This is a genomic window from Chryseotalea sanaruensis, assembly GCF_003990915.1.
GTDB classification, from domain to species: Bacteria; Bacteroidota; Bacteroidia; order Cytophagales; family Cyclobacteriaceae; genus Chryseotalea; species Chryseotalea sanaruensis.
This window is the reverse complement of the sequence record NZ_BHXQ01000003.1, coordinates 1-115343: the sequence shown is the minus strand read 5'-3', so window position 1 is coordinate 115343 and position 115343 is coordinate 1. Positions and strand designations below refer to the sequence as shown.

The window sequence follows — 115343 nt, the reverse complement described above, 5'->3', positions numbered from 1 at the left end:
GTTTTTTGATATGTTACAACTGTTTTAATAGTGTCGTATGAGAATCGATTTGCTTCCGCGCGAACAAAAGCATAGTCTTTTGTATTAATGTATAGCACACCTGACCTGGCTTGTTTGAGTAGAAATCCGGAGGTAAGCACCACGCCTTCATTTTTTAAATGATATTCAATTTTATAGACATCTTCGTTATCATGTCTGGTTATGCTTACTAAATTGAAATCATAATCTTTAAGATTCACTTTAAGTGAGCTGACCCCTGAGAACATGGATTGCATGATATCGGACATGGTTCCGCCTGATTGATATGAAGCAATATCCGTTTCCATGGCGGAGTATATAGCGATTGGTGCATGGGTATTTGTAATTCGCGTACTGTCAAGACTTCTTCTTAATTGAGTAACTCTTATTTCGTCCTTCACTCCCGGTTTATTGGTAATTGCTTTATGGCCTTTCCGTTTATAGATATCAACAGCGGCTTCAATCAAACGACCATAAGCACTGTCGTCTTTGCAATAGTGACGATAAAAAGTTTTATAGACAAAGGGCTTAGCATAATAGTTCTTACGAACCTTACTAAAAGCTTTCTTAACAATTTTTTCAGGTCGCTGGTCTTTACCTAAAATCACAACTTCGCGTAATTCAGTTTGGGAAGGTGTTAATTCAATTTGTTGAAATTCTTCTTTGGTGGCCACAAAGTCGACTTCATACCCAACACAAGAAATACGGATCTTTTGATTAGACCGTACTAATGATATCTTGATATTAAAGGAGAACTCTCCATTTATGTTTGTACTGGTTCCAATGCTTGAATTTTCTAAGCCAATGGATGCGTAAGGAACGGGTTCTCTTGTCTCCTTATCGATTACAATGCCTTCAAGTTTTAGATAAGTCTGTTCTTGCCTTGCGTGGGCTTTTTCAAATATGATTAAAGCTAATGATAGTAATAATAAGTGTTTCATGATTAAGCTTTTTCAAATTGAAAAATAGTCATAGGAATGACCAAAAGATAGTTAATTTTTCTTCATACTATCTTCAGGTTGTAATCTTGGTTAGCATATAACCTTCTGGACTGATTTTGAAAAGCACCTGTGCAACGAAGCAAATCAATTTTGTTTAGACTTTTCTATGATGATTGATTTAATAAGTTGAATGGGTAAAGCTTCGCTGTGTAAAAAATGAATTGAGTCTTTAGTGTTTTTTGCTCTGTAACTTTTAATCTCTTTTTCCAATTCTCCTAGTCCATACACAGGATACATACCAATATGCTTTTTATAGGCAGCAAAATACAGATGATGTTTACCCACTTTATAGGCAGGCATTTTATATCGAATGCTCTCTTCAACATTCGGACTCAGCTGAAAAAATAATTGCCTTATTGTAATAAGCCTTTCCTGCACAGTAGCAGGAAAAGCTTTAATATATTCGTCTACCGGATTCATTTAATTTAACAAATAAGCATACTTCACACGATTATCATAAATCAGTTTTCCGATGAGTGCAACAATAATAAGTGCAATGGGTAATCCTGTTGGTTCTACAAAAATATGTGTAAGCAAAATGCCAACCACGACCGGGAACAGCACTAAGGTGCCCAAAGCCCTGGTTTTAGGAATAGTGATTAACAAACCACCTAGAATTTCTGCTGCGCCAATCAAAGGCATCAACCAGGATATTTCAAGGATTGCCATAAAATCTTTTACCATAGCTTCAGGCAAAGTATCGGGTGGTGGCATGTAGTTAAAAAATTTATTTAAACCCCCGTTGATAAAAAGAAGTCCCATGATGATATAAAGTACTGAGAATATTTTGTTTTTCATGTGTTGATATTTTTTATGTTAATTGATCTTAGCCTTTGTATTAAGGTCAGGTCGTTTCCCTGATCAAACAATTCACCATCCAGTTGATACCGTATTTGTCGGTGAAGCTACCAAAATAGGCACCCCAAAACATATCCTGTAAAGGCATGCTCACATTACCACCAGCAGAAAGTTCATCAAAGATTTTTTTAGCTTCAGCTCTGCTTTCTGGTTCCAGCGAGATATGCATGTTATTTCCAATCGTCACGGTAAAGCCCATTTCTTTAGGTGCATCGGTACCCATTAAAATATGATTACCAATAATAGGTAGCTCAACATGTAATACCATTTTTTTAACATTTTCAGCTACAGGAGGTTGATTGGCAACTGAGGGTAAATCGCCAAAACGCTGAATGCCACCATTGGTGAATTCAGTTTTAAAGACAGATTTGTAGAATAGAAAAGCTTCCTCTGTATTACCCGGGAAATTAAGGTAAGTACAAACCCTTGTTTTGTTATCTTTCTTATATTGATTTCTAAGTTTGAATTGTGCTTCAATGTATTGATCCAGATTTTGCAAGCCCATAGTAAAGCCCTCCTTGAAGCCCATTTCTATGATAGTTTCCAGATCGCGCAGGGTTTCAAAACCTATTTCTATTTCAACCAAAGTATTTACTTTTTGCTGATGAAAAACATTTTTCCATGTTGATCTTGGTTTAGTTGTGTTAATGTTTCCATGTTCATCACAAAAAGCATCTATACCAGAAAAGCTTTTTAGTTTTACAATCTTATCGTAATCTAACGTACAATACTGCTTGTCTCCATCAGGGCCTACCATCGCATATAACCAACGGCCACCTTCTTTGAAGTTCATAGATTTTGTTTCACATTTCCAGGGCTTAGGTGCCCACCATTGGTCGAGCAGTTGTGCTTCAGTCCAGGCTGACCAGACTAAATCTAGATCGGCTGCAAATTCTCTTTTCACTTCAATAGTGTTATTCTTTTTGTTAACGGTAAAGTCAAATTGTAAGTGTGCGTTCATTTCTTATTGGTTTTAAGATTGGCTAATACTTTATCAAGTTGTAAAAAGCGGCTTTCCCAGATTTTTCTAAACTGGTCAAGCCATTTGTCTATTTCTTTCATTTTGTCGGCATTGAGCTGATAATAAATTTCCCGACCTGATTGCTCTTGCTCCAAGAGCTGACATTCTGTTAAAATACGCAGGTGCTTAGATATAGCCTGACGACTACTATCAAAATGCTCAGCCAGGCTGTTGGGTGTCATAGCTTGTGCGGCAATCAATAACAGAATGGCGCGTCTTGTTGGGTCGGCAATGGCCTGAAAAACATCTCTCCTCATAATCCACTCATGATTAATGTGAAACTAAACAGTTGCAAATATATATGCAACCGATCGGTTTCTCAAAATGTTTTCATTTATTTTTTCTGGAGAATATTGGTAATCGAGGTTTTTACTGAAGTAAGCAGGAAAATTTAGCTGAGTTAATATTAAGAATGTATGTCTGACTTCATGTTGCGGGGATGAGTATGGAGGTTTAACTAAGGGACATTGCATGTAGAGGCAGATAGAAGATTTCTTTATTGACTATAGTCAATGAGAAAGCCTTTGTGAGCACCTAATTTTGATCGCATAAGAAACCATAAGCATATGAAAGACAATAAGGTTCTGTTATCTACACTTTGGGTGTTTGTCACCTTCAATTATTTGTATTGCGACTTGATTGGGTTGATGGATTCAAGCCTACTTACACAATACCTGACTGGAAATGTGGAGGGTTTAGTTATTGACGAAGCCTTTTTACTCTATGCGGGAATATTGATGGAGATTCCCATTGCTATGATTTTACTTTCAAGATTATTGAAAGAAAGGGTTAATGCCTGGTTTAATGTAGTAGCTGGTTTTATTAAGACTATAGTTATGATGTTCACATTGTTTATAGGAAACACAACCCAGTACTATCTTTTTTTTTCCCTTATTGAAATTAGTACAACCCTTTACATCATTTTTATAGGAGTAAAATGGCTCAGATCAATGCGCAGTTTTGAAGTTAATAGTTAACTTTTTTTGGTTGTCATTCTTTTTCTGATCCGACTTAATGATTCAGGTGTGATACCCAAATAACTGGCAATGTAGTACTGAGATATGCGTTGTAGTATATCAGGTTTATTCTTTACAAGATTTAGGTAGCGTTGTTCAGGAGAATCTGTTTGAAATGCATGCAGGAACTTTTGTTTTTCTGAAAAGGTTTTTTCCATAACGATTCTGGAAATGGTTTCGAACCGAGGGAAGACTTTAAAAAGTACCTGAGCTGATTCTTCATTTCCCGTAATAAGTTCGGTATCCTCAAGGCATATTAAAAAGTGGTCGGTAGTCTTATTTTCGTTAAAAGAATTTAAAGAAATGATCCACTCATTTTCTGCAAAGAAGTTAATAGTAAGATCGTTTCCTTCCAGTATTTTGTATTGTCTAACTAAACCCTTTACCACAAAGAAGGTGGTGTCATCTGCATCATTTTCTTTAATAACAATATCTCCTTTCTTGAAATGCTTAACAATTATGCTATCAAGAATAGTTTTCTCTTCTTCCGATGTGAAACCAGCAAAACTTGAAAAGTATTTAATAAGTGGATGCATCAAGTAAGATTACTTTCTTGTAAGGGCACTTGCCTTTCAAGTAACGATCGTGAAAGTAGAATTTTACTACGACATAGCAAAACTCGGAGATTGTCCTTGTTTATACTATGGCTTGTATGCTCCACCTTCCCTTAACCCACTTCAGCTGCTGTTTCCGATCTAAAAATGTCCATGCTACAAATCGACTTATCTTGTTCCCTTGTGCCATTGTGATTGTTTTAACTTCAACAGCTTGTACTTTTTCCAGCGCTGCATAAATGGTTTTAAGGTGATCGGATTTAGCAACCAATGAGGTAAACCAAAAACATGAAATAGCAAAGTTCTTACTTTCTAATATCATTTTTTGGATAAATCTTTCTTCTCCGCCTGCGCACCATAATTCATTACTTTTTCCACCAAAGTTTAAGGTTGGTTTGCTTACTTTTTTGTGATTAAGGTTACTCAATTTACGAAGTGTTCCCGCCTGGGCTTCTTCCAATGATGAGTGAAAAGGTGGATTGCAGATAGTAACATCGAAATAGTCATCTGGTTGAAGTATTCCTTTAAAAATATCACTCGCATTCTTTTGTAAACGTAGTTCTACTTTCCCTTGTAGAGAGACATTTTTTTCAACGATTGCAGTAGCAGCCTTTATGGCTTCGGGGTCCACATCTGATCCGGTAAAATGCCAGCCATATTCTGTATTGCCAATAATAGGGTAGATGCAATTCGCGCCAACACCAATATCCAGACATTTTATCTGATTCCCCATTGGAATGATTCCCTTATTGGATGCTGCCAACAGATCAGCCAAGTAATGTATGTAATCAGCTCTGCCTGGAATAGGCGGGCACAAATAGCCAGAAGGTATTTGCCAGTATTTAATATTGTAATAATGTTTTAGCAATGCTTTGTTCAACATCATGACTGCTTGCGGATCGGCAAAATCAATTGAATCATCCTTAAATTCGTTTAACCTAACGAAGACGGATAATTCAGGACAGGATTTGATTAGCATTGGAAAATCGTAACGCTGCCGATGTTTATTGCGTGGATGCAGAGATTTTTTTTCTTTAGGATGTTCTTTCTTTTTCGCTTGCATCGGTCTGCTAAGTTCTGTCAAATCAACTTTATGAGATCAGTAAGTTAAATGTAAATTTTTATATTTTATCCACTCTTATCCATTTCATACCTGCAGCTTCAGCAGCTTTTGTACCTGGCTCGCCATCTTCAAATACTATACACTTTAATGGATCAACACTGAGATCGTAAGCGGCTTTTAAAAAAGGATCAGGAGCTGGTTTTCCATGAGGCGTTTCACCTGCACACACCAATACATCAATAAGGTCAGTTAATCCCAATACTGAAAGTGTTTTTGAAACTGTTGAACGCGAACCACCGGATACTACACCTATCTTAATTCGGCCAACATGTTTTTTTAAATGTGCTACAACAAAGTCTACCGGCTCTGTATTTTCAATATACTTATTAACGAATATAGAGGATTTTTCTGCGGCAAAGGTATCTGGTAAATTAACCTGATAACGTTTACCGATTTCTTTCGCAACCAGTACGGTTGGCCAACCGGCTGTTTCGTCAATTATATTTATATCTAAATCAATACCATAATTAGAAGCTACTTCTTTGTAGGCAAGCTTGTGTGCCATCATATTTGCCGCTAACGTTCCATCGCAATCATATAAAAAGGCTTCATAATCACCTTTCGTCATTTCTTCAAGAATGTTCAATCTTTCAAAGCCAGTAGGATTCATTTATTTATTAATTAAGTATTACTGGTCTGATTATAATAAAATCAATAGACCTGTTTTGTGGGTTACGTAATTTATGACCAAAAGTAAATACTATTTTTTACATAGTATCCTTTTACATGTACTTTACTAATTTCTTTTGAAATTGAATTGAGTAAAACCTGATATGGATCATTATAAAACCCAAGAGATGAGAAAAGGATAAATTTTGACTAACCGTATCTCCAATTGTTACTATTTAGTTAGTATAAATGAATAGACATTTGAATTGCAACAAGAACAGGAAAGAAGTAATACGTTGAGTATGTATTTTTTAACGAGACCTTCCATGCATAAAAACAATAGCAAGATCGCTAAGTGTTTTACACCTACCAAGAAGCCTTATCTTTTCATATTAAGTATATGATTATTTTTTTTGCTTAATAGTAGATTTTTGAGTGTTCAATCATTTATTAGATGGAAGAGCCGTTACTAATTTACATGATTTTTAGTTCGGAATTTGACTTCTTAACAGATTATCGTAACCTTTTATTAAAGCTTTTAGGCCAGCAGCGCTAGCTTGTGGAGTAATGGTAATCTCAATTGAAGCGACTGTATGTTGATTTTCAATTTTGGACTCCGAAACAGTAGGAGAAAATGAAATAATAAGCTCATCATTTTCAACCTGAAGCTCCAGCGGAGTCTTGAATTTTACTTCTGAAACCTGAGCCATAGTAACAGGAACCAGGCTTATTAAGGGTACATGGGCATTGCGCATGGTTATTCCATTTGAACTTTGTTCAGGAAACTGGAGCGCAACTGTTTTTGCTCTTAGACTTTTAGCCAACTTGGTTGTACCTGGTTTGTCTTCATTTTCCAGAGCTTTTCTTGCTCCGGAAAAAGACTTTAAAGCCTGTTGTAGTACCTCTCTGGTTGGTTTAGTTTGTTGTAGAATTTTCTCTATCGAATCCAGCGCTTCATCAAGTGAAGCCTTCATTTCTTGGGATTCATCCGCATCCTCAAAATAGGTTTCTAATAATTTAAGATTCTCCTGCATCAGTGCCTCATTGGCTGACTGTACTGCTGAATGAATTACATTGATGAATTGATCAAACTTTACCATAGCGATATTTTTATTTATTTACTTTTTTACCATCTCTGAATTGAGTTTTTAGCTCATCGTATTTCTTCATTGTTTCTTTTGCCACTGAAATAGCCTCAGATGCAATGCCAATACTTGCCTTACAATTACCGCATGTAAATCGCATTCCCTGAATCAGCGCTTTATATTCTATTAGTATTGGTGTCTGACAAACCGGACACTGAATCGATTGTTCTCCAGTCATTTTATTATTTTTTAATTCTTAAAGGGTTTGATGATTTTTTTGTGAAGTATCTATAGGTTGAATGGCGTTGGTATAGATGTTAATTATCTCTAGCAAGCCTTTAGTCAGGGGCATAGTTCCAGCCTCTACCGCTATTCTAAACGATGAATTGTTTTCGTAAGACTGCTCTTGGTCCTCACCGCTAGCTCCCGGGCCTTTAGTTATTTTCCCGAGACATTCTAAGGAAGAGGGCTGGGCACTTATTTTATCACCTCCTTCATCAATCTCATCTTTATCAACCATATACTGAGAGGTGATCTCTACGTTAAAATCTATGTCCACATTTTCAATGCCTAACGCATTAATAGGAAAGATGGTAATCATAGGCAAGAAGAAGTCAGTACTAATCATTTTTAGTTCTGGGCCTTTTCCGGGTTTCGTTGCTGGTTCAAGAAATGATCGGGTAACAACCATTTTTAGCATGATGGGTTCATATGCACCATTATGATATTTAAAACATGCATCTAGCATTGTTCGAAGTTGTTCCTTGGACATCATGTTCTGAGCCCTAGCAATAGCTATAAGTGGTTTGCCAATAATGTCGTAGATGGGCAATCCTGCAAACTCGTATTTATAATTCTCCTTTTTAGCCATTCGTGATAATGTTAAGATTTAAAAAAAGGAATAGCCATTCCGTTGCCGGGTGGCTATTCGATATTCACCTTAAGGTGTTTGCTCAGGCATGGTATACGGCTCTATAGCCAGCGTAAATGCCTTGATGATCGTCTCCACTCCTTTAGGAAGTGGAAGTTGACCAGCATGAACATGTACAGTGTACTTTGCTGAGTTACTTTTCTCGTAATGCGTATTAAAGCTTGACGAATCTTTGGAGTCATAGCTTGCACTACCTTTTATAGTAGCTGACACAGGACCCCATCCTGCTTTAATCTCCCAAGAGGTATCCACAGAAACAGTTTTTTCCTGCTCCTGACTGGTTTCCTCACCATAGCTTGATTTAACTTCCATTTCAAAATTGATATCCACTTCATCAACGCCAAGAGAATTTAGCGGAATAATGGTAAGAATGGGTAAGTCAAATTTTGTTTCAATCGGTGTTACAGTGGGGGGTGCTCCGGGAGTAGCTCCCGGAGTTACAACCCCTCTAGTAAGCGACATTTTAATCATGATAGGCGCATAGTTTTTCGTCTGTGTATCATACGAAAAACAAGTGTCGAGCATGAATTTTGTTTGAGTCAATGCCATTGCTGAATTAGCTTTGGCAGCTGCATTTAGTGGACCACCGATTAAGTCTTCCATGGGCAACCCCGTGAAGGATTGGGCCATGGAGACAAGTTCCTGTTGTGCCATATTTTTGGTTGTTTTTTATCTTGCCTACTCTGATTGCTTTTCGGCTTCCGCATTTCAAAAGCTTTTGATGAGTCGAAGTACATTCAAAAAACTTTCAGCCTTAAGCATAGAAGTACTGGATTTTAAAAACAGGTATTTCTATCTGGTTTGAGCAGAGACCTTTATAAGATTCATAACGATGTCATAATACCAACCTGTAGTCCTACTTCCTTTGACGAAATATTTTGGGATGTCACCGAAGTTTACAATAGCACATCCACTATTGAGTTCATTATCAGAAGGACAATACTTATAGTCTTCACGCAATTGATCGTATGATCCCTTATACCCACCTTTTACTGCATTGGCGGCTTCAGCGCCTTTAAGCAAGTTGCCGGTAACAGCTTTTGTAATTTCATCCAGTCCGTTAGGAGCTAGAAAATAAACACCATAGAATTCATTACTACCTTCTCCGGCATGGTAATATTCAGGAGATGGCTTATAGATAGCCGGATTTACGGCTACATTCGTTTCCTCCAAAAACTCCTTAAGCGCACCATCGATAGGGTTTAGTACCTCTAATCCACCACCGGATAGACAATAATCTCCTCCGCCATTTAATGGCTGACCGTTCGGTATGATCGTGCCGCCTGGTTTGTTTTTGTTATGAAAGAAATAACCTTTAAGATTTTTTTTTGTGACGAGGATATTACCTTTCCCGTCATGAAAGCATGCATACACTTGTGCCATAGTTTTTAATTGTTTATTGATAAACGAAACTATGTATAGAAAAAAAATACTGTAAGGGTAAAAGTACCTGAAATGCAAACCAGTTACTTTTATCTGTTTTCAGGTAATTGCGGGCTAATTAATGAAACATTTAATCAACTGTATAAAGCCTGTGCCTAACTGCATACGTAACCAGACCAGCAGCATTTCTAGCTCCTGTTTTTTGTAAAAGATTGTTTCTATGACCGTTTACAGTTTTTATGCTAATGAAAAGCCGGTTGGCAATTTCTTCGGTCTTCATTTGTTCACAAATCAGTTGCAATATTTCAATTTCCCTCCTGGATAGTTTCTCATCATTATTTTTTAGTGTGTTCTTATTTTGGGTTTTTATGATTTTTACTTCTGACTGCTGAATTGCGCTTAGTGTGTAATTATTGATGAATGCACCTCTTGTATGTACAGCGAGAATAGCATCAATCACTTCCTGAGGATCCGCATCTTTAATTAGGTAACCATGTGCTCCATGACGAATCAAATCGGCTATAAAATTATGTTCATTATGAACGGAAAGAATTAAGATCTTTATATCCGGAAACTTAGAGCGCACTGTTTTAGTAACCTCCATGCCTCCATATGGATAATGATTTTTATCCTGTGGCAAGCATAGGTCTACTAATAGGACATCTGGGGTAGTTGAATGCTCGTTTAATTGCCTGTCTATGTCATATCCCACACCTGTTTCGAATACAACTGTTAGTTTTGGATTTGATTCGAGAATGGCTCGAATACCTTTTCTAAAGAGAAACTGATCTTCTACTAATCCAATTTTAATTTTTTCTGATTCTATCATGACTTCAATCATTTGGAATTGATACTTTTGAGTTAAATCCAGGTTGTTGTGATATAATATTGAATGTGCCACCAAGGGACGATGTTCTTGTCTCTATACTTTTTAATCCCAGACCTTTAGTTAACAATCCTTCAGCCAAACCTTTTCCATTATCCGAATAGTAACATGTTAGAAATTGACTTTCTAAACATAGAGACACACGAATGACATTTCCTTCTGCATGTTTAATGGTATTAGTAGTTTGTTCCGCAATTATTCTGAAAATGCCTAGCTCAATTTCTCTGGGTAATCGCGGAAAATTAGTTGGATAACTAAGCACAAAATCAATTGTATTTGTACTATTGATTTGATCACGGAATGACTCCAATGCTGCAATTAGACCATATCGTTCAAGGTGTGGCGGAAGTAATTCGTAACAAATTCTTCTGGTAGATGCGAGTGAAGAGGATAAAAGCTCTATCAGGTTGTTTATATGATGTGAATCATAAACTTGATTGACTGAAATTTTCTTACAGAGCATTAATGAAATAGAAAGTAAGGCTCCCAGTTCATCATGCATATCGTTTGAAATTCTTTTGCGTTCATCTTCTTGAATCTGAATGCTCCATCGAAGTAACTCATCTTTATGTTTCGATTTCATTTCTTCTTTTTCCAGAATCCGCTGATGAACATTTTTTCTGAAATTATAATTAAGGATGATTACACCACTAGAGATAATAATGATTACTCCAATTAGTGGGATCAGTGTTGATAGAAATGTTACTTGTGAGGCCTGATCCATAAACCTATTGTAAAGCAGGTATACATCACTAATGAAAAAAAGGCATGAAGAGTCCAGGTTAGTCGATTTAGGGTAACATCGAATTGGCTTGAAAACATGTCTCCAAAGTAAAAAATCAGAAGACTTGTAGAATTGTAGAAGAAAATACCTGAGTTAATCCAATTAAAACTTTTAGATAAGTTTGTGAATCGCTCTTTGCCTATAGTATCCAATAAAAAGTTAAATGTAAACAGCGAAATAATGATTAGTAGTATCGATTGTAATGTAAGGCTTGTAGAATTAAATGTAAAGATATCTTCTATCCAAATAGCGTTTACAATTGAAAACAAAACGAATAGTGCTATTGACCAGAAAATAATTCTGGAGTCGATGTATCCTTTAAGTAAGAGTGCATAAAAGCGCATCAAGAATATAAAACCAAGTGCTGTGTAAAGATGCAGCAAGGGCATATTGTTAATTCTCAAATACCATAATAGGGTGGAGATTGCTTGAATTGTAGCTGATAAAAATATATACTGTGCAAAAACTTTTAAAATGAGTGGCAATTGCAAATAAATCGTAACAGTATAAACTCCGATGAGTATAACCGGGACGAACGAAAATTTTATAAAACTCTCTGTAAGATCAGCCATCAATCATTAGTATTATGGAAGATACTGTTCCCGCACGTTGCCGGACAAGGCATAGTAAAGTCTAATACATAGCCTTCTCCCGATATGTCATCCGAGAATCGTTTCTTTTTGTAAAGGGGTACATCCACGCCAGGTTCATTCTTACAAAAACTGGCTCCACGAACAGCAGATATAAACAGTTTAAAAGTGCTATCTGCACTAACGCCTAGATATACTCTTACTGCCAGCGTGTCTCGAGTTATCGAATTTACTTTTGGTAGCGAATATCCCATTGCTTGAAGTAGATCAATGCCTGGTATTGTGTATGAAACAATGGGAACTTTTCCGAAGTGCTTTTTTGCAAGTTCACTATATCTATTAATAGAAACATAGGCACTATCGATGGAAACAGTGTCTAAAGCATTTTTGGGAAGAACGCATTGCGGTTTTTCTTTTTGTTCGCAGCAAAAGCAAACAAAAACAATTAAACAGCAACTTAAAATGTTAGCGGTAGTGAAAGATTTGGTCATAGCAAGGTTTGTATTATTGACAATCAATGTAGACAGATCAGATTTCGTTAAATCGAATACCTTAAAATTAAGGTGCGACAATAATATCAATGGATATTATTGAATTAGATGATAATCAAGTATATAGACTTGATGTAAGGTCAATTTTGTAAACTCAGAATAAGTACTTTTACCTATGAATCTTAGCACAATTAGCATGCAGATTGTTTTATGCAAGAAGTTCTTATATAGCTTAAGATGTGGCACACAACATGCTTGAATGTTCACCTACTTGAATATTGAAATAACTGGTTTTAACCATGTACTCCAGTAATATGGAAAAGCGTCATCTTTTATTATTTATATATACAAGCTATCATAATTTTAATGTTTCCGGCTTCCGTCCTATGATATCTTTAAATCTTCTAATAAGTTTATATACCACCAGATTTAAAGGGAAGTCAGTATTGGTTTGATCGATTATACTTAAAGACTTGAATTGTGTTAATAAAAAAAGGCGCCTCATCAGCGCCTTTAGGTTTATTATATACTTTTTATATACTTTCTATTAGGTAAGAGGCGTTTCAGTCTTTGGTTCTTCAGCAGGTACGTGTTCTACTGGTTTATCTGTTTCTGTTTCAGGTGTCACTTCTGTTTTTCTATCAAAGTCTCCGTTGGTGAATTGCTGGTAAGTTGTTAGCTTTTCAAAAGGACGTTTACCAATTAATCTTTCTAAATCTGATTGGAACAGAATCTCTTTTTCTAACAACTCTTTCGCTAGTATCTCTAATTCATTTCTGTGCTTTAATAAAAGTGACTTAGTACGTTCATAGGCATCGTCAATAATACGCTTCACCTCTATGTCAATCTTTTCTGCTGTTGCCTCTGAGTAAGGTTTGTTGAAATTATACTCAGATGCTTTAGAATCATAGAAAGACATATTGCCAATCGCACTGTTCATTCCGTAAACAGTAACAATGCTGTACGCCATTTTAGTTATGCGCTCCAAGTCACTGAGTGCTCCTGTTGAAATCTTACCGAAGATGATGTCTTCTGCGGCACGTCCACCAAAAGTCATACACATGCCATCAATCATCTGCTCTGTCTGATACAAGAACTGTTCCTTAGGCAAATACTGGGCATAGCCCAAAGCGGCAACACCGCGAGGTACAATACTTACTTTCACCAAAGGATCGGCATGCTCGAGGAACCAACCTGCTACTGCGTGACCAGCTTCGTGATAAGCAACGATCTTTTTCTCTTCGGGAGAAATAATTTTTGTTTTCTTTTCAAGTCCCCCAATTACGCGATCAATCGCATCCTGGAAGTCTTGCATGTCAACTGCTTTCTTGTCTCTTCGTGCTGCAATCAAGGCAGCTTCATTACATACGTTGGCAATTTCGGCACCAGCAAAGCCAGGGGTTTGAGCTGAGAGTTTTTTCGCATCTACACTTGCATCTAACTTAATAGGTTTCAAGTGTACTTTGAAAATAGCTTCACGGCCTACAACATCTGGTTTGTCAATACTAATCTGTCTGTCAAAACGACCCGGACGTAGTAAAGCGCTGTCTAATACATCCGGACGGTTAGTAGCCGCCAGAATAATAACACCAGAGTCAGTAGCGAAACCATCCATCTCTACAAGTAATGAGTTTAAGGTGTTTTCACGTTCGTCATTTGCGCCTGGCATTTGACCACGACCACGTGAGCGACCTATGGCATCAATCTCATCAATAAATACAATACAAGGCGCTTTCTCTTTTGCTTGCTTGAATAAGTCGCGTACACGTGCTGCACCTACACCAACAAACATTTCTACGAAGTCAGAACCTGAAAGGGAGAAGAAGGGCACGCCCGCTTCACCTGCAACCGCTTTCGCTAACAATGTTTTACCAGTACCCGGAGGGCCAACTAATAAAGCACCTTTGGGAATTTTACCCCCAAGCTTTGTAAACTTAGCTGGTGTTTTTAGGAAGTCAACAATCTCTTTAATTTCTTCTTTTGCTTCTTCAAGACCTGCTACATCCGCGAAAGTGATTTTCACTTTGTTGTCAGCATCGAATAAAGCAGCCTTAGATTTTCCAATGTTAAATATCTGACCACCTGGACCACCACCGCCAGTCATTCTGCGCATAAGCATCCAGAAACCGATCAATACTAGGAATAACAAACCCCAGTTGAAAAATATGCTGAAGTAATCATCACGCTTTTCAACGGTATAAGCAATTTTTTCTGCAGCCGGCAGTCTGTCATTTAGTTCCTGAAACTCTTTTTCGAAACCCTCGATTGAACCGATGTTGAGTTTATAGTGTGGACCATTGGCTGTAACACCCATGGAATTCTCGTCCAATTCTGATTTGTATTTAGTGTTTTGAAGGGCTTCAGCCTTAAGCGTAATTTCAACGTATTCGAGGTTTTTGATTAAAACAACTTTTTTAACATCGCGGGCACTAACCATGCTTTTAAACTCTAGCATGTCAGTTTCTTTAAGCGTGTTAGCATTGTTTACGTACATGAGTCCAATCACCAAGGCAATAGTGCCCAGGATTACCCATAACTGATAATTGCCTTTAGGGCCGCCTCCCTTAGGAATAAGGGGAGGTTTATTGTTTGGATTGTCGGACTCTTTCTTGTTATAAGCCATTTTTTAAAAATTAGATGTCAAGTGAATAACGATTAACTCTTTTATTAGTTCTAAGCCTTGTCTTCTATTTCGGTAATCTCTGCATCACCCCATAGTCGCTCCAAAGCAAAAAATTCGCGCTTGTCTTTTCTGAACACATGCACCACTACATCAATGTAGTCGAGAAGTACCCACTCTTTATTGCTTTTACCTTCAGAATGCCAGGGATTTTCTTTCAGAGCCTTATATACCTCAACATCAACGGAATCGGCAATAGCGTCCAATTGCTTGTCGCTGTTACCGGAGCAAATCACAAAGAAATCAGCCACCGCATTTTTTACCTTTCGCAAATCCATGACAACTATGTCGTTCGCTTTTTTCTCTTGCATGCCCTTCACGATAATTTCGCTTAATTTTTCAGAGGCAGCTCCGTTTCTTTTTTTAGCCATTCGGCAGATTTATATTTTGATTTGAACAATTTGCAAAGTTAACTTAAAATAACCGTGTATAAAACCGTAGAAAACACGCTTTTTATAGGAAAAAAGATAGTCTTTGTCCCTACTTGTACCTCTACTAACGATCTGGCCATTAAGCTTTTGCAGCAGCCAGCAGCAGTTGAGGGTACAATAGTCGTTACAGATAGCCAGACTGCCGGTCGCGGACAAAGGGGTAATCAGTGGCAGACGGAACCCGGACAAAACCTGACTTTATCTATAATTTTAAAACCAGTATTTCTTGCTATAAAGGATCAGTTCTACCTGACCATGGTTACTGCACTGGCGACATATGATTTTTTAAAGACACAGTCACCAATTCCAGCACAAATTAAGTGGCCCAACGATATCCTTATTGGTGGTAAGAAAATGGGTGGCATACTGATCGAAAACCAATTGCAGGGCGATAGCATATCATCTGCTGTTATTGGTATTGGACTCAACATTAACCAGAAAGATTTTGTCTTCCACACGGCCACATCCCTGAGTCTTGTAGCACAACATGATTTCACTTTACAGGAAATCTTTGCTCTATTACTCTCACACATAGAGTCGCGTTACCTCATGCTGCGTAATGGCCATCATGATACTTTGAAAAGAGATTATCTCCAAAACCTCTTTCAACTTAATGAATCGGCTAATTATCTGCATAATGATCAACAATTCACAGGCATCATTCGTGGTATTGATGCATGGGGCAAATTGATAATAGAAACTGAGCAGGGGATGGAGAGTTTCGATTTGAAGGAAGTTAGTTTTTTGTAGAAGCTTTTAATGGTGGTTTCAAGCTCCAGGCTACAAGCTTCATGCTGGTAGTTTTGGTTGTAATAATCTAATACAAATCCTTATTTTCTAACATCTAACATCCAGCCTCCAACATCTAGCTTCGAACATCTAGCATCCACTCACATCACAAGCCTCACCTGTCGCGGCTATTTTACTTCCGATCTCTTCAATGGCTTGCTTAAATGTATCTGAAGGCTGCGCACCACTTATGCCATACTTACTATCAATAATATAAAAAGGCACACCACTTACACCCAACTTCTGCATTTCTGCTTCGGCCAATTCTACTTCTGCCAATCCTTCATCCCCAGCTAAAAGTGTTTTTATTTTTTCAGCATCAAGTCCAACACTACTGCCTACTTTAATTAGATTTTCTTGTTTTGAAAGGTCAACACCATCAGTAAAATATGCTTTAAGAAAAGCTTCCTTAACTGCTAATTGCTTGCCTTCTTTTCGTGCGAGTTCAATAATGCGATGGGCATCTCGTGTGTTAGGCGAAACCAATTGCTTATCAAAGTTGAAGTTTAGCCCTTCAGTAGCCGCTACATCGGTGACTTGCTTTGTTATTTGTTGGTAGCGAGCTTGATCACCAAACTTTTTAGTTAAATACTCTTTTTGGTTGGCACCTTCCAAAGGCATTGAAGGGTTTAGCTCAAAGGGGTGGTAGGTTATTTCGAAATTGTATTTGTCTGACAAATCTTCTATGGCTTTCTCAAGTCTACGCTTGCCTATATAGCACCAAGGGCACACAACGTCAGAGACTACATCAATTTTAACAGTGGTTTTGTTGAGCATTTCAATCTTATTCATCCAATTACAACTTTTGCCATTAAACAGTTGAACACCTGGATTAGTTCAACAGTTTGGGCAATACTGGCTTTGTATTATCTTTGTAGATTATCTTGAAAATCATCAAATAAAACAACAAATGATAGTTGATTCAAAAGCAAAATTTAAGGTTAAAGACCTTTCACTGGCCGAATGGGGCCGTAAAGAAATAAAATTGGCTGAAGCAGAAATGCCTGGACTTATGGCATTACGCGATGAATTTGGTAAGCAAAAGCCTTTAAAGGATGCCAGAATCGCGGGATGTTTACACATGACCATTCAAACGGCTGTTTTGATTGAAACTTTAGTTGAACTGGGTGCAGAAGTTACCTGGTCTTCTTGTAATATCTTCTCTACACAAGATCACGCTGCTGCGGCTATTGCTGCTGCAGGTATTCCTGTTTATGCCTGGAAGGGTATGAACGAAGAGGAGTTCGACTGGTGTATTGAACAAACTTTGCATGCCTTTAAAGATGGTAAGGCTTTGAATATGATTTTGGATGATGGTGGTGATTTAACCAATATGGTTTTAGATCGCTATCCTGAGTTAGTAAAGGATATCCGTGGTATTTCTGAAGAAACTACTACTGGAGTTCACCGCCTGCAAGAGCGCGCTAACAAAGGAACGTTACCTCTTCCCGCTATTAACATTAATGACTCTGTTACTAAATCTAAATTTGACAACAAGTACGGCTGTAAGGAATCATTGGTAGATGCTATCCGCAGGGCTACCGATGTGATGATGGCTGGTAAAGTTGCTGTTGTTGCCGGTTATGGTGATGTGGGTAAAGGATCTGCTGCCTCTTTGCGTGGTGCAGGTTGCCGCGTGATTGTAACAGAGATTGATCCGATCTGTGCCTTACAAGCTGCAATGGATGGATTTGCTGTTAAGAAAATGGACGATGTTGTAGGTGAGGTTGATATTGTGGTAACCACTACTGGTAACCGCGACATCGTGGTAAGCCGTCATTTTTTAAAAATGAAAAACAATACAATCGTGTGTAACATTGGTCACTTCGATAATGAAATTGATGTTGCTTGGTTACGCAAGAATGGTACATGGGATACTGTTAAACCTCAGGTAGATTTAGTGCAACTTAGCAATGGCAACCAAATCATTTTATTGGCTGAAGGCCGTTTAGTGAATTTGGGTTGTGCTACAGGTCACCCTTCATTCGTAATGTCTAACTCATTTACTAATCAAACGTTGGCTCAACTTGAGTTATGGAACAACGTGGGTAAGTATGAGAATAAAGTATACATGTTGCCTAAGCACTTAGATGAGAAAGTTGCACGTTTACACTTGAAGAAAATCGGTGTGGATTTGGATATTCTTAGCAAAGATCAGGCAGATTACATTGGCGTGGAAGTAGCAGGACCATTCAAGCCTGATTACTACCGTTACTAGGCATTTATTCATTCAACTGAATAAAGAGCATTTCAAAGAAAGACCTTGCACAACATGTGCAAGGTTTTTTTATTCTGTTATTTTTGTATAAAACAAAGACCCATGAAAAAAATTATAACAATTGTACTGCTTGCCTGTGTAATGGTAGCAACTGGTTTTACAAGTCGTCAGTCAAATACCGAATTTGTTTGCCAAAAGGTATTGAAGGCAAAAAATGAATGTCACTATAATTTTTTGGTTGATGGTGGTAAGTTCCGCTACGTAGATATTGGTTGCAGACGCAAGAAGGATGATGTAATTAAAAAAGTAATGGATGGCGAAATTCCATTGGCCAAAGACTGGAAGATTGAATGTCCGATGCCGAAGAAAGAAGACCTTTGATAATGTGCTGATTCGTTGATTAGTTGATTAGTTGATGTGATGATTGATTTGAAGATTTGTGAATTTGGTGATTTGACAATGAAACCAAGATCATTTAAATAAACCATCTTGGTACGCATTGTATACAGAAGTAAATTTCTTCTTTATATTGACATGAAGACTTTAGATTATCATTCGCAAATTGACCACTATCAATTGTCCTTTGTTAACTGAATTTAAGAATGCCTCATTCTACGTTCGAAGAATGGGCGTAATACAGCACGATCTAAGATAATAAAGCCCAGTACCATATTAATGAGTACTATAATATTCACAATCCATTTACCGCTAATAGATACACTTGGCAAAGGTTGTTTAATGTATTTGCCAACTAATCCTGTCTCATTGTTCATATTCAATGCAGTAGATCCATCAAACACTCCTGATTGCACCAGCATTACTGCCAGAAAAGAAACCACTATTACACCAACTAATAAAAGAATACCATTGCGCATAGATAATGTGTAGCTCTGCGGTGATTCCTTAATCCTGCTCATTACATTGTTAGTAAAAGAGGGCGAAGGTTCTGTCAGGCGCAGTGTCTTTAAGCTGCCTTCAAGTAAGCGCTGCTCTTCCACCATTTTTTGGAGAAGAGGTGACTGACGCATACTTTCTTCAAACAATTTTTTTTCCTCAATAGTCATGAGACCATCCAGGTAGTCGAAAAGTTTTTGATCGCTATCGTTGAAATCCTTTTTCATTTCTTTTACAAAGATAGAGCTTCTTGGTGTAATATTCCTTTTAGTTCCTCAGCCAGTCTGTGTCTGGCTCTGTGTATTCTCACCTTTACCGTGTTGGCGGGGGTGTTAGTAATATCTGCTATTTCTTCCAAAGAAAATTCCTGTAGGTAGAATAACGTTATCGCTACTCGATCAGCTTCATTTAGTTTGGCAATGGCTTCTTCAATAAAACGCTTCTTGTCATTTTTCTCCAAAGCATCCTGGTGGTAGCCAATGTGCACGTTGTCAATGCTCTGCATCTTAACTTTTTGCTTACGCTTATAACTGATGGCGGTATTGAAAACAATGCGGTATAGCCATGTAGAAAATTTAGCATCACGGTTAAACCCAGCCAGGTATTTAAAGGCCTTTACAAAAGCATCCTGAGCAGCTTCTTCAGCATCAGACTTATTTTCCAGCACGCGTAACGCCAGCGAATAAACATAGCTCTTATGCTTATTCACTAGTTGCGCATATAGGTGTTGTTCTCCCGCTAGTATGCGAATAATAAGTCCTAAATCCGGATCGTTAATCATGTCAACTAAAACAATTTAACATTATTGCTTCAGACTTTGATTATTTACTTTCCTCTTTTTGCTTTTTCTCTTCTACAATGTAAGCCAAACCTAGGCCGGCACCGCCAAGTATAAAGAGCATAGCGAAATAGCCAACTTCCTCCATGTGATAGTGCATATCAAGAAAGTAGCCAAAGAACAAGCCCAAGCCCACACCAATTAAAAGAAGAGAAGCGCGAAGCGGAAAGGAGGTGTTGCGCATCTTTTTGATGTTAAAAAACTCTGGGCTTACGCCTTTTTCAATCATTGCCAATCGCTCAACATTTTCTTGCTTACGCAGATACATGATCATGATTACAATACAAATAACAGAGATGATGGGAATGAATACTGCAATTACTTCGGTTGCCATAAAACTTTATTTAAGTGAATTTGCCCCTATGACGCAGGGTTTTTAACTCAGGTTACAGGGCAATTACAATTGTTTTTTTACATATAGCTTCGAGCTTCTAGCCTCGAGCTATAAGTTTATCTTGTCCAGAAATGCCCAGCATAGTAAGAAAATGATAATAATTGAAGCCAGGTCTAAAATTAGCCCTGCCTTAATCATATCCTTCATTTTAATATGGCCACTGGCAAATACAATAGCATTAGGTGGTGTTGAAATTGGGAACATATAGCCTGAACTGGCCGCAAAAGTTACGGGCAGGCCAAGTAGTATTGGGTTCATATCGAAACCCTCTGCTACAGCAAACACCACCGGGATAAAAATAGTGACAAGTGCTACATTACTCATCAATTCGGTAAGCACTACTGTAAGTGTAATAATTCCCAGTAACAAAGCCCACTTACTGATATGGTTAGCAGAAGAGATTGTTTCGCCAATTGTTGTAATTATGCCTGTGCTTTCCATCCCTTTAGCCAGACAAATTCCCCCACCAAAAAGAAGCAATATAGACCAGGGTAAGCGTTTGGTGTCGTCCCAGTGTAATAGAAACTCATGTTTGGCAAAATTAGTCGGAACCAAAAACATGAGCAGGCCGCCACACATGGCCACATTGGTATCATTAAGTATTTCTTTTCCCAACAATTGATTAATGGGCAGTTGTAATATCCAGCCCGAGGCTGTAAGTACAAATACAATAAGCACGCGCTTTTCCGCCAGGCTTAGCTTACCCAAACCGCTTAATCTCTGCTGAATAAGAAAGTCAGAACCCTGCACCTGTTTCAAACGATTTGGATAGAGTAGGTGTACAATAAAGAGGTAGCAGGAAGTTCCTAACAGAATGGCTACTGGTAAACCGATCAGCATCCATTTGCCAAATTCCATATCATTATTGTAGAGCTGTTTGGTAAAACCTGCAAATACTGTATTGGGAGGAGTGCCAATAACAGTTGCCATACCACCGATACTCGCCATATAACCGATACAGAGCAGAAGCCCCAGGGCAAAATTGCGTTCTTGTTTATCAGAGGCGATTTCACCTTCTGCACTACGGGCCTTTCTAAGTAATTCAATTACAGAAACCGCAATGGGTAACATCATCATGGCAGTGGCTGTATTGCTAATCCACATGCTTAGTATACCGGTCGATAATGAAAAACCGAGAATAATACCATTACCTGAAGTACCGGTAAGTTTAATCAGGTTTAGTGCTATACGCTCATGCAGTTTGTGTTTTTCAAGACCGAGTGCAATCATAAAACCACCCATGAATAAAAAGATAGAACTGTTGGCATAGGGTATGGCTGACTCGGTCATGTTCATTACACCGAATGCTGGAAAGAGTACGAGTGGGAGTAATGCCGTGACTGCAATAGGAGCGGCCTCGCTTATCCACCAGCAAATCATCATAGCCATGAGTGCAATTACAAAGGGCGCTGTTGGGGAAATAAATTGACTAGGCAGCAGCCAAAAAATAAGTAGAAAGAGAAGGGGGCCAGCTATGAAGCCAATCTGTTTGTAACGTGTAGTCGCGTTCATCACGGTTACAAAATAGGTATTTATATACCACTGACGCACATGTAAAATAAAAAAGTCCTTCCGTGGGGCAGAAGGACTGATAATACCTTGGGGCTAAAATCTATTAGTAGTTATTAGCTGGCTTAGGGTTGGCTGGCTTTACTACGATAACGCGGCCGTCAAGCTCTTTTTCGTTTAGCGCAGCAATAGCCTGAAGCGCTTCATTATCGTTTGGCATTTCAACAAAACCAAAACCCTTAGAGCGTTTGGTGTCGCGATCCAATACAATTTTCGCAGATGAAACCTCTCCAAACTGTTCGAAAGCAGCTTGTAAATCTTCCTTGCGTGTCTTGAAGTTCAGCTTTGCAACAAAAATGTTCATGATAGAAAGATAATTAAGTGATGATTAAACACGGTTCAAAATCCGTTGCCGTAATCTTGTTCCTTCACCAAATATAATGAAATATTTGAATTACAAAGGATTAATTGAGGGACGATGAATACCCTTTTTTAGTTAAAAACAGCCTGATACACCACCAATGCCGGGCTTTTGCTAATTAAAAAAGCAGTTGTTCCTTGTCAGGAGAAATGGCCAGACTTACATTATTTTTTAGTATTACATGGTGCCCGCTATTTTTCGAGATTTCTAATAAATAGTCTTTGTTAATAATGCTTTGCTTAGAAATTCTAACAAAGCGCTTGTCAACTACAAGCATATCTTCATAGTGCTTCAGGTTTTTGCTAACCAATACCTTTTCTCCACCACTCAGGTTAAACTCTGAATAGGCGCCCTCACCTTTAATGAACATGATATTATTGAGTTCTACAAAGTAGGTTCTGTATTTAGTGATAAGGGTGATTCTTTTATTTTCAGTATGCTGTAGATTGTGCCTTAATTGAGTTAGTTCAGTTGTGTTTTTCTTTTCAAGTTTTTTATAACGCTCAATCGTGTCTCTTAGTTTCTCAGCCTTTATTGGTTTTAGCAGGTAACCTACGGCCGAAAGATCAAATGCTTGTACGGCATATTCGCTATAGGCAGTTGTAAAAATGATATGGAAGTCTACATCTTCGTCATTAAAGAAATCCAATAATTCCAAACCGCTGTGTCCTGGCATCTCTATATCAAGAAACACCAGATTTGGTTTCTCCTTTCTTATGGTTCTTATTGCTTCGGGCAGATCGCCACATTCAGCCAGAATTTCAACTTCAGGGCAGTGCTCTTTGAGTAACATACGAAGGAGGCTTCGCACATTTATTTCATCGTCTACAAGAATGGCAGTAATCACAAGGTAAAGGTAATAGCGTTCTGTTTTTTTGTTGAAGTAACTTAACGTAGATGGCTTTTAAGTTTACGAAAACTGTGTGGGAATGTTAATCAACACTTTTGTGCCGATTCCCCGACCCATCTCATTTGTTTTGTCAACTATTAGGAGACCAATTGTATTTTTCTTTTTAGCATTTAGTAGTTCAAGCCTTTTTTTGTTAGCAGAAATGGAAAAGGAAGCATGTTTTTTATTTTTGTTGCTTTTTAATTCGCCACTTGTTTTTCGACCTACACCATTGTCTTCAATTGTAATGAGTATATCATTCTTTTCGCGCGTAAAACTGATGTTGAGTTGTTTATGTCCCTTCCGATGGAGTAGGCCATGCTTTATGGCGTTTTCTACAAAAGGTTGAATAATCATTGATGGTAACCTTACAAAATGTACGTCTATGTTATCTGAACAAGTAATGCTGGATTGAAAGGTTTCACCAAAACGCATTTTTTCCAATGAAATATATGTTTCAAGTAATTCAATTTCTTCACTTAGTAATATGCTTTCATGTCCCGATAACTCTAGCACCTTTCTTGTTAATTCCGAAAACCTATCAAGGTATTTAATGGCATTTTCTTTGTCATCGCTGTACACAAATGCGTGAATGGAACTAAGTGAATTGTATATAAAATGCGGATTCATTTGCGCCTTAATAGAGGCCAGTAATGACTGCTGGAGTTCTTTCTCCAATTCCAATCTGTTAGTTTCCAGTTTGTTTTGGTAGCGTATCTTGGCTAAACGTTGCTTGTAGTGCAGGTATATAAAAATAAATAGTAACGTAAGTGAAAGAGAAATAAACCATACTTCAAGGTAGAGGGGTTTTGAAATAATGAAGTTTATCTGGACTTGTTTCGTACCGGTAGTGTGGTAATTCCCTGCCCTTAATCCGATCGAATAATTTCCGGGTGCCAATGAGGCCAATCTTAATTCGCGGTTGTTGTTTTCCAATAATCGCCATTCAGAATTATTGATGTTATACTCGACTCTAATATTATTGCCGGCTTTATAGCCAATAACTGAATAGTTGATCACAATATCATTCTCGTTACTACTTAAAGTTATTTTATCACTGAGGTCTTTCTTGTTTCGGTTGGCAATCAAGGAATTAATAATCAAGTTAGGTTTAACTTCGCTAACACTAGATATGGTGGCTGAAAAATAGACTAAACCCTTGTTGCCCACCATAAATACCGTATCATTCATGATACTGAAATCACGTAGATCGTCCATCGGTAAACCAGTAGTTTGGTCTATGAGTTTTATTGTATTCTCTTTTAGATCGTAAGCAATCAAATTGTTTTCAGTGAGCATCCAGGCGATGTCCTTCACTATCTTCAGCTTGAAGATGCCTGCAACGGTATTTTGATCAGGAGCGAATATTTTTTTTATCTCACCGTCTTCAACTTTTAGCAAGCCATCATTAAAAGACACGGCATAGACTGTGTTTTTGTAACTCTCCAGATCTGCGGCAATAACTGATTTACCTTTATACTTAATTTCTGTTTGCCCATTTAGTGAATAGGCCAGCAAACCATTGGTTGTGGCGACATACACTACATCCTCTGTAATAGCCAACGCGCGTGCTCTTACTTCTTTGTTATTTAACCTAAATTGTACAGAGTCTGTGCCTATAAATGAACCAAGATCTTTGTAGGCATTAATCCATTTGTTCTTTACATCATTCTTATCGTTACTATAGATACCTACAAATCCACTAGCTGCTACGATGTAATGACTATTATCAAGCTTATGTATATCTTTTATTGATCCTTCCTTTATAATGGCTTTTTTGTTTTTAGGATAGAAATAGACATTATTTGAGGCGTACCCTATATCTTCGGATGCTGAATCATAAAAGATTGTGATTACTTCCTGATTAAGTTCATTGGAAAAAAGTGTTTTCAGTTCGTTACTTTTATGAGAATATTCCAATACTTGATTATTTGCAGTGCCAATAAAAATTGAGTTGTTTCTTTTATTGGTTCTGATGGCTGTAAATGATTGATTCTCGAAATTTCTACGTGTTGTTAAGTTGGGAACAAATAATATCCCTTCATTTAAGGTGCCAATCCACCAGTTTCCTTCACTGTCTTGAGTAATGGTAGACGTATTCTTTCCCTTAAAAAAATGAAAATCTGAAGTGCTTGTGGGTTCAAAACTATCTGCGAATAAATAGAAGCCAGTTGATGTTACAATAGCCATTAGGCTATCATTGATAATGCGGGCATTCTGGATAAAGGTTTTATTCGGAAATTTAAAAACCGTTTTTTCTTTGCTCCAATTAATCAGGTTGTCTTCGTTATCGGGATATTTAGGCATATAATGCGTTCCCGATTTTAGAGGTAATACAAAAAAATAATCGGAACGAAGTGGAGCATTCTCTGCACGTAGATTACCAGTAACATCGCTAATAATAAGTTCGCCAGTGTTTTTATTAAAAAAGTAATAGTAATTTTCATTGGAGAAAGTAAAGTGACTTGTACTAAAACCATTAATTGATTTTTGAGTATATGTCATTGACTCCGTATTAAGGTAACGGAGGACATTTGCTCCTACAGAGACTAATGTGTTTCCACCCAACATACCAGCGGGACTGTACATACCAGTAGGCTCTATTTGCTTGCAATATTTTAGACTGTCATTTTCAATGTAAAAAAACTGACCTACAAAGTTTTGACACCATATTTTCCCTGTATTATCTTGTAATAGGTTACTAATGGGGCGTCCGCGTTGTTCTTCGTTTTGATAATGGATAAATCGAAAGCCATCGTATTTACTCAAGCCTTTATCATGGCCAATCCACATGAAGCCATCAGCATCCTGAAAAATATCGTAAATAGTATTGCTGGGTAAACCTGAGGTTTTGTCAATACTTTTATAGACAGGGTCTTGTGCCAGCGTAACAAGGTGCCAGCATACAAGTGAAAATATAAGGGTGAGCCTTTTCAATACTTAAAAATAGGAAATGGTAATGAGTATACCTGATAAAAAGCAAATAGTCTGCACTAGCAGACTATTACTTAAAACAAAGGTAACTGTGGCTTGTTGTTCTGCTATAGTATTTCGTTTAGCATGTAGAAATAGAAAAGCAGATCCATAATTTTATGAATCTGCTTCTTTAAAAGTGTGTAAGTTTTTATTCCAGTGCTTTTACACCTGGTAGTACTTTGCCTTCAAAGTATTCAAGCAGTGCTCCACCTCCTGTGGAAACATAGCTCACCTTTTCTTCAAACTTAAATTTCGCAACAGCTGCTGCTGAGTCACCCCCACCTATTAAAGAGAATGCACCTTTGTCAGTTGCCCTTACCACCGCTTCGGCAATGGCCTTTGTTCCCTTTTCAAATTTCTCCATTTCAAAAACACCCATAGGGCCATTCCATAAAATGGTTTTAGATTCTTCTACAACTTTAGCGAATATAGCTGTAGCCTGAGGGCCAATGTCTAAACCCATCCAACCATCTTTAATGGCATTGTTATTCGCTGTTTCTGTATTTGCGTTAGCATCAAACTTATCTGCAATAATTGAGTCGATAGGCAAGTGTAATTCAACACCCTTGGCTTTTGCTTTTTGAATGAGTTCTTTGGCTAAGTCAAGTTTATCGGCTTCCACTAAAGAATTACCAATATTGCCACCGAGGGCTTTAAAGAAGGTGTAAGCCATGCCACCACCAATAATTAAATGGTCAACTTTATCTAGCAGTTTTTCAATAATCAAGATCTTATCCGAAATTTTAGCACCGCCCATTATGGCCGTAAAAGGTTTTTCAGCTTTCTCCAACACTTTTTTTGCATTCTCCAGTTCAGCGGCCATTACATAGCCTGCACATTTATCTTTAAAAAATTGAGCTACAATTGTGGTGGAAGCATGTGCACGGTGGGCAGTACCAAAAGCATCGTTAACATATATATCACCATGTTTCGAAAGTTTTTCAGCAAAAGCTAAATCGCCTTTCTCTTCTTCTTTGTAGAATCTTAGATTTTCAAGAACCAGCACCTCACCTGGTTTTAATGCAGCGGAAAGTTTATAAGCTTCTTCACCAACACAATCATCAGCAAATTTAACAGGAGCGCCAAGCAAGTGTTCGGTGGTTTTGAGAGTATGCTTTAACGAATATTTTTCTTCAGGTCCGTCTTTAGGTCTACCTAAGTGTGACATTAGTATCAGTGCACCTCCATCTTTCAATATTTTTTTTAGCGTTGGAACAGTAGAGCGAATTCGGTTGTCGTCTGTTACTTGATAAGATTTATCTAAAGGTACGTTGAAGTCAACACGAATGAGTGCGCGCTTACCTGAAAAATTAAAATCGTTAATAGTCTTCATAGCATAGTTTTTGAAGCTGCTAATGTAGTAAAGAGCATGGTTTAATAAGTGACGAAGATCAGGTATTTATAAGTTAATTAGCTGATTCATATTTATATCCGTTGCTAACGTTTGCTTAAGCGTTTTTGCTTTAGTCACCAAATGAAATACCCATTCCCTTAGCAGCTTTTACCAGATAATTATTCTTGTTTACAACGTTATAGCTTTGAGTTGCCTTTTCCAGGGATACAGAAACAATCTCATTATTTTTGAAAGCTACCATCTGTCCAAATTTTTTCTCCAGAGCTAACTCAAAAGCCTTAACGCCATATAAGGTGGCCAGTATGCGATCGTAAGCAACTGGTGTACCTCCACGTTGTGTGTGTCCTAAAACTGTTTCGCGTATTTCCGCTTTGCAACCCGCATCCTTTAGTTGCTGCGAGAGTTGGTATGCAACGCCTCCTAGTCTAACATGTTCAGAACCTTTATCGCCTTTCTGCGATACAATGGTGCCATTTTTTGGTTTGGAACCCTCTGCAATTACAATGTTGCAAAATCCTTTGCCATTTTTGTAACGCATGGATACACGCTTGGCAAGTTTTTGAATATCGTAAGGGATTTCGGGAATTAAGCAAATTTCTGCACCACCGGCAATAGCAGTATGCAGCGCAATCCAGCCGGCATCACGCCCCATTACTTCCATAATCATGCAACGGTGGTGACTTTCTGCTGTGGTTACAAGACGATCAAAACTGTCTGTAGCTATTTGAACTGCTGTTTGAAATCCAAAAGTTACATCGGTAGCTGACAAGTCATTGTCAATTGTTTTGGGCACACCAATAATGGGAACTCCTTTATCGAAAAGTACTTTAGAAATTTTTTGAGAGCCATCGCCTCCAATATTTATAATGGCATCAAAGTGTAAGGCCTTCAGTTTTTTAATCAGTTCATCCGAGCGGTCCTCAAACTTGATGGTTCCATCAGGCTGAGTAACAGGGAAATTTATAGGACTGTCTTTGTTTGTCGTTTTTAAAATGGTGCCACCTTTTATATGTATACCTGCTGTTTTTCTGCTGGTAAGTTTTATGATTTCCTGAGGCTCATTTAACACGCCATTAAAGGCTTCAATACTTCCATATATTTCCCAGTCTTTCTCTTTGCGGGCACGTTTAGCAATGCCACGTATAACTGCATTAAGGCCGGGACAATCGCCACCACCGGTAAGAATAAGGATTTTTTTCATAACAATAAAATTAAGGAAGAATTGACAGTTGACAATTATCAATGTAGAATTTAGAAGGTACTTATATTAACTCTTAACAAAACTTTAATATAAACAATCAAGAATCTACTACTGTTCAGCGGCTGCTCTTTTTAATCGATCATTAATGGCGCGTCCAAGGCCTTGGTCGGGCACTAAATCAGTAAGTATAATATCCACAGGCATTTTATCTAAAGTTCGCAGACCTAGAAAAAGATTTTTTGCTGCTTCAGTAAGATTTCCTGTTGAAGACAATATAAACTGATACGGAATTTTGTAATCTTTTTGAAATGAGAGTACAGCTACCTTAGCACTGGGTTTATCCGAAAGTGCTTGATCGAGGTTGCCAATCACCAAACGTTTACTTGGTGCATAATGACTTTTTAATTGCCCTGGTGCTTTGGGATTAGAGGAGGAGTGCAACATAATATCAACACTTCCAATCACTTTTTCAATGTCTTCAATACCTAAACCACCTAATCTGTAAACAGTAGCCTGGTCGTTGTTAAAACCGACTATTGTAGATTCAATACCAATAGTGCATGGTCCGCCATCTAATATGTAAGCGATTTTATCCCCGAGTTGTTCATTTACATGTTCTGGAGTAGTCGGGCTTATATAACCAAAAGGATTGGCACTGGGCGCAGCCAAAGGGAAATCCAGTTCCTCCAATAATTCGCGCGTAAGGGGATGATTAGGGCAACGTATGCCTACCGTTTCAAGCCCTGCCGTTACAATATCAGGTATTATCTCTTTTTTTTTAAATAATATCGTTACCGGACCAGGCCAAAAATTACTGGCAAGCGCCAACGCTTTTAAAGGTAAGTTATCGGCATAAAGTTTTACAGCATGTAAGTCGGGCACATGAACAATTAATGGATCAAAAGAAGGTCTGTTCTTCGCCTCAAAGATACGTGCAATGGCATCTGCGTTAGTGGCATTAGCTGCCAGTCCGTAAACTGTTTCAGTCGGTATAGCCACTAATTTTCCTCTCTTCAAGAGCGCCTTAGCTCTTTCAATATCTTTTCCTATTTCGGCCATTTGCAAAAGTAAAAATTAGCTGGTAATGCGTTTATAAATCTTTCGTGACCTACCTTAAATTTCAGGAGCCACTTCTACTATAGCTTCCCATAGAATCAGAGCAGGCGATCTTTGAACATTTGTGAAATCTTTGGTAAAAGAAAATCTCACGATTTGTGCATAAATACTTCTATATCTTTATTCAATTCGACCTTTCATATAATGTTCTGGTAATAGAAATCCCGTGTTCTCACCGCACCAGAAAATATTCATGATGTAGTAACGTTCATGTGTTTTTAATAATTGTATGCTGTTAATACCCCTGTTTGTAACTGGTCCACCTTTGCTTTCTCGGGTTTCATAGGTGCTGAAAACGTGCACTATTGTCCCATAGGCATCCGTTAGGCGATTTAATTCACGTTCATAAAATCCAGTGGTAATTCTGGATTCAAACATCTGAATGTAGTCAGCGGGTGTCATACTCGCATAGCTGATTTTGGCATCTTTATTTTTTGAAGTAGGAATCAACCTAGCGTCTGATGTAAATAGATTTTTAAAACGATTCCAGTCTCTGCTCTCCCCGGCTTCTCCAGAAATGACCTCATATAAGGCTGTGATAATAGCGTCCGTAGACTGTACATCTTTTGAATAATCTTTTTGCTGGGCAAGCAACAGGTTGCTGAGAAGAAGGGCCATTGGCAGGATGCAAAGCTTTTTCATAGAATAAAATTTATGGAATGTAGGCATTAGCACTGAAATGCTAAAGAGTAATTACAGGATAAAGACCAGCAGCCATGATTTATGTAACTTACTGCCCAAATTAAAGTATGCATACCTTTTCAATTATTATACCTGTTTACAACCGACCTGAAGAAGTTGATGAACTACTGCATAGTTTAACGCTTCAGACATTACGAAAATTTGAGGTCGTATTGGTGGAAGATGGTTCTACTAAAACCTGCAAACATTTAGTTGATGTCTACTCAACTCATTTTGCCATTCAATATATTTTTAAACCTAATTCTGGACCGGGGCCTAGTCGTAATCTGGGTTTTGCCCAGGCAAAAGGAGATTATCTGGTTGTATTTGATTCGGATTGTATAATACCACCAGATTACTTGAGCATTGTACAAAACAATTTACTACAACATGGATGGGATGCTTATGGCGGACCCGATAAAGCACATCAGGACTTTACATTGTTGCAAAAAGCAATGGGATACACGATGGCTTCTTTTCTAACAACAGGGGGCATAAGAGGAGGTAAGCAGCATGTAGGCTCATTTCAACCACGCAGTTTTAATATGGGGCTGTCCAGAAAAGCGTATGAATTAACAGGAGGGTTTCGCTTTGATCGTTACGCAGAAGACATTGAATTAAGCATCCGATTAAAAGCTGAAGGCTTAAAGGTAGGCCTAATACCAGAAGCCTTTGTTTACCACAAAAGACGAACTAACCTGCGTCAATTTTACAAACAGGTTTTTAACTTCGGAAGGGGTAGGGTTTTGATAGGAAAGCAGTATTCCCAAGAGGTAAAACTAACACATTGGATTCCGTTATTATTTACGCTGGCACTTGTGGCATGGTTGTTAACCTTATTTACTTATCTGCCTTTATTTAAGCTCGGTTCAATATTTTTTGCTCTTTATTTTGGAGCTATCATGGTGGGGGCCACCATCGCTTACAAAAATGTGATGGTAGGATTAATGGCTATACCATCTGCTTTGGTTCAATTGGTTGGCTATGGACTCGGTTTTTTTGTAGAAAAGTTGAAATAGTACATTTAATTTTTCAGAAAGAAAATTAAAAACACTGGATTTAAGTTATTTTTAGTTAAAATTACGTCTAAAACAACCTAAATCTTACATGCAAAAATGTCTAGCCCTGGCTTTTCTGCTGCTTATTTGCACCCCATCAATTGCCCAAAACAATAATGAACTTGCCGCAGGTTACTATACTGTAGTAGGTGCTTTTGATAAATCTAAAGGTGAATACGCACAGCGCTTTGTTCAGCATCTGAACAGTAAAGGTTTCAATGCAAATTATGGTTTCAACACTTCAAGAGCGTTGTACTTTGTTTACTTACAAAGTCATAGCGATTTGAAAACCTCGCTTGAGGCCATGTATAAGTTGAGAGGCGAGAGTGATTTTAAAGATGCATGGGTGCGTGTTGTTCCAGGTGTAATCGGTCAACGGGGTGAGGAACAAAGACCCGTGGTGTTAGCCGAACCTGAAACCTCAGCCACAATAGCTAAAGATAAGGTTACGACTCCAGAGCCTGCTGAAATTGTTAAAGTTGTTGAAGAGAAACAGGTGCCTGTTGCGAACAACGGACTTTCAGAGGTCAAAGCAGTTGAACCTGAAAGCCAGGTAGAAGAAATAGTAAGCAATGAAGAGATCGAAGAAAAAATTGTTCAGGTCTTTCCCATTAATCTGGGAAATACTGAAGTATTTCTAAGCCTTTTCAACGCATCGAACAACCGTATTATTGATGGTGATGTGCAGGTAGTAGATACCGACAGGGGCAAACTTTTAAAAACAGTGAAAGGTAATGATTACCTGACATTGCCCGATCCTAAAAATCAAAGCGGTAAAGTCACGCTTATTTGTGATGTGTTTGGATATAGAAAATTACAGCTTGAAGTAAACTATCGTAACCCTGAAGCAGATACTGCTTTAGCGCATGTGGATATGATGGGTTTAAGTTTTGTGGTTTCTTTTGATTTGGTACGTTACATCAAGGGCGATATACAAACGCTTTCACATGTATACTTCTTCAACGATGCAGCCATTATGATTCCTGAATCGCGTTATGAGATAAACCAGTTACTTCAGATGATGAATGAGAATAAGTACATGAAAATTCGCCTACACGGCCACACCAATGGGCATTACCACGGTAAAATCATTAAAATGGGTAATGAGAAAAACTTTTTTGCTATAGGTAAGGATGCAATTAATACTGTTGGATCAGCTAAAGATCTTTCTTTTGAAAGAGCAGAGATTATAAGAGAGTATTTAATTGAAAATGGTATTGCTGGTGAAAGAATTGAAGTAAAAGGTTGGGGAGGTAAGAAGCCTCTTTACGATAAGCACAGCGCAAATGCTAAAAGAAATGTAAGGGTTGAAGTAGAAGTGATCGCTGATTAAATTCTTGTCCTGCGAAGGACCCTCTGAAAAGCCCGTGTTGAGTAATCGACCGGGCTTTTTCAATTAAAAAATGTAACTTTTTATATGAGCTCACCCTCTAGAAATTTCCTTTATCTTATATTGGCCATAGGTTCTGGTATAGTTTGGGCTTTCTCCTGGGCGATAGACACTACATTGGCTTATGTACTCTTCGGTATCTCTTGTTTTTTTCTAACGCTCTTCTTCTATAATCGATTTGCTGTCATAGATGAGCATAGTGGCAATTACGATAAATCAGGATCACATCTGTTCAAGCATGGAGAAGAGTCATTCAGAAGCGGTAAAACTTCTCAAAAGGCAGTACCAAAATCAACAGTTAAATCAATAGAAAATCTAAAGAATTTGACTGTTATGGTTCCCGTTATAACCCTTATTATATTAGGTGTAGCTTTCTTTTATTTTATCTGGAATACAACAAGTAGTCAGCAAGACTTGTATCCTTACGATGCCTATACTAAAGCAGAAGAATTCTATACTATGCAGCAATATGATTCTGCATATTACTATTACAAATACGCAAGCGATAATGACGAATATTTAGATGAGGCCTTGCTGGGTTTGGGTAATACTCATTATATGCAATTTCGTTACGACTCAGCGCTTTATTTTTATGAAAAAGCCACACAAGCAGATGCCAAAGCCTTTCAACCAAAATATAGCATCGCCTGGTGGTATTTTGCTCAGGATCAATTTCAGCAATCTATAGATAAACTCCGCGAGCTTGAATATGATTATGCGCAACAAGGGGATTTATGGCAATTGCTTGGAGATAACTATTATGAATTGGGTAATCACGATGAAGCTTTACCTAACTATGAGAGGGCTTATGAAATTGGAAACCGAAGTCGTTGGCTTTGTCATGTAATGGCTTTCTTGTATGATAAGAAAGGTGATATAAAAATAGCTATTTCACTTTACAAAGAAGCATTAACCTTTGATGATACTATTATTGAAATATACATTCGCTTAGGAGAACTGCAGCCCGGTAACGAGGGAGATTCATATAGAACCCGTGCCGCTGAATTACAACTTAGTAATGGTAGATGATAAAGTAAAGTTATTGTTTAGGTAATGCGCCTCTCTTACCTAATTCAATCACTTCCACATTTTTGATTGCTTTGGCTTCTATATCAAAACGCATAATGGTTTTCATGTGATGAAATCCGTGATTACCTGCTGCCCCCGGATTAATGTATAACATATTTGAATAGTTCGGATCACGCATTACCCTGAGAATATGTGAATGGCCGCAAATAAAAATATCCGGAACTAACTCTTTAAATTTTTTCTTAATTCGTGGATTGTAATTGGGTGGCGCTCCACCAATATGGGTCATCCATATTTTCAAACCTTCACATTCAAACCAAAAATCTTCAGGCAGGCTGCGCTGAAGTTTCATACTATCAATGTTACCGAATATAGCTTTAGTTGGTTTGAAGCTCTGTAGTTTTTGAAGCAGGGCCTCATCACCAATATCGCCTGCATGCCATAGTTCATCACAATCTTTAAAATGATCAAAAAGAGATGGTTCCAAATGGCTATGTGTATCAGAGAGTAATCCTATTTTCATACGTAACTATTATTTTAGATTCGGCCATTCACCTCTTTTCTGTTGCTGTATTGAGGGTGAGGTTTTCGTTAATACCCAACTAAATTAATTAGGTTTGTCAGCCAAGTCTGCTTAATGCTCTTTGCGACAAGATCTTCCTTTGTCATAGAAAAACAAAACTTTTCACCACAATGCCTATTGGATATACCGGATTTAAGTAACCCTTAAAACGGGTTAGCAAAAGTTGATCCATTTATAGAGTACCTCGTGCAGGCAGCAAATTTGGGGTGTTCATCGAACTATCTTTGATTTTATCGATCTATTTGACTCATTGGCTTATTAAACATACATCTAAGAGTATAGAGGCTTACTTTCACCCGTTATATCGCTACTGCCATGAAAATATTAATATTCACTTTCTGTCTGGTTACTTTTTTTGCTCAAGCGCAAGATTCAGAAACGTTAACAAAAAGCTTTAATACCATAAAGGATAAAGCGCAGACATTTAAAGATTATAAGGTAATAAAACAGACAACACTTGACGCTTTTTGGAAATCGGTGGAGGATAGTCTTGCCAAACAAAGGCTAGCGATAACACAACAACAGGCAGAAATCAATTCATTTAATGCGCGCATGGATCAGCAAAATGTAGAAATGGCCAGACGTGAAGCTGCAGCTGCTGAAATTGAGTTTGACAGCGAACATATTACAGTGGCAGGCATAGCTATGCATAAGGCAGCGTTTATCAGTGTATTCTTTATTTCGCTGGCTGTATTGGCAGGATTGTTGATTTTGTCTTTTATACGATCACAACTTCTATCGCGCTCGCTCAAAGAAAAAGCAGAAACAATGTTGATTCTTACCAGTGAATTCGAAGAATATAAACATCGTGCACTCGAGAAACAAATGAAGATCTCAAGAGAGCTTCAAGATGAGCGAAACAGAATAGCAGAAGTAAGAACTAATCGTTAGGATTATTTTGGAATTTCAACAATGAAGGTAGTACCCTCATTTTCTATTGTCTCCACGCGAATTTTTCCTTTCATTAACTCTACTAATTCCTTAACAATAGAAAGCCCTAAACCTGATGAGCTTTCTCCGCCAGTAGGTTGGGCAGACAATCGCTGAAATTTCCCGAACAATTTTGGTAAATCATTTTTACTGATGCCAGGTCCATGATCCTTTATCTTAAATTTTACATGAGTTGGTACTTCGCTAACCTCTAGTTTCACTTGAGTGGAGGCGGGGGAGAACTTAAGTGCATTAGAAATCAAATTTTCGAGTATGCGGTTCATGGCATCTTTATCTGCATGCACGCTCATATTCTGAGTCTGATCTTCTAAAGTAAGTTTTATTCCTTTTTGCAATGCCACATCCTTGAATATATCCTTTTGTGTATTTAATAAATGGCTAATCTCAATTTTTTCTTTTTGTAAAGCTGCTCCTCCTTGTTCTATTCTATTGATGTCAAGTAGGTTGCTTACTAAGCTTTTCATGCCTATACAGGAACGCTCCATTATAGATAGGTATTCCTTTTGAGTTTCATTAAGGCTATCCTCATGTTTGAGTAGGTTGATTAATCCCAGCACACTGTTAAGTGGACTTTTTAAATCGTGTGCAGCAATACCAAGAAAGTGATCCTTTTCAACATTAAGTTGAATCAGTGCATCATTTACTTTTATTATTTTTTGTTCCAGATCCTTCCTTCTGGAAATATCAAAAACGGTAGAACGGCTCATTAAATAATTGCCTGCTTCATCGTAAATAGCTGTTGCGCTGAGTACAATTGGTATAGTACTACCGTCTTTTCTCTTGAGTTCAAATTCTACGTTGTTAATGCTGCCAGATTTTTTAAACTCAGGATAAAGTCTTGAGAAAAGAATTGCCGATTCTGTTGTAACCAAATCAGTGAAAGCGAGTTTGTTAATAACTTCATCTGCAGAATAGTTTAGCCACTCTAATTCAGTTCTATTCATTCGCACAATCTTACCTTCCTGGTCAACGGAATGATAACCACATGGTGCGTTGTCGTAAAGATCTTTAACTTCAATCAATGCATCTTCCGTTTTTCGATTTTTTAATTGTAACGATTCATAGAAGGCCTGAATCTGCTCAACACTTTTTTGAAGTTCTGCATTAAGCTCATTAACGATTGTATTTTTTCTATCAAGTTCTAGGGTTCTTTCTTTTACTTTTTGCTCCAGTACTGCATTGGATTTATTAAGCGTATCTATTAGCTCATTGTTTTTTTTCTGTTTTTCATTGATTGTAATGTATGCGAATACTAAGGTTAGACCAATTAGAAAAAAACTCAGGTATCTGATTTTGGTTTGAGTTGCAAGCGTCTGGTTCAGTGCTGTCAGACGCTCGTCAAGAAGTATTTCTTCATTTTTATTAAAGTCTTGAATAGCGTTTTTGAGATTATTAATCGTTAAAGAATCTTTTCTTGCATATGAATAATCTATTGCTTTTTGTAAGCCGTATTGTTGTGATATTGTGCCAACAATAGCAAGTTGCCTTATCTTATAGGATACATAAAGCTCAATTCCATTATTTACAATTTTAAGCTGCCCTGGCCTGTCCAGGCAAAGTTTTTTCAAATCTTCAACTAAAGCCTTATACTGATTCTTGGCAACACTATAATTATCTAAGAAGGTAGAATCTTTGGTGAGTATAAAACCTCGGAGTCCAGACTCTGCAGTGCTAACCATGGACAATAAATCCTCACTTTTTTCAAGTACAGAATAAGAATGTAAAACCAGATCTACCCGTTTCCGGCTCTCAATAACGGCAAAGTAGGTAATGATGCCGGACAGCACAGTAAGAATAATAGAAAAGACCAACAGGATTTTGATCCGGTCTGTTCGCATAGGAGGTGGCTCTTTTAATTTGAGTGAAAATACTAAATATTTATGTACTCACATTAAGCTAAGAGGTCTATTGTTAATTATTCTTTGCTCCGTCATCTACCCAGCAGGCAATTTTTTTAATCTGTTCTGCTGTTAAATCTGTTCTCCCGGCTGGTGGCATGGTACCATTTCCTGTTCTTGACTTTACAGTTTCTTTATTGGCCTGTACTCCGGATATATTACTAAGGTTGGGTGATTGAGTTCCATTATGACACCCGCTTACTGCACAATTTGTGACAATAATATCCTGGATTTCGTTTGACCAGCTAATACCAGTATCACCTCTGGCCACTTGCCTGTTAAGTGAGAAGGAACAACCATCACTATCACGAATCATAATGGTATAACTTCCTGATGCAAGGTTACTAAATGAAGGAATTTCAGTGAACGTACCATTACCAAGTTTATAAGTGTAGGGTGGAGTGCCACCAGTTGCACTAATCAATATTGATCCGTTATCGTTAATACAATTACTATCTTGTACAGTGGTGGCAGTAGCATTCAAGGTGGAGTTAGGAATGCTGATTTGTGCTGATGGGTTTAAAAAACCGGAACAGCCGTTCGCATCTTTAGCTTCTATTGAGTATAATCCTGCTCCAAGATTTTGGAAAAGGGTGTTATCCGAAAATGCACCTCCATTTACACTAAACTGATAAGGTCCTTTACCGCCAATAGCACTTACAGAGATACTTCCGTCATTGGTATTACAAGCGCTTGCATTGTTGATTGCTACTACATCAACAGTAATAGAGGTTGATGTGCAATCAAATGGCCCTGCAATGTCTTTACTGGTACAGCCAATGAGTATAAATACCAGTAGTGGAGAAAAAATCCTTTTCATGAGAGAATCGTTTATACAAAGAACAAGAAAAATTGCTGAGAGTTTACGTAGTCTGAACAATCTCTTAAATTTAACACATGAATCGCATCGACAGACTAACCGCTATCCTCATTCACCTGCAATCCAAAAGGGTGGTTAAGTCCGAAGAACTGGCTGATCGTTTCTCGATAAGTCAAAGAACCGTTTATAGAGATGTAAAGGCTTTGATGGAAGCAGGTGTGCCCATAGGCTCTGAGGCGGGTAAGGGCTATTTTATTGTGGACGGTTACCATTTGCCTCCAGTTATGTTTACGCAAGATGAGGCAAGCGCTATGATGTTGGCAGGTAAATTGGTTGAAAAACTAACTGATAAGTCCGTACAAACATCCTTTGATTCAGCCTTGCATAAGATAAAAGCAGTATTACATGAATCTGAAAAGGATCATTTAGAAAGTCTTCAAAATCTTGTGCAGGTACTTGAGAGACCTCGCAATGAAGAACAACCCTCGGGTAATTTTCCTGACAATTTTTTAACCACTATACAAAGAGCTGTGGTGAAAAAGCAAGTACTTGTAATTGAATATACCAATAATAAGCAAGAGCTAACAAGTAGGGAGCTGGAGCCCATTGGCATTTTTTATTATAGCAGCGCATGGCATTTAATAGCCTGGTGTCGTCTACGAAATGATTATCGAGATTTCAGGGCCGACCGCATTCGTAGTCTTGTAAACACGGAAAAACCTGTCGAAAATAGAAATCTTTTGTCTTTAAAAGAATACATGACCTCCATGGGACAAATGCACGAAGGCCTCATTAAAGCCGTTGTTTGTTTTGATAAGGGCATGCTAAAAGGCCGGCAAGTCTATGGTTCTTTCTCGCAGGAAGATCAGGGTGATCGCATCAAAATTGTATTTTTGATTGACAACCTTATTTACATTGCCCGTATGTTGTTGGTTTATGGCAGCGCAGCTACCATTGAGGAGCCTGAAGAGCTTAAACACATCATGTCAGAACTTACCGAAGAACTATTCTCACATTACGGCAAGGTCAAAGAACTTCAGCCAGCTGATTCTTGAGCTCGTTAGCCAGTTTAGATAAAAACTTTTACTTTTTTTGAATGTCAGTTTTGCTGTTGCCATACTGTTGACAGTGGTGGGTATTTATTTCGTGTTCAAATAATGAATACAAAAATGAGGACAAGCATACTACTGATACTTCTCTGCGCCTGCTTTTCTTGCGCAGTTCCTGAACCTGGGGTTGAACATGTTGAAATTATGACGTTTCGGCTAAATAGCAACATACCAGACGATGACTTTAGTTTGGTTAATAAAGAAGTGGGTGCCTTTTTACAAAAACAAGCGGGCTTCGTTAGCCGTGAATTAGGCAAAGTAAACGACAGCACATGGATTGATGTGTTACGGTGGCAAAGCAGAAAACATTTCGAAGAAGCCTATGCAAAATCAGCTGATGATGAGACTGTTAAACGCATGTCTGATATGATAAATTTTGATACAGTACTGCCACTTTCATTTAATGTGCATCCAATCTCATTTCAATAGATTTCAAACAAGATTGAATACTGTTTAAACGATTTTTCCGAGTAAACTTAGATCACTTTTTGAAAATGGAAAGTAAACTTTCATCACAACAAACTTTTAGAAGTCTATTGCTATTCATTGGTATTGTTGCAGGATTGCTTGCAGCTTATTTTTTAAATATTCAATAAAATTATATGACACACACAAATGTTCTGGTATTTAAAACATCTGTTGCTTCACAGCATGCTGTAAAAGAACTCGCCCCTGTACTTAACAGAGCAGCGGGGAGTGGCAACTGGAATTTTGCCCTTGATGATTGTGACCGTATTTTAAGGATTAAATCAACAGAGGTGCCAGCGGAGTTAGCCATTTTTATTTTAAATGAATCGGGTTTTGATTGTATAGAACTAGAAGATTGAGATGAGAAAAATTATTTTACAGTTAGCAGTTAGTTTGGATGGATTTATCGAGGGCACAAATGGTGAATACGATTGGTGCTTTACTGATCAGGATTATGGAATGCAAGATTTCTTAGCAAATATTGATACCATTCTCTACGGAAGAAAAAGTTACGAGTTGTTACTGAAAACGGGAGACACGTCATTTCAAAAATTCAGAACCATTGTTTGTTCAAAGTGCAAAGACCTGTCTTTTAATGATGTTGAAATATGGCCAGACGATCTATCTGCAAGATTAAGTAACCTAAAACAGACGCCTGGAAAAGACATTTGGTTTTTTGGTGGAGCTGAATTGCTAACTGCTTTTTTGGAAAATGACTGGGTAGATGAGTTTCGGCTGGCAGTTCACCCCGTTGTTTTGGGTGCCGGTAAACCACTTTTTCAAGATCTTTCAAAAAGAAAGTATCTTCGTTTAACACATGTTCAGCGTTATCCAACAGGTTTAGTAATGCTTCATTATGAAAAAAGCTAAAACGACTTCAAGGTTGAAGCCAGCTAAAGGGAAAAGCTGGACAGATAAAGTAAATGATGATAGTAAGTCAGAACAAGTAAAACGCCTCGAAAAGGATTTTGCCGATATGCCGGCTAATTCCATGATGCTTATTGCAACACCTAAAATAATCGATGGTTATATAAGGTCTGTACCAAAAGGTAAAGCAATAAGTTTACAGACCATGCGCAAAGACCTTGCTTTGGCGTATAGGGCAGAATACACTTGCCCGGTTACAACAGGTATTTTTCTACGCATTGTGGCTGAGGCTGCCCACGAACAACTAACAGCTGGTAAGGTCTTAAAAAGTGTAGCTCCTTTTTGGCGTGTTGTAGAAGAAAAATCACCGCTGAATAAAAAGCTGTCCTTTGGTCCTGACCTTGTAATTCAACAGCGAAAAAAAGAAGGTATAAGTAAAGAACCAGTGAAGAAGGAATAACCGTACTTTTGTGCATGCGTTTGGATGATAAGGTTAGGGAAGTTGTAGCAGTTTTTGAAAAACTGGATCAAGAGATAGCAGCGTTTCAGCAAACGACAGATTTGCATTGCAAATTCGGGTGCGGCAAGTGTTGTTATAAATCAGATATAGAAGCAACCACCTTAGAATTTCTTCCTTTCGCTTTTGACCTTTATAAAAAAGATCAGGCTTTAGTCTGGCTTGAAAAATTGAAACAATCAGATTCCTCTATTTGTCTCATCCTTAATCCCACGCAAAGCGGTGCTGGTCTATGTTCTGAGTATGTGCATCGCGGATTGATTTGTCGATTGTTTGGATACTCAGCCAGGACCAATAAGTATAATCAAAAAGACTATGTTACTTGTCAGATAATAAAGACTGAGCAAACAGCAAACTATGATCGAGCAGCAAAACTAGTAACAGAAGGAGGGGAGATTCCTGTCATGAATCAGTTTTACATGCAACTTCATGCTATCGACATGGATTTAACCCAAAATTTTTATCCAATTAATGAAGCAATGCGCAGGGCTATTGAACATGTTCTGTCCTATTACGCTTATCGAGATGCATAAATGGCGTTGATGATCTTATCAACAAAAATCTTTGCTGTTTTAAGGGTATCTACCGCAGGCAGTTTGGGAGTGGGTAAATAAGCGGTAAAGCTAATAGTACCAGAAAGCAGTAGCGATGCCGCAATCAAAGCAACCAGTATTCCGGCAAGTAGAAGAAGGTTACGTAAGGAAATGCTCTCTTTCATTGCTCGATGCTTTGCTAAGTCCATGCCAAGTCTATTTTCTGCGTTTTTAGCCTAATTTGCAACTTTAACTGTTCATTTTTGAACGCTGCAAACTAAAATTGTACAATCATTACCGGACAACTAGCCGAAGGTTACAGCCTCTAGTTACAGGGTATATATGCTGGTAGAACTTTCTTTATGCTTAAATTTGTTCTGAAAGAAATAGCGTCTTATGAAATGCCTATGTAAATGCTCTGCGCCAATCGAAACTGAGTGTTATAGCCATTGCATGTGACCTTAAGCAAAAAAAATATAAACACATGAAAAAGCTTCTGTTAACTTCCTTTTCAATTGCACTGATCATGGCTCTAACCGCTTTTAAAACGGTAGAAGGCCCCGTTCAATGGCTAACATTTGAGGAGGCAATAGAGAAATCAAAAACAGAGAAGAGACCAATTTTTATTGATGTTTACACAGATTGGTGCGGCTGGTGTAAAGTAATGGATAAGAATACCTTCAGTGAGCCACAAGTGGCCAAACTGCTTAATGAAAAATTTTATGCTGTTAAATTTGATGCCGAGCAGCGGGAAGATGTAGTATTTTCGGGTACCACCTTCAAGTTTGTACCCAGTGGCAGTAAAGGATATCATCAATTAGCGGCTGCGCTTCTTAATAATCAGATGAGTTATCCGACAGTGGTTTTTTTGGCGGAAGATTTTAGTATGATTCAACCATTACCGGGCTATAGAAAAGCTGATGAGTTTCACAAGATAGCTCAGTTTATTGGGGAAGGTCACTATAAAAACATAAAGTGGAACGAGTGGGAAACTAAATACAAATCTCCTTACGCATCCAAATAGGTTGATTGGATCAAATAAGTTAGAAGCGTAATGAAACAAATGAAGCATATATTAAAAATAAGTGATCCATTAAAATGGCTGGCAAAGTCAATTTTAGTTTTTGGATTAATTGCTTTTTCTGGGTATGCTGCTGATTCTCGACTTTTAAATGTCGAACCTACTAAAACTGAGTTAAGCGAAGTCAGGCGTGCAAATTTTAAAAGAGTCGTTAAGCTGGAAAAAGTATTCAACGAGCTTCATTTTTTACTGACACCTCCAAGTAGCCATCCAGAAGACTTTATTTCTTTTCTAAATCATGAAGAGAAGAGAATAACGGTAAAGCTTAAAAGTATTTCCAAAGAGTTGCCAATAAATGAACAAGACGGTTTCTTAATCTACTACGCAACTGAGAGTTCTGAAGAGTTCAAAATGAACTACATCCTGGGATAATTCTTCCCACACAAGCCAAAGTTGAATACAAACTTGGCTCACTTCTTAAATACATTGGAACAATCCGGGTTTTTGACCGGAATAATTTTTGTTAAATGAAAAAGGTTAAGGAAGGACTGCGACTTTTAGTAATGGTCATATTTTTAATATTAGCCGCATTTGGAATGGGAATAATGGGAAATATTTTGAATAACAATAGAGAGAGATACATGGACAAAGAAGTAAGGATTGAAAGAGTAGACAAAAAGAGAGACGATGATGGTGGAGACGAAGTTAAAAATTAGGATTCGGTGATGTGCTGATTGTCAATTTGATGGTTGATTTAAAGTAAGTTGACAACTAGATATTCATATTACCTTTGGATGAAGAGATTAAAGCAATCCGTTTTTTATTGATGGATTTGTAATCAATCCAGATAATGTTCCGTTGACTTCTTTAAAATCTCAATCAGCTCCTCATCCATATATTGATAAAGATCTTCTATATTCAGTATTACGATTTCTTTTTCGCTGATGGACTGACTGAACTTTTGTTCTAAAATCTCCTTGTGCTTTTTCTCCATCACAAAAATCAGATCTGCCCAAAGTATTAATTTTTCTGATACTTTAACTCTAGCCTCTTTAGAGGTGCCGGCAGATCTGATCGTGTGATGTTGATGTCGCTTAAAAATAGTTTCTGCTGTTAAGCTTCTCCATTTATTTCGACTACAGATAAATAGAATATTCAAACCCAGTTTGCTAATTTGATTGATCAGTTTCTGATTATTCCAATCCAATCATCATAAAAGCACCCCAGTAAATAGGTTCAGGATATTCATCACGCAATTCCTTTTTGGCATCGGTAAAGCTTTGGCGTATGTCTCCACTGTTCAGCCACTTTAAATAGAATTTCAAAAATAACTTTTGTGTTGCGTCATCGTCCACTTTAAACATGCTCATAATAAGCACCTTTGCACCAGCAACTAAGAAGGCGCGTTGCAAACCATATACACCTTCACCTGCTTGTAAATCTCCTAATCCGGTTTCACAGGCACTTAATACCACTAAATCTGTTTTGTCTAAATTCAAGTTCATGGCTTCATAAGCAGTAAGAATTCCACTCTCCATATTATAATTATAATCAGTCTTCTCCAGCAGGTCACCCGCACCACTTAAAAGTAAACCAGTTCTCATTAACGGATTTTGAGTAAGTAAGGCTTCATTCCCTTCCATCTCTTTCTCTAAGCTTATTTCCTCAGAGGGTTTGTATAAACCGTGTGTTGCAATGTGAAATATCTTTGGATTGTTTAAGTCTTTAATTGCTTGCTCTACGGCTTTTTCTTCTACAAATTGGTTAGTGATCCAGCCATTTTGCTTGAACAATAGTTGTAGCTGACTCACTTCTTTCTCTGTACCAGGTAATGGTAGGATATTGTCGTTGTCACTACTTGCCAGATAGAAAGTAGGATTGCCAAACATAGAGGCGACCTTTTCCGAGCTTTTATTCTTAGACTTTATTTTATTCAGATATATATCTTTTGTGTTACTCACTAAAATTATATTAGAGTTATCCAGCACGTAGCGGTTGTCGGGTGTTGGGATAGATTCAAGGTTGATCTGATTGAAAATACCATCAGCAGAGAGGTATACTGATGACACAAGTCCGATTTCTTTCTGAATTGGTTCCCAGAAGACGTTATACGAGTAAGTATCGTGGACTTTTCCAATTATGGCATTTCGGTAGTATTTGAAGAAGCGTGATTCCATTTTCGCACCATCAGGAAATAATACAGCTTTCGGAGACTTAAAATCTGGCTTAACATATAGTGCCGCATAAATTACTGAGTCTGTTAGTATATGATTGAAGTAGCGGTATCTAACCATTTCAATAGCTACATCTGTTGGTAAAATAGATTTACGTATTTCATCAAAAGTTATTCGTTTACTATCAATGCCTTGTCCGAATCCCTCCGAACGTTGACTTAATTCTTTTTCCAGTGTTTCAACTTCTCTTTCCAGCAAGCCTCGGTCAATTTCATTTTCAAGTAACTGTTGTTCACTCATACTCAAGGCAAGTGTCAACGTTTCTTTTTTCTGTACCCAAGCACTGTATTGATTTTTGAGCACTTCATCAGTACTATTGAGTATGCGTTCACGTATTTTAATGGAAGATGATAATAATAATGCTTTGGTTATGAGTTGGTAATTGTAAACTTTACCGGTAAGGTCTTTAAAATCCTCCAGTTGACTGAAAGCAAGTGTATTATAGAATTCAAAATCACCTTTAATTGTATTCCAATATTTTGCTTTTTCTCTTTCGCTTAATGCAGGGAAGTAGCTCTTAATAAAACCTTCATAATTATCCAGAGAGCCCTCGATATATTTCTTGGCTTTCTTGTAGTCTTTTTGCATGTAATAGACTTTTGCAAGTTTTGACTGTACTTTAACAAACTCTGGATGAGAAACACTAAAGAATTTTTCGTATAAACTTTTTGATTTTATATAGAACTCTTCAGCCTTTTTATAATTCTTTTGTTGGTAGTATACATCACCTGTTAGTGTGTAAATACTGGCCAGGTTAATGTTATTTTTCTTGCCGCCCTTGGCGCGCCATATACTTTCAGCGACAGTAAGTGAATTAAAGGCAATGTCAAAACGTTTCTCAGAAATGTATAGGGTAGCAACATTCTTAAGTATCTCAGCATATTGTGGATTCTCTTTTCCTAAACGTTGCGCCATCGCATCACGACTTTCAAGCATGAGCTTCTCAACTTCATTTTTGTTATCGCCTTTATGGAACTTAATGATAGCTAGCTGTGAAATGGATTTTGCGGTCTCAATATGGTCTCTGCCAAACTCTTTCTCTTGACTTATTAGCGCTTTTTTTATTTCGGTTTCTGCTTTGTCGTAATCACCTAGAGTATAGTATAAGTCACTTAACAGTCTTTGTGTAGGAGCAGTCTTTGTGGAGGTTTCTCCATAAAACTTAAGAGCAAGTGCATTGGCTTGTTTGCCAATTTTTTCTGTCTCTGTATAGTCCCCTTTTAGGAGCAATATTTTCCCTTTGTTAGTAAGTGGTTCAATTAAACGATAAGTTTCGGTTCCATATAATTTTTTATACTCTGCAATCAACTTATTTAAAATTACATCTGTTTGAGAATATTTTCCTAATTGAATGAATAAAGAAGATAGTTCTTCAGCCGTAGCCAATTCATTTCTAAAAGTGATATCCGATTTGCTGATCATTTTTACTGTCCGGTCCAGATTGTCCTGAGCCTCATCAAACATACCCTTGATCCCGTATAGTTTTGCTTGTGTTTCTAAGGCATGAACATATTGTTCTGTTCTGGTTTCATCTTTTCTATACTCTCTAAAAATAAGAAGCGATTTTTCAATATTCTTTTCTGCTTTTTCATATAGACCAAGCTTAAGTTGTAGCATAGCCATTTTATCAAGCTGAATAGCATATTCAATGTCATCATTACTAAATTTGCTAAATGCAACATCAGAAGCTTTATCTAAAATTTTGGTTGCAGCCTTGTATTGGTCATTAAACTCGTAAAGAGCAGCCAGATTATTAAGGATGTCAAGGTGATCTTTTTGCCAAGGACCAATCTCCTGAGCAACAACTTCATTATAGCTTCTTTGGTAAATCTGACCAGCTTCTTCTATTTTATTGGTAAAGTTTAAATAGTAAGCAGCTAGTTTTAATCTATTTAAGTGATATTCAGGTGCATTGGCACCATATAATTCTTTTTGGATATCACTGATCTGATTAAGGTACAGCTCCACGTCTCCATAATTTCTTTTGTACATGGAAAGATCACTCAGGAATTCCAGAACTTTTATTCTGGTTTTATAGTGTGCTGGTAATGCAGCATTTGATAAAAGCTTTATCGCGTCCTTATCCAGATTTCTTGTACGTTGATTACTGAGTTTAGAATCGAATTCAATGGCTTTAAAATTGATAAGATGAACGCTATTCTTTTTGAAATTTTTATCGAGCATTTTTTCGTATTCAACTTTAACGTTAGCGTAACGTGCATTGCTTTCATCTTTTTGCAATTGCTCAAGGTAGCTCTGGTAAACGTCTATTGCGAGTTGGTGAGTTGGTTTTGCTTTTCGCTTTAAACTGTTAAGTACATTATCATAGCCAAGGTCTCTTTCAGTTGCCGAGAAATTAATCAAGCCATTGTCAGACAATAATCGCGAATGCAAATAATTGTTATTAACCAAAGCTAGACTATACTCGCCCATGAAATTCAGTTTTTTAGAAATCCAGTTACGTGCTGAAACGAAGGCAGAGTCAGCCTTGGTTGTTTCGCCCATTTTCGCATAAGCCTGTGCTCTTAAGGTAATCAATTGTGCATAGTTTCCGAAGCGTATAGGGAGCTCATTTTCAGGAACGCGCTTTTTAACAATTTTATCACCTTCAGCAATTTGCTCACGGTCAATTGCTTTGGATAAGAAAAAGTTATCGACTTCACTCATAAGAGCTAATGCCTCACGACAAAATCCTTGTCCAGTAAGTGCTTCCGCCAATACCAAATTGACTTTGGCTTTAAGTGCATCGTCTTGTAATTGATTGTTTTGTAATTGTATCTGAACAACCTCAGTTATTTCTCGTGCTCTTTTATAGTGTCCATAATCAAGGTAGAGTTCGGCTATATCTATTCGTGAATACGCATGTGTAAGGGAACTCTCACCATTAATTGTACCGCTGGCTTTAAGCGCATTTTCAACTTGCGATGCAAAATCAATAAGCTGTCCATTTGCCAGACTCAACCTAGCCTGTCGTGAATAGTAAATTGGTGTGTACTTGTTTTGCTGGCCTAGTTTCGAATTGGCTTTTTTGAAAAACTTGTCATAAGCCTTAGCCGCTTTCTCGAATGAACCTTGGTTATAAAGAGCATCCGCTTTTGATAAGGCCTTATCGTGCTTTGTTTGTGCAAAAACGAGGCTGGTGCAGCATACCAGAACAAGAAAACAGGTAATGGAGAGGGTTGATTTCATCATGATGGGATTTTGATGGATTACCAAGCGAATGTACAAATTTTAAGACTGAATTGCTTCTTAATCGCAAGTGCAGTATTTGTCGGAATTGGCCTTTTCAAAACACTCTTTTCCTTCTTTAAATGCGAACCATGCCAATCCTAGGGTTCCTATTGCATCGATATAAGAAAAATCTGTAAAATGGTATACTGCGCTAGAGGTAAGTAGTATTAGGGACATATAAATGCAAATTCTAGTGCAATTAGCATCAGCAATAATGGCATCTGAATTTAGTTTTTTACCAACGTGTAGTTTACCATATAACAATGCAAGCATAATTAGAATGCTGACAATGGATATGACAATACCCCAAAACGTTGTCTGTGGCTTTTTGCCAATATATGTAACTAAAATGGCGCCAAGCACCAAGCCGGCTGTTAGCAGGTAAAATGAATAGCCTGTAATACGCAAAGCATTACGTTCAAAAGTATCACGTTTATGCATGGGATTACGATTTAGCCTGAATATCATATGGGCAATGCCTATTCCACTAATCATTTCGATGAAACTATCTAATCCAAAGCCAAAAAGCGCTATGGTTTCGTCTTCAAATCCTACAATTGTTGCGATAATTCCTTCTGCGAGGTTATAGGCAACAGTGAAAATTGCCAGTGCAAGTGCAAGCCTATATAATTGATCTTGTTGAGTAAGTCGTTCTGATTGTACCATAATCAAAGATAAGCTATGGGCCAGTGCAACAGGGAGTCAAAAGAATATTGTTTAATCTTATAAATAGGTGGAAATTGTACAGTGGTTATATAGGGTTTTGGTGATGAATAGGCACTTGGCTTTTATTAACAATTTTGGTTTTTAATTAGTCACGGCCAAACCTGTACCGTATTCCCCAACTACCTCTTAAAATCTCCTCATCGCCTATGATAGGAGTGAGCTCAATTTGAAATCCAAAATTTTTGACAGTAAAGGGATAAAAGTTTAATCCTATCGGAATTACCAAACCTGTAAAACCGTTAGACCTTACACCGACCCCACCATAGAATTCATATTCTTCTTTATTTAAAATATCATAAGTAATAACTCCTTCTATGGAAATATCTTCAAAGTAGTTATCAGTGCCAAATCTTATTTCCGGTCTTATTTTGTTTTTTATTTCATAACTGATCCCGGCAAAAGGTAAGTTTGATTGATGGTAACTAACACCAAACTGACCACAGGTTATCAATGGAGTAATTATTAAAGCAATTGTTAAGAGGCTTTTCATAATTATTATTTTTTAAAGAGTCAACAGGAAGATTTATTGCCTCATTTTTAAAATTAAAGTATTTTTTTGGATAAAAGGAAAATATTTAGTCTACTTCATATATCCTGCTATAGACTTCTTTTTTTAAAGGTTTATTATTAATCTTATTTACAATGTAACGATTAATTTCCTGGTATGTTTCAAATTGTTTTATCAGTAAACTGTCATCAGACTATTAGTGATAATCTTTTAAGAAATATCTAAAGTTTAAAATTTTAATGCCAACGAGTTATTTTGTTAACCTACACCTTTACGTGCGACCAGTTTTCACCAACTTTTATCCGATGAATCTGCATATCAGATACGCGATATTTTTTGGCTAATTTTTTAAGCGTTGGCGTTTCCTTTGATTTGAAAAGATCTGCTTTGATAAGCCGTACACGATCAGCGGTAAGCTTAGGTCCTTTCACCGGACTGATGTGTTTTAAGACATTTGGATCTTTGCGAGCATGATTTATTTGTTCTTCCTGTGTTGCCCAAATGAGATTAGTAGCTTTGTTGTTTTCCTTCTTGTGGTCTTTATGTAATACAAAAGTATGTTGCTTTGATTTTTGTTTACAAAAGTATTCACCTACTAATCGATGAATGTATAAATTGTGTTTACCCTCTGAAGAGGTAATGGTAACACTGGGGTAACCTTGCGTTGGTCGAGCTTTTAATATTTGTCCTTCTTCAAGTGTGGTTTTGAAACTCGCAATTCTACCTAAATCAGAAATGGAATAACGCTTCTGATTCTTCCCTTGTTTCAGTTTTAGTTCTTTCCATTGTTCGCCTTTCAGCTGTTTAAAGGCAGGTCTTTTTAATTTCGCCATATGAATATTTATTGAGAGTAAGGTGAATTTAAACAATAATTCAATCGTAATCTATAGCTTAACGTCTCGAGATATTAAAAGGTCTTGTTATGATACTATTAGTTCCTGCCTGCTCATTTTTGAATAGCCAACCGTTGCAATTAAGGGTATTCCTTCCTAACGACCAGTAGGTAATAGTTGTTCTCTACTGGCAGATAACCTTGTTCATAACAATAATAGTAGAGTGAGCCTTCTTTGGTTTTATAACTGCTGGTGTGGTATAGGAAGTCGAATCCTTTTTCGTTAAGTCTTTCACGGCTTACTTTAGATTTGCCAGTCTTATTTAATTCTTTGAGTATTCGTCTGTTTCTTCGTAGAATGTTGTTGACATTTCGCACATAATTATTTTCGTCACTATTCAACTTATTATTGAAGCTTGTGCGGCATTGATCGCTGCAAAATTTCTTATCTGCTCTACCAATGAGCTTTTTGTTACATTCTCTGCACCTTTTTTCAACGAGTGTCTGCATTTGAAAGTGTTTACAAATGAATATAAACGGTAGTAATCGTTTTTCATAATTCTGATAAAAAATTCTGTTTGCACTTTTGTACCGTTGGCAGCATTTAGAATCAAACAGAAAATTTAAACCTAATTAAACACTTATGAAAAGTCTAAGAAACACTGTAACACTTATCGGTAATCTTGGTAAGGATCCTGAAGTAAAAACTTTTGGAGAGAACAAAAAAGCATCTTTCTCATTAGCGACTAACGACAGTTATAGAAATGCTAAAGGTGAAAAGGTCGAGGATACACAATGGCACAATATAATCATTTGGGGAAGTCTGGCTGGCGTTGCTGAGAAATACCTTAAAAAGGGAAATGAGGTTTGTGTAGAAGGAAAACTTGTGCACCGTGATTATGAAACGCCAGAAGGTGAGAAGAGACATATAACAGAAATAGTCGTAAATGATTTGTTGATGTTGGGAGATAAGAAATGATATGTGTTAGGTGATGGATGATGCAGAGTAACAGATTAACGGTAAATTTACCCTTTTGCCTTTGGGTATGCACAGGCCACCGAAAGAGGGACGCATTGGTAAAATAGCTTTTAACCTTTTAAGCTGACAAAGAATAGTAACCAATAATAGGGTAGTTGTGCCGTTGCAACTACCCTTTTACGCAAAGAGTGTAGGTTTCTTTATTTTCGGTTTTTTACTTAGTGATAAGCCTATTACTTTTACCAAATGACGTTTTTATATCCAGGTTTTCTCTGGGCTTTGTTTGCCCTGGCAATTCCCCTGATTATTCATCTTTTTAATTTCAGAAGAACACAGAAAATCTACTTTTCGAGCACCCGCTTTATCCGCGAGGTTCAAGAGACCTCATCCGCTAAAAGAAGACTTAAACATTGGCTCGTTTTGGCGAGCAGATTGCTGTTCCTGTTTTTCCTTGTTGTTGTATTTGCCCAACCGATACTACCCGCCAAACAGCAGCTACAGGCAGGCGATCACATTGCTATATATATTGATAATTCGCTCAGTATGTCTTCTCCTACAGATGGTGCATCGCGGACTTTTGATGCAGCCTTAATTGCTGCACGAACCATTACTGATGTTTTTCCTGCAGATACTCGTTACCGTTTATTAACCAACGATTTTGAGCCTTTTGCAAATACATTGAAAACAAAGGCCGAAGTTCAAGAAGCCTTAGCCAAGTTTCGGTTAGGAAGCAAGATCAGAACAGCAGATGAAATAGTATCCAGGTTTAACAGGCTTGGAAATGAACGCGATATTTTCTGGTTATCAGATTTTCAACAGTCTACATTTGGCAAAACACTACAACCTGATAGTAGCAGAAGATTTCACCTTGTCCCATTTCAGATTACAGCAAAAAGTAATATTTACATTGATACAGCTTTTTTAGATAACCCTTTTGCAATAGGTGGAGAGCAAAACACACTTAGCCTACGTTTAGTTAATGATGGCGATGCAGACAGAACTCAACTCAATGTTCGGTTGGTTGTAGATGGTTTACAAGTTGGCACGACTACTACAGATATACCGGCAAATAGTGAAAAGGAAGTGAGTTTTGTTTTAAATAATAACCAGGCAGGAATTCATCAGGCAGTTATTTCTTTTGGCGACACACCCATTACTTTTGATAATGAATTCTACCTGTCACTCAATTTTGCTAACCGTATTAAAATTGTACAGATAACTGAGCAAAATTCTTCATCTGTTGTTAAGAAAATTTATGCGAATAACCAGTTATTCGATTTAATAAACCGTGTTGGCAGCAATATTGACTACTCGCAACTAGCACAAGCTGATTTAATTGTGCTTAATGAATTAGAAAGGTTAGACCAATCTCTACTAGCGGTATTAAGTGATTTTATGGAAGCCGGGGGTACTGTTTTATTAATACCTGCTGCTAATCCTGATGTTGCTTCTTATCAAAGTTTATTGCCTTCTATTATGGTTAGTAAACAGGAAAAATTGCTGGAGTTGACAAAACCGGATAGTAAGAATCCTTTCTTTAATAATGTGTTTCAAGAACAACCTTCGCAAATGGCTATGCCGTTGGTTAGAAATAGTATTACCTGGGGTGATGATAGGCAGGCAATATTAAAGCAACAAGATGATCTTCCCTATCTTTCACTTTTTCAGCAACAGGGCAGACTTTACGTTATGGGTGGGCCAATGCAGAGTACGCATGGCACATTTTTAAATCATGCGTTGGTTGTTCCGGTCATGTATCGCATTGCTGCTTTTAGCAGACGAAGTGATAAACAACTGTATCAGTTACTTTCACAGAATCTTCTAAGCCTAAGCGCAGACTCTTTAAACGATAATCAATTGATTACTTTAAAGGGAGAGACTGAAGTAACTCCGGCACAGCGTAATGTTAATAAACAAGTGTTGATTGATTTGGCGGGGTTGGATTTGGAGCCGGGGCACTATCAAGCCACCATACAAAATGATACGTTAAGTACCATTGCTTTTAACATGACCAAAAGTGAATCAATTATGAAATCACTTTCCAGAAATGAACTGACTGATTTCTTTGGCAGTAGTGCAGATGTATATGATCTCGACTCAAGTTCCTCAAGTGAAATTGCCGAAGTACTAAAAGAAAATTATCAAGGTGTTAGTTTATGGAAGTATGCACTTATACTATCCATACTGTCTGTGTTAATTGAAGTCATGCTACTTCGTTTTTGGAAATAGAATAGAAGGTAAACTAATCCATGCCAACCAAATACGCAGTATAGGTGATGTAGCCTAAAAATAATATCAATGCTTCCCATCGATCCAACTTTCTGGTGTTAATGGTAAACATGAATACCATTAACAGGATAGTTCCACCAATAAGCACTGCTATATCAAAATTCAGAACCGATGTATATTGCAGAGGACTCACTGTTCCTGTAATGCCCAGGATAAAGAAGATATTAAAAATATTAGATCCGATTACGTTACCAATAGCGATGTCTGTATTTTTTCTATAAGCTGCCACGCATGAGGTAACTAACTCAGGAAGTGAAGTACCAGCTGCTAAAATTGTGAGTCCGATTAATTTATTACTCATGCCAAAATCTTTTGCAATCAGAATGGCATTATCAACTACGAGTTTACCACCTCCTACCAGCATTACAAGTCCAGCGACTGACATAACAATCGCTAACCAATTTTTATATATTTTTACATTCGTTTGATCTAGATCAGTATTATTTTTCATTGTTCTAACAATATAGAACATGAACAATCCAAAGAAGCCCAATAATATTAGAGCATCAGTTCTGGAGAGCATATCGTTTTCACTGCCCCAAATCATGCTATCGTTAACCAAAACAAACAGAACAACAGCTGCCAAAATGGATAGAGGTACTTCGTACTTGATTGTGCTACGCTGCACTACTAAAGGATAGATTAAGCCGGCAATGCCTAGAATGAAAAACAAGTTAAAATTATTGCTCCCAATAGCATTACCGAAAGAAGCGTCAGCAGCGCCATTATAAGCAGAAAGTAAACTTACAATGAGTTCAGGAGCAGAGGTACCAAAAGCCACAACGGTGAGGCCAATGGCAAGGTTAGAAATGTTCATTTTTTTGGCTAACGAAGAAGCACCATTAACCAGAAAATCCGCGCCTTTAATTAAAACAGCAAAGCCAGTGAATAGTAATACTATAGTCCAAAACATTCCAACAGGGTTTCAAGTCTAAATATAAAATAATTTTTTAAGGCAAAGTTATTTGTTTTAAAACCATTTTTTCTTTTTGAAGAACAACAGCATTCCCGCGCCTATACACACCATCACTACCCAGGTTAGGGGATAACCCCATCGGGCGTGCAGTTCTGGCATATTGTCGAAGTTCATTCCATAAACACCCACGATAAAAGTAAGTGGAATAAAGATAGTGGAGATTACAGCCAACACTTTCATAACTTCTGTCATGCGGTTATTTTGTGTGTTCATGTGTATATCCATAAGGGCTGAGGTCAAATCTTTATAAGTATCTAACGAATCAATAAGATGCACAACATGATCATAGATATCAGCGTAAAAGCGAAGTGTTTCATCTTTAATAAAACTTGTTTCACCTTTTACAAGTTTGCTTACCGCATCCCTTAGTGGATAAACCGCCTTGCGTAAAAAGATAAGCTCTTTTTTTATTTTTTGTATTTGTTTAAAAGTTTGATGTGTAGATCCTTTATCTATTTCTTCTTCAATATCTTCTATCTGCTCCCCAATTTTTTCTAAGATGATATAATAATTATCAACTATTGTATCCAATAGTCTGTACAACAAATAATCCGCTTGTTGCTTGCGAACGCGCCCCTGATCAAGTCTAATGCGTTCTCTAAAATGATCAAATAAATCCCCCTCCTTTTCTTGAAAAGAGATAAGGTAATTAGTGCTTAATACAAAACTGATCTGTTCGTAATCTATTGTTCGCCCTTCAATGCGATAAAGCATTTTTAAAGTAAAGAAAAGGTAGTCGTCATACTCCTCTGCTTTTGGTCTCTGGTCGTTAGTAATATCATCAACAAGTAGGGTATGCAGGCAGAAATGAGCTTGCAACTTGTCAAGTATCTTCTTGTCTTGCAAGCCATCTACATTTACCCAATTAACCTTTTTACTATCGAGGTTTTCAATTATTTCATTTGCACCAAGGTTATTGAATCGGTCATATGTTTCTCTGTCATAACGGATCAATTCAAGGATAACCGGACCTTCTCCAAGGGGTAATTCAGTAGGGCTATGGTTGGAATTGGTCATTCTTGATTTTTCATTATTACTACCCGATGCGGGAATGGTATTTCAATTCCTTCGCTTTCAAATCTTTCTTTAATGGATTTCAATAGATCACACTTCATGGCAAAACCTGTTGATGGATCTTTGGCCCAGACTGATGCGCGGAGTTGAACAGATGAGTCGGCCAGTTGTATAACACGAACAGTAACTGAGGGAACATTGGCAGCTATATCATCTTCAGATCTATTGTCGATAAAATAAGGATGATTTTCTCCCTCGCTACGCATAATTTCCATCGCTTTATCTATAGGTGATGAGTAGGAGATACCTACCTCTACAAACATGCATACCTTTTCATCTGAAGTAGTGGAATTTATGATGACTTCACTACTGATAACTGTATTAGGGAATATGATGCGTTTATTTTCGAAGTCGCGGATAACAGTGTGGCGTAAGGTTATGTCTTCCACATCTCCAGTGTAGAGTTGTCCTACTTTTATTCTATCGCCAACACTAAAAGGTCTGAAGATTACCAGAAAAATACCACTTACAATATTTGAAAAGGCTGATTGAGATGCGAAGCCTACAATTGCAGCAATTATACCCGCACTTGCCAGCAACCCGTTGCCAAAAGCATCTAATTCTGGTATAGATTTAAAAATAATAATTGTAGCAATAAGATAAACCAGGAAATCGACTGCATTTTTAAGAAATTTGTACTTAGTGGGGTCGACCCTAAGTTTTGATGAGGCAATTCTTACAAAACGATTGATGCTAAACTTGATGATCAGCGACACGATGAAGGCGAAAACCAGTACGACCAGGGCTAGAACAAGTTGTTCCCAGCGGTTATCCAGGTCTATAAATTTCATCATGCGCTAAATTTAGGTTAAAAACTTAATCAAGTATAGAAATCTTCTTGTTTAGTGATAAAACTATTGCACAATTAGGTTTAATATTGCGGTCATGGCTCTATCACTTTCAAACATAAAGGCACCGATCGCTTCCGAAATGGATGAGTTTGAACGGAAGTTCAGGGCTTCTATGAAAACGAAGGTGTTGTTGCTTGACAAAATCATGAATTACATCGTGAAGCGCAAGGGTAAACAAATGCGCCCGATGTTTGTTTTCCTGACAGCTGGAGCCACAGGTACAATTACTGAGGCCACCTATCGTGGTGCATCACTTATTGAATTATTACACACTGCCACCCTTGTGCATGATGATGTTGTTGACAATGCCGATTACCGTAGGGGATTCTTTTCTGTAAATGCACTTTGGAAGAATAAGATTGCAGTATTAGTTGGCGACTTTCTGCTTTCCAGGGGTTTAATTCTATCCGTTGAACATAAGGATTTTAGTTTGCTGAGCATAGTAACGGATGCGGTACGGGAAATGAGTGAAGGTGAGTTGCTGCAAATGGAGAAGTCGCGACAGCTAAACATTACCGAAGAAGTTTACTTTCAGATTATACGACAAAAGACAGCTTCACTGATCGCTTCTTGCTGTTCTGTTGGCGCCAGGTCTTCCGGAGCCTCTGATGAAATGGTGGAAACCATGCGCTTGTTTGGTGAAAAAATTGGTATGGCTTTCCAAATTAAAGATGATCTTTTTGATTATGGGGAAGAAGAGGTAGGCAAGCCTTTGGGGATAGATATTAAGGAGAAGAAGATGACGTTGCCATTGATACATGCGCTTAGTAAAACTTCATGGTTAGAGCGCAGAAGAATTATGAGCATTGTACGCAATGAAAGCAGCAAGCCTAAGAAGGTTAAAGAGGTAATTGAATTTGTACGTAATTCTGGAGGTATTGAATATGCCCAGACTATCATGAATCGCTTTCATACCGATGCCATTGCTTTGGTAGAGGATTTGCCTGATTCAACGTACAAACGATCCTTGATTCAGTTGGTACAGTTTACAATTGAGAGAAACAATTAAGCGTAAAAGCGGAACAGGCCTAAAAAACAATAGCCAAGGGTTGTGCCCCTGGCTATGAGTATTATAGTATCATCAATTAGGTTAGCTTAAGCCATTTGCGCAGTAAGCTTTTGCGCCAATACCGATTTTGGTACAGCACCAACTTGCTTATCTACTACCTGACCATTTTTGAAAACCAATAGGGTAGGGATGCTACGTACGCCAAACTTGGCTGTCATGGTTGGGTTTTCATCTACATTAAGTTTTCCGACTATCGCTTTGCCTTCGTATTCACCGGCAAGTTCTTCTACCACAGGGCCGATCATTTTGCAAGGACCGCACCATTCTGCCCAGAAATCTACTAAAACAGGCTTATCAGAGTTTACAAACTGTTCGAAGTTTGAGTCGTTTATTTCAATTGCCTTTCCCATTGTTATATGTGTAATAGTTTTTAATAATCTACTAACCGAACGCGAAGGTAAGGGGAATAGTTCAAAACCGCTACAGGAAAGTAAGGCTTTAAGTCAAAAGCAGGCCAGTTCAGATTCAGGCTATTGGATATCAGTGGTTTGGGGAGAAAAATCGGTTAGGGATCAAATCTACGAGCTCCTTGGATTAGTTAATCTTAACTATAAACTTCTTTACTGTGATGATTTCAGTCCGACCATAGATTTTTATTTCTAATAAGTCTTTGTCTCCAGTGACCAGATAATTTGCTTTACTCTGCTTGGATAAGGCTAATAGAAAGTCATCTTTAGGATCTCGACAGATGCTTTCAATTTTTTTGATCTTTACTTTCTCTGAAACGATGTTTAGTAAGGAGATTAATTCCGTTACTTTTTCCTTATCAAAATATTTTTGAAGCTTAGGTCGATTTACAACGATTCTTAGTTCACTTATTAGCTGTTCCGTGCTTATGAGCTGTATTTTCTCAGTAACAATTAAGTCTTTAAGATTCTGAAGTTCTTTGCCAATTAAAAAACTGATCCAAAGGTTGGTATCAATAATTACTTTACTTGGCTTTTGCTTTGGCATATAGCTCAGATCTTACAATCTCTACTTCATTATCAATTGTATCTTGATCCAGATTATCTGTTTTGAATGCCTTCAGTAATGTCGTGAGTTTAGCATTAATAATGTCCCTCTCAAGTTCTTTTGAAAGACGTAATTTCTCTTTTTTTGGCAATTGTCTCACTAAGTCCAAAATCTGGTCAAACCCCAAGTCAATATATGTCCTTGTTTTCATAATTTAAATTTAACAAATTCCGATCATTTTTTTGTCTGCTTACCAATTTAAACCTACTCAAATTGCTTACGCTTTTTTATACAAAGCAAAATCGGTTTCATCAGCACAAATCCTTAATAAACCACCTCAACCTCAACCAGCTTCTTCATTTCCTTCACCATGTCGTTAACCGGATTGATACGGAACTTTCGTGATAGCAATTCAAGACTTATGTTTTCCTGCTCGTCTCTAATTTTTAAATAGAATGGTGTATTACCACTAAAGGTTGTACAGAGTGTTTCTATACCTTTGATTAGTTCTGCGTTAATTTCATGTGCATTCAGTTTGGCTTGAACACCCTTACAGCGTTTAATACCGATCTCATTTAGTAATTCGATTGCTCGAATTTTCATTTCTACATTTTGCTGACCCCAGCTGTTTTTAATCACGGAGCCTTCAACCAATACAAACCAACCCGTATTCATGAAGTTTTTAAACTTCAGATAATCTTCACTGAAAAGGGTGAAAGTATAATTACCACTGTAATCTTCTAAGGTAAACTTACCAAAAGGTCTGCCGGTTTTTGTAGTTCTGTGTTCAACTGCTGAAATAATACCACCTACTTTTACTTCTTTACCTAATAGTGGTTCAATATCGTTCAGTTGCTGGCACTTAAGGTTACTGAAGGATTCAAGTTCGAACCTGAAATTATCTAAGGGATGGCCTGAAATATAAATACCGACAACTTCTTTCTCCAGGTTTAACTTTTCTATTTCACTGAAGGGTTCTACATTATCAACCCTTGGTTTTGGCATTGCCACTGTGGCGGTACCACCAAACAAGCTTACCTGTGAACTGAGTTCTTCTTGCTGCGTTTTAGAAGCATAGCGCATTGCTTTTTCAATGAGACTACTGTCACCATCTTTAGAGAAAATATATTGTCTGCGGTGTATTCCTTCAAAGCAATCGAAAGCACCGGATTGTGCCAGGCATTCATAAGTTTTTTTAGTTACACTTTTTGAAGACAGGCGTTTAGTGATGTCAAAAATATCTTCGTAGGGTCCGTGTAACTCACGCTCTTCAATAATAGCGCGTACTGCAGAATCGCCTGCACCTTTAATAGCACCCAAACCAAAACGGATTTCTCCAGCTTTGTTTACTTCAAAGAATACGCCTGATTCGTTTACATGCGGCCCTAATACTTTTAAACCAGAACTCTTACAATCTTCAATGAAGAAAGTAACATTCTCCAAATTGTTTTGTGAGTGGGTGAGTACTGCTGCCATATATTCGGCCGGATAGTTAGCCTTTAAGTAAGCAGTGTGATATGCAACGAGTGAATAGCAGGTAGAGTGCGATTTGTTAAAGGCATATTGTGCAAAGGCTTCCCAGTCTTTCCAGATTTTTTCGCAGACCTCTTCAGGGTGATTATTTTTTCTGCAGCCTTCGATAAACTTGCTCTTCATTTTATCGAGCACGTCTTTCTGCTTTTTACCCATGGCTTTACGCAGTACGTCAGCATCGCCTTTGCTAAAGTCAGCCAGCTTCTGCGAAAGTAACATCACCTGCTCTTGATAAACGGTGATACCATAGGTTTCAGCCAGGTTTCCTTCCATTTCAGGCAAGTCGTACTTGATCGGCTCGCGACCATGCTTGCGGTTAATGAATTGGGGAATGTATTCCATTGGCCCCGGACGGTAAAGGGCGTTCATGGCAATTAAATCTTCAAATTTATCAGGCTTAAGTTGGCGCAAATACTTTTGCATACCCACACTTTCAAACTGGAAGGTACCGGTGGTATCGCCTCGTTGAAAAAGCTGATAAGTATTTACATCATCGAGTGGAATATCATCTACGACTATTTCGATGCCTTTGCTTTTTTTAATGTTTTTTATGGCACTGTTGATGACAGACAAAGTTGTCAGTCCCAGGAAGTCCATCTTTAACATGCCGGCACTTTCTACCACACTGTTATCAAACTGCGTAACCAGCATGTCAGAATCCTTGGCCGTTGATACAGGCACAAACTTGGTCAAATCATCAGGCGTGATGATAACACCGCAGGCATGTGTTCCAGTGTTGCGCACTGACCCTTCTACCCGTTTTGCCTGGTGCAATACTCTTGATCGCAGGTCATTACCATTGAGCACTTCTTTTAACTCAGGCACTTCAGCAAAAGCTTTCTCTAACGTAGTGCCTGGGCGTTCTGGTACAAGCTTGGCAAGGACGTTGGCTTCTGTCAGTGAAAGTTCCATTACACGGGCACAATCGCGAATAGATGACTTGGCAGCTTCTGTACCGTAAGTAATAATTTGCGCTACTTGATTTTTGCCGTACTTCTGGATTACATAATCCAAAACTTTCTGACGACCTTCATCGTCAAAGTCAATATCAATATCGGGTAGTGAAACACGATCTGGATTTAAAAAACGCTCGAAAAGCAAATCGTATTTGATGGGATCAACATTGGTAATACCGATAGAATAGGCAACGGCTGAACCAGCTGCCGAACCACGACCAGGCCCAACGGAAACACCTAACTCTTTTGCCTTGTTGGTAAAGTCCTGAACAATAAGGAAGTAACCTGGGTATCCGGTTTTCTTGATAGTCTCTAATTCAAAATCTAACCGGTCAGTAATGGCTTGCGTTAACTCGCCATATTTTTTTTGAGCACCCACATACGTGAGGTGGCGTAGGTATGCATCTTCCGAATCAAAATCTGCAGGAATATCAAACTTAGGGAGTAAAACATTGCGCTGTAGTTTATAACTTTCAACTTTATCGATGATCTCGCTCAGCGTTTCAATCGCTTCAGGCAGATCACTAAAGAGTTGCTTCATCTCATCCTGCGATTTGAAATAATATTCCTGATTAGGCAAACCGTATCGATTACCTCTTCCATAACCGATAGGAGTAGATTTCAATTCCTGTTCTTTAATACAAATCAGGATGTCCTGTGCATCTGCTTCTTCCTTGGTTAGATAATACACTTCATTAGAAGCAAAATATTTTACACCATGTCTTTTTGCAAAATCAAGAAGTACTTCGTTAACGTGGTCTTCTTGTTTTAAACCATGTCTGTTTAATTGTATGTAAAAGTCTTCTCCAAAAAGTTGTTTCCACCATACAAAAGTTTCTTCAGCTTGTTTGGTGCCAACATTAAGAATCAGGTAAGGGATTTCAGAAGTAAGTCCTCCTGTTGTAGCAATCAACCCTTCACGATATTCTGCAATCAGTTCTTTATCAATGCGTGCGTGAATGCCATAAAGACCTTCAATAAAACCCAGTGAACTTAGCTTCGCCAGATTGTGGTAGCCATCTTTGTTCTTGGCTAATAAAATCTGATTAAAGCGCTTGTCAGGATTATCTTTAGTGAACTTTAATTTTTTTCTTTCTTCTGCTACAAAAAACTCACAACCTACTATTGGTTTTATACCGTGATCAAGTGCTTCGCGCACAAACTTGAATGCACCATACATATTTCCCAAATCAGTAAGTGCCACAGCTGGCATACCTTCTTCTTTGGCTTTGTTGATGATGCGCTTAATATCAGCAGTAGCCTGCAGAACAGAATATTGTGAATGGAGGTGTAGGTGTACAAAGGGCTTATCCTTTAGACGCTCTGCATGATCTTCGTTAGATTTTGAACCGCTTTGTTTTTGCTCTTTTTTAGCAAAGTTGGCGGCCTCTAAATTTGGCTCTTCGTAAGTAATGTTTTCTGACGATGCACCATCAAAAGGTTTTACCGCTTTTACTTTTATCAATCCAAAAAAGCAGCGACCAGTTGCGGCTACATCATAAGCTGCATCGTGAGCATCACCAAAATCTTTTCCAAATAATTTTTGGTGGAGCTCCACCAGCTTGGGCATTTTAAAGCGCCCACCCGGGCCACCGGGTAATTTGCAAAAGTCTATGCCGGCTTCCGCAGTGTCTGTTCTGGATAGAGAAAGAAATTTATCAGCACTGTTTTCGGTACGCAAAAGTTCCGCTCCAATAATACTGATATCGAATTCAATGTTGTGACCTACCAGTACTGCTGTTTTGTTTAAGTCTTGAAGAAAGAGCGTGAGCACTTCATGTAAGTCTTCACCTTCCTCTAATGCACGCTTTGTGGAAATGCCATGAATCTGCTCTGCATTGAAAGGGATATCAAAACCAACCGGTTTTACAATCAGGTTGTTGCGCGAAATCAACTTACCGGTATGATCATGTAGCTGCCAGGCTAATTGTACTAGTCTCGGCCAGTTGTCAAAATCAGTAATAGGGGCAGTCTTATTGCGCGGAAGCCCGGTGGTTTCCGTATCAAAAATCAAATACATAGAACAGTGGTGGTTGTGGTGTAAAAATACGCAAGCCTTTAAACTTAAAGCCTACGAAAAGCTCTGATTTGCATCTGTATTAGGAATATTTTCTTTCCCAGAAGTGGAAAAAATGGATGGTATAGTTCAGATTTTGGAATTGTAGAATTTCCTCTACAATTTAAAGATCAGATAATCAATAAGTTATATTTTGGTCTCCATCTTGGTATATGTACCGAAATTAAAATCATGAAATCCCTCCTAAAGTTTATCCGTAAAGAATGGTTCTTGTTTATCACGGTCACGATTCTGCTCTTAATTATCTGGCTGTTTGAATTCTGCGGCTTCTGCTAAAACTGGTTTTATGATACTGGCATTAACGATCATCTTATTCAAATGGCTTAGCAGTCGGAGAAGGCTTAGTACAAGTACCCATCCTTAACAATACCCTTCAATCGGTTGAAATACCTTATTTAGAATCCTTTTAAAGTATCTTGTCTTTTGTTTGCTAAACCACTGAGAACTATTTTTGGCTCCGTACCTAAATAATTCTCCTGATTATTCTATGAATTGGTTTACAACACTCTTCACCAGCACCCTTGGTCGCAAGTTGCTGATGGCTCTTACGGGCCTTTTCCTCATCCTTTTTTTATTGGTTCACCTCATTGGCAACCTTCAGTTATTGAACGATGATGGCGGGAAGTCTTTTAATTTGTACGCGGAGTTTATGAGTAAGAACCCACTTATTCAAATTGTATCTAAGGGTAACTTCTTTTTCATCTTACTTCATATTACAGTCTCTCTTTTTCTGAGTATCAAAAACAGAAATTCAAGAGGATCAGAACGTTATGCAGTAACCAGTGGTAACAATTCTCCCTGGGCATCGCGCAACATGGGGGTTTTAGGAACCTTGGTATTGGTTTTTCTGGTTATTCACTTGAAGGATTTTTGGGCCGCTATGCATTTTACTGAAATGCCTAAAGCTATTTACGATGGCGTTGAATACCGCGACATCTATTCTGTTGTAGCATTGTGGTTTGCGAAAGGTTGGTATGTTGGCCTTTATGTTTTCTGTATGCTTGCCGTAGGTTTTCACTTATGGCATGGTTTCGCAAGTGCTTTCCAAACGCTCGGACTCAACCATCAGAAGTACAATCCCATTATTGTTTTTGTTGGTAGAACTTTCGCTGTAGTGGTTCCCGCACTTTTTGCCTGGATTCCGCTAAACATGTTCTTCTTTTAGTGGTTTTATTAAGCATCTACCTCTGATTAAAATATATGAAGTTAGACTCAAAAATTCCTGAAGGCCCATTGGCCGAAAAATGGACAAAGCATAAGTTTAATGTGAAGTTGGTTAACCCAGCCAATAAGCGTAAGTATGACGTAATAGTAGTCGGTACTGGTTTAGCAGGTGCTTCAGCAGCTGCTTCTCTTGGTGAACTGGGCTATAACGTAAAAGCTTTTTGTTTTCAGGACAGCCCGCGAAGAGCGCACAGTATTGCCGCGCAGGGTGGTATTAATGCAGCAAAGAATTACCAGAATGACGGTGACAGCGTTTACCGTTTATTCTACGATACTATAAAAGGTGGAGATTACCGTGCCCGTGAAGGCAATGTGTATCGCTTGGCCGAAGTAAGCGTAAGCATTATTGATCAGTGTGTTGCGCAAGGTGTTCCTTTCGCGCGCGAATATGGTGGCTTGCTTGCTAACCGTTCTTTTGGTGGTGCGCAGGTTTCAAGAACATTCTACGCACGCGGCCAGACCGGACAACAATTACTACTTGGTGCTTACAGTGCCCTTAACCGCCAGATTGCAAACGGAAAAGTAAAAATGTACAACCGTACAGAAATGCTTGATGTTGTTTTGGTAGACGGTAAAGCCAGAGGTATTGTTACCAGAGATTTGGTAACAGGTAAAATAGAAACACATAGTGCACATGCTGTACTGCTTTGTACTGGTGGATACGGTAATGTTTTCTACTTGTCTACAAATGCGAAGGGATCTAATGTAACCGCATCATGGAGAGCGCACAAAAAAGGTGCATTGTTTGGCAATCCATGCTTTACACAAATTCACCCTACTTGTATTCCGGTTTCAGGCGATCACCAGTCTAAGCTTACGCTGATGAGTGAGTCGCTTCGTAATGATGGACGTGTGTGGGTACCTAAAGTAGCCAAGCCTGGTTTGAAAGCCACGGAAGCTATGTCCATTCCTGAATCTGAAAGAGATTACTTCTTAGAAAGAAAGTATCCATCATTTGGTAACCTTGTGCCACGCGATGTAGCATCCAGAAATGCAAAGACTGTTTGCGATGAAGGACGCGGTGTGGGCGCTACTAGTTTAGCCGTATTCCTGGATTTCTCTGATGCAATTAAACGCGATGGAGAAGCTGCTATCCGTGCCAAGTATGGTAACTTGTTTGATATGTATGCACAGATTACAGGTGATAATCCGTACAAAGGGCCGATGATGATTTATCCTGCCGTTCACTACACAATGGGTGGCTTGTGGGTAGATTATAATTTAATGACGACAATTCCTGGTCTGTATGCCTTAGGTGAAGCAAACTTCTCTGACCACGGTGCAAACCGCTTAGGTGCTAGTGCGCTCATGCAAGGTCTTGCTGATGGTTATTTTGTTATTCCATATACGCTTGGTGATTATTTGTCAGGTTTGCCTTATGAAAAAGTAAATACTGATCGCCCTGAGTTTAAAGAAGCTGTTGATACGGTGAACAGTCGCATTAATAAACTACTTTCTATCAAGGGCAAGAAAACAGTAGATCAATTCCACCGTGAGTTAGGTCTTACTATGTGGGAATATTGCGGTATGTCGCGTAATGCCGAAGGTTTGAAAACAGCCAAGACTAAGATACAGGCCTTGAAAAAAGAGTTCTGGTCTGATGTAGCAGTGCTAGGCGGAGCAACAGAATTAAATCAAGAATTAGAAAAAGCACTGCGTGTTGCAGACTTGATTGAACTTGGTGAATTGATGGTAGACGATGCCTATAACCGTGAAGAATCTTGCGGGGGCCACTTCCGTGAAGAATCAGCTACTCCTGATGGTGAAGCTAAGCGTAAAGATGATGAGTACGCTTATGTGTCTGCATGGGAGTTTAAGGGTGAAGACCAACCTGAGCAATTGCACAAAGAAGAATTGATTTTTGAAAATGTTAAGTTGACACAGCGTAGCTATAAATAATTATGAAGATTACGTTAAAGATTTGGAGACAAAAAGACAGCAACAGCAAAGGTGCTTTTAAAACCTATGTGGCTGAACACGTTTCGCCTGACATGTCCTTTTTAGAGATGTTGGATGTACTAAACAACGACCTGATCAGAAAAGGGGAGGAGTCAATTGCATTCGATCATGATTGCCGTGAAGGTATTTGTGGTATGTGTAGTTTATACATCAACGGTCACCCACACGGTCCGTTGCAAACTACTACCTGTCAGTTGCACATGCGTAGCTTTAAGGATGGTGAGACCATCACTATTGAACCATGGAGAGCAAAAGCATTTCCTGTAGTAAAAGATTTAGTAGTTGATCGCAGTGCATTTGATCGTATTCAGCAATCAGGTGGTTATGTTTCTGTTAACACTGGTGGTGTACCAGATGCAAATGAAATTCCGATTCCTAAAAAGATTGCTGATGAAGCATTTGATGCAGCAACCTGTATTGGTTGTGGCGCTTGTGTAGCGGCTTGTAAAAATGCATCAGCGATGTTGTTTGTCAGTGCTAAGGTTTCTCAATTCGCACTTTTACCGCAGGGTAAACCTGAGCGCAAAGAGCGTGTAGAGAAAATGGTTGCCCAGATGGATGCAGAAGGCTTTGGTGCTTGTACCAACACAGGTGCTTGCGAAGCCGAATGTCCTAAGGGCATTAGCATTACTAATATTGCACGCATGAACCGCGAGTACTTCTCAGCTATTACAACTTCTTATGAAGTGGCTGTGAAGGGTGGAGATTAAACTTTCTTGTTTTTTATGATTTATTGAGGGAGTGTAAACTCCCTTTTTTTATGGCTTTACTATAGCGTAAAAGATTAATTGAATAAGCTATTAACGATAGGTATTTCATTTAAGAAATAGTCCGTCTTGATTAGTTCATCAAAAGTTCCTTGAATTGATATTTCTCCTTTTTCAAGTATGTAAATCTGATCAGCTATCTGCGCAATTTTAATCCGATGTGTTACCAGAAGTATAGCTAAGTTGCATTTCAGCGATAATATTAATTGAAGTATGTTATTTTCAGTTTTCCGATCCATTGCCGATGTAGCTTCATCGAGAATTAACAATTTTGGTTTTCTAAATAAAGCTCTTGCTAACGCCAAAATCTGACTTTGGCCCCCTGAAATGTTCACACCCTCTTCTCCAAGAATTGTTTGATAGCCCTGAGGAAACAAATTGAAATATACATCAAGCTTAGTTTCATGACAAACCAATAATGCCGACTTATGGTCATCTGGATTATCACTTAATGTGATGTTATACAACAAATCACCATTAAAAATTTTTATATTTTGAGGTACCACACCAATAAGACTACGCCAGTAATTAAAAGACACTTCTTGAAAAAGTTGGTTGTTAAAAAGAATTGTTCCTGATTCTGGTTTATAGAATTTTTGAATAATTTGTAGCAAGGTACTTTTACCACTTCCACTCTCACCCATTAAAACAGTTATCTTACCTGTATTTATTTGCAATGAAATATTCTTTAATAACTGGTCTCGCCCGGCAAATCTATATGACAAATTGGTAATTGTAAGGTTAGCTTCTTTTTCTGCGCTGTCAAACTTGGAGATATGAGAAGAATACTCTGGTTTTATTGATGCGAATTCATACATTCTGTCGAACGCTATTAATGCCTCTTGAATTTGAGTGTTAGCAATAACAAGCCGATTGATGGCAGGAATAATACTACTTGAAATTGAAAGTATTGCCATCATTTCCCCAATTTTGATGATTTCTGAGAAAGCCATGTGTGCTGACCATAATAAAACTAAAAATGTGATACCAACACTTATAAACTCAGAGAATAGGCCAAATCTCAGGTTTAGCTTCCCAAGACTCAAAACTTTTTCTTGATATAGTGTATAAATCCTTTGACTTTTTACCTCAAAGAAGTGTTCTCTGTTATTTGATTTAATGGAGGATATTCCTAGAATAGTATCTACATAATTACTTTCTGTTTCAGCATATTGGTGCATGACAGATTTTTGTGAGGAAACAATTCTTTTATTGAAAGATATAACTAGGACTACGTAGAAAGGCAGACTTCCTAAAAGTAGAAGCCCAATATTTATAGAGTAAAAGAAAACTGACAGAAAAAGAATAATGACGATTAAAAGGTCAATAATTACGTTTCCAGTAATTGAACTAATTGTCGATTGAATACGCCTTGTGTCATTTAGTCTCGCTATCAATTCCCCTATTTTTCTTGTATCGAAGAAAGATTTTGGGAGCCTTAAAAGTTTACTAAAGAAGGTATTAACAATTCGATTATTAAAGTTTATGCTTTGTTGGAGTAAAAGTTTTCCTCTGAAATATGCAAGGAGGTTGCGGAAAAATAAAAGGAGTGCGACAATAACTATACCTAGTACCAGATTTTCTTTATTTTTTGACGGTAGAATATTGTCTATTAACCTTTGTGAAAAAATGACCATTGTTAGACTGAGCGTAGAAAGAATTAACCCAATAGACAAAGAAACAAGCAACATCCTTATATCTTCTCTTAAAAGAGTGTAGATCCATTCTTTTTTAACTTGATGCTTAGTGATAGATTTTTCGAAAGAAACAGTTGGTGTAAGTTTTAACAAGGCCTTACTTTTCCACACCGTGTTTAGATCATTTTTTGAGTAGTAAACAATACCAATTGCGGGATCACCAATAATTGCTCTTCCTTTTTTGTCAAAACCATAGAAGACAAAATAGTGATGAAGATTATTGTTGATCAGTACATGTAGGATAACAGGTTTGTCAATTTCATTAAGTTTTTCTACACTTTCAGCTTCATATCCTTCTGCCTTAAAGCCTAGTTGAGTTGCTGCCTGGTAAAGACCGAGTAGGGTAGTACCTTGTTTAGAGGTTCCACTTAATTCGCGTAACCTTTCCAAAGATTGATTTCCATGGTAATAACTTATAACTGATGCAAGACAAGCTATTCCACAATCGGCTTTACCTTGTTGACGCTTGAATGTCTTACGGTGGAGATTATTCAAATGATTTGAGAAGATCATTACGTGATAGGATGCCTTTTTTAACCATTTTAATTTTAAGACCTTCTTCAAAGAGAACGCTTTGTGGGACTGCCAGACTCCCAAATACCCCATAAACATCCTGAAGTGATACTCTTGCAAATGAAATTTTATCTTCATCACTAATCCCTTGCGATTTTAATTCTTCAGTAAATGAGATTATTGTTCCAAGTGAATCGGCACTAATAAACAATATTGGGATACTATTTTCGCGACTAAAAGAGATAATATCGCTTATTTCTGCCATACAGAGTGTGCAGTCATAGCTGTAGAAATTCAAAATAAGCTTTGTTGGAAAATTACTTTTATTGAATATTATGGTGTCTCCAATTAACGTAGTCAGCGTAAATTCGGGTATTATTGTTTTCAGCTGCTTAACTTTATTTTGTTTTAAGGAGATTAACAAAGATAATATTGCGATTACCGAGATGACTAAGATCAATATTAGCTTCCTCATGCTACAGTTTAAAATAAGTCATGACAAGTATCCAAATCACTAGCATACTTCCGTATGAATATAAAACCACAAGAGCAGACTTTTTAATGTTAGTAAATTGGAGTATATACATACCATAAATGAGTACAATAATGTAGCCACATTCAAATATGTTTAGTGTTTGAAATAGAAAGGCTAAGTTTGATGTGCTTTCAATATCAAAAAGTTTGTATAACGAGAAAAGGTAGAAGTTCTCATAGTCGATCAATCTATATTCAGTATAAATGAATGTTAGATAAATAAACTTAGTAAGATATTCTATAAAAAAAACAAACTCACCTAAGATTGCCAGTGAAATCAATTCTTTTAGTGATGCTATTTGCGTTTTATTGGTGTTTCCTTCTAAGAATATTCCACCGCTTAAAATTATAGCAATTATTAAAAACTTAAATATATAGAAGAGTAGCTTTAATAAATAATTATAGATAACAAAGCTGTACATTGTCGGCTCATAGTCTCCACCCAAAGTAAAAGATCTTACTGGTAGGTATAAGTAGAAGAAATCATAATATCTAGTTATAAATAATAAAAGCAGAAACAAGGGCAGCGTAATTTTCCAGTTTGGCATCATTAATTCTTTTTTCTCTTAAACTGATCCTCTAAGCTTTTCTCTTTTTCTAATTCATTGGGTACTCTTTTTAAAGGATTATTTTTTACGGTATTAAAGTTATTCCAGAAGCTCTCATTGTAAGGCGTGTCTTTAGTATAAAGATCTTCATTCTGGCTCTCAACTTCTTTCCATTTTATTTTGGAAAAATCATCTTCATAAATATTTATGAGTAATAGAACCGAGTTAGTAAACTGTTTTACTTCTTTATCCTCTAAGGTTGCTGTTGAGCTGGCTCCATAAGCTGATTGTATGCTTTGAATAAAAGTTGGAAAATATCTATTTGTTATTTTCCTGTACGTAACTTCGGCTTTATCAAAATATTTGCCTTCAATTAAATTCACTCCGCTTCCTTCCCAATTCTTACCTGGAACACCTGTTTTTTCTATTTTTACAAATGCAAAATCTGTTTTGTTTATATAAAAACGTATTTTCTCTACTCTAAAAACCTGAGGTATGCTTAGTGATAGTATGTAGACAATTTCATTACCCCAAAAACCTTGTCCTATGTAATGCATATCATATTTTTTAAGGTTTTCATATGAAAGCATGTATTGCTCTACATTTGTATCAAAGGCCCTAACATAATTTTTTCTTAATGTCATGTATAACTCATTTTTCTCACCGAGTAATAGTTTATATATTTTCCCCATTAAATCATATTCCATAAAATCATCGCTTTTCCGCAGTTCAACTACTTTGATGCGGTTTTTAGTCTCTTCAAGCGCTTTTCCTTTAAAGAATTCTTTAGTGTAACCGCTCTCTTGCACTAATACTGCTGCTTCAATAAGTCTTCCAACAATTGTATCCTTCATGGAAATTTCTCTATAAAATCCCTCCATAAGATGTGGCTTGCGTGGATAGTTGAATTTTATACGATCTATTGCGGTATCAAAAATATATGAAGCAGAATCAAATTTATTGCCAGTTATAATAATTTCATTAAGCTGATAAATAGACTCATCCAGAAAAATAGTAATGATCGTATCTGTGTTAACAAGTATTGTATTCAGTTTATAACCTATAGCAGAAAAACTCAATTCAACTGGTGAGATATCTGAAGGAATTTTCAATTCGAATTCCCCAGCTGAATTTGTAACTGTACCAATCACTTTATTCGGTATAAATATATGAGCAGTGCTTATACCTGTGCTATCAGATGAAGACTTTACTATACCTAAAATTGTATAGCTTGTTTTTGATGTGTAGGCTTGTGCGAAAACCGTAGATGATAATAAGGAAAGCAGGATAAAAATACTAACCTGCCTTCCTAGTAATTTAAAATTGCATGATAACATTATTCAGCGCCTGCAATTTGTTCGCAAGGGAGCGAATATCCATAGTCACCGCAGTTAGAGTTCCATGCATTTGCCATTGCATCGGTTACAGGATTGTTGCAAATGATCATACCAAGTGTTGCACAATACTCGGGGCGTTCTACACCACCCTCAAGTTTTGCCATCTGAGAAAAAATTAATGTTTTCATAAGTAAATTGGTTTTGGTTAGTTGTTTATTTTCCAGTTTCTCTGAAAACCTTAATCAACATTATTACATTTTGTGAGAATTAAAAAATGTTATGTAAAAAAATATAATCTTAGACAGGAAATATTTTGTAAGCGAAATGATTTTAGTTTTCATTAGTTCGATTAATGTTTTTAAAAGCTCAAATTATTTTAATGATTAATATTATTTGAAAATATTTTAATGAATACTCTTTTTATTAAACTGCTAATTCGTTTGGATGTTATTAAGTTTGAAGTAACAAATGTTTAACTATTAAGGCTATCACTCGCAGTGCTCTTCAGCGGAGCAAATAACGGTCAGATAAATTTTAGGGAAATAGTTAGATTAGCAATTTGTTAGTTAAGGGATTTGATATCTCTGTCCAATATTTAAGAAGTAAAATAGTACTTGTGATTGGTTAATTGAACACAGTAACGAAGTAGCCTTTAGATTTGCTAGTTCTTTTTTTTAAAGAATGTATTTGATGGCTTGGTTATAGGGAATGAATGCCAATTTCCGCGGTTATTGTATCGATCCATAGAACGGCTTCTGAATTATCAAGACAAGCGACTTTGTTTCCATAAGCATCCCAAACAGCACTGCCACCTGCTCCAACAAAATTATCTGCAGGTCCGATCATGTTGACGAGTAGCGTCCACCAATTATGTTCTCTACTTATGTTAGCATAATGCGCTTGCGCTTTATCTAGGCTTGTTGCTGATTTTGCAACACTGGCTAAGTAAATGCTAGGTTGCATTTTTTGAGCTTTAAGTGCATGAACAGCAAGTGTAGATTCATAACAAATCGCTGGCGCTATACACTCATTGTCTAACAACCAAACTACTTCTTCTTTGCCTTGTGTAAAGTAAGGTTCCTCATCAGCAGGCAGATAGCGTTTGCAATAGATAGAAGGTGATTTATCTGGTTGTATTAATGTAAGCCCGATTCCGATACCATCTTTTGATTGAATGGGTCTGCCTACCGCCATACTAAACTGTTGATTGTTACAGAATGTTTGAAATGAATTGATTAATTCATCACATGGTGTAGTTGATTCTTTTGTAAGAGTTGTTTCGTAGTTCGTCAAAGACAGTTCAGGAAAGACTACAAGGGTAGCGCGATTCTCTAGAGCCTTTTCTGCTGCTTTAATATGACGATCGAAATTGTACTGGAGATTTCCGCTTAACGATTGAATTTGAGCTAAGCCTATTCTCATAAAGCGAGTTGTCTTAAAGTTTATCCCTTAGAGCACTCATCACTTTATTAGCAAAAACAAAATCATCCAGTTCTCTTACACCTGAATGTGTAACATCATCTTTACTGCCTTCCCATAATTTATGTCCTTTGTACAGATACATAATATTATCGCCCATACCCATTACTGAGTTCATATCGTGGGTAACCACTATTGTCGTTGTATTTAATTCATAAGTGATATCCTGAATAAGTTCGTCAATCAGGATAGAGGTTTGTGGATCAAGACCAGAGTTAGGTTCATCGCAAAATAGGTAGGCAGGGTTGTTTACAATTGCACGCGCAATACCCACGCGCTTTTTCATACCACCGCTGATTTCCGAAGGCATTTTTTTACCAACATTTTCTAACCCCACGCGCTTCAGACAAAAATTAACCCTATCAATTTTTTCATCAGGTTTCATTTTTGTTAAAATGTCTAGTGGGAACATCACATTTTTCTCAACTGTTTTTGAGTCGAAAAGTGCACCACCTTGAAAAAGCATACCAATTTCTCTTCTGATCTCGGCTTTCATATCATGGTCGGCATCTGAGAAATTACGCATATCGTAAAATACTTTACCTCCATCAACTGCGATTAAACCAACGATGCATTTTAACAATACACTTTTGCCTGTACCGCTGGAACCAATGATGAGGTTACACTTTCCTTTTTGAAATTCACCACTAATGGATTCCAAGACCACTTTATCATCAAATGATTTAGAAATATCTTTAATCTTAATCATGCCAGTAATAATTGAGCGAGTAAATAATCGGCAATGAGCACAGCGATAACACTATTGGTTACAGCGCCTGTGGTAGCAATACCTACCTCTAATGCACCGCCTTGTGTATAAAACCCTTTGAAAGATGATATAGAAGAAATAAGAAAGGCAAAAGCAACGGACTTGATAAGTGCAAAAGTGATTGTAAACTCATTAAACACGAATCGAATACCAAAAATGTATTCTGGTGGGGTGATAATCCCTGTAGCAGCGCCAATCAGGTAGCCTCCAAATAATGAGCAAAAACCTGCAATAACCACCAGCAGTGGATACATGAGTACAGAGGCAATGATTTTCGGAAGAACAAGGTAGGAGATAGAATTTATCCCCATCACTTCAACCGCATCAATCTGCTCTGTAATGCGCATGGTACCTAAGCCACCTGCCATACTTGAGCCAACTTTTCCGGCATATATAATCGCCATAATAGTTGGTGCCAATTCCAATACAGTCATTTCCCTAACTACCTGAGCAATAACATAACGTGGAATAAGCGGACTTACCAGGTTATAAGCAGTTTGTACAGTTGACACCGCCCCAATAAAGGTAGAGACCAGTACCACTAGAAAAAGTGAACCTACACCGATGGAAAGACACTCCTCTAACACAAGGTGATAATAGGTTTTAAACGACTCTCTGTTAATAAAAAGAGACCGCAAGAAGATAAAATAACGGCCTACCTCATAAAAAAACTTCATAACAAAGGGGGTATAACTATCTTGCTAAGGTAGAAAAATTATCTTACTCAGCATTTTATGAATAAACTCATTGTTGTAAGCGGGGCCACTAAAGGTATAGGCCGGGCAATTGTAGAAGAATTTCTTAAGCATGGTTTTGATGCAGTTATTTGTGCGCGTAAACAGGCTGACCTCACTACAATGAAAGAGGAGGTGGAAAATAAATTTATTGGAGCCAAACTGTATATTTTTCAGGCAGATATGGCTGTTAAACAACAGGTAAACGATTTCGCAGCCTTTATAAAATCCCTAAACAGACCTATTGAAGTGTTGGTGAATAACGCAGGCTTTTTTGCGCCTGGTGACATTGCAACCGAACCTGACGGAACACTGGAGAGTATGATTGATGCAAATTTGTACAGTGCTTATTATTTAACCAGAGGGCTCATTCAACCCATGCTTGAAGCTAAAGCCGGGCATATTTTTAACATTTGCTCCATAGCCAGCATTAAGGCTTATGCAAATGGTGGTAGTTATGCGATCACAAAATTTGCCATGCTAGGTTTATCTAAATGTTTACGTGAAGAATTAAAACCTTTTGATATTCGTGTAACTGCTGTATTACCAGGGGCCACCAAAACGGCCAGTTGGGATGGTGTGGATTTACCTGAGGACAGGTTTATGAGTGCAGAAGATGTTGCAGCTACTGTATACGCCTGCAATGCCATTTCAAAAAGAAGTGTGGTGGAGGAAATCTTAATTCGGCCACAGTTAGGAGACATCTAATACTAGTAAAAAGTATGAAGTGTTTGCGCTTCCAAATTAAATGGAGATGCGGATAACTCAACAATTTTATCAGCCAATGTTTCAGGGGTAACCCATTTACTAACATCAGCATTAGGCATTGACTGACGATTATCTGGTGTATCGATAGTTCCTGGAACAATAACATGAATAGTTACTTTGCTTTCCTTACGGTTAGCATTCAGGATTTGAGCCAGATTGATTAGCATAGCTTTAGAAAGCGTATAAGCTACTGCAAAGCCGCCCGTTTCCAATTGATGCGCAGTTTTAGAGCCGATTACTATAATGTTACCACCACCGCTGGTTTGCATGTGCTGATAAACAGGTCGAATAAGTGTATAGGCAGTTTTAAAATTTAAGGAAAGCATTTTTTCAATGGCTGTATAATTTGAATCAGACAAATCACCCATCTCAAAACCACCAGCAACAAGTGCTGCAGCCTGAATTTTTTTATGCTTTTGCACACAATTCATTACAAACTTTTGCGCAGCGTCTTCATCCGTAAGATCAAGTTGGTTGTAGTGAAGCTTTTCACTGGAAGATTGCTCTGTCCGTACAATGGCCTCAACAAAAAAATGTCTTTGTAGCGTTTTCACAAGGGCTAAGCCTAGATTACCAGCTGCTCCGCTAACAACACAAACAGGTTTCATCATTTCGGCTTTTTGCGTTTAGGCCCGTACGAAACAAAATGTTTTATCTTTTTTGGTTTAGGCTTTTTTTCTATGAAAAGATATCGCGCATACCCAAGTGTTAATGAGAAGAATAAGTCCCTTCTATCACCTCCGATTTCATATATCCTTTGGTTATTATTTGCTCTATCCAGGTAATCAGCAGATCGGGGATCAAAAGCACCCATGTTAGCACGAAAGTCAAAAGAAAGCCGTGCATGATCTGTGATATCCCAGTCAGATCTGATACCCAAAGATCCTATTACTTGTACCATTTTAAAGTCCGATTTTTTTAACGTTTCAAGATTACTTACTTGCGGGCTTACCACACCATCATATTCTACTTGATAAGCGTCAGGTAAGATTGAGTAAACTGCCGCAGGGAACTTTAGCTTGCTTGCACTATGAGTGATGGTTTCATTAGCATTTAATAATTGCGCATAACTGATGCCTGCCACAAAGCTTACCTTAAAAAACGATAAATCGATAATATGCTTCTTATAGGAAAACGGAAGTTGGAAGTATGTAATATTTACACTTCGCTCGCCCACTTGCCCACGTTGTGTGTTGAGTACATTAAATGTCTGGCCGATTTGCGTTACCTGTGGATCAACCATGAAGCCAAAGCCCATGTAATCTACGCCTAGGTGTATGCCTCCAGGGACAAAATTAGCTCCATATTTGGCTTGGTATCGTGGGTCAATACTGATACCATCATCAAAAGTGAATGTGGAGGTGATTCCACCGAAAGCCCCCACAGAATAGGTTATCTCTTTTTGGGCATAACTAGCCGTTGATGCGAACATCAGAAAGAGAATTAATAAATGCGGGCGATCCAACAGAGGGTTCACTGGCAAAGAGGGTAGCGGTTTTTTATACCCTGCAAAATAGCAATTAATTACAGTTGGTTAAGGTAGAATACGACTGATTTCGATTATTAACGGATTTTAGCGATTAGTAGAGCAATGGCCTTTATATAAGCCCTTTTTAGGGCCTCACTTTCGTTCCTCTCCAATAGAGGAAATAAATAAGGATGCTTAACTAAACAACATTGGATTAGTAGAGTATAACTCCTAATGTTAATTGAATTAATCCGGTGTCCGTGTAAGCTGTTCGGTATGTAAGCACATCATCAATAACACTAACCGAACCCCTTTCTATATGTCGGGAACGATCACCAGATAAGTAACTTAGTCTCATAAAAAATGAGGCATGGGCTTGCGGAAATTCAGCATCACTGCTGTCTTGTTTTCTGGTATGCAAACCTACTCCAAAACCATAGCCCAGACTCCCATCATTTTCGCTATCAATTAAAATCTCCTCTTCATTATTGTCAAAAATAGTCTGGTCAATTTTAATTCTACTATTCATCACATGGGCTCCTGCCATACCTTCGGCAAAAATGGCCAACTTACCCCTTACTGGAAAATAAATGCGAGCCACGGGACCTACAAAAAATTTGTTATAAGATGTTTTATAACGAATATCAGTGACAGGATCAGTTGTTTTATCCCTGCCAAAAGTGTGGATCGAAAAATCAATGCCGAATAGCAGAGGAGATTCTCGTTTTTTTCCGAAAGGATTTAATCCCAGACCTGAAGAGAAACCAAACGTAACTTCTCCGAAATCACTTTTAAGATTTTGTTTAAGCTGTCCGCCCGGTATACCAGTTTCCAGCCCCAGGTAGAAGTAACCTGAAATGTTATTGATCGGTTCTTCAAGCTTATAATTATCAGGGTCTACCTGTTGCGCAAATAAACTCATATTCATTATGAGTAAAGCCGCACAGATAGTTATAATATTTTTCATCACGCAAGGTTGTGATATACATTTTGTACATCATCGTCATCTTCTAAAGCATCAATAAGTATTAATACTTCATCCTGCTCCGCCTCACTTAGTTCTTTAGTGGTAGTGGGCAGGTAATGTAGTTCAGCGCTGATCGCTTCTATTTTTTTATCTTCCAGGAATTTAACCATTAAACCAAAGTCAGTAAACTTGGTATGTATTACGGTTTCCTCTTCATTTTGTTCAATATCTTCAGCACCCGCATCGATTAAATCCAGTTCTAATTCTTCAAGGTTTAAAACATTGGGCGCGAACTTGAAGACGCCCTTACGTTCGAACATAAAAGCAACTGAACCTGAATTGCCCATACTGCCATTCTTTTTAGAAAAAACAAGGCGCACATTTGCAACAGTACGGGTAGGGTTATCGGTAGCACATTCTACCAGAATAGGTACACCATGTGGTCCGTATCCTTCATAGATCACTTCCTGATAGTCCTTATCTTCTTTTGATGTGGCACGTTTAATGGCAGCATCCACCTTGTCCTTAGGCATATTTAAGCCCTTTGCATTTTGTATAATCGTGCGAAGCTTTGAATTGGTATCAGGATTACCGCCTCCGGCTTTTACAGCAATGTTTATTTCCTTACCTATTTTGGTAAAGGCTTTAGACATTTTAGCGTTTCGAGCAAAAATCTTGTGCTTACGTTTTTCAAATACACGTCCCATAAGAATCGATTAAGATTGACAAAAATAGAAGGCTTTGACCATACCTCAAAGACCCAATTTCATGACAATTTAGTTTTATTATATTATTTCCGTAATTAACAATGGGCACTTTGCAAGAGAAAAATGAGGAATCGCAATTAAAGCAGACCAGTATTTTCATCGGCTTATTGCTCGCTGCCACGTTTGCCTACTGTAAATTTGTAATCATGCCATATTTCCTCAATGTAGCCACTCGATTTATTTTATTAGTTGGGGTCATTTCAAAGGTTTTTGTATAAAGGATTACTTTAGGTAATTCGTGGCTTTGCAAATGATTACGTAATTGCTGAAGCAGAGCGATCTCATCAACTTTATTGGCACTTTCAATAATCAAACTCACCGCTGTACCAAGTTTTGCATCTTGTGTGCCGCAAACAAAAAAGCGGTTGTTTATGGATAGAGAAGAGAAAGTATGCTCTACTATCTTCTCTAATTTTTCAGGGTAAAGTTTAATGCCTCCTGAGTTAATCACATTGTCTGCTCTTCCTAGCCAACGGAATGTATTGTTACCAATCATTTCGACAACATCATTAGCTACAACAGCTTCAGGAAGATAATCTGCTTGAATAACGAGGCAATTTCTTGCGTCCAGTTTTAGCGTTACACCTGGCAAAGCTTTAAATGCATGAGTCGCATCAACACCTGAAATTTTTTGTAATGCAATATGGGAGAGGGTTTCCGTCATACCATAGGTTTGATAGATGTCACTTTCTGCTTTGCTTAATATTTCAGTAAGCTTCAAAGACACAGGAGCACCTCCTATAATTATTTTTTTGATTCTTTTAAACGAGCTTAAATCCATTTCGGTAAACATGGTTTCGGCCTGATAGGGAACCAATGCAGCGAAATCAAATTCAGCGTCAGGCGGTAGTAAATTTAATGGATTGGCGGTAGGTTCTATTGCTGTAATGTTGAGATTGCCAACCAGACAACGCACTAGCATCATGATACCGGCAATGTATTGGGTTGATAAACAGATTAAAACTTGATCATGTTCTTTTAATTCTAATGCTTTAATAGTTGCCGAAGCTGAGGCAATAAGTTGTTCGCGTGTAACTTCTATTTTTTTAGGAGTTCCGGTTGAACCACTGGTTTGTAGAATAAAAGTTTGTTGATTATTTAGCCAGCGATGTATAAAATCAAGGCTCGCTTTTTCAAAATCACTCTCTGATGTAACGCTTCCTTGTTGGATAGATGAAAGGGCAACAGATTTATTGTTTAACGAAAGATGCGTATGTGTATAGTGCATCTACTCAGATAAGTGTCAAATTTTTTAAATCACTTTTAAAGCGGTCTATAATGAGTTTTTCTTTTTCACTATAACCACTGCATGATTCTGCAACTTTTTGCATAACGCGAATAGCCGTTGCTTTTAATTCTGGGGTGAGATGATCTCTGTATTTTTTTAAATCGTGTAATGCTTCATTATAAGCAATATCGATACTGGGCTGTGTTACTTCATCCAATAACTCAAAACGACTTTGAGCCACCCATGAATTGAAATCGAGTTCTTCTTCTACAATTTTATTGAAGGTCATGCGCTCTTCAGCGCTTAAGCCTTTATCAGCTTTAGCAATCACGTAAGCCATTTCAGCGATGGCGCGGTAAATTTCTCTTTGTTCAATTTGCATGGTATATTTTATTCGCCTTATACGAACGAGCCCTAATTTCAGTTTTTTAAACTATAAAGTAAAGCTCCTAAAAAAGAAAAACCGCCATATTCAGAAGTCTACACTGCAACTTTTCTGAATATGGCGGTTAATGGGGATTAAATCCCTTATGGGAACTTAGGATACTTTGACCAATCTGGGTCGCGTTTTTCCAGGAAGGCATTTTTACCTTCCTTCGCTTCCTCAGATAAATAGTAAAGTAGTGTCGCATTTCCGGCAAGTTCCTGTATACCGGCCTGACCGTCTAATTCTGCATTGAACGAAGACTTAAGCATGCGCAAGGCAATCGGGCTTTTGGCTATCATTTTCTTCGCCCAGGCCACATAAGTTTCCTCAAGCATTTCTAATGGAACTACCTTATTAACAAGTCCCATGTCTAACGCTTCCTGTGCATCATATTGATCGCATAGATACCAGATTTCTCTGGCTTTCTTTTGGCCGACCACACGCGCGAGGTAAGAAGCACCAAAACCACCATCGAAACTGCCTACTTTTGGACCCGTTTGTCCAAATCTTGCATTTTCTGCAGCGATAGAAAGATCGCAAACTACATGCAACACGTGACCGCCACCAATAGCCCAACCGGCAACTGCAGCTACTACAGGTTTCGGAATTGATCGGATCATTTTTTGAAGATCAAGAACATTAAGACGAGGTGTTGCATCTTGCCCCACATAACCACCATGACCACGCACACTTTGATCGCCACCACTGCAAAAAGCTTTTCCGCCTTCTCCAGTTAAAATAATCACTCGAATATCCATGTCTTCACGACAGATATTCATGGCGTCAATCATTTCTTGTACAGTGAGTGGAGTAAAAGCATTGTGTACTTGTGGTCTGTTAATGCTGATGCGGGCAATGCCATCATACTTATGGAAAAGAATTTCTTTGTATTCTTTGATGGGTTGCCAGGGATATTTAAGATTCATAGCGTTCTTTTAGTTTTTTCTTAAAGCTTTCAAATATAGTTTTGTTCAGATTAGTGTCCGTTTCTATTTCAAGAATTTTTGGTGTTCCATCATTCTCAAAAAAGTTTTTTATCTGATTGTTTACTTTCTTTCTTGAATCAATGACCAAATGATCAATTCCATACTCAGCGCACAAATATTTAGCACTCAGTTTTTGCTTAGCTACAAAGTATTCATCAACTTCTTTTAAGTCAGCAGGGCCATCAATCAATTTAAAAATAACGCCACCATGGTTGTTAAGCAGCACAATGCGAAGATTGGGTAATGCGTAGCTATGCCAAAAAGCATTTCTATCGTAGAAGAAAGCGATGTCACCAGTAATTAACACCTGTAATTTTTCAGGATTAGCCAAGCAATGACCAACCACCGTACTAGTGCAACCATCAATACCACTGGTGCCTCGGTTAGCAAATATTTCAGTGCTACTATGTTTTTCTGTTAAACCAACATAATTGGCATAGCGTACACTCATGCTGTTGGCAAGGTGGAGGTTTGTGTCGTTTGGTAGTTGTTTGATGATTTCATTTACCATTTCAAATTCACCCAGCATTTCGGCAGGGAAAAATCCTGAAATCAGTGCTTGTGCTTTTTGCTCTTCCAACTGCCAGACTTGCTGATAGTTTTCTTTTTTTTGTTTGTCGAAGCTTTCTTTTTTATCGAGTGTACTCAGGAAATTAAAGAAACTTTCTGGTGAAACAGAGGCAGTGTGTGTTAACGATTGATAAGTATCTGCTTGTTGTTCTTCAGTACCGATATGCCAATGCACAATGGCTTTATGTTTTCTTAAAAACAGTTTTACCTGTTTGGCAATAATACCAGCGCCAAAAGTAATCAGCAATTCAGGGTGAAGCGACTCTTTTAAACTATCGGGTGCCTGACCTAAAAAGGCATCGGCATGTTTGATGGCTTGTATTAATTTATGTTGATTGGAAATGATATCTGCTAATACAGGCAGGTTGTGCTTTTCAATATTGAACTGAAGTAATTGCGTTAAGGCGCGATTTGCAGGCTGCTGTCCTGCCACAATCAGCACTTTATTGTATTGTTTCCAATGCTTTATGAGTAAGGCTTTACTTTCATCACTTAGCAGAAACTCCTTCGGTGTGTTATTGATTATACGAACATCTTTTACAAAATGTACTGGTTGATTATTGACTGGGTATAAAGGCTCACGAAGAGGTACGTTAATGTGTACGGGTCCCGGCTGTTCATTGTTAGCCAGGTTCAAAGCTTCATTCACCGATCTGTTAATCGTCCAGATATTATCCGGGTGCGCATATTCCTGTGGTAATTGAATGAATCGCTTTACATGTTTACCAAAAATATCTTGCTGAAAAATAGTCTGGCCATCTTGTTGTCCAATCCACTCTGTTGGCCTGTCACCAGAAAGTATGAGTAATGGAATTCCTGAAAAGAAAGCTTCCGCGACTGCTGGTGCAAAATTATAAAGAGCAGATCCTGATGTGCAGATGAGCACAACAGTTTGTTTACTTTGCTGCGCCATGCCCAATGCAACAAAGGCTGCGCTTCGTTCATCACTTAACACTTTTATGCTGAAACTTCCTTGTCGGCTAAAAGCAAGTGTAAGTGGCGCGCAACGAGAGCCAGGGCATAGTACCACATGCTTAACTCTTTTTTGAGCACAAATCTCTGCTATGTTATAAATGGGCTGCACAATTAGCGTGTTGATATCGTATAGTTTTCAAAAATTACACTTAAAAGCGTATTCATTTTCATCTCAGTTTCTTCCCACTCTCTTTCAGGAACGGAATCTATAGTTACTCCAGCTCCCGCATATAATTGAGCAGAAGATTTTTTCCATTGCAGACAACGGAGGTTAACAAATAATTCTGTGTTTTGCTGGATGTTTACAGGCCCTAGGTAGCCACTATACAATTCGCGGCTGTAACCTTCATTTTTTAAAAGAAAGTCAAGCGATAAGTCTTTTGGCATACCACAAACGGCTGAAGTAGGGTGGAGGAGGTTAAGCATAACTGTGCCCAATTGTGCAAAATTGGTCTCCTTCATGTCTACTTTAAAATCACTTTTCAAGTGCATTAGATTACCTGCAATAATGGTTTTAGGACCATATTCTTCGTAATCACGAAGCCTTATTTTTTTAAAACAACTGATGATGTAACGTTCTACTAATGCCTGCTCTTCAATTTCTTTTTGTGTCCAAGCCACATTCTTGCTATCTGTTCCGGGTGTCCATGCTTTTGTGCCCGCTAATGCTACCGTTTTAAATATATGTTGATTTTCAAGGGATACCAATAGTTCTGGGGTTGCACCCAACCAGGTTCCATGATTGGGTGTACTAATCAGCGATACCATGGCTGTAGGGTAGCGCTGGCAAAGTGTATCAAAAGCTTCTAACAAGTTTATTGAAGCCTCAATGGTTTTGGTTCGGGAGGGGACAATTTTTTCGGCTGATCCGGCTTTAATGAGTTGAATCGCTTCATTCACCAGATTAATATAATTGCCTTTAATAGAAGTTACTTTTACGGCACTACCTTTTTCGTAAAATGCCGGTGGTGTATCAATCGGCTTCAATTGTTTCAACCAGGCATGGGCATTAGTTTCTGTAGCAGATTCAGGCTCTTCTAAAGTTTGCGCTGAGAAACGAAAATAATAATCGGCAGACAGAAAAGTACGATGCTCTGCCATAAATGGTGCCAGCATAAATCCCTCACTCAAATCTTCTAAAACAGCATCTTCTTTAAGCTGCTTTTCAGTTTTTGAAATAATGAGTTGTTGTATTTCCTGGTTGGGTAAGCGCCATAATGCAACGGCATCGCCATTGGTAAAAGCATGATTGAGCAGTAGTTGCCAACACGCCTTTTTATCGTTTAATTTTTGTGTATTTGCAGATTCTGTGGATTTCATCGACACGATCCCAATTCTATTTTCTTTTCTATTTCTTATCCATTACCGCCATGGTAATACGACTAATGCACACCAACTCAGCTTTTTCGTTATGGATTTTTATTTCCCAAACCTGAGTTCTTCCACCGATGTGTATGGGTTTTGCCACACCAGTAACAAAACCGGTTCTGGCACTTTTAATATGGTTTGCATTAATCTCCAGTCCAACACAATATTGTTTGCTCATATCAACACAGCAGGTTGCTGCCACACTTCCCAGCGTTTCGGCCAATACAACAGATGCACCTCCATGTAACAAGCCAAGGGGCTGATGGGTTCTATGGTCTACAGGCATTTTTGCTTCAATAAAATCAGTACCAATAGCTGTAAACTCAATGCCCAAGTGTTCCACCATTGTATTGGGAGACAGGTTGTTAAGTGCATGTACCGTGATGCCTTCTTTAAAAATGCTCATTTGTGTCTGTTTTGTTTGGCGGTCAGTCATCCAAAAACCCAGAAAATACCGGATATCTTCTTATACTTGCGCCCGCTAAGCCATACCTATTTTAAATGGCTGGGCAAATTAGCCAAAATTGGAGCCCAAAAAAATCTATATCGTACGTCACGGTCAAACCGATTTTAACCTGCGCGGCATTGTGCAGGGGAGTGGTGTGGACAGCTCCCTCAACGATTTGGGCCGTGCTCAGGCGGCTGCTTTTTTTAAGGCCTACGAGACTGTCCCTTTTGATAAAATCTACACCTCGGCCTTACAAAGAACTGTGCAATCAGTGCAACAGTTTTTAGACAAAGGCATTGTATACGAACAACTGGCAGGTTTAAATGAGATAAGCTGGGGTAATAAAGAAGGCCAGCCTATAACACCTGAGGAGGACGAGTATTATCACTATATGCTGAAGCAATGGCAACTAGGGAATACTTCTCTTCGGATTGAGAAAGGAGAGAGCCCGGATGAGGTTTTAGCTAGACTTAAAAGCGCCATGGATTACATCATGAGTAAGCCTGATGAAAAAACAGTGCTTATTTGCATGCATGGCAGGGCTATACGTATTCTACTCTGTTTGTTGTTAAACTATCCTTTGAAAGGGATGGATATGTTCGAACATCAGAATTTGTGTTTATATCAAGTGCACTATACAGGCAGTATGTTTTCGGTAGTGCAATACAATAATACAGATCATTTAAGTGTTTTAAGTTGACTTAAGGCAGCTTTTGCTTTAGCATCAATACTGTTTTTGTATTCATGCTTTTTATAAGCGATGGCTTGTGTGAAGTAACGTTTGGCGGCTGATGTATCATCAGTCTGCTTCTTTAAATAACCAAGTTGTAAACAGGCATTTGGCGCAAAGTACCATTCAGAGGTATCTGGATCCCCACTCATATCAATTACTTGTTCATAAAATAGTCGTGCTGCATTTGCCTTACCTGAAAGATGTGCGAGTCGCCCTTGTCGGTAGTAATACTCTACTTGCTCCTTTATGCTTGGTATGTCTGACGGGCTAATTTGTTGGGCTGCTTGCCTGGCCTCATCATAATATCCTCCATCCGTTAGGAATCTAATTTTGGTCAATTTTGAATTGATGCCATCCGTTGAGTTAAGCACTCGGTTTGCATATTTATCTGCCTCTGTATTTTCGTGTGATATAGCGCGTGCTAAATCATAATGTTCTATGGCTTTAGTCTGGTTATTTTGCAATTGATAACAGATGCCTGTTTTAAACTGCGCATCTTTTAAAAAACTGTTTCCTTTAAAATGTTTAATGTATTGTTGAAACGATTTTATGGCAGTTTCATAATCACCCTTATACAACAAGGCCTCACCCGTCAGGTAATCAATAGCAGGGAGATCATCAGGTGTAAGGGTCTTGAGTAATGCAAGACTCTCCTCGGCATTGTTATTTTTTAGTGCAAGTGTAGCCCCAACAAAACTGATAATGTCTTTGGAAGAATTTTCATCAATGAGTTGTGTGATGTAGGTTTTGGCGATCATAGGTTCTTGTCTTACATAACCGTGAATGAGCGCAAGAAAAATACTGGCTTCGGTATTTGTAAAGGTGTTGGAATTACTTAGTAGTTGAAGTTCTGCTAATCCGGTTTGGGTTGAGCCCTCCATATTCATCATGCGCAATACCCAATTGTATTTCTCAGGTACAGCACCTAGTAATATTTGTAATAGGCCATGACTTTTAAGCATTGGCAAAAAATTCGGATATTTTTTTCGGCCACGTGCTGCCAGTTGATATGCTTTTCGCAATTTAAAAGCGCCATCAAATTCTCGTTCAAACTTGAGGTATACGAAAGCCAATTGCAGGTGTAGTTCTGCTTGAGCAAACAACACTTCAGCACTAACAGGCTGACTGTCTAAATAAGCCAGTTGTTTATCGAAGATTAGTTCGTAAGGTTCTACTAAACGCTTGTCTTCATTAATTAATAATTCGAGGGTGTTGCAAAGGCTAGTGATATAAATTGAATAAGCATTATTGTCTTTAACAAGACTTCTGGCTTCGGTCCATTGCATATTAAGCGCCAGATCATGCGCTTTACTTTGAGGAATGGATAGAATATCCTGAGCTGCAACATTTGAGTAAAAGCAAAAAAGGCAAGCCATGAGACTTGCCTTTTTTAATATTGATTGAAAAGCGATTGCTTTGCTTCGCTTGATGAATAGCATTAACTTATTCAGCTGTTTTTCTTCTGCGCGTTGGTACAACGGTAACTGCAGGTTTCGCTGATTTAGGCTTGTCGCTTTCATCCAATGTATCAATATCTACATCGGCTAAGATACGACCAGAGTGTTCATCAATAACAATCTTCTTCTTTTCGCGGATTTCAGCAATTTTTTGAGGAGGGATAACGATGTTACAACCTTCGGCTGCACCACGCACTACACGTACAACAGCCAAGCCATTGGTAAGACTTCCGCGAAGACGCTCGTAGTATTTTAATAAATTCTTATCCTCAATTTTTTTAGTGGCTTTTTCACGTTCAGCAAGTAGTCTGACTTCTTCTTCCTGACTTTCAGCTAAAATGCCATCCAGCTCTTTTTTCTTTATGTTGAGGTGCTCGGCACGCTCGTTTACCTGAGCTTCTATTTTATCGAGTTCGTCTTTTTTGCGGGTAATTTCGTCTTTCGACTGCTTGATTTTCTTCTCAGAGATCTGGATTTCAAGCTCTTGTAATTCAACCTCTTTTGTGATGGCATCAAATTCGCGGTTGTTGCGAACGTTCTTTTGCTGCTCTTGGTATTTTTTAATCAGCTTTTCAGCTTCTTTAATGGCTTCTTTGTTCTTTTTAATGTTTTCGTCTAAGTCCTTTTGTTCTGTTTGGTAGCGGCTTAAACGTGTTCTGTATCCTTCAATTTCATCCTCCAAATCCTGTACTTCGTCTGGCAGGTCGCCTCTTAACTTTTTCAGTTCATCTATTTTACTGTCGATTGTTTGGAGTTTTACAAGTGCTTCGAGTTTCTGTGCTACGGTTTGTGTTTCCATCAGAGGTAGTAACTTATTGGATTCGTGATAGTTCCGGAAAAATTGACTGCAAAAGTAGGAAATTTTTTGGTTAAAAGCTCACCTATCAAATCTTTAGTGTAAACCTCGCTCTCATAATGCCCTATATCTGCAATGGTTAAACGATTTTCAGCATCAAAAAATTCATGGTATTTAAAGTCGGCCGATACATAGAAATCAGCTCCAGCTTGAATGGCATTTTTCAGCAAAAAGCTTCCAGAACCTCCGCAAAGGGCTATTTTCTTCACATTTCTATTAACGAGTGGGGTGTGTCGAATTACCTTTAAAGCCATACTTTTCTTCAAATGAGCTAAAAAAGCTTTTGGTTCCAGCGATTCAGGTAATTCTCCGATCATTCCAGAGCCAACTTCCTGATTTTCATTGTGTAAGCTGCTTATATAATAAGCTACTTCTTCATAGGGATGGCTTTGTTTGAGCGCTTTTAATATGTTTTTCTCTAAATGATTCGGGAAAATCACTTCTGCCCTAATTTCATCAACTTTTTCCTGTTTGCCAGCCTCACCAATATTCGGATTGGCCATTTCGTTAGGTTGAAAACTACCTGTCCCTTCTACAATAAAACTGCAATTTTTATAATTCCCGATTTGCCCTGCTCCGGCATCGTGGAGGGCAGAGAGCACTTCGTTTGCATGAGTTTGGGGAATAAATGTGACCAATTTTGACAAACTATCCTGTTTTGGAAGCAGAATACGGACATTTTGAAGGCCCAGTTTTTCGGCAATTTTCTTGTTTACACCACGGTTAACATTATCAAGATTAGTATGAATAGCATAAATGGCTATGTCATTCTTTATGGCTGAAATAATGGTTCTCTCCACATAATTGCTCCCTGTCAGTTTTTTTAAACCTTTAAAGACAATGGGGTGATGGGCAATAATCAAATTGCATTTTTTGTCAATTGCTTCTTGAACCACCTCTTCGGTGCAGTCAAGTGTTATTAATGCATTGCTTAATTCGTTGTCTGCGTTTCCGGTTAACAATCCCGAATTATCATAAGGCTCCTGATAGGCTCGGGGGGCAATGCTTTCCAAATAGTTGATGACTTCCTTTATCTTCATTTGAGCTGTTTGGCTTTAATCAATTGTGTGCTCGAGGTTTAACTGTACTTTTGCATGATTCAACAAAGCTACATGTTTCTGGTAAGGTTATTTCTTTTCCCTTTTGCTGTTTTATACGATGCCATAACAAGGTTTCGCAATCTTTTATATGATCTAAAATTAAAACCTTCTGCGTCATTTGAAATACCACTAATAAGTGTTGGCAACCTGGCGGTAGGGGGTACAGGTAAAACACCAATGGTGGAGCACCTCATACGGTTGTTTGAAGCTAATGGCTTTGCCATGGGCACATTAAGTCGGGGGTATGGTAGAAAAACCAAAGGTATGCGCCTCGCCAATCATTCAGATACGGCAGAAACTATTGGTGATGAACCCTATCAATTATTTGATAAGTACCACCAACATGCAGTGGTTTCTGTATGCGAAGAACGGGCTTATGCTATTCCTTTTCTGGTAGATCAGTTCCCTGATCTCAAGGTTGTTATTATGGATGATGCCTTTCAACATAGGACAGTAAAAGCAGGGTTGAGTATGGTGCTTACTGAGTATGGAAATCCATTTTACCAGGATTTTGTAATGCCAGCCGGAAAATTGAGGGAATCAAGAGCTGGTATTGAGCGCGCTGATATGGTAATTGTTACCAAGTGCCCTCCTCATATGGACGAGGAGGAAATGATAAAGATGGAGCATGCCATTCGTTATTACGAGGATCGCCCTGTATTCTTTACCACCATTCGGTATGGGGAAGCAATTGCTTTTGATGGTATAACAGCATGGAAATCTGCCAAGGTTTTGCTGGTGTCGGGACTTGCTAATGCAGCACCACTAAAGGAATATGTGAGTGAACAATATGAGTTGGTACATCATTTCGATTTTCCAGATCATCATTTATATACTAATAAAGACTGGCTAAAAATTAATGAGATGGCCGAGCAGCAGCATGCAGTAATACTAACCACCGAAAAGGACAGGGCTAAGTTAAGGGCATTGGCAGGGGAGGAAGAATCGAAGAACCTATTCTACTTGCCTATTGAAATAGTTTTTATAAAAGGTGGAACGGACTTTGATTCAATAGTGCTGGATTATGTCAAAAATGCTGAATCCTTCGTTTAATCTAAATGTTATCTTTGCGCGTGAATTTTTTTAAGCCAGTATTCATTCTACCTCTTTTGCTTTCCACAACTCTTTTTGCGCAGGAGGAAGAACCCACTGTCTCAAGGTCAAGGGTGGTTGATGATTCTACAAAAGCCATTTACGGTCCTACTACTTCGCGTTACTATTTTGAGGAGAATGTGTTTTTTAGCGATTTTAAAAGTCAGACACTTGATACAGCAATACACGACTTCCATCAATATAATTTTATACAGCGGCTCAACTATGAGTATCATGATCTGGGGAACATCGCCACTGCGATTTCGCCAATATTTTATAAACTGCCCGAGCAAATAGGGGTAAGCTCAGGTTGGAATAGTTTTACGCCATATTGGGATACAGAAAGAGTTCGATATTACGACACGCAATCACCTTTCTCAAATATGCATTTAGTGCTTGGTGGAGAGGGGAGATCAATTACAGACGTAGACTATACTAGAAACATTAGGCCTAACTGGAATTTTGGTTTTAATTACCGTGGTCTTTTCATGGATAAACAAATTTTAAGACAAGCCAGAGGTGATCGGAATGTGGTTAGTCATTACTATGATTTTTTCACAACATACCATGCAAGAGATTCTAGTTATTTTGCCTTCTTTAACTTCAGAAGGATGAGCCATATTCAACTCGAAAATGGAGGAGTAGCGGTGGAAGATGATTATGTATTAGAAGATTTTTTTGAAGAGTTTGCAGGCACTAATTTAGTAGGCCCACAAAGTTATGATTTACGAACTAACCTACATTTATTTCATCAGTACCGACTAGGGAAAGGACTAGAGATATATCATGTAGCTGATAAGTATCGCCAATATGTTGAGTTTAAAGATAACTTACGAGGAAATGATTATTACGATTTCGAGTTCTTGCCAAACTCGGCAGTATTGGACAGAACGGTTTTCAGGACTTTTAGAAATGAATTGGGATTAAAATCAAAGCGTGGCCCTTTGTTTTTGAATGTCTACTGGGCTGCTCGTAATTTTAATATTGATTATAAGTGGATTGATGAAAATGATATTGACCTGGAAACAAAAGGAATTGAGTATTACGCTGGTGCACGAGCAGCATTTGATATTTCGTCTAAGATCAGACTTTCTGCAGAAGCAGAATATTTGTTAAGTACCAACTATAAAGCAAAGGCAGCTATTGCTTCACCGTGGTTAGATGCAAGTATAAGCAGGTATACCTACAAACCTGGTTTTGTACAACAGCTTTATGTGGGCACACATGATGGTTGGATAAATGACTTCAACAACACAGAAGCAACGCAGATTCAAACGCTGGCACATTTAAGAAAGAAATCGTTTACACTTTCAGTTGGGGGTACAGTAAGCTCAATTGATAATTATGTGTTCTTTAGGTCTGATAGGCAACGCAGTAATCAAAAAGTGTTGCCTGAGCAGTTATCCGTTAATCAGTTTGTTAGTTCCCCTGAGCTTCGATTGGGATTTCTTTTTTGGAAGAAATTATCTTTATCTAGCAGGGGAGTTTACAGTATTGTATCAAATGAAGCTACATCGGCCATTCAAGTGCCAAAAGTATTTCTTCATGGACAATTAGCATTTCAGGATATATGGGTACATGGTAATTTCGATTTTCAGATTGGATTGGAGGCTCACTGGCAATCCGGCTATTTTGCAAATGGATATGATGTACCTACTCAGCAGTTTTACCGACAAGATCATTTTATGACTAATGAGTTTCCATTGGTTGATGTGTTCTTTAACTGGAAAATGAAGCGTGGCAGAATATTCTTTAAGTATAATAATGTTGTTCAGGCAATTACAAAAACAGGGTATATCCCTACACCTTTTTATCCTGGTCAGATTAATATACTTGATTTTGGTTTTGACTGGATGTTTTTTGATTAGTTTTTTCGCAAAACCTTTTTAACTTTTCTTCTAATTCGGGTTTTTACCTAAAATCTGTCTGACCGCAGTTTGCTTCCGCTTCAGCGGTCTGACGGATGGTTATCTTCAAATATCTAATGTTTTTGAAACTAGGGGTATCTAAACGGATTAGCAGATTAACTTTATAAGTTGTTCTTAGTAAAAAATCTAATTGTTATGAAGATTTATAAATCTAAAATAAGTTCTCTCGTTTTGATTCTGGTAGCCTTACCAATGACAGCTCTAATGCTTTTGATGATTTGGCAAGATACCTGGTTAGGTTTTTCAATTGTTGCAATCACCTCTATCTTTTTGTTTCATCTTTTCTTAACAACCTATTACATCATTGATGGAGGTCAACTTAGTATCAGGAGTGGTTTTTTGGTTAACATAAAAATTGAAATAAGTAGTATAAGTAAGGTAATGAAATCAAATAGTTTCCTGAGTTCGCCCGCAACATCTTTTGATAGAATTGAAATTCGTTATAATAAATTCGATAGTGTGATTATTTCACCATCCGACAAATCAGCATTTACTGAAGCTTTGAAGAATTTAAATCCATCGATTGAAGTTAAACTTGAATAAGCTTTAAAAAAAACCTTTTCTTAACATTCGTTAAAATAAAATGAGCCTGACTTTATTTATAGGGTCAGGCTCATATCTTTTTACTTACTGGGATTGAGGATTTGATTCGTTACATCCTACATATTTTTTACAAGTCTCACCGTTTCATCATCACCTTCTTTTTTGATAACGAAAAAGTAGCTGCCAGTAGGCAAGATTGAGAGATCAAACGTTTCACTATAGTTTCCTGCGGGCACTGCTTTTTTCTGAATCACATTAACAGGGACACCTAATACGTTAATTAGTTGAATAGTAAGATCGCTATTTTTCTTAAGCGTGTACTGTAGTGTAGTTATTGAATTTGCTGGATTAGGAAATGCGGAGGCAAAAGAAATATCAGTAGACTCAATTGTAGCTGTTGGTTCTTCTTGAATAGCTATATAGTCGATTGCCCAACCCCATGTCTGAATAGTTGCATTTGAGCTTAGTTTAAATCTGAAAAGAACCTTATCGCCAGCATTAAAGAAATCTAAAAGGTTAATTTCGTGTGCCATCATTTGGCTATACGTGCCATCAGCGCCAGTATTTAGGCTATTTGTCCATGAAGTGTTAGCCGAGGCATTGTATGGCGTAATAATACTAATCCAGTCAACCCCATTAATAGTAGCTTCAATAGTTACTTGATCGTTTGGTTCTACAATTGCAACATCTCTGTATTTAAGGCTAGCGTTTGAAGATGCGATAGTAATTGGTACAAGTAGAGCTGCAATACTGTTTGCATTGGTCATGTATGGATGTGAGCTGTGCAGGGTATTTCTGGTGCCTGATACTTGGTTGTTAAATGTTTTGCGTTGAAATTCTTTTAATCTAAACTCGGTAGCATCATCAAAGTAGTTAGTATGTTGCGTCACCAACGGCTTTAATTGAACATGTTCACCATTTAAACTTTCTGTAAAGAAAGGAGAGCCATCCTTATATGCTACACCCGAAACGCGCTTATTGCCAAAAGATAATCCGGAAATCTCTATAATTGTTTCCCCAGCGGTTAGATCCTCTATTGAACCAACCTTAACATTATCGACAAATATATCTAAGGATTGAAATGGTTGCTCGCTACTTATTTTAACTCCCAGCTTGCCATTTGGGCTTGTGCCCATGTTAACAAATTGTGGCAGTGTCGGGAAATTAATCTGAGGTGCATTAACTGTTGCGGTCCATATTCCTCTTCCATGAGTAGCAATTACAACTTGATCATCTACACCCTTCATATCCCATACAGATACATTTGGAAAATCATCAATGAAATTCCAGCTTAGGCCTCCATTAAGACTTTCTACAATTCCAATTTCAGTTCCTGCCCAGATAATATCTGTATTATCAGGTCTTACATATAGACAATAAACAGCTACATCAGGAAATCCTGTACTACTCGTATTATTAGTGCCAAAGCCGGAAATATCTGACCAAGTCTGTCCAAGATCAACGGTTTTTAAAATTTTTGGCTTTCCAGCGAGAGAGAAAAGTGCATAAGCTGTATTTTCTTCACTCGGGTGAGAAGCCAATTTGGTTATGCCACCCATACTAACTTCCGTGTAGTTGTTCGTTAAAGAGAATGAAGCACCACCGTCTGTAGATACATGGAGATTAAAATTGGCATTCATTCCTAAACCTGCCCAAACTATGTTTGCGTTAGCACGAGAAACTTCCACATCCATGAAAGAAGCTACACCCCATTTTTGAATAATTGGGGTTAATGACCAGTTTTGACCAAAATTATTTGAAACAAAAATGCCTGCATCACTCATAGCAAAAATCCTGTCGGGTAAATTTGGTGAGTTTGCCAATTTTGAAATGAAAGGAGCTTCTCCAGATAATCCAGTATTAGCAGCTACCCAAGTAGACCCACCATTACTTGATCTTCTAAAGCCATTAAATTGCGATCCACCAATTAGCAGGTTGTCATCTCTGTTATTCCAAAGCACTTCAAAGCCATCGCCTCCAATATTAAAGAAATACTGAGTACTGGCAGTAGAATTTGCACCTGGAGGTGATTTCCATGTTCCATTGTCTTGCATACCACCAAAGTATTCATTAACCCCAGGTCGTTTGGCAGCTCCATAAAATTGACTTGTATTATATGTATTGCCAACCATAGTCCAGTCACCTTCAGAGGTTCCAGGAGAAACTGCACTATTGGAAATAAACACACCACCATCATTTGCATTTAACAATTTGAAGGTGGAGGCAGAAGTGGTAATTACAACCAGATTATGTTGGTCGGGATGAAGATCTTCTCCGAAATTGACAAATCTATTTTTGCTATCATATTGACCATAGACATCGGCAGAGGTAATAGTGTTAGCATTGAAAAGCTGTTTGGTTTCAAAATTTATTTTGAAAGTCGCCTCTGGAAGTGATCCGGGGTTCCATGATTCACCCTCGGCTAAAACCGGCCAAATATTATAAAATTGATTAAAGACATGACCACCTGCCACCGCCATTGAAGCGTTTGGTGTAGTGCCATTGTAAGTTACGTCACTTATAAATATGTATTCACGGCTATGATCTGTAGCAACAGTGGCGGTTGTATTAGACGGAATAAGATTGAACATACCGTCTCTTCCTTGATCGCGAAATGAAATCATAAGTTGGCGGTTGTTGGTTATATCCCAAACTTCAAAAGGAACATCAACATAATTCTGATAAGTATAATTTTCATCAGTAACACCAGAGGTTGCGCCTTCTGGTACTAAGAATCTATGTGCCTTTTGACTTTTTCCGGCACCAAACCGGATTTCAACACTTATGTTAGCGCCATCAGTTACATCTAAAGTACCATTACTAAAATTTGCGCTGAAGTTAACCAGGTCAAGAATTTCTTCCGAACCTATGTTCTCCGTATCATAGAAGTTGATGTCGCTGGAACCTTCAGTAAGTGTTAGTCGAAAAATACCAACCCCGCCAAAGTAAATAACATTAGCATTGAAAGGATCACACACTATGGTGTTATCATACCAACCCTGTCCACCTAAAAAGTCAACTTCTGCATTATTGAAGGAAACATTAACCTGATCCCATGTCTCACCAGAATCCTGTGACATCAATAGCTTGGAACCCTCTCCAAATGAAATTTCCGCAGAAGCAAAAATCCGGCTTGGGTTAATTGGAGATACAGCTAGTTCAATTCTACCTAAAGAACCCATACCATTATTAGACAAAGTCCAGGATTGACCTGCATCAACAGACTTCCAAACTCCTATACTGTTTTGTGCAGCATATTGGATATCAAAATTAGCCGGGTTTACTTTAATATCTTGTATGTTAAGTTCATCTAGTGAGTTTGTCCAGTTAACACCACCGTCACTTGTTCTGTAGATTCCGGTACTTGTTCCTGCCACTACCTCATTCTCATTTGTTGGACTAATAACTAGTCTGTTGATGTCACCAAAAGAAATTGTTGAGTTTAATATAGTCCAGCTTACGCCTTTGTCTGTTGATTTAAAAATCCCATTACCGCTGATGGCGTCAAGGTTGAAAAAACCCTCGCCTGTTCCCATGTAAATTGTATTGGTATTTGAGGTGGCCATTGCCAAAACCGTTGTTGCAAGATTCGGCAGGTCTGGTGTTATCAATACCCAGTTTGTGCCACCATTCGTTGTTTTCCATACACCACCACCTGCAGAGCCGGCAAACCATGTGTTTTTAGAAGCATCATCCGGATCCACGATGAGGCCACGGGTGCGGCCAGGAACGTTAGAAGGTCCTCGTTCTGTCCAAGCGGTTACACCATTATCTGATTTAGTTCTAGCGCTTTTTGCTTTTAGTTTCGCTCTTGTAAATTCCTTCATTTTATAACCTGCAGAGTAGGAGGGTTTAGCCTCTCCGTCCGCTGTACGAATACTGCGATGAAACTTCGCAAATTCAGCAGGGCCATTTACTTTTTCATTTTTTGAAGAAGAGAATGCTCTTGTGGTTGAAACCGTTGGTGTATTTAGTTTATCAACTTGTATGAGCACAACTATGCTGCAAGCATAAAAAAATGTTAGGAGTAGAATTTTTTTCACGTTTGGGGTTATTTTTTGTTTACAGGAAGATTAATTATTTTAATATAGTCAGCTTGTGTTTTATCTTTTGGAATAATGCCAGGGATATCCAGTATCTCTAATGAATTTTCAGTCTTCCACTTTATATATCCTGCTTTGAAAGAACCTTTTGAGATTACTGTTTTACTTAGATTGTCGAGCACAACATATTTTACTGTTTGTGTCGTCTCGTTTTTATTTTGATATACAAGAGTAAAAGTTTTGGAGTCGTTTGCAACCTCTGTGTTTTCTTTACCTAATATGTCCTCAGCCAATTGAGCCAAACTTGAATTTGCTGTTGAGTTTTGTTCAACGTTAAGTGTCTTTTTAGCACAAGAAATACTACATAATATTAAACAAAATAATAATGCACGCATGAAATAGACATTAAGGTTATAATTTAATCAGGTTTTTTGTTTTTTCTTCTTAGCAGCCGGGAAAAGAATGTTGTTTAAGATAAGTCTGTACCCGGGTGAATTAGGATGTTGATTAAGGTCAGTATGTTCTTCACCCACCTGATGCTGATAATCTTCCGGATCATGACCTCCATAGTATGTCCAAAAGCCTTTACCTACTGTTCCGTGCAAATATTTAATTTCTCCAATGGCTTTGTTTTCTCCCATTACCAAAGCTTCTGATTTTACAACTCTCTTTTTAAAGCCAGTTGTTTGACCATAAAAACCATTGATGATTTTTGTATGATTTTGCGTAAGCATAGTTGGTATGGGATCCCACTTGGCAGAAAATTCGAAAAGCGTAAAGTAATCATTGTCTTGCCTAAGGCCTCTTTCACTGGGTTTGTTATCAATATCAGAGAATTCATACTCATAAATGTCTCTTACCAATCTGAAATCAGTAAAAGCAAAAGATGAAGAGAAGTTAAGTTTGTTTTGTGCTTGCGGATCAGCCGGATCACCATCAAATGGTCGTTCGCAAATATCAATACCTTCAGCGGCTAATGCAATATCGAAACTGTCAGTTGCAGAACACATTGCGAACATAAAACCGCCCCCGGCAACAAACTCCTGTATTCTCTTAGCAACTGCTAATTTTAACTGAGATACTTTATGAAAGCCATGTTTTTGTGCCATTTCCTCTGCTTCACGCTGTTGCTCAACATACCAAGGGGCGTTACTGAAGGTGCCATAGAATTTTCCATATTGTCCTGTAAAATCTTCATGGTGCAAGTGGAGCCAATCATATTTTGGCAGATTACCAGCCAACACTTCGTCATCATAGATGAGATCGTATGGAATTTCTGCATAGGTAAGTACCAACGTTACAGCATCATCCCATGGTTGGGCTGTTTTGGGCGAATACACAGCAATTTTTGGGAACTTTTCAAGTTTCATCACGTCATAATTCAGTGCTGGACTGGCTATTTCGGCTAAAATCTGGTTCGCCTGCGCATCTGATATTACCTGATAGCTAACCCCCCGAATCATCAATTCATTTTGGATAGCCGGAACATAGTCGCACATAAAGCTACCACCACGGTAATTCAACAACCAATCAACCTCTGTTTCGCTTCTTAATATCCAATAGGCTATGCCATAGGCTTTTAAATGATTGGTTTGGGTCTCATCCATGGGGATTAAGATCTGATTTGCCCTTACCAAAGTGCTACAAATGAGCAGAAAAGTTATAATGACTCCGTAACGCATGCCTTAAATTTACGTCTAAAACTAAAAGTAACCGCTAGTTATATTTACATGAAAACGATAAAATAGTTCAGCTTGACTGTAACATTATCGCCTCTTTTTCAACGTATTGTTATATAGTATCGACATGAATCTACTTGAGAACATAAAAGAAGGCCTCCGATCCATAAAGGCTAATATGCTTAGATCGGTTTTAACCTCATTGATTGTTGCCATAGGCATTACATCTTTGGTTGGAATTCTTACCGCAATTGACGGTATAGAATATTCAGTTAACTCAAGTCTATCCTCCCTGGGCGTTAATACTTTCGATATTACCTCTAAACGGAACCGAGGCAGTAGTGCTCAGGGTATCTCTGAGAAACGTTATCCGCAGTTAACATTCAGTCAAACAGTACGTTTTGCCAGCGACTTCCGCTCAGAAGCCACTATCTGTCTTGCAGCTGATGTAACAGGTATTGCTGAAGTAAAGTATTTGTCAAAAAAGACCAACCCCAATGTACAGGTTAAGGGTGTTAATGAAGAGTTCTTTGCATTAAAAGGTGCAGATATTGAAAAAGGAAGAAACTTCTCCAGAATAGAAATGGAATATGGCTCGCAGGTAACCGTTATCGGATTTAAGGTAGCTAAGACGCTGTTTGAAAATCAAGATCCAATTGGCAAAGAAATAAGCTTCTTAGGTACTAAACTCCGCGTAATAGGCGTGATGAAAGAGAAAGGTGATATCTCAGATGATAATTACGACAATATGGTTACTGTGCCATTGATCAAAGCAAATCAAATGGGTAAAGGAAGGCAATTGTGGTATGAGATTTCTGTAGGCATTAGCGATCCAACCAAAATGGATTATGCCATGGGTGAAGCAACAGGCATTATGCGTTCTATCAGACGCGATGAGATAGGTAAGCCTAACTCTTTTGATCTTGAACGTAGCGAATCTTTAGCAGAAGAATTAGAGAGTATAACATCTGCGCTTCGCATTGGTGGCTTTGGTGTAGGTTTTATTACTTTGTTGGGTGCATCCATTGCTTTGATGAATATTATGCTGGTATCTGTAACAGAAAGAACCAGAGAAGTAGGTGTGCGTAAAGCACTCGGTGCAACACCACTTCGCATTCGTCAGCAGTTTGTGATTGAAGCCATTGTAGTTTGTTTACTGGGTGGTATTGCCGGTATTATACTGGGTATATTAATTGGTAATGGCATCTCAAGCCTTATTGGTATTGATAAATTTGTTGTGCCTTGGTTGTGGATGTTTATGGGCATGCTTATTTGCGTAGGTGTCGGGTTATTGTCTGGTTATTACCCAGCGCACAAAGCTTCCAAGCTTGACCCGATTGAATCGCTTCGTTTCGAATAATTTTTAAAAACATGTAAAATGCCTTACCTGACTTTGTAACCAAAATCGGGTAAGGCAGTATTATTTGTAAGCAACCTTTTTGATAGTGGGTTGTCTTTGTTGCAAATAGTAAAATCATGCTAAAAAATTACTTGCTGATTACCCTTCGAACCTTATTCCGAAATAAGGCTTTTTCCTCCATTAACATAGTAGGTCTTGCCTTTGGTATGTCTTGTAGCCTTATCATTTTACTTTGGGTAAATGATGAGATGAGCGTAGATGCATTTCATGAACACAACGATAGGTTGTATCGTGTGTTGGAGAAGCAATCGTATACCAACGGAAGTGTTTTTGTCTTTTCTTCAACACCCGGCCCGATGGCTCCGGTTATCAAAGAGAAATTTCCTGAAATTGAACTGGCTTCACGCGTTACCTGGCCAGAGAATCGCCTGTTTGTGGTGAAGGAAAAATCGTTTTATCAGGAAGGCAGATTCGTTGATGCCGACTTTCTGCAGATGTTTTCCTTTAAACTTTCGCAAGGCGATACAGCCACTGCACTTAAAAGCATGTACTCGATAGTTGTAAGTAAGGGCATGGCCGAAAGATTTTTTGGAGATGAAAATCCGATTGGTAAGGTGCTGGTGATGGACAATGAAGATAGCTTCACCGTTAGTGCTGTATTGGATGACATACCTTCAACCTCTTCTATTAAATTTGATTATCTCATATCCTTCGATTACTACTATAAGAAAAACGAAAACTGGCTTGGCCAATGGGGAAACAATAATATAAGAACCAATTTATTGCTAAGAAAGGATGCGAACGTTGCCGCACTAGCCGGAAAGATGACACAGGAACTTAATGCTCAAGTAGAAGGCAGTAATGTTACGTTCATGTTACAAATATTTCAGGATGCCTATCTCTATGGCAAGTTTGAGAACGGTGTTTTAACAGGCGGGAGGATAGAATATGTACGGATATTTTTGATCGTGGCTATTTTGGTATTGGTCATTGCCAGTATTAATTTTATGAACCTCACTACGGCTCAGTCTGCTAAACGGGCAAAAGAAGTAGGGCTCAGAAAAACAGTTGGGGCAGTCCGTGGGCAATTAACCGCACAATTTTTGGGAGAGTCAATGCTCATGGTGGCTTTTTCATCAATGTTAGCTATTGCCATCAGTTTTTTAATGCTACCTATTTTTAATCAGATTGCCGATAAGCAATTACAATTATCGTTGGTAGATATTCCCTCCCTCTCTATTTTCATTGCTATAATTTTATTTACCGGATTGTTGTCAGGTAGTTATCCTGCATTTTATGTTTCATCTTTCCAACCGAGCAAGGTGTTAAAGGGACAAATGAAAAGCGGCACCGGGGCAGCACAATTCAGAAAGGTGTTGGTAGTATTACAGTTTTCACTTTCCATTATACTCATCATCAGTACCATTGTGGTTTATAAGCAATTGAATTTTGTGCAACAAAAAGATATTGGCTTTAACCGTGGCAACGTTATGTATATGCGTTTTCAAGGCGATGTCGCCAAGCATAAGGAGGCAATTTATCAGCAATTGAAAGATAATGCTGCAATAGAACATGTTTCCTTCTCCAGTGCCAATCCAATTGACTTTGGAAATTCAACTTCCAACCTGGTGTGGGAGGGCAAGGCACCTGATGAACAAATTTTATTTTCGAATTTTTCTGCAGACGAAGATTTTGTGACTACCATGCAAATGGATATAGTGGAGGGTCGCGGTTTTAGTAAGGAATTTCCCACTGACACTTCCAATTTCATTATTAATGAAGCCGCAAAAAAAGCGATGGGTTTTAATGTGGCTGCTGAACAATCACTCACACTATGGGGAGAACGGAAAGGAAAAATCATTGGTGTAGTTAAAGATTTTCATTTCCAGTCTATTCATTCGAAGGTAGAGCCTCTGTTTATCATGTTCGAACCTGATTGGTTCTCCATTGTTTTCATCAGACATAAAAGTGGTGAAGCACAAGCCGCCATCAGCGCTCTAGAAAGCATTAATAAACAATATGCTTCTGCTTATCCATTCAATTACAATGTAATGGATGCTGATTGGGATAATTTATATAAATCTGAAGAACGGACAGGTAGATTATTCAACTACTTCGCCATCCTCTCCATTATTATTTCATGCCTGGGATTATTTGGTTTATCTGCCTATGCAGCAGAGCAAAGAACAAAGGAGTTGGGTGTAAGAAGAGTGCTTGGTGCAACCAGCCCAGTTTTGGTAGGCCTAATGGCGAAAGACTTTGCGCGACTTGTAATTATTGCAGCATTAATTGGCTGTCCGGTGGGTTGGAGGTTGATGCATACATGGTTGCAAAGCTATGCTTACCATATTGATGTAGATTTGCTTACCGTTTTCTTAGCAGCATTTGCAAGCTTAGTCGTTGCTTTGGGAACTGTCGGATATCATTCACTTAAAGTGGCTTTAGCTAATCCAGCAAACTCATTGCGTTACGAATAAATTCCAAAATTTCAAATTCCAAATTTAAAATTTGGAATTTGAAATTTTGGAATATTAATGATGATGACCACCCGGACCGTGTACATGCCCGTGAGAAATTTCTTCTGCTGTGGCGTTACGCACTTCCATTACTTCTACATCAAAGTTAAGTTCTACGCCAGCCAGTTCGTGATTTGCATCAACAGTTACAGATTCTGTATCAACTGCGGTTACTGTTACAACCTGACCTTGATTGGTTTGAAATTTCATACCTGGAGAAACCGCTTCACCACCAAATGCTTTTAAAGGCACTTGTTGTACCATGGCAGGATCTTTTATACCATATCCTTTTTCAGGCGATACTCTAATCTGGAGTTTGTCTCCTTTCTTTTTACCCTCAAGGCCTTCTTCCATACCTAAAATCAGGTTCCCAATACCCTGAATGTAGTATAGCGGCTCACGTCCACTGCTGCTGTCAAGGATTTTGCCACTGTTATCCGTTAATGTGTAATGAATAGCGGCTACTGTGTTTTTTGTTATCTGCATGATATCTGTTTAAGGATGCAATTTAAGAATTATTTCATTTTCCTTATTCGTTTTGGATTGTACCAGAGCCAGAAGCCTGACACACTGAGGATTAACAATCCTAATCCTAATATACTTGTATAACCCAGTTTAAACCAGCCGCCATTGCTATTAAAAGCTACATCTAATAGAGAGCCATCGTGAATTTGCTCGATAATGTCTGACTTGCGCAGGTTAATAGCCAATACCCTTGCCGTTGCGCCATCTATTTGTACTTCATAAAAATTACCTTTGAACGAGACTTTTACCGTTCCTTTATCTGCCCGTACATCCATGCGATCTATAGTAGTATTTAACGAAGAATCTTGCCTGTAGAGTGCCAGCTGTGCTGCTGAAGCAAGCGTATCAAGCGATTTCCAATCTATCAGGTTAGCAGAACTACCTTTTTCAGTATTGGGTAAGATGTAACCACCACTATGTTTTTTCCAACCCAGCAACACACCAGTTGCTGCTATGGTAAAAAAGAAGATGACCAACACCGAACCAATGTAACGATGAAGCTTTCGATACTGACGTGTGCGCTTTACTATGTTTTCCAGCAATGACATGTGTAATTTATTAAAATGGTTGCTTCCTATTTTTAAACTTTAATGTCGTTTAGTTAAACCCTTTTTATGGCCTCACCTCCAATCCTCTCCAGAGGAGAGGATGAATATGGAAGCTTAACTAGACGACATTGGTTTTTTAATTTTAATGTTACAGAAAACAACCATTTGTATGAGTAATTGTATTTATTGATGCAAAGAAATTAAAATTTTACTGTAAGTGATATTACCATATTTCTTCCGGGTGCTACAATACCTGAGCTATACGGACGATATCGTTTATCCGTAATATTTTCCAATCCTGCTCCAATGATAATCTTATCATTCGCCTGGTAATTTGCTTTGAAGTTAAGTGTATACCAACCGGGTGAATAAGGGTCACCATTTTCATCCTTCGCATAAATTTCAGGCTTACCTTGTTCTTCCTGCGGAAGATCGCTGAATTTTCGCTCACCACTGTATTGTGCATAGAACTGCATCGTTACATGCTTAGTGTTGTAGGTGAGGCGAGTAAGACCAAACCAAGGAGCTGCATGTCTTGACGGACTTGTTGTACCATCATCTAATTCTTCTTCACCTTTCTGATAATTAAATTTTGACGACAACATAAATTCTTCTGAAAGCTTGATCTCTATATTGGCTTGCAAACCAAACACAGTAGCAACTGCTGCATTCTGGATGGCCTCAACTTTACTCAGTTCTCCATCATATACAATACTGTCTTCACCGTTCAACAAAAAATCGCGCCTTACCATGGCATTTTCAAGCATGGTATAATAAGCTGTTAAATCAGTTTTTACTCTCGTTCCAAATACTTTTACCAAACTGATTTCTCCGTTATAAGCATATTCCGATTCTAAATCCGGATTAGGAATGGTTACAGCACCATCGGCAGAATCAAAAACCTTTCCGAGGTCGTCAACATTAGGTGATCTAAAACCGGTAGAACCATTTACACTTAGGATAAAATGATTTGAGATTTTACTAACTAATCCAGTACTTCCGGTAAGGGCACCTTTATTAACTTCGGCAGTTGTAAACGGGAATGGATAAAAGGAAGTGTCGAATGTTGCATCCAGCATAAACTGATTGTAACGTGCACCAACTTGCAATGTGGTTTTCTCTGATAAGGTATGCTGATAGTTTGCATAAGCAGCATACGAAGCCCAGGTTGCTTGCGGATAGCGTGCAGGGCCAGCACCACGCACACCTGTTGCGATGTTTTCATTAATGCCTGTTGAGGTAACATCGTCCGAAACAAATTCAAGTCCGTAAAACAAAGTGCCGATTTGCAACGCCTTAACAAAATCAAAGTTAGCTGAATAAGCCTGCACCGCTTCAATTCGAGTTTCGCGACTTGGTCTGTTAATGTCACGACTGATTCTACTTTCTTCAAAACCCTGATGTGCAAGACGTATAGCCAATTGGTTGTAAAGTGCATTCGCTTGCTTATGCGTAACAGACAGGTTTGTCATGTTCCACATTTGTGGCCCGTAAGACCATTCTCCATAGCGGGGCAATCCGTTGCGGTAGCGAACATGTCTGTCGTAGCGCGAATATTCTGATGTGGTAGAGTAGTGCAAACCCAGTTGTATGTCCCAGGCTTTGCTGGGTACAAAACGCACTTTCTGCATTACGTTGATTTGCGAATAACCTGATGGACGTTGAATTAAGGGATCGTCATTGGTGACAATAACATCTACACTATCCTGACGATTAACATAAAATGGTCTCAGATATTCGGCTGGTCCGTGTTTTCCCATTTTCAAATCACCAAAATCATTCGAACTAAAACTTGTTACAAGTGCCCACTTTTTCCAACCGGCATTGACATCGAAATGAAAAGTGTTCTCCTTATTAGCAGAAGCGTAGCGTGCCACTGCTTTGCCGGAAGTAAAAGTTCTCCCGTTGCTGGCAAGCTGTGGTGTTAGTGTCTGGAAACTCATTACACCACCAATAGCATCGCTGCCATAGATGACAGAACCGGGACCAAACAACACTTCGGTTTGTTCTGTAGCAAAAGGATCCAGGCTGATAACATTTTGCAAATTGCCGCTTCTGAATATAGCTGTGTTCATGCGAATACCATCCACAGCATACAATAGACGGTTTGTAGAAAAGCCCCTGATCATTGGACTTCCGCCACCTTGCTGACTTTTCTGAATAAATACATCTCCAGACGCGCCCAATAAGTCAGCAGCTGTTTGTGGGTTTTGTAAAGCCATGTCCCGATTACTAATACTTGAAATCCTTGAAGGAAGATTTGCTGAACCCTGACTCCAGCGTGTTCCCGAAACGACAATCTCTTCCAGGGCAAGCGGATCTTCTGCCAGGGTAAGCATGTAATTATTTGCTTTAAGTACAGTCATTGAAATGCGCTGAGTCTTTTAGCCAAGCATTTGTATGTTGATAAATTCAGCAGCTATTAATTCGTCTAGCGTTGCTTCACCACGCTCGTTACTAACGATTTGTTTCTGTTTGGCATCATCAAAAATTACAGCACCAACAATAGGGCGTTGTGTTGCTTCATCTTTAATAAGTATTGTTTGTGCTGCGGCAGGAATAGAACCAGCCAGCAATAGCCATAGTAATAATTTCTTCATAGAAAATGGAAATGAGTGATGCACCTCGGCTAACCAAAGTACAGGAAATAATTATCCAGATATTTTTAAACAGCGCTGATTGTATTCGAAACCAATGTCGTTTAGTTAAGTCTTTTTATTGGCCTCACCTCAAACCCTCTCCAAAGGAGAGGATGACTAAGGGCTTACCTAAACGACACTGTTTTTGTAAACCAGAAGTTCAAAAACAATCGAGTATTGTGAGCATGTAAAAATCTTACACAGATTTTTTTAAATCAGTGTTCAACGATTTTGCTCACAGCATCTATGAAACTTCGGGTGGTGGATAGAGAATCAGAAGATATGTATTTGAGAGTTGGCCTTCAAATAAGGTGTGATGTTCTGCTAGATGAAACACCGATGAAACAGTGGCGGTGCTAACAATACTTTGTATGTATTCGTATTTTTTATGAACTGACTTATTGTTTTTGTTTTTAGATTGTTCCTGATCCGTGATGGCTTTTACTTCCTGTTCGAAGTCGGCAACCAATTTAGACTCTGCAATGTCGTGGAAGCAGGTAAAGATTAAAGAATCTCCTTTTATCTCCTGGCGCAGTATGTCGTACATGTTGCTTTGGTGGTAGATTTCCTTCCCTTCATCTTTAAAAGCAATGCGAGAAGATTTATGAAAAGCCAGCCTGACAATGCTTCCTTCGCCTTTCTGGATTAGTTTTTCTTTCACCTCTTTGCGTATGGCACTAACGCCTAGCTCAAAAGTGACGATAAAACCGGCACTTTGGTAGAGCAGTAAGGTGATCAGTCCAATGGAAAGTAAGCGCAACACATTCGAAAGAGCGTATTTTTAAGGACTTTTCATACGATTTTGACGGTGGAGGTCCTTAAATTTTGTAGTCGGCATATTTGTGTCTCCTAATTTATGGCCCTGACAGAGGGTTTCTTTAAAATTGCTTGCGGATCATCAGACCCGTACTGGTAATAAGCACATACTGATCGAGATCAAAAATTAATTCCTGATTGATAATTTCAAGATTTCCACCGATTATCCAGTTGTTGATTAGAGATTTTTGGAACACTATACCCAGGCGTTGTGTTTTCAGTTTAAATAATTGATCATCACTAAGTCCGGAGGAATTCTGAATTCTACGCTCATCGGGAGAATAGCCAGCGCCTGCATTCAGGCTTACATAAGTGTTATTATCTTTAAAGTATTTTCTAAAGGTTAATGCAAGACTATACGAAGTGCCAATTTCTTTTTCAGGCATAATATAAGACCGCAGTGTGATTAAGTTACTTTTAAAATACCAGGAGGCTGAAGTTGTAAGTATAGTTCTGATATTATCAGTATTAAAATAGAGATTGCGAAGGCCTCCGGAAAACTCCAGACTTTTTGGAACCCTAAAAAATAGCTCAGCACCACTTCTATGTTGCGGATAGAGATTGCTATTGGAATATCCATAATTTAAATAGGCATATACACCATTGTAAATTCTCGGATAGACCTCTACTTCGGGTTGAATGCCCGATTGGTTAAAGCGTCTGGAATAATTCAATCGAGCCAATGCACTTCCCCAATGCGCGGTTCTGGATAGCTGAAGCGATAAATTTTGGGCTGGATCAAAATAGCGACTAAACCAGTCAATACCATAGTTAACCCCACCGGTGAATTTCAGTTTGTCTGATTGTATTGCCTTACGCAATGCGGCAGCTTCATTGTTTCCGGGATTTATGGCGAGCAGGTCATTCAGAATGACAAGGGCTTCTTCATCTCGTGCTAACTTGTTTAATGAAAATGCTTTTTTTAAAAGCAGGTCGTTATTAACAGGAAATAAGTTTAAAGCCTGATTACATATGTTGAGTGCTGTTTGAAAATTACTGCTCCAGATTTCAACATCGGTTAATGCCATAAAGGCATCCTCGTTTTTTGGAGACTTACTTAAAACCAATTGCAGTTCTTCCCGTGCCTCGGTAAAACGATTATCCCAGGAAAGAGTTCGCGCATACAATATCCTGACGTCAAAGTAGTCTGGATTATTCCTTAGAATAAACTGAAGCATCTCCCGTGCTTCTTCCCGCTGCTGGTTGAAGGCCTTTGCCCTGGCTTGTTGAAAAATATCATCTGCATTAAGTGTGCGCCAGTCAATTTCATTTTTTTGAGCATGTAACAATACTGATGCAAACAACATGACCAACAATACCAGAGCCCTGATGATTTGACTAATTTGATTTTTCGTCCTCATATCAATCTTTCGTCATGTGTTTATCTGACAAGCTCATTTTTCTTTTTGTACTGGACAAAACCCTGGCGTGACATTTCTCCCCAGCTTTTTTTGCCTTTTATCAGATCGAAATTTCCTTTCAATCCCCACCACACTACACGCGGATGAAACCATAAGGGCTCAATTAATGCAGTGCCAATCATTTTAATAATGTCTCTTTTTTGAGTGTACTTGTAATAAGAAGTTTCTTCCGAGAAAAGCGAGAACATGGAGATGAAGAAAGCAAATGCATAAACAGCCAATGTAATGGCGAAGAAGAAGATCCAGTTTATTTTTCCAATACATGCAAGCGTTAAAAAATAAAGCAAACCTGAAAACTCCACAAAGGGTGCTAGCCATTCAAAAAAGAACCAAAACGGATAACTAACCAGACCCATCAAACCATACTTTGGATTGAAGAATAAATAGCGATGCAACTTAAGTACTTCGAAAGTGCCACGCGCCCATCTGTTTCTTTGTCTTCCCAGTATCTGGTAGGAGGCAGGCGCTTCTGTCCAGCAAAGCGGATCTGGAATATAGGTCACTTTGTAAGGAAAATTATGTTTGTGCATATACACACGCATTCTCACCACTAACTCCATATCTTCTCCCACTGTATTATGGTTGTAGCCCCCACATTTTACGGCAATATCACGTTTGAATAATCCGAAGGCTCCTGAAATAAGCAGAAGACCATTGAGTTTGCTCCACGCCATACGTCCTAATAAAAAAGCACGTATATATTCAAGCACCTGAAATCTGGCTATTTGTATCTGTGGCAATTTCACTTCCACTAGCCTACCATCTTCAACAATACAAGAGTTGGCAATTCTTACTACACCACCGCTTGCAATAACTGGTTTAGTGGATTCCAGAAATGGTTTTACCATTTTTAAAAGTGCATCCGGTTCTATGATGCAGTCCACATCGATACAAGCGACTAAATCTTTTTTTGAAACATTAAGTCCGACATTTAATGCATCTGCTTTTCCACCATTTTCTTTATCAACAACAGTAAGTTTTTTAAAGGCACGGTTCTGCGATTTGTAAATACCCCTTACTGGTTTGGTAGCGATGGTATATTGCAAATCAAAAGGAACGATTACGAGGTTAAAAGCTTCAATCATTTTATTCAGCGTATCATCCTTACTGCCATCATTAATAATTATGATTTCATAATTGTTGTACATGATCGACATAAGTGATTTAACATTATCAATAATGGTCAGGCCTTCATTATACGCGGGAGCAATAAGAGAAATACCAGGAGTCAGGGGAGAAGAAAGTATATTTCTGAAATCAGTAAAATGGTTTCTCTGAATGTATTTGCGCAATTCATACTGCGATAATGCAGCAAGTATTAAATACGCCAGTGTTATGGAAATGCCATATGCCAGAATAAGAGTGTTAATTGTAAAGAAAAATATTTCCCAGAATGAAAACATCATGAGACGATTAGTTAAGAAAAGTATTATTTACATGGGCAATCATTTGTTGTATTGCTACTTGTTTATCTTTTTCGAGCACTTGTATATGTTGTTCAGTGCCATTCAATTGTTCCAACGCCCGCACTGTAGCAAGCCTCACTTCATAATCAGGATGCGATAAAAATGGTGTCAGGAATTTACTGTGTATATCAGGATCTCCAATGGAGGCCATGGTATTCATCAGCCTGATGCTTATTTGATCATAATCCCAGGTGTTGCTCAATATTTCCGCGAGCGGAGTAGCATATTCTTGCCCTGCCATGTCGCAGATAGCATCCGCAGCTAGTAAGGCAATGTCTTTGTCAGCTTCTGATAATAGTAATAGCAGATCCGGAACTGATTCAATTTGCCTGAATAGACGTGTCATTTTTATACTAAAAGAACGCACACTCCGATTCGAATGATTAAACCAAAGACTAAAATTCGGAAGTTTTCGTGCATCGAGTGTAAGTAAATGTTTATGAATGTTTATTTCTATCCAGGGTGTAATTTCACCTTTGTAATCATTAATAAAATTGAAAGAGTTATTCTTTGATAAACGAATAAGTGCCAGAATGCTCTCTTCCCGAATTGTCTGTTGAGGAGCCGAAAGCAGTTGCTCAATTTGGAGGATAGCATTGGAATAATCCATTTCTGCTAACTCTCTAATGCCACGGGCTTTAGTTACCCACGATATACTTTTTAGTTTCTTTAAACTGTTCTTGTGCAGTTCAAGATTTAAGTAGACAGCGTAAATATTATCTGCCGAAGTGCCTACTACATTCTTTCGTACGTGAATTAATTCATCAATCAGCACTTGTTGACCAAAAACTGAGTGAATGTTTTTATTTAATTCAGTTAAAGCTAAATCAGATTCCTGATCCGACCGGTTTTTCTCCTGAACACTTATTCCGTAGATAATCTCCCGGAATAGCTGCTTAAACTTTTCTTCTTTTTTAAGGTGATAGGATTTTACAAGCCGACTAATTAAAATAAAAAGAACTAAAGCAATGCTTAACAGAAGTAAGATTACGGAAATGGAAAGAAGTATATTGACTTCTTCCGAAAAAGCCTGTATCAGATAAGTCAAAGTAAAGTACTTCATTGACTGCTCAGAATTCGTTTTACCCTTATGGCAAGCTCTGCCAGGCTGAAAGGTTTGGATATAAAATCAGTAGCACCCATTTGAAAGGCTTGTAGCACAGTATCTTCTAATCCTTCCGCTGATAAAATGATAATTGGGGTACTTCGCTTTAGCGTTTCCCGAATGTATTGCGTTATTTCTATACCTGAGCAATAGGGCATGTGAATATCTGTAATGACCAGATCAAAATGCATATCATTCAATATGGCCTTTGCGTCACGTCCATTATTGACAACAGAAACCTCTCCAAGCTTTTCACGGGTTAATTTAAAGCGGATCATGCTTACAACGGCTTCATCATCATCGCAAATCAGTATTTTCATTGTTTTAAGTGCTCGTTAAAATCGACTTACAAAATTTATATAATATGCAATATTTTTAATTCTTAATATATTTAGAATTCATTTTTGTCCAATAATTTTCGAACCCAAGTGTGAAAAAACTTATATCGACTCTGCCAAAGCTTAATTTGAATAGCCTGAGGCTTCAATACGCACTTTTTATCGGCACTTTGTTACTTACCATTGTGGGTAGTCAGGTAGTTATTCAGTACGATCTAAGCATGCAAAACGATGATGCTAAGCTAATCAACCTGGCGGGACGACAACGTATGTTAAGTCAGCGAATCTCCAAACTTGTTTATTATTTAAATCAGTACGGTGAAGAAGACAATTACAAAGTAGACTCATTGATTAGTTTGGTTAATCGCTTTGAACAAGTCCAGGTGGCATTAATGCAAGGCGATGAATTGTTGAATGTTAGTGAAAGCCATTCAGCAACTATCGATTCTTTATTGAAAGCTAATGAAGTTCATCTTCAAAAAATAGTACAGGCCTGCAGGAATATAATTGCAAATACCGACTCCCTTACTATGGCTGCAAGTGTTGATGTGCTTGAACAGCATGAACTCCCTTTCTTATTGACAATGGAGGCAACAGTAGCTACCTACCAGCGAGAGGCAGAAGAGAAGCTAAACTACATAAAAAAAGTTGAGATTGTGTTAGCCTCCTTTGCTATGCTGCTGATGATTGGAGAGCTGATTTTTATTTTCTTACCCATGATTAAACGCATCACAGCCAACAACCGGATGTTGAATGACTTAAACATGGAGCTGGCCGTCTCTAATAAAGAACTACAAGCAACCGAAGAAGAGTTGCGTAGTAATATGGAGCAGATGACTGTGATTCAGGAGCATTTAGAAGCAAGAGAACAGCAATACAGGGGTTTAGTAGAAGGGGCCTCAGATATGATTTTTGAATTGGATGCCGAAGGTAGATTCACCTTTGTTAACCTGGTAATGGAAGGAATAACCGGTTACTCTAAATTAGAACTTTCCAATACCTATTATTGGGATCTTATTCTGGCAGATCAAAAAACAAGTGTAGTAGATTTTTACAGAAAGCAAAGCAGGAGCCGACAAGAGAATTCTTATCTGGAGTTACCAATTGTTTCAAGGCAAGGTGAAATCGTTTGGATAGGTCAGAATGTGAGAATGTTTTTTAAAGAAAATTCTGACCGTGTATGGAAGGTCAGTTCGGTGGCCAGAGATGTAACCCAGCGCGTTTTAACGGAACGAAACCTGCGGGTGAGTGAAGAGCGTTTCAGAACCTTAGCGGAGAAAGCACCTATTGGTATTTTTCAAACTGATAAAAATGGAAATGCTGTATACATGAATCAGCGCTGGGCAGAGATTGCAGAGATGGAACTAAGCCTGGCTATGGGAAGCGGATGGGCTGGCGCTGTATATGAAGAAGATCGGGATCCGGTTTTTACAGCGTGGCAAATGGCAGTAGATCAATCAACAGAGTTTTCTGAACTTTTCCGTCTGTTAACTCCTACCCGTAGTGTGCGCTGGGTGAGAGGTAAAGCTACGCCTTTAAAGGATGCTGATAATCAAGTGATAGGATATATTGGTACCATCAATGATGTTACTGATATTAAACTTGCGCAGGAACGAATTGAAGAAAGCGAAAAACACTATAGATTAATTTCAGAAAACTCCAGCGATGTAATTAGTCTGCATTCGCTTGACAGTACATTTACTTTTGTAACAGCTTCTATTAAGAATCTGCACGGTTATGAGCCAGAAGAAGTGATAGGAAAGAAAGCGCACGATTTTATGCATCCTGAAGATGCAGCCGGTTTCGATGGCAATGAATTAATAAGCCAACTCAATCAACTCAGTGAATTGCCTCCGGTCCAGTTCAGGATATTGACCAAACAAGGGCAAATAGTATGGGGAGAGAATATAATTAAACCTGTTTTTGCTAACGGAATTTTGTCTGGTTTTCAATCATCAGTAAGAGACATTTCAAAACGTAAACTGGCAGAAGAAGCTTTGAAGAAGGCTAAGGAAGAGGCAGAAGAGGCAACCAAAGCCAAATCTCAATTCTTATCAATGATGAGCCATGAGATACGTACCCCGATGAATGCCATCATTGGGCTTACTAATTTATTACTTCAAGAAGAACCAAGACCTGATCAAAAAGAGAGTTTGAAATTACTTAAATTTTCAGGTGATAACTTACTGACCATCATCAACGACATTCTTGATTTTAGTAAAATAGAAGCGGGTAAAATTGTAATGGAGCAGATTGATTTTGATCTGCACCAATTGATTCAGAATATTGTTAACATGCTGAAGAATCGCGCAAGCGAAAAAGGCATCCAATTATTTTTTGCCTTCGACACAAGTGTGCCCAGAATTATCGTTGGTGATCCCGTTCGCATCAGTCAGGTTATAACCAATCTTTTGGGTAACGCGATTAAGTTTACCGAGAAGGGTTATGTAGAAATCAGGGTATCGTATCAGGGCACGAATGGCAGCCAGGAACTTTTGCAAGTAACGGTGAAGGACACAGGCATTGGTATACCGGCTGAAAACGTAAATCAGATCTTTGAAAGTTTTACACAAGCCAGTGAAGACACTACCAGAAAATTTGGGGGCACAGGTTTAGGGCTTTCCATTACCAAACGTTTGCTGGATATTATGAACAGCAGCATTAAAGTAGATAGTAAGCTTGGTTATGGATCTGCTTTTTCGTTTTTACTCACCGTACCCGAAGGAAACGCGGAAAAGGTAAATACGACTCAACATCAATTAAATCAACAACCTGAAAAAGTAAGTGGCAGAGTTTTGTTGGCTGAAGATAATCGCGTTAATCAGATTGTGGCGAGTAACTTTTTAAAGAAATGGGGAATAGAAATTGATATAGCCAGCAATGGTCTTGAGGCTGTGCAAATGATTCAGAACAAGTCCTATCAACTGGTACTGATGGATATCCAGATGCCACAAATGGATGGTTTTGAAGCAACAAAAATTATTCGAGCCATGGATACAGACAGCTATTTTAAAAAAATACCCATCATCGCCCTCACAGCTTCAGCCATGTCGGAAGTCAGAGATCAAGTTACTGAGGCGGGTATGAATGATTACATTACTAAGCCTTTTGACCCTGATGATTTACAGACCAAAATCTTTCACTACTTAGATCATACCGAAAAACAGGTTCATGGAAACAACGGCTCGGCAAGAACCAAAAGAAATTTAGGTGTTGATTTTGATCTGTATACTGAAGGAGATCCTGATTTTAAAAGAGAATTTGTTTCATTGATGTTAAAAAATCTTGACGAGCTTAAATTAGCACTAGAGTCGGCCTTGCAAACCAGAAATGCTGAAGTTTATACTAAAGCAGTGCACAAAGTTCGTACAACAGTATTTATTTTGGGAGACGGTGAATTTTCGAGCTTGATCGTTGAATTAAAAAATAACATTGAAGAGCGGGGTTTTGAAGGCATTTCTGGGAATATTGAAGATTTTAACAGACTTTGGCTAAGTATAAAAGAAGGGCTGGAAGAGGAGATGGGAATTGTATAAATTCTGATTTTTGTTTTTGCCAAGAAGTAAACTTTGTAGATATTTGCATCCCGTTAAGGAAAACCAGTGCCTTAAATGCTTAAAAATGCCTTAGTGGCGGAACTGGTAGACGCGCACGACTCAAAATCGTGTACCGTAAGGTGTGCCGGTTCGATTCCGGCCTGAGGTACTTTAGATTAAAGCCTTCAACTTTTAAAGTTGAAGGCTTTTTTGTTGGTTACAGATGGGGTTTTTAAAGCCTCGTTTGGAAGCAAATTATTCTTCGTCTAACTTTTGTTTTCTATCTCTTTCAGGTTCTTCAACCTCTGTTTTTTTCTTTTAACAGTGAGTTTATTTAAAATGAGGTCGTTATATGATATTTTTGGTCAGCATTGGTGCGAGCTGACATTCGTTGTGATTTGCTTTGAATAAACGATCTTTGACAACAGTATCTGACCTGAGACTCGAACCCAGAAGTTGTGATTTGCTTTCAACAAACGATCTTTGACAACTTCACTGCTCTCATATCCACAGGCGCTCCAGTTGTGATTTGCTTTCAACAAACGATCTTTAACAACGTATGCATTGCGCCATACCTTTCGGCACTTGTTGTGATTTGCTTTCAACAAACGATCTTTGACAACGAACCTGTACCTGATTGTGTACTAACCCCCTATAAGTTGGACAGAATTGTTGTTTAAAATGTGTATTGCTTGTCGGTTTTCCTGCTCATCTTCTAAGCAAAAGTATGTGTCTGGATCAGCCGAGTCAAGGCTGGTACAGAGCGAATGATTTTGTGTTTGATTTTTTAAGGAATCATTCGGCCTTGACTCGACTGCTCCAGCCACCTGTCCGC

At 38.2% G+C, this 115343-nt stretch carries 113 protein-coding genes and 1 tRNA gene (1 of these 114 running past the window's edge); 32 read left to right on the top strand and 82 right to left on the bottom strand.

What is annotated here, in order from left to right; genetic code table 11:
- The 5 genes from SanaruYs_RS08405 to SanaruYs_RS08385 form a co-directional block, all read right to left on the bottom strand.
- Positions 1–959: the 5' portion of a carboxypeptidase-like regulatory domain-containing protein gene (locus SanaruYs_RS08405; RefSeq protein WP_127122113.1), read on the bottom strand. Its footprint begins 730 nt before the window's first position; 959 of the gene's 1689 nt are visible here — the first part of the coding sequence; it begins with the start codon at positions 957–959; its stop codon lies off the left edge, out of view.
- 144 nt (positions 960–1103) lie between these two features.
- Positions 1104–1439: an iron chaperone gene (locus SanaruYs_RS08400; RefSeq protein ID WP_127122112.1), complete on the bottom strand. Its 336-nt coding sequence runs from the start codon at positions 1437–1439 to the stop codon at positions 1104–1106.
- Positions 1440–1817: a DoxX family membrane protein gene (locus SanaruYs_RS08395; RefSeq protein ID WP_127122111.1), complete on the bottom strand. Its 378-nt coding sequence runs from the start codon at positions 1815–1817 to the stop codon at positions 1440–1442.
- Between the two features lie 46 nt (positions 1818–1863).
- Positions 1864–2838, bottom strand: a complete 975-nt coding sequence (locus SanaruYs_RS08390) for an SRPBCC domain-containing protein (protein ID WP_127122110.1) — start codon at positions 2836–2838, stop codon at positions 1864–1866.
- A complete protein-coding gene (locus tag SanaruYs_RS08385; protein ID WP_127122109.1) occupies positions 2835–3155 on the bottom strand; it encodes an ArsR/SmtB family transcription factor in 321 nt (106 codons plus the stop codon). The genes SanaruYs_RS08390 and SanaruYs_RS08385 overlap by 4 nt, the downstream gene beginning before the upstream one ends.
- A gap of 309 nt (positions 3156–3464) precedes the next feature.
- Here SanaruYs_RS08385 and SanaruYs_RS08380 point away from each other — a divergent pair, with 309 nt between their 5' ends.
- Positions 3465–3875: a DUF6326 family protein gene (locus tag SanaruYs_RS08380; RefSeq protein WP_127122108.1), complete on the top strand. Its 411-nt coding sequence runs from the start codon at positions 3465–3467 to the stop codon at positions 3873–3875.
- Here SanaruYs_RS08380 and SanaruYs_RS08375 read toward each other — a convergent pair.
- The 14 genes from SanaruYs_RS08375 to rsfS form a co-directional block, all read right to left on the bottom strand.
- Positions 3872–4450, bottom strand: coding sequence for a Crp/Fnr family transcriptional regulator (locus tag SanaruYs_RS08375; RefSeq protein WP_127122107.1), 579 nt, complete (start codon positions 4448–4450; stop codon positions 3872–3874). The genes SanaruYs_RS08380 and SanaruYs_RS08375 overlap by 4 nt on opposite strands.
- A 100-nt stretch (positions 4451–4550) precedes the next feature.
- Entirely contained in the window at positions 4551–5531 is a 981-nt protein-coding gene (gene rlmF, locus SanaruYs_RS08370) for a 23S rRNA (adenine(1618)-N(6))-methyltransferase RlmF (RefSeq protein WP_127122106.1), read from the bottom strand.
- Between the two features lie 58 nt (positions 5532–5589).
- Positions 5590–6201 carry an HAD family hydrolase gene (locus SanaruYs_RS08365; RefSeq protein ID WP_127122105.1) on the bottom strand — a complete coding sequence of 204 codons (612 nt, stop codon included), beginning with the start codon at positions 6199–6201 and terminating at the stop codon, positions 5590–5592.
- A gap of 484 nt (positions 6202–6685) precedes the next feature.
- On the bottom strand, positions 6686–7300 hold the full coding sequence (locus tag SanaruYs_RS08360; RefSeq protein ID WP_127122104.1) for a hypothetical protein: 615 nt from the start codon (positions 7298–7300) through the stop codon (positions 6686–6688).
- A gap of 10 nt (positions 7301–7310) precedes the next feature.
- Positions 7311–7523, bottom strand: coding sequence for a hypothetical protein (locus tag SanaruYs_RS08355; protein ID WP_127122103.1), 213 nt, complete (start codon positions 7521–7523; stop codon positions 7311–7313).
- A gap of 18 nt (positions 7524–7541) precedes the next feature.
- Positions 7542–8156 (bottom strand): DUF2589 domain-containing protein, encoded by a 615-nt coding sequence (locus SanaruYs_RS08350; protein ID WP_127122102.1) that lies wholly within the window; start codon positions 8154–8156, stop codon positions 7542–7544.
- Positions 8157–8225: 69 nt separating this feature from the next.
- Complete coding sequence (locus SanaruYs_RS08345; protein ID WP_218022403.1) at positions 8226–8870, bottom strand: DUF2589 domain-containing protein; 645 nt, start codon at positions 8868–8870, stop codon at positions 8226–8228.
- Positions 8871–9008: 138 nt separating this feature from the next.
- Positions 9009–9599, bottom strand: a complete 591-nt coding sequence (locus SanaruYs_RS08340; RefSeq protein WP_127122101.1) for an NUDIX hydrolase — start codon at positions 9597–9599, stop codon at positions 9009–9011.
- 130 nt (positions 9600–9729) lie between these two features.
- The gene (locus SanaruYs_RS08335) at positions 9730–10428 is read right to left on the bottom strand and encodes a response regulator (RefSeq protein ID WP_160118616.1); all 699 of its coding nucleotides are present in this window, start codon (positions 10426–10428) and stop codon (positions 9730–9732) included.
- Positions 10429–10432: 4 nt separating this feature from the next.
- Positions 10433–11209 (bottom strand): sensor histidine kinase, encoded by a 777-nt coding sequence (locus tag SanaruYs_RS08330; RefSeq protein WP_127122099.1) that lies wholly within the window; start codon positions 11207–11209, stop codon positions 10433–10435.
- Positions 11188–11841 (bottom strand): hypothetical protein, encoded by a 654-nt coding sequence (locus SanaruYs_RS08325; RefSeq protein WP_127122098.1) that lies wholly within the window; start codon positions 11839–11841, stop codon positions 11188–11190. The genes SanaruYs_RS08330 and SanaruYs_RS08325 overlap by 22 nt, the downstream gene beginning before the upstream one ends.
- Positions 11841–12350 (bottom strand): hypothetical protein, encoded by a 510-nt coding sequence (locus SanaruYs_RS08320; RefSeq protein ID WP_127122097.1) that lies wholly within the window; start codon positions 12348–12350, stop codon positions 11841–11843. Before SanaruYs_RS08320 ends, SanaruYs_RS08325 begins: the two co-directional genes overlap by 1 nt.
- A gap of 547 nt (positions 12351–12897) precedes the next feature.
- On the bottom strand, positions 12898–14973 hold the full coding sequence (gene ftsH, locus SanaruYs_RS08315; RefSeq protein WP_127122096.1) for an ATP-dependent zinc metalloprotease FtsH: 2076 nt from the start codon (positions 14971–14973) through the stop codon (positions 12898–12900).
- A 50-nt stretch (positions 14974–15023) separates the two neighbouring features.
- Entirely contained in the window at positions 15024–15401 is a 378-nt protein-coding gene (gene rsfS / locus SanaruYs_RS08310) for a ribosome silencing factor (RefSeq protein ID WP_127122095.1), read from the bottom strand.
- 54 nt (positions 15402–15455) lie between these two features.
- Between rsfS and SanaruYs_RS08305 the strand changes: the two genes are divergently transcribed.
- Positions 15456–16211, top strand: a complete 756-nt coding sequence (locus SanaruYs_RS08305; protein ID WP_160118615.1) for a biotin--[acetyl-CoA-carboxylase] ligase — start codon at positions 15456–15458, stop codon at positions 16209–16211.
- A 129-nt stretch (positions 16212–16340) separates the two neighbouring features.
- On the opposite strand, the gene SanaruYs_RS08300 is transcribed toward SanaruYs_RS08305, so the two are convergent.
- Entirely contained in the window at positions 16341–17042 is a 702-nt protein-coding gene (locus SanaruYs_RS08300; RefSeq protein WP_127122093.1) for a DsbA family oxidoreductase, read from the bottom strand.
- Between the two features lie 118 nt (positions 17043–17160).
- On the opposite strand from SanaruYs_RS08300, the gene ahcY reads away from it, so the two are divergent.
- Both ahcY and SanaruYs_RS08290 read left to right on the top strand, forming a co-directional pair.
- Complete coding sequence (ahcY, locus tag SanaruYs_RS08295) at positions 17161–18468, top strand: adenosylhomocysteinase (protein WP_127122092.1); 1308 nt, start codon at positions 17161–17163, stop codon at positions 18466–18468.
- Positions 18469–18570: 102 nt separating this feature from the next.
- The gene (locus tag SanaruYs_RS08290; protein WP_127122091.1) at positions 18571–18849 is read left to right on the top strand and encodes a hypothetical protein; all 279 of its coding nucleotides are present in this window, start codon (positions 18571–18573) and stop codon (positions 18847–18849) included.
- 215 nt (positions 18850–19064) lie between these two features.
- On the opposite strand, the gene SanaruYs_RS08285 is transcribed toward SanaruYs_RS08290, so the two are convergent.
- The 11 genes from SanaruYs_RS08285 to SanaruYs_RS08235 form a co-directional block, all read right to left on the bottom strand.
- Positions 19065–19589: a hypothetical protein gene (locus tag SanaruYs_RS08285; protein WP_127122090.1), complete on the bottom strand. Its 525-nt coding sequence runs from the start codon at positions 19587–19589 to the stop codon at positions 19065–19067.
- A gap of 5 nt (positions 19590–19594) precedes the next feature.
- Entirely contained in the window at positions 19595–20143 is a 549-nt protein-coding gene (locus tag SanaruYs_RS08280; protein ID WP_127122089.1) for an RNA polymerase sigma factor, read from the bottom strand.
- Between the two features lie 40 nt (positions 20144–20183).
- Complete coding sequence (locus SanaruYs_RS08275; RefSeq protein WP_127122088.1) at positions 20184–20534, bottom strand: DUF6249 domain-containing protein; 351 nt, start codon at positions 20532–20534, stop codon at positions 20184–20186.
- Positions 20535–20642: 108 nt separating this feature from the next.
- Entirely contained in the window at positions 20643–22106 is a 1464-nt protein-coding gene (locus tag SanaruYs_RS08270) for an SLC13 family permease (protein ID WP_127122087.1), read from the bottom strand.
- Positions 22107–22209: 103 nt separating this feature from the next.
- Positions 22210–22467, bottom strand: coding sequence for an RNA-binding regulator (gene rbp / locus SanaruYs_RS08265; RefSeq protein ID WP_127122086.1), 258 nt, complete (start codon positions 22465–22467; stop codon positions 22210–22212).
- Positions 22468–22642: 175 nt separating this feature from the next.
- Positions 22643–23371, bottom strand: a complete 729-nt coding sequence (locus SanaruYs_RS08260; RefSeq protein ID WP_127122085.1) for a LytR/AlgR family response regulator transcription factor — start codon at positions 23369–23371, stop codon at positions 22643–22645.
- A 63-nt stretch (positions 23372–23434) separates the two neighbouring features.
- A complete protein-coding gene (locus tag SanaruYs_RS08255) occupies positions 23435–26350 on the bottom strand; it encodes a sensor histidine kinase (protein ID WP_127122084.1) in 2916 nt (971 codons plus the stop codon).
- 187 nt (positions 26351–26537) lie between these two features.
- Positions 26538–27722, bottom strand: a complete 1185-nt coding sequence (locus SanaruYs_RS08250) for a phosphoglycerate kinase (protein WP_127122083.1) — start codon at positions 27720–27722, stop codon at positions 26538–26540.
- A gap of 130 nt (positions 27723–27852) precedes the next feature.
- The gene (locus SanaruYs_RS08245; protein WP_127122082.1) at positions 27853–28944 is read right to left on the bottom strand and encodes a 6-phosphofructokinase; all 1092 of its coding nucleotides are present in this window, start codon (positions 28942–28944) and stop codon (positions 27853–27855) included.
- 108 nt (positions 28945–29052) lie between these two features.
- Positions 29053–30003 (bottom strand): L-threonylcarbamoyladenylate synthase, encoded by a 951-nt coding sequence (locus SanaruYs_RS08240; RefSeq protein ID WP_127122081.1) that lies wholly within the window; start codon positions 30001–30003, stop codon positions 29053–29055.
- Positions 30004–30180: 177 nt separating this feature from the next.
- Positions 30181–30702: a hypothetical protein gene (locus SanaruYs_RS08235; RefSeq protein ID WP_127122080.1), complete on the bottom strand. Its 522-nt coding sequence runs from the start codon at positions 30700–30702 to the stop codon at positions 30181–30183.
- Positions 30703–30809: 107 nt separating this feature from the next.
- Here SanaruYs_RS08235 and SanaruYs_RS08230 point away from each other — a divergent pair, with 107 nt between their 5' ends.
- The 3 genes from SanaruYs_RS08230 to SanaruYs_RS08220 all read left to right on the top strand — a co-directional run bounded on the left by SanaruYs_RS08230 (position 30810) and on the right by SanaruYs_RS08220 (position 34218).
- Positions 30810–31760 carry a glycosyltransferase family 2 protein gene (locus tag SanaruYs_RS08230; RefSeq protein ID WP_127122079.1) on the top strand — a complete coding sequence of 317 codons (951 nt, stop codon included), beginning with the start codon at positions 30810–30812 and terminating at the stop codon, positions 31758–31760.
- An 88-nt stretch (positions 31761–31848) separates the two neighbouring features.
- Positions 31849–33132 carry an OmpA family protein gene (locus tag SanaruYs_RS08225; protein ID WP_127122078.1) on the top strand — a complete coding sequence of 428 codons (1284 nt, stop codon included), beginning with the start codon at positions 31849–31851 and terminating at the stop codon, positions 33130–33132.
- An 84-nt stretch (positions 33133–33216) separates the two neighbouring features.
- Positions 33217–34218, top strand: coding sequence for a tetratricopeptide repeat protein (locus SanaruYs_RS08220; RefSeq protein WP_127122077.1), 1002 nt, complete (start codon positions 33217–33219; stop codon positions 34216–34218).
- A gap of 10 nt (positions 34219–34228) precedes the next feature.
- On the opposite strand, the gene SanaruYs_RS08215 is transcribed toward SanaruYs_RS08220, so the two are convergent.
- On the bottom strand, positions 34229–34741 hold the full coding sequence (locus SanaruYs_RS08215; protein ID WP_127122076.1) for a metallophosphoesterase family protein: 513 nt from the start codon (positions 34739–34741) through the stop codon (positions 34229–34231).
- A 375-nt stretch (positions 34742–35116) separates the two neighbouring features.
- Between SanaruYs_RS08215 and SanaruYs_RS08210 the strand changes: the two genes are divergently transcribed.
- The gene (locus SanaruYs_RS08210; protein ID WP_127122075.1) at positions 35117–35692 is read left to right on the top strand and encodes a hypothetical protein; all 576 of its coding nucleotides are present in this window, start codon (positions 35117–35119) and stop codon (positions 35690–35692) included.
- Between the two features lie 2 nt (positions 35693–35694).
- Here the strand turns inward: SanaruYs_RS08210 and SanaruYs_RS08205 are convergent, their stop codons facing one another.
- Positions 35695–37590 (bottom strand): ATP-binding protein, encoded by a 1896-nt coding sequence (locus SanaruYs_RS08205; RefSeq protein ID WP_127122074.1) that lies wholly within the window; start codon positions 37588–37590, stop codon positions 35695–35697.
- A gap of 73 nt (positions 37591–37663) precedes the next feature.
- Entirely contained in the window at positions 37664–38470 is an 807-nt protein-coding gene (locus SanaruYs_RS08200; protein WP_127122073.1) for a SprB repeat-containing protein, read from the bottom strand.
- Positions 38471–38547: 77 nt separating this feature from the next.
- Here SanaruYs_RS08200 and SanaruYs_RS08195 point away from each other — a divergent pair, with 77 nt between their 5' ends.
- The 6 genes from SanaruYs_RS08195 (at position 38548) to SanaruYs_RS08170 (ending at position 41964) form a co-directional block, all read left to right on the top strand.
- Positions 38548–39525, top strand: a complete 978-nt coding sequence (locus SanaruYs_RS08195; protein WP_127122072.1) for a helix-turn-helix transcriptional regulator — start codon at positions 38548–38550, stop codon at positions 39523–39525.
- 198 nt (positions 39526–39723) lie between these two features.
- Entirely contained in the window at positions 39724–40008 is a 285-nt protein-coding gene (locus tag SanaruYs_RS08190) for a hypothetical protein (RefSeq protein WP_127122071.1), read from the top strand.
- A 173-nt stretch (positions 40009–40181) separates the two neighbouring features.
- Positions 40182–40406 (top strand): hypothetical protein, encoded by a 225-nt coding sequence (locus tag SanaruYs_RS08185; protein ID WP_127122070.1) that lies wholly within the window; start codon positions 40182–40184, stop codon positions 40404–40406.
- Between the two features lies 1 nt (position 40407).
- Positions 40408–40917 carry a dihydrofolate reductase family protein gene (locus tag SanaruYs_RS08180; protein ID WP_127122069.1) on the top strand — a complete coding sequence of 170 codons (510 nt, stop codon included), beginning with the start codon at positions 40408–40410 and terminating at the stop codon, positions 40915–40917.
- Positions 40904–41374, top strand: coding sequence for a hypothetical protein (locus SanaruYs_RS08175; protein ID WP_127122068.1), 471 nt, complete (start codon positions 40904–40906; stop codon positions 41372–41374). The genes SanaruYs_RS08180 and SanaruYs_RS08175 overlap by 14 nt, the downstream gene beginning before the upstream one ends.
- A gap of 14 nt (positions 41375–41388) precedes the next feature.
- Entirely contained in the window at positions 41389–41964 is a 576-nt protein-coding gene (locus SanaruYs_RS08170; protein ID WP_127122067.1) for a YkgJ family cysteine cluster protein, read from the top strand.
- Here the strand turns inward: SanaruYs_RS08170 and SanaruYs_RS08165 are convergent.
- Positions 41949–42173, bottom strand: coding sequence for a hypothetical protein (locus SanaruYs_RS08165; RefSeq protein ID WP_148115040.1), 225 nt, complete (start codon positions 42171–42173; stop codon positions 41949–41951). The two genes, SanaruYs_RS08170 and SanaruYs_RS08165, sit on opposite strands and share 16 nt — an antisense overlap.
- A gap of 275 nt (positions 42174–42448) precedes the next feature.
- Here SanaruYs_RS08165 and SanaruYs_RS08160 point away from each other — a divergent pair, with 275 nt between their 5' ends.
- The 3 genes from SanaruYs_RS08160 (at position 42449) to SanaruYs_RS08150 (ending at position 43701) form a co-directional block, all read left to right on the top strand.
- Entirely contained in the window at positions 42449–42988 is a 540-nt protein-coding gene (locus SanaruYs_RS08160; RefSeq protein ID WP_127122065.1) for a thioredoxin family protein, read from the top strand.
- Between the two features lie 30 nt (positions 42989–43018).
- Complete coding sequence (locus SanaruYs_RS08155; protein ID WP_127122064.1) at positions 43019–43417, top strand: hypothetical protein; 399 nt, start codon at positions 43019–43021, stop codon at positions 43415–43417.
- Between the two features lie 95 nt (positions 43418–43512).
- Complete coding sequence (locus SanaruYs_RS08150) at positions 43513–43701, top strand: hypothetical protein (protein ID WP_127122063.1); 189 nt, start codon at positions 43513–43515, stop codon at positions 43699–43701.
- A 122-nt stretch (positions 43702–43823) separates the two neighbouring features.
- Here SanaruYs_RS08150 and SanaruYs_RS08145 read toward each other — a convergent pair whose 3' ends face one another.
- From SanaruYs_RS08145 to SanaruYs_RS08120, 6 genes are all read right to left on the bottom strand, one after another.
- Positions 43824–44144, bottom strand: a complete 321-nt coding sequence (locus SanaruYs_RS08145) for a low molecular weight protein tyrosine phosphatase family protein (protein WP_127122062.1) — start codon at positions 44142–44144, stop codon at positions 43824–43826.
- Positions 44145–44178: 34 nt separating this feature from the next.
- The gene (locus tag SanaruYs_RS08140; protein ID WP_127122061.1) at positions 44179–48411 is read right to left on the bottom strand and encodes a CHAT domain-containing protein; all 4233 of its coding nucleotides are present in this window, start codon (positions 48409–48411) and stop codon (positions 44179–44181) included.
- A 57-nt stretch (positions 48412–48468) separates the two neighbouring features.
- Positions 48469–49116 (bottom strand): cation efflux transmembrane domain-containing protein, encoded by a 648-nt coding sequence (locus SanaruYs_RS08135; RefSeq protein WP_127122060.1) that lies wholly within the window; start codon positions 49114–49116, stop codon positions 48469–48471.
- A gap of 145 nt (positions 49117–49261) precedes the next feature.
- Complete coding sequence (locus tag SanaruYs_RS08130; RefSeq protein ID WP_127122059.1) at positions 49262–49666, bottom strand: hypothetical protein; 405 nt, start codon at positions 49664–49666, stop codon at positions 49262–49264.
- Between the two features lie 281 nt (positions 49667–49947).
- A complete protein-coding gene (locus SanaruYs_RS08125; protein ID WP_127122058.1) occupies positions 49948–50517 on the bottom strand; it encodes an NUMOD4 domain-containing protein in 570 nt (189 codons plus the stop codon).
- A gap of 140 nt (positions 50518–50657) precedes the next feature.
- A complete protein-coding gene (locus SanaruYs_RS08120; protein WP_127122057.1) occupies positions 50658–51026 on the bottom strand; it encodes a hypothetical protein in 369 nt (122 codons plus the stop codon).
- 133 nt (positions 51027–51159) lie between these two features.
- Between SanaruYs_RS08120 and SanaruYs_RS08115 the strand changes: the two genes are divergently transcribed.
- Together SanaruYs_RS08115 and SanaruYs_RS08110 are read left to right on the top strand one after the other, a co-directional pair.
- Positions 51160–51495: a single-stranded DNA-binding protein gene (locus SanaruYs_RS08115; RefSeq protein WP_127122056.1), complete on the top strand. Its 336-nt coding sequence runs from the start codon at positions 51160–51162 to the stop codon at positions 51493–51495.
- A 246-nt stretch (positions 51496–51741) separates the two neighbouring features.
- Positions 51742–53724: a BatA domain-containing protein gene (locus SanaruYs_RS08110; protein ID WP_127122055.1), complete on the top strand. Its 1983-nt coding sequence runs from the start codon at positions 51742–51744 to the stop codon at positions 53722–53724.
- A 13-nt stretch (positions 53725–53737) separates the two neighbouring features.
- On the opposite strand, the gene SanaruYs_RS08105 is transcribed toward SanaruYs_RS08110, so the two are convergent.
- The 3 genes from SanaruYs_RS08105 to SanaruYs_RS08095 are packed head-to-tail and all read right to left on the bottom strand — an operon-like array spanning position 53738 to position 56628.
- On the bottom strand, positions 53738–54697 hold the full coding sequence (locus tag SanaruYs_RS08105) for a calcium/sodium antiporter (protein ID WP_127122054.1): 960 nt from the start codon (positions 54695–54697) through the stop codon (positions 53738–53740).
- Positions 54698–54754: 57 nt separating this feature from the next.
- Complete coding sequence (corA, locus tag SanaruYs_RS08100) at positions 54755–55777, bottom strand: magnesium/cobalt transporter CorA (RefSeq protein WP_127122053.1); 1023 nt, start codon at positions 55775–55777, stop codon at positions 54755–54757.
- The gene (locus tag SanaruYs_RS08095; protein ID WP_246011875.1) at positions 55774–56628 is read right to left on the bottom strand and encodes a mechanosensitive ion channel family protein; all 855 of its coding nucleotides are present in this window, start codon (positions 56626–56628) and stop codon (positions 55774–55776) included. The genes corA and SanaruYs_RS08095 overlap by 4 nt, the downstream gene beginning before the upstream one ends.
- 91 nt (positions 56629–56719) lie before the next feature.
- Here SanaruYs_RS08095 and SanaruYs_RS08090 point away from each other — a divergent pair, with 91 nt between their 5' ends.
- Entirely contained in the window at positions 56720–57694 is a 975-nt protein-coding gene (locus SanaruYs_RS08090; protein ID WP_127122052.1) for a polyprenyl synthetase family protein, read from the top strand.
- 86 nt (positions 57695–57780) lie between these two features.
- Here SanaruYs_RS08090 and trxA read toward each other — a convergent pair whose 3' ends face one another.
- The 4 genes from trxA to dnaE form a co-directional block, all read right to left on the bottom strand.
- Positions 57781–58104, bottom strand: a complete 324-nt coding sequence (gene trxA, locus SanaruYs_RS08085; RefSeq protein WP_127122051.1) for a thioredoxin — start codon at positions 58102–58104, stop codon at positions 57781–57783.
- Between the two features lie 184 nt (positions 58105–58288).
- Complete coding sequence (locus SanaruYs_RS08080) at positions 58289–58708, bottom strand: putative toxin-antitoxin system toxin component, PIN family (RefSeq protein ID WP_127122050.1); 420 nt, start codon at positions 58706–58708, stop codon at positions 58289–58291.
- Entirely contained in the window at positions 58686–58919 is a 234-nt protein-coding gene (gene vap15 / locus SanaruYs_RS08075; protein WP_127122049.1) for a type II toxin-antitoxin system VapB15 family antitoxin, read from the bottom strand. Before vap15 ends, SanaruYs_RS08080 begins: the two co-directional genes overlap by 23 nt.
- Positions 58920–59032: 113 nt before the next feature.
- Positions 59033–63217: a DNA polymerase III subunit alpha gene (gene dnaE, locus SanaruYs_RS08070; protein ID WP_127122048.1), complete on the bottom strand. Its 4185-nt coding sequence runs from the start codon at positions 63215–63217 to the stop codon at positions 59033–59035.
- A gap of 544 nt (positions 63218–63761) precedes the next feature.
- Between dnaE and SanaruYs_RS08065 the strand changes: the two genes are divergently transcribed.
- Genes SanaruYs_RS08065 through SanaruYs_RS08055 form a run of 3 tightly spaced genes read left to right on the top strand, consistent with a single transcriptional unit; the run spans position 63762 to position 67167 of the window.
- Positions 63762–64439 carry a succinate dehydrogenase cytochrome b subunit gene (locus SanaruYs_RS08065; protein ID WP_127122047.1) on the top strand — a complete coding sequence of 226 codons (678 nt, stop codon included), beginning with the start codon at positions 63762–63764 and terminating at the stop codon, positions 64437–64439.
- A gap of 35 nt (positions 64440–64474) precedes the next feature.
- Complete coding sequence (locus SanaruYs_RS08060; RefSeq protein ID WP_127122046.1) at positions 64475–66397, top strand: fumarate reductase/succinate dehydrogenase flavoprotein subunit; 1923 nt, start codon at positions 64475–64477, stop codon at positions 66395–66397.
- 2 nt (positions 66398–66399) lie between these two features.
- Positions 66400–67167 (top strand): succinate dehydrogenase/fumarate reductase iron-sulfur subunit, encoded by a 768-nt coding sequence (locus tag SanaruYs_RS08055; protein ID WP_127122045.1) that lies wholly within the window; start codon positions 66400–66402, stop codon positions 67165–67167.
- Positions 67168–67241: 74 nt separating this feature from the next.
- Here SanaruYs_RS08055 and SanaruYs_RS08050 read toward each other — a convergent pair whose 3' ends face one another.
- From SanaruYs_RS08050 to SanaruYs_RS08015, 8 genes are all read right to left on the bottom strand, one after another.
- A complete protein-coding gene (locus SanaruYs_RS08050; protein WP_160118614.1) occupies positions 67242–69416 on the bottom strand; it encodes a peptidase domain-containing ABC transporter in 2175 nt (724 codons plus the stop codon).
- Entirely contained in the window at positions 69409–69909 is a 501-nt protein-coding gene (locus tag SanaruYs_RS08045; protein ID WP_127122043.1) for a TlpA family protein disulfide reductase, read from the bottom strand. Before SanaruYs_RS08045 ends, SanaruYs_RS08050 begins: the two co-directional genes overlap by 8 nt.
- Position 69910: 1 nt before the next feature.
- Positions 69911–70519 carry a hypothetical protein gene (locus tag SanaruYs_RS08040; RefSeq protein WP_127122042.1) on the bottom strand — a complete coding sequence of 203 codons (609 nt, stop codon included), beginning with the start codon at positions 70517–70519 and terminating at the stop codon, positions 69911–69913.
- Positions 70519–71853, bottom strand: coding sequence for a carboxypeptidase-like regulatory domain-containing protein (locus SanaruYs_RS08035; protein ID WP_127122041.1), 1335 nt, complete (start codon positions 71851–71853; stop codon positions 70519–70521). The genes SanaruYs_RS08040 and SanaruYs_RS08035 overlap by 1 nt, the downstream gene beginning before the upstream one ends.
- Complete coding sequence (locus SanaruYs_RS08030) at positions 71853–72041, bottom strand: hypothetical protein (RefSeq protein WP_127122040.1); 189 nt, start codon at positions 72039–72041, stop codon at positions 71853–71855. Before SanaruYs_RS08030 ends, SanaruYs_RS08035 begins: the two co-directional genes overlap by 1 nt.
- Before the next feature lie 511 nt (positions 72042–72552).
- A complete protein-coding gene (locus SanaruYs_RS08025; RefSeq protein WP_127122039.1) occupies positions 72553–73275 on the bottom strand; it encodes a carbon-nitrogen hydrolase family protein in 723 nt (240 codons plus the stop codon).
- A 13-nt stretch (positions 73276–73288) separates the two neighbouring features.
- Entirely contained in the window at positions 73289–74041 is a 753-nt protein-coding gene (locus SanaruYs_RS08020) for an ABC transporter ATP-binding protein (RefSeq protein WP_127122038.1), read from the bottom strand.
- A complete protein-coding gene (locus SanaruYs_RS08015) occupies positions 74038–74778 on the bottom strand; it encodes an MlaE family ABC transporter permease (protein ID WP_127122037.1) in 741 nt (246 codons plus the stop codon). The genes SanaruYs_RS08020 and SanaruYs_RS08015 overlap by 4 nt, the downstream gene beginning before the upstream one ends.
- 57 nt (positions 74779–74835) lie before the next feature.
- Between SanaruYs_RS08015 and SanaruYs_RS08010 the strand changes: the two genes are divergently transcribed.
- Entirely contained in the window at positions 74836–75543 is a 708-nt protein-coding gene (locus tag SanaruYs_RS08010) for an SDR family oxidoreductase (protein ID WP_127122036.1), read from the top strand.
- Positions 75544–75545: 2 nt separating this feature from the next.
- Here the strand turns inward: SanaruYs_RS08010 and SanaruYs_RS08005 are convergent, their stop codons facing one another.
- The 10 genes from SanaruYs_RS08005 to SanaruYs_RS07960 all read right to left on the bottom strand — a co-directional run bounded on the left by SanaruYs_RS08005 (position 75546) and on the right by SanaruYs_RS07960 (position 84765).
- Positions 75546–76214: an SDR family NAD(P)-dependent oxidoreductase gene (locus tag SanaruYs_RS08005; RefSeq protein ID WP_127122035.1), complete on the bottom strand. Its 669-nt coding sequence runs from the start codon at positions 76212–76214 to the stop codon at positions 75546–75548.
- The gene (locus SanaruYs_RS08000) at positions 76211–77035 is read right to left on the bottom strand and encodes an outer membrane beta-barrel protein (protein ID WP_127122034.1); all 825 of its coding nucleotides are present in this window, start codon (positions 77033–77035) and stop codon (positions 76211–76213) included. The genes SanaruYs_RS08005 and SanaruYs_RS08000 overlap by 4 nt, the downstream gene beginning before the upstream one ends.
- 250 nt (positions 77036–77285) lie before the next feature.
- Positions 77286–78038 (bottom strand): outer membrane beta-barrel protein, encoded by a 753-nt coding sequence (locus SanaruYs_RS07995; RefSeq protein ID WP_127122033.1) that lies wholly within the window; start codon positions 78036–78038, stop codon positions 77286–77288.
- On the bottom strand, positions 78038–78745 hold the full coding sequence (locus SanaruYs_RS07990) for a YebC/PmpR family DNA-binding transcriptional regulator (RefSeq protein WP_127122032.1): 708 nt from the start codon (positions 78743–78745) through the stop codon (positions 78038–78040). The genes SanaruYs_RS07995 and SanaruYs_RS07990 overlap by 1 nt, the downstream gene beginning before the upstream one ends.
- A 187-nt stretch (positions 78746–78932) precedes the next feature.
- The gene (locus SanaruYs_RS07985; RefSeq protein ID WP_127122031.1) at positions 78933–80033 is read right to left on the bottom strand and encodes an AMP-binding protein; all 1101 of its coding nucleotides are present in this window, start codon (positions 80031–80033) and stop codon (positions 78933–78935) included.
- 4 nt (positions 80034–80037) lie between these two features.
- Positions 80038–80415 (bottom strand): TerB family tellurite resistance protein, encoded by a 378-nt coding sequence (locus SanaruYs_RS07980; protein WP_127122030.1) that lies wholly within the window; start codon positions 80413–80415, stop codon positions 80038–80040.
- Between the two features lie 146 nt (positions 80416–80561).
- On the bottom strand, positions 80562–81386 hold the full coding sequence (menB, locus tag SanaruYs_RS07975; RefSeq protein ID WP_127122029.1) for a 1,4-dihydroxy-2-naphthoyl-CoA synthase: 825 nt from the start codon (positions 81384–81386) through the stop codon (positions 80562–80564).
- Positions 81376–83100, bottom strand: coding sequence for a 2-succinyl-5-enolpyruvyl-6-hydroxy-3-cyclohexene-1-carboxylic-acid synthase (menD, locus tag SanaruYs_RS07970; RefSeq protein WP_160118613.1), 1725 nt, complete (start codon positions 83098–83100; stop codon positions 81376–81378). Before menD ends, menB begins: the two co-directional genes overlap by 11 nt.
- A gap of 2 nt (positions 83101–83102) precedes the next feature.
- Positions 83103–84350: a chorismate-binding protein gene (locus SanaruYs_RS07965; RefSeq protein ID WP_502697143.1), complete on the bottom strand. Its 1248-nt coding sequence runs from the start codon at positions 84348–84350 to the stop codon at positions 83103–83105.
- Positions 84340–84765 (bottom strand): hotdog fold thioesterase, encoded by a 426-nt coding sequence (locus SanaruYs_RS07960; RefSeq protein ID WP_127122026.1) that lies wholly within the window; start codon positions 84763–84765, stop codon positions 84340–84342. The genes SanaruYs_RS07965 and SanaruYs_RS07960 overlap by 11 nt, the downstream gene beginning before the upstream one ends.
- Positions 84766–84883: 118 nt before the next feature.
- On the opposite strand from SanaruYs_RS07960, the gene SanaruYs_RS07955 reads away from it, so the two are divergent.
- Positions 84884–85507 (top strand): histidine phosphatase family protein, encoded by a 624-nt coding sequence (locus SanaruYs_RS07955; protein WP_127122025.1) that lies wholly within the window; start codon positions 84884–84886, stop codon positions 85505–85507.
- Here SanaruYs_RS07955 and SanaruYs_RS07950 read toward each other — a convergent pair.
- The 3 genes from SanaruYs_RS07950 to SanaruYs_RS07940 form a co-directional block, all read right to left on the bottom strand.
- On the bottom strand, positions 85486–86916 hold the full coding sequence (locus tag SanaruYs_RS07950) for a tetratricopeptide repeat protein (protein WP_160118612.1): 1431 nt from the start codon (positions 86914–86916) through the stop codon (positions 85486–85488). The two genes, SanaruYs_RS07955 and SanaruYs_RS07950, sit on opposite strands and share 22 nt — an antisense overlap.
- A gap of 67 nt (positions 86917–86983) precedes the next feature.
- On the bottom strand, positions 86984–87796 hold the full coding sequence (locus tag SanaruYs_RS07945; RefSeq protein ID WP_127122023.1) for a zinc ribbon domain-containing protein: 813 nt from the start codon (positions 87794–87796) through the stop codon (positions 86984–86986).
- The gene (locus SanaruYs_RS07940) at positions 87796–88893 is read right to left on the bottom strand and encodes a Nif3-like dinuclear metal center hexameric protein (protein WP_127122022.1); all 1098 of its coding nucleotides are present in this window, start codon (positions 88891–88893) and stop codon (positions 87796–87798) included. Before SanaruYs_RS07940 ends, SanaruYs_RS07945 begins: the two co-directional genes overlap by 1 nt.
- A 54-nt stretch (positions 88894–88947) precedes the next feature.
- On the opposite strand from SanaruYs_RS07940, the gene lpxK reads away from it, so the two are divergent.
- From lpxK to SanaruYs_RS07925, 3 genes are all read left to right on the top strand, one after another.
- The gene (gene lpxK, locus SanaruYs_RS07935) at positions 88948–90006 is read left to right on the top strand and encodes a tetraacyldisaccharide 4'-kinase (RefSeq protein ID WP_127122021.1); all 1059 of its coding nucleotides are present in this window, start codon (positions 88948–88950) and stop codon (positions 90004–90006) included.
- Between the two features lie 20 nt (positions 90007–90026).
- On the top strand, positions 90027–91913 hold the full coding sequence (locus SanaruYs_RS07930) for a putative porin (protein ID WP_160118611.1): 1887 nt from the start codon (positions 90027–90029) through the stop codon (positions 91911–91913).
- A 195-nt stretch (positions 91914–92108) separates the two neighbouring features.
- Positions 92109–92516, top strand: coding sequence for a PH domain-containing protein (locus tag SanaruYs_RS07925; RefSeq protein WP_127122019.1), 408 nt, complete (start codon positions 92109–92111; stop codon positions 92514–92516).
- 116 nt (positions 92517–92632) lie between these two features.
- Here SanaruYs_RS07925 and SanaruYs_RS07920 read toward each other — a convergent pair whose 3' ends face one another.
- From SanaruYs_RS07920 to SanaruYs_RS07910, 3 genes are read right to left on the bottom strand one after another with little or no spacing between them, the layout of a single operon-like run.
- On the bottom strand, positions 92633–96559 hold the full coding sequence (locus tag SanaruYs_RS07920; RefSeq protein WP_127122018.1) for a T9SS type A sorting domain-containing protein: 3927 nt from the start codon (positions 96557–96559) through the stop codon (positions 92633–92635).
- An 8-nt stretch (positions 96560–96567) separates the two neighbouring features.
- Positions 96568–96954 (bottom strand): hypothetical protein, encoded by a 387-nt coding sequence (locus tag SanaruYs_RS07915; RefSeq protein ID WP_127122017.1) that lies wholly within the window; start codon positions 96952–96954, stop codon positions 96568–96570.
- A 27-nt stretch (positions 96955–96981) separates the two neighbouring features.
- Complete coding sequence (locus tag SanaruYs_RS07910; protein ID WP_127122016.1) at positions 96982–98241, bottom strand: asparagine synthetase B; 1260 nt, start codon at positions 98239–98241, stop codon at positions 96982–96984.
- 124 nt (positions 98242–98365) lie between these two features.
- Between SanaruYs_RS07910 and SanaruYs_RS07905 the strand changes: the two genes are divergently transcribed.
- Together SanaruYs_RS07905 and SanaruYs_RS07900 are read left to right on the top strand one after the other, a co-directional pair.
- Positions 98366–99598, top strand: coding sequence for an ABC transporter permease (locus SanaruYs_RS07905; RefSeq protein ID WP_127122015.1), 1233 nt, complete (start codon positions 98366–98368; stop codon positions 99596–99598).
- A 116-nt stretch (positions 99599–99714) separates the two neighbouring features.
- Positions 99715–102075, top strand: coding sequence for an ABC transporter permease (locus SanaruYs_RS07900; protein WP_127122014.1), 2361 nt, complete (start codon positions 99715–99717; stop codon positions 102073–102075).
- 54 nt (positions 102076–102129) lie between these two features.
- Here SanaruYs_RS07900 and SanaruYs_RS07895 read toward each other — a convergent pair whose 3' ends face one another.
- From SanaruYs_RS07895 to SanaruYs_RS07860, 9 genes are all read right to left on the bottom strand, one after another.
- Positions 102130–102600, bottom strand: coding sequence for an FKBP-type peptidyl-prolyl cis-trans isomerase (locus tag SanaruYs_RS07895; RefSeq protein ID WP_127122013.1), 471 nt, complete (start codon positions 102598–102600; stop codon positions 102130–102132).
- A 29-nt stretch (positions 102601–102629) separates the two neighbouring features.
- Positions 102630–103187, bottom strand: coding sequence for a PepSY domain-containing protein (locus tag SanaruYs_RS07890; protein ID WP_127122012.1), 558 nt, complete (start codon positions 103185–103187; stop codon positions 102630–102632).
- A gap of 200 nt (positions 103188–103387) precedes the next feature.
- The gene (locus tag SanaruYs_RS07885) at positions 103388–105553 is read right to left on the bottom strand and encodes a TonB-dependent receptor plug domain-containing protein (protein ID WP_246011874.1); all 2166 of its coding nucleotides are present in this window, start codon (positions 105551–105553) and stop codon (positions 103388–103390) included.
- A gap of 18 nt (positions 105554–105571) precedes the next feature.
- The gene (locus tag SanaruYs_RS20315; protein ID WP_246011873.1) at positions 105572–105787 is read right to left on the bottom strand and encodes a hypothetical protein; all 216 of its coding nucleotides are present in this window, start codon (positions 105785–105787) and stop codon (positions 105572–105574) included.
- A gap of 283 nt (positions 105788–106070) precedes the next feature.
- Complete coding sequence (locus SanaruYs_RS07880; protein WP_127122011.1) at positions 106071–106589, bottom strand: hypothetical protein; 519 nt, start codon at positions 106587–106589, stop codon at positions 106071–106073.
- Positions 106590–106704: 115 nt separating this feature from the next.
- Positions 106705–108003, bottom strand: a complete 1299-nt coding sequence (locus tag SanaruYs_RS07875; protein WP_127122010.1) for a YaiO family outer membrane beta-barrel protein — start codon at positions 108001–108003, stop codon at positions 106705–106707.
- A 20-nt stretch (positions 108004–108023) separates the two neighbouring features.
- On the bottom strand, positions 108024–109469 hold the full coding sequence (locus tag SanaruYs_RS07870) for a glycosyltransferase family 2 protein (protein WP_127122009.1): 1446 nt from the start codon (positions 109467–109469) through the stop codon (positions 108024–108026).
- A 7-nt stretch (positions 109470–109476) separates the two neighbouring features.
- Entirely contained in the window at positions 109477–110592 is a 1116-nt protein-coding gene (locus SanaruYs_RS07865; protein WP_127122008.1) for a HEAT repeat domain-containing protein, read from the bottom strand.
- Entirely contained in the window at positions 110589–110954 is a 366-nt protein-coding gene (locus SanaruYs_RS07860) for a response regulator transcription factor (RefSeq protein WP_127122007.1), read from the bottom strand. Before SanaruYs_RS07860 ends, SanaruYs_RS07865 begins: the two co-directional genes overlap by 4 nt.
- Before the next feature lie 110 nt (positions 110955–111064).
- Between SanaruYs_RS07860 and SanaruYs_RS07855 the strand changes: the two genes are divergently transcribed.
- Both SanaruYs_RS07855 and SanaruYs_RS07850 read left to right on the top strand, forming a co-directional pair.
- A complete protein-coding gene (locus SanaruYs_RS07855) occupies positions 111065–114508 on the top strand; it encodes a PAS domain S-box protein (RefSeq protein WP_127122006.1) in 3444 nt (1147 codons plus the stop codon).
- A gap of 87 nt (positions 114509–114595) precedes the next feature.
- Positions 114596–114677: transfer RNA gene (locus SanaruYs_RS07850), tRNA-Leu, on the top strand.
- A gap of 475 nt (positions 114678–115152) precedes the next feature.
- On the opposite strand, the gene SanaruYs_RS20245 is transcribed toward SanaruYs_RS07850, so the two are convergent.
- Positions 115153–115343, bottom strand: a 191-nt coding sequence (locus SanaruYs_RS20245; RefSeq protein ID WP_218022400.1) for a hypothetical protein, incomplete at its 5' end; no start/stop codon positions are given.

What these genes read in the sequence shown, in the direction of transcription:
- SanaruYs_RS08205 (WP_127122074.1), bottom strand. Translation starts at nt 37,590, where the DNA reads ATGCGAACAGACCGGATCAAAATCCTGTTGGTCTTTTCTATTATTCTT.
- SanaruYs_RS08040 (WP_127122042.1), bottom strand. Translation starts at nt 70,519, where the DNA reads ATGATGCCAAACTGGAAAATTACGCTGCCCTTGTTTCTGCTTTTATTA.
- SanaruYs_RS08000 (WP_127122034.1), bottom strand. Translation starts at nt 77,035, where the DNA reads ATGTTCGCATCAACGGCTAGTTATGCCCAAAAAGAGATAACCTATTCT.
- SanaruYs_RS07900 (WP_127122014.1), top strand. Translation starts at nt 99,715, where the DNA reads ATGCTAAAAAATTACTTGCTGATTACCCTTCGAACCTTATTCCGAAAT.
- SanaruYs_RS08025 (WP_127122039.1), bottom strand. Translation starts at nt 73,275, where the DNA reads ATGAGAATAGGCTTAGCTCAAATTCAATCGTTAAGCGGAAATCTCCAG.
- SanaruYs_RS08250 (WP_127122083.1), bottom strand. Translation starts at nt 27,722, where the DNA reads ATGAAGACTATTAACGATTTTAATTTTTCAGGTAAGCGCGCACTCATT.
- SanaruYs_RS08035 (WP_127122041.1), bottom strand. Translation starts at nt 71,853, where the DNA reads ATGTTATCATGCAATTTTAAATTACTAGGAAGGCAGGTTAGTATTTTT.
- SanaruYs_RS08285 (WP_127122090.1), bottom strand. Translation starts at nt 19,589, where the DNA reads ATGAAAAAGGATTTCAACGATAGCGATCAAAAACTTTTCGACTACCTG.
- SanaruYs_RS08225 (WP_127122078.1), top strand. Translation starts at nt 31,849, where the DNA reads ATGCAAAAATGTCTAGCCCTGGCTTTTCTGCTGCTTATTTGCACCCCA.
- SanaruYs_RS08160 (WP_127122065.1), top strand. Translation starts at nt 42,449, where the DNA reads ATGAAAAAGCTTCTGTTAACTTCCTTTTCAATTGCACTGATCATGGCT.
- SanaruYs_RS08180 (WP_127122069.1), top strand. Translation starts at nt 40,408, where the DNA reads ATGAGAAAAATTATTTTACAGTTAGCAGTTAGTTTGGATGGATTTATC.
- SanaruYs_RS08385 (WP_127122109.1), bottom strand. Translation starts at nt 3,155, where the DNA reads ATGAGGAGAGATGTTTTTCAGGCCATTGCCGACCCAACAAGACGCGCC.
- SanaruYs_RS08195 (WP_127122072.1), top strand. Translation starts at nt 38,548, where the DNA reads ATGAATCGCATCGACAGACTAACCGCTATCCTCATTCACCTGCAATCC.
- SanaruYs_RS08380 (WP_127122108.1), top strand. Translation starts at nt 3,465, where the DNA reads ATGAAAGACAATAAGGTTCTGTTATCTACACTTTGGGTGTTTGTCACC.
- SanaruYs_RS07940 (WP_127122022.1), bottom strand. Translation starts at nt 88,893, where the DNA reads ATGAAGATAAAGGAAGTCATCAACTATTTGGAAAGCATTGCCCCCCGA.
- SanaruYs_RS08395 (WP_127122111.1), bottom strand. Translation starts at nt 1,817, where the DNA reads ATGAAAAACAAAATATTCTCAGTACTTTATATCATCATGGGACTTCTT.
- SanaruYs_RS08095 (WP_246011875.1), bottom strand. Translation starts at nt 56,628, where the DNA reads ATGATGAAATTTATAGACCTGGATAACCGCTGGGAACAACTTGTTCTA.
- SanaruYs_RS08020 (WP_127122038.1), bottom strand. Translation starts at nt 74,041, where the DNA reads ATGATTAAGATTAAAGATATTTCTAAATCATTTGATGATAAAGTGGTC.
- SanaruYs_RS08390 (WP_127122110.1), bottom strand. Translation starts at nt 2,838, where the DNA reads ATGAACGCACACTTACAATTTGACTTTACCGTTAACAAAAAGAATAAC.
- corA (WP_127122053.1), bottom strand. Translation starts at nt 55,777, where the DNA reads ATGACCAATTCCAACCATAGCCCTACTGAATTACCCCTTGGAGAAGGT.
- SanaruYs_RS07870 (WP_127122009.1), bottom strand. Translation starts at nt 109,469, where the DNA reads ATGATGTTTTCATTCTGGGAAATATTTTTCTTTACAATTAACACTCTT.
- SanaruYs_RS08175 (WP_127122068.1), top strand. Translation starts at nt 40,904, where the DNA reads ATGAAAAAAGCTAAAACGACTTCAAGGTTGAAGCCAGCTAAAGGGAAA.
- SanaruYs_RS07950 (WP_160118612.1), bottom strand. Translation starts at nt 86,916, where the DNA reads ATGGCTTGCCTTTTTTGCTTTTACTCAAATGTTGCAGCTCAGGATATT.
- SanaruYs_RS07960 (WP_127122026.1), bottom strand. Translation starts at nt 84,765, where the DNA reads ATGAGCATTTTTAAAGAAGGCATCACGGTACATGCACTTAACAACCTG.
- SanaruYs_RS08155 (WP_127122064.1), top strand. Translation starts at nt 43,019, where the DNA reads ATGAAACAAATGAAGCATATATTAAAAATAAGTGATCCATTAAAATGG.
- SanaruYs_RS08080 (WP_127122050.1), bottom strand. Translation starts at nt 58,708, where the DNA reads ATGCCAAAGCAAAAGCCAAGTAAAGTAATTATTGATACCAACCTTTGG.
- SanaruYs_RS08240 (WP_127122081.1), bottom strand. Translation starts at nt 30,003, where the DNA reads ATGGCCGAAATAGGAAAAGATATTGAAAGAGCTAAGGCGCTCTTGAAG.
- SanaruYs_RS08125 (WP_127122058.1), bottom strand. Translation starts at nt 50,517, where the DNA reads ATGGCGAAATTAAAAAGACCTGCCTTTAAACAGCTGAAAGGCGAACAA.
- SanaruYs_RS08110 (WP_127122055.1), top strand. Translation starts at nt 51,742, where the DNA reads ATGACGTTTTTATATCCAGGTTTTCTCTGGGCTTTGTTTGCCCTGGCA.
- SanaruYs_RS08235 (WP_127122080.1), bottom strand. Translation starts at nt 30,702, where the DNA reads ATGAAAAAGCTTTGCATCCTGCCAATGGCCCTTCTTCTCAGCAACCTG.
- SanaruYs_RS08270 (WP_127122087.1), bottom strand. Translation starts at nt 22,106, where the DNA reads ATGAACGCGACTACACGTTACAAACAGATTGGCTTCATAGCTGGCCCC.
- SanaruYs_RS08185 (WP_127122070.1), top strand. Translation starts at nt 40,182, where the DNA reads ATGACACACACAAATGTTCTGGTATTTAAAACATCTGTTGCTTCACAG.
- SanaruYs_RS08065 (WP_127122047.1), top strand. Translation starts at nt 63,762, where the DNA reads ATGAATTGGTTTACAACACTCTTCACCAGCACCCTTGGTCGCAAGTTG.
- rlmF (WP_127122106.1), bottom strand. Translation starts at nt 5,531, where the DNA reads ATGCAAGCGAAAAAGAAAGAACATCCTAAAGAAAAAAAATCTCTGCAT.
- SanaruYs_RS08290 (WP_127122091.1), top strand. Translation starts at nt 18,571, where the DNA reads ATGAAAAAAATTATAACAATTGTACTGCTTGCCTGTGTAATGGTAGCA.
- SanaruYs_RS07980 (WP_127122030.1), bottom strand. Translation starts at nt 80,415, where the DNA reads ATGCAAATTGAACAAAGAGAAATTTACCGCGCCATCGCTGAAATGGCT.
- SanaruYs_RS08280 (WP_127122089.1), bottom strand. Translation starts at nt 20,143, where the DNA reads ATGATTAACGATCCGGATTTAGGACTTATTATTCGCATACTAGCGGGA.
- SanaruYs_RS08300 (WP_127122093.1), bottom strand. Translation starts at nt 17,042, where the DNA reads ATGAATAAGATTGAAATGCTCAACAAAACCACTGTTAAAATTGATGTA.
- SanaruYs_RS08015 (WP_127122037.1), bottom strand. Translation starts at nt 74,778, where the DNA reads ATGAAGTTTTTTTATGAGGTAGGCCGTTATTTTATCTTCTTGCGGTCT.
- SanaruYs_RS07995 (WP_127122033.1), bottom strand. Translation starts at nt 78,038, where the DNA reads ATGAAAAATATTATAACTATCTGTGCGGCTTTACTCATAATGAATATG.
- SanaruYs_RS08215 (WP_127122076.1), bottom strand. Translation starts at nt 34,741, where the DNA reads ATGAAAATAGGATTACTCTCTGATACACATAGCCATTTGGAACCATCT.
- SanaruYs_RS08345 (WP_218022403.1), bottom strand. Translation starts at nt 8,870, where the DNA reads ATGGCACAACAGGAACTTGTCTCCATGGCCCAATCCTTCACGGGGTTG.
- SanaruYs_RS08030 (WP_127122040.1), bottom strand. Translation starts at nt 72,041, where the DNA reads ATGAAAACATTAATTTTTTCTCAGATGGCAAAACTTGAGGGTGGTGTA.
- SanaruYs_RS20315 (WP_246011873.1), bottom strand. Translation starts at nt 105,787, where the DNA reads ATGAAGAAATTATTACTATGGCTATTGCTGGCTGGTTCTATTCCTGCC.
- SanaruYs_RS08245 (WP_127122082.1), bottom strand. Translation starts at nt 28,944, where the DNA reads ATGAAAAAAATCCTTATTCTTACCGGTGGTGGCGATTGTCCCGGCCTT.
- SanaruYs_RS08335 (WP_160118616.1), bottom strand. Translation starts at nt 10,428, where the DNA reads ATGATAGAATCAGAAAAAATTAAAATTGGATTAGTAGAAGATCAGTTT.
- menB (WP_127122029.1), bottom strand. Translation starts at nt 81,386, where the DNA reads ATGAATCTTAAATATCCCTGGCAACCCATCAAAGAATACAAAGAAATT.
- SanaruYs_RS07875 (WP_127122010.1), bottom strand. Translation starts at nt 108,003, where the DNA reads ATGAGGACGAAAAATCAAATTAGTCAAATCATCAGGGCTCTGGTATTG.
- ahcY (WP_127122092.1), top strand. Translation starts at nt 17,161, where the DNA reads ATGATAGTTGATTCAAAAGCAAAATTTAAGGTTAAAGACCTTTCACTG.
- SanaruYs_RS08350 (WP_127122102.1), bottom strand. Translation starts at nt 8,156, where the DNA reads ATGGCTAAAAAGGAGAATTATAAATACGAGTTTGCAGGATTGCCCATC.
- SanaruYs_RS07985 (WP_127122031.1), bottom strand. Translation starts at nt 80,033, where the DNA reads ATGCACTATACACATACGCATCTTTCGTTAAACAATAAATCTGTTGCC.
- dnaE (WP_127122048.1), bottom strand. Translation starts at nt 63,217, where the DNA reads ATGTATTTGATTTTTGATACGGAAACCACCGGGCTTCCGCGCAATAAG.
- SanaruYs_RS07910 (WP_127122016.1), bottom strand. Translation starts at nt 98,241, where the DNA reads ATGCGTTACGGAGTCATTATAACTTTTCTGCTCATTTGTAGCACTTTG.
- SanaruYs_RS07860 (WP_127122007.1), bottom strand. Translation starts at nt 110,954, where the DNA reads ATGAAAATACTGATTTGCGATGATGATGAAGCCGTTGTAAGCATGATC.
- SanaruYs_RS08055 (WP_127122045.1), top strand. Translation starts at nt 66,400, where the DNA reads ATGAAGATTACGTTAAAGATTTGGAGACAAAAAGACAGCAACAGCAAA.
- SanaruYs_RS07990 (WP_127122032.1), bottom strand. Translation starts at nt 78,745, where the DNA reads ATGGGACGTGTATTTGAAAAACGTAAGCACAAGATTTTTGCTCGAAAC.
- SanaruYs_RS08320 (WP_127122097.1), bottom strand. Translation starts at nt 12,350, where the DNA reads ATGACCAAATCTTTCACTACCGCTAACATTTTAAGTTGCTGTTTAATT.
- SanaruYs_RS08120 (WP_127122057.1), bottom strand. Translation starts at nt 51,026, where the DNA reads ATGCAGACACTCGTTGAAAAAAGGTGCAGAGAATGTAACAAAAAGCTC.
- trxA (WP_127122051.1), bottom strand. Translation starts at nt 58,104, where the DNA reads ATGGGAAAGGCAATTGAAATAAACGACTCAAACTTCGAACAGTTTGTA.
- SanaruYs_RS07890 (WP_127122012.1), bottom strand. Translation starts at nt 103,187, where the DNA reads ATGTCATTGCTGGAAAACATAGTAAAGCGCACACGTCAGTATCGAAAG.
- SanaruYs_RS07895 (WP_127122013.1), bottom strand. Translation starts at nt 102,600, where the DNA reads ATGCAGATAACAAAAAACACAGTAGCCGCTATTCATTACACATTAACG.
- rbp (WP_127122086.1), bottom strand. Translation starts at nt 22,467, where the DNA reads ATGAACATTTTTGTTGCAAAGCTGAACTTCAAGACACGCAAGGAAGAT.
- SanaruYs_RS08210 (WP_127122075.1), top strand. Translation starts at nt 35,117, where the DNA reads ATGAAAATATTAATATTCACTTTCTGTCTGGTTACTTTTTTTGCTCAA.
- SanaruYs_RS07945 (WP_127122023.1), bottom strand. Translation starts at nt 87,796, where the DNA reads ATGGAAACACAAACCGTAGCACAGAAACTCGAAGCACTTGTAAAACTC.
- SanaruYs_RS07885 (WP_246011874.1), bottom strand. Translation starts at nt 105,553, where the DNA reads ATGACTGTACTTAAAGCAAATAATTACATGCTTACCCTGGCAGAAGAT.
- SanaruYs_RS08090 (WP_127122052.1), top strand. Translation starts at nt 56,720, where the DNA reads ATGGCTCTATCACTTTCAAACATAAAGGCACCGATCGCTTCCGAAATG.
- lpxK (WP_127122021.1), top strand. Translation starts at nt 88,948, where the DNA reads ATGATTCAACAAAGCTACATGTTTCTGGTAAGGTTATTTCTTTTCCCT.
- SanaruYs_RS08400 (WP_127122112.1), bottom strand. Translation starts at nt 1,439, where the DNA reads ATGAATCCGGTAGACGAATATATTAAAGCTTTTCCTGCTACTGTGCAG.
- SanaruYs_RS08010 (WP_127122036.1), top strand. Translation starts at nt 74,836, where the DNA reads ATGAATAAACTCATTGTTGTAAGCGGGGCCACTAAAGGTATAGGCCGG.
- SanaruYs_RS08330 (WP_127122099.1), bottom strand. Translation starts at nt 11,209, where the DNA reads ATGGATCAGGCCTCACAAGTAACATTTCTATCAACACTGATCCCACTA.
- SanaruYs_RS08165 (WP_148115040.1), bottom strand. Translation starts at nt 42,173, where the DNA reads ATGGACTTAGCAAAGCATCGAGCAATGAAAGAGAGCATTTCCTTACGT.
- SanaruYs_RS08115 (WP_127122056.1), top strand. Translation starts at nt 51,160, where the DNA reads ATGAAAAGTCTAAGAAACACTGTAACACTTATCGGTAATCTTGGTAAG.
- SanaruYs_RS07915 (WP_127122017.1), bottom strand. Translation starts at nt 96,954, where the DNA reads ATGCGTGCATTATTATTTTGTTTAATATTATGTAGTATTTCTTGTGCT.
- SanaruYs_RS08375 (WP_127122107.1), bottom strand. Translation starts at nt 4,450, where the DNA reads ATGCATCCACTTATTAAATACTTTTCAAGTTTTGCTGGTTTCACATCG.
- SanaruYs_RS08140 (WP_127122061.1), bottom strand. Translation starts at nt 48,411, where the DNA reads ATGATGAAATCAACCCTCTCCATTACCTGTTTTCTTGTTCTGGTATGC.
- SanaruYs_RS08130 (WP_127122059.1), bottom strand. Translation starts at nt 49,666, where the DNA reads ATGAAAAGCCTCTTAACAATTGCTTTAATAATTACTCCATTGATAACC.
- SanaruYs_RS07925 (WP_127122019.1), top strand. Translation starts at nt 92,109, where the DNA reads ATGAAGATTTATAAATCTAAAATAAGTTCTCTCGTTTTGATTCTGGTA.
- SanaruYs_RS08170 (WP_127122067.1), top strand. Translation starts at nt 41,389, where the DNA reads ATGCGTTTGGATGATAAGGTTAGGGAAGTTGTAGCAGTTTTTGAAAAA.
- SanaruYs_RS08340 (WP_127122101.1), bottom strand. Translation starts at nt 9,599, where the DNA reads ATGGCACAAGTGTATGCATGCTTTCATGACGGGAAAGGTAATATCCTC.
- SanaruYs_RS08005 (WP_127122035.1), bottom strand. Translation starts at nt 76,214, where the DNA reads ATGATGAAACCTGTTTGTGTTGTTAGCGGAGCAGCTGGTAATCTAGGC.
- SanaruYs_RS08220 (WP_127122077.1), top strand. Translation starts at nt 33,217, where the DNA reads ATGAGCTCACCCTCTAGAAATTTCCTTTATCTTATATTGGCCATAGGT.
- ftsH (WP_127122096.1), bottom strand. Translation starts at nt 14,973, where the DNA reads ATGGCTTATAACAAGAAAGAGTCCGACAATCCAAACAATAAACCTCCC.
- SanaruYs_RS07865 (WP_127122008.1), bottom strand. Translation starts at nt 110,592, where the DNA reads ATGAAGTACTTTACTTTGACTTATCTGATACAGGCTTTTTCGGAAGAA.
- SanaruYs_RS08230 (WP_127122079.1), top strand. Translation starts at nt 30,810, where the DNA reads ATGCATACCTTTTCAATTATTATACCTGTTTACAACCGACCTGAAGAA.
- SanaruYs_RS08200 (WP_127122073.1), bottom strand. Translation starts at nt 38,470, where the DNA reads ATGAAAAGGATTTTTTCTCCACTACTGGTATTTATACTCATTGGCTGT.
- SanaruYs_RS08150 (WP_127122063.1), top strand. Translation starts at nt 43,513, where the DNA reads ATGAAAAAGGTTAAGGAAGGACTGCGACTTTTAGTAATGGTCATATTT.
- SanaruYs_RS08360 (WP_127122104.1), bottom strand. Translation starts at nt 7,300, where the DNA reads ATGGTAAAGTTTGATCAATTCATCAATGTAATTCATTCAGCAGTACAG.
- SanaruYs_RS08135 (WP_127122060.1), bottom strand. Translation starts at nt 49,116, where the DNA reads ATGGTACAATCAGAACGACTTACTCAACAAGATCAATTATATAGGCTT.
- SanaruYs_RS08190 (WP_127122071.1), top strand. Translation starts at nt 39,724, where the DNA reads ATGACGTTTCGGCTAAATAGCAACATACCAGACGATGACTTTAGTTTG.
- SanaruYs_RS08045 (WP_127122043.1), bottom strand. Translation starts at nt 69,909, where the DNA reads ATGAGGAAGCTAATATTGATCTTAGTCATCTCGGTAATCGCAATATTA.
- SanaruYs_RS08275 (WP_127122088.1), bottom strand. Translation starts at nt 20,534, where the DNA reads ATGGCAACCGAAGTAATTGCAGTATTCATTCCCATCATCTCTGTTATT.
- SanaruYs_RS08365 (WP_127122105.1), bottom strand. Translation starts at nt 6,201, where the DNA reads ATGAATCCTACTGGCTTTGAAAGATTGAACATTCTTGAAGAAATGACG.
- SanaruYs_RS08105 (WP_127122054.1), bottom strand. Translation starts at nt 54,697, where the DNA reads ATGTTTTGGACTATAGTATTACTATTCACTGGCTTTGCTGTTTTAATT.
- vap15 (WP_127122049.1), bottom strand. Translation starts at nt 58,919, where the DNA reads ATGAAAACAAGGACATATATTGACTTGGGGTTTGACCAGATTTTGGAC.
- rsfS (WP_127122095.1), bottom strand. Translation starts at nt 15,401, where the DNA reads ATGGCTAAAAAAAGAAACGGAGCTGCCTCTGAAAAATTAAGCGAAATT.
- SanaruYs_RS08355 (WP_127122103.1), bottom strand. Translation starts at nt 7,523, where the DNA reads ATGACTGGAGAACAATCGATTCAGTGTCCGGTTTGTCAGACACCAATA.
- SanaruYs_RS08325 (WP_127122098.1), bottom strand. Translation starts at nt 11,841, where the DNA reads ATGGCTGATCTTACAGAGAGTTTTATAAAATTTTCGTTCGTCCCGGTT.
- SanaruYs_RS07905 (WP_127122015.1), top strand. Translation starts at nt 98,366, where the DNA reads ATGAATCTACTTGAGAACATAAAAGAAGGCCTCCGATCCATAAAGGCT.
- SanaruYs_RS08060 (WP_127122046.1), top strand. Translation starts at nt 64,475, where the DNA reads ATGAAGTTAGACTCAAAAATTCCTGAAGGCCCATTGGCCGAAAAATGG.